This is a genomic window from Pseudomonas protegens CHA0, from assembly GCF_000397205.1.
Classification (GTDB): Bacteria; Pseudomonadota; Gammaproteobacteria; order Pseudomonadales; family Pseudomonadaceae; genus Aquipseudomonas; species Aquipseudomonas protegens.
In genome coordinates this window covers 2,991,719-3,107,061 of record NC_021237.1, presented here as the reverse complement: position 1 = coordinate 3,107,061, position 115,343 = coordinate 2,991,719, and the positions used below count along the sequence as shown (strand labels likewise).

Genomic DNA, 115,343 nt, shown 5'->3' with positions numbered 1-115,343 from the left:
CCGGGCCTGGTCGCTCAAGGGCCCGGCGCCCAGCACCTGCACCGGGCTGTCGGGGTTGTAGCCAGGGGCGCGGCTGGCGTCTTCACGGGGGCGTTGCACCGGTTCGCTACCAAAGCCCAGCACTTCCACGGTGACGATGGACGCCCGGCCCTGCTTGGCCGCCGCCTGCTGGTTGCGGGCCGCATCTTCCGCGGCCTGGGACGCGGCGGAGCCGGCGGCGCTGGCCGAGGTCATGGCGCCGGTGTTGACCGCCGCCGTGACCGGCACCCCGCTGGACTTGCCCTGGGTCTGGATGTTCGCCGCGTTGACCACCCGCAAAGCGGCGATGTTGACGTTGCCCGAGACCCGGATCCCCGCCTCGCCGGCATCGATGGTGCCCAGGGGCGCGATCAGGTCGATGTCGCCGGCCGCCACTTCGGGTATCGGGTTGAGAGTGGCGATCCCCGCCCCGGTGCTGGGCACCGACGGCGACAGGCTGACGTTGCCCCAGTTGTCGTAGACCCGCTTGGGCGGTGTATAGACCACGGTGGTCTTGGAACCGCGGCCGGCGTTGATGTCGCCCGCCGCCGACCAGCCCATGATCGAGCCGCCGAAGGTGGTCATGATCCGGCTCTGGCCCAGCAGGATGCTGCCCAGGGAGTACAGTTGGATGTCCCCCGCGCCCTGGGTGATGATCCCCGCCGAGGCCGGTGGCGCCGTGCCCTCGATGCCGAAGGTCTGGTTGCCGCCGGGGGTCAGCATCTGGATGTTGCCGCCAAAGTCGGTGTGCACCCCGGCACCGCCGAACAGGGTGATATCGCCCTGGTAGGTGATCGGGTTGCCCGCCACGTCGGTGCTCGGGAACAGCCCGGCAATCGCCGCACGGCCACGGGCATAACTGCCCTGGCGCATACCGCCTTCCTCGGTGTACTCGCGGCCGGCGGCCTTGAGCTCGGCAAAATACACATTCCGGGCAAACACCCGCTGTTGTTCCGCGGGCAGGGCCGCGTAATAGGCCCGGGCCTGGGCGCTGTCGCCGACAAAGCCGAAGCGCTCGGCCAGCCAGTCCAGCAGTTCGCCCTCGTAGGTCTTGGCCACCCTAGCGCCCGACAGGCTTTCGCCCGGCTGGGCGAGGTTGGCCGGGTCCAAGTAAGCCTCGACGAAGCGCCGGTAGTCCGGACCGTTGGGGCCGAACCCGGCCTGCATCACGATGCTCGCCCCAGGCCGGCGGTCCCCCGGCGCCACGGCACCGATGCTGGTGACGCTGACCTTGTCCTCCATGAGGATGTTGCGCCCCGCGGTCAGTTCCAGGGTGCCGGGGCCGGCGACGTTGAAGTTGCTGTAGAGGATGTCGCGCCCGGCGCTGACGACGGAGATGTCGCTGGGGTTGTTGTGCACGAACAGGTTGCCCTGGGAGGTCGAGCCATTGACCGGGTCCTCGACGCCGAAGGTCCGGCCACTGCTGACGATATCGCGCCCGGCCATCATCCACACCGGGCGGCTGCCCTCGTACCAGGTCTGCCCCGAGTGCAACTGGGAGGCCGCCTGGCCGAAGGTGATGATCCGGCCGCTGTTGACCCCCATCAGGTCGCCGTTCACCGCATAGAAACGCGCCGGATCGGCCGGGCCGGCAACCAGCCCGGAGACGCTGCCGGAACCGAAGGCGAACAACGGCAGGATCGAGCCGATGACCGGGTTGCCGTTGATCGACAGGTTGCTGGCCACCACTTCACCCTCGATGCTGCCGACAAATGCCGGACGCCAGGGCGTGGCCACCGAAGCGGCCGCGGCGCCCGACTGGCTGACGGTGAAACCGCCCGCGTAGATCGAGTCCTGGGCCAGGAACTGCAACTGCCCTGCGGCGCCCGGCGCCAGGAACAGCGGCACCCGGTAGTTGAGGTCGCCGACTTGCGCGCTGGCGGCCTTGCCATAGTAAAGGCTGCCGCTGGCTGCCACGGCCCTGAGGATCGACGGATAGACCACCGCCAGATCGGTGCTGCCAGGGCTGGTGAGCGGGGTCAGGTTGCCGCCCAGGGACATCAGGTCGATGGCGGTACGCTCGGTCCACAGGGTGAACCAGCTCCGGCCGCTGCCTTGCTGGCTGCCACGGCTGAAGAGCGCGGTGTTGAACTGGCGGACCCGGCCCGGGTCCTCGACGTTCTGCACCACCAGGTCGCCGCGGCTCTGCAGGTTGAAGGTGGCATCGCCGGGCACCAGGGTCAGGCCGCCCTGGGCCAGGCCACGGGTGGCGCGCAACGGGTCGAAGGCCCGGGCTTCGCTGGGGTTGTGGTCAACGGCGGTGCCGCCATAGTGCAGGTCGATGCTGCCCAGGGAGGCACTCTGCAAATGGCTGCTGCCACGCAGGTTGACCACGACCCCGTTGCGATGCTCGATGACCAGGTTGCTGGCCGGGTTCAAGGCGCCCGCAATGTTCACCCGCAGGTCGCCACCGCCGGTCAGTTGCAGGCTGCCATCGCTGGCGACCCGGCCGGTACTGCCCACGGCCAGCACCAGCCCCTGGCTGCGGGGCGCCACGGTGGAGGCGCCGGCGCTGTCCGTCAGGCGCTGGAGGATGCCCGCGTCACCGCCGACATTCAGCTCCAGGTTGCCGCCGCCCAGGGTGCCGAACCCGGTAAAGCCCAGCATCCGGTCGGCGCTGCCGTTGGCCGCATAGGTGCCGAAGTTGATCCACCAGGCGCCGGGTTGCGCCGAACCGCCGGTGGCGACATCGCCGCTGCCCTGGCGCCACAGCCAGTTGCCCACTTCGGCCGAGTCCTGGCCGTTGTCCTTGGGGTTGGGCCAGGCACGGCTGTCGTTGGCGGTACTGCTGATATTGCCGGTCAGGTCGCCACCGGCACTGACCCGCAGGTTGCCCCCCGCCTCCGGGTACCAGGCGCGGTACAGGCTGGTGCCGCTGCCATTGACGAACTGCTCGAAGTAACTGCCCGGGTCATTGAGCACCGTGGCTCCCGTTCCCAGGGCCCGTGGCTGGTTGTAGGGATCGCTGGCCGTCGTCGCCGTGGAGGAAGTACCGGCGGTGTAGACCCCGTACAGCGAGTCCATGCTCAGGTTGCCGGCGCTGAGCAGTTCAAGGTCGCCGGTGCCGGTGCGGATCACGCTGAAGCGGCTGCTGGACGGCGTTGCGCCATAGGTCTTGCTGTCCAGGGCCATGCAGAAGGCGGGCGACTCTTCACAGAAGGCCGCGACGGACGACTGCCCCAGGTCCAGCAGGAGTTGCTCATCGATCGGATCGCCGGCCTTGACCACCACCCCGGCGCCCGCCAGTTCGTCCACCGCCAGCTGGGTCCAGGCGTAGCTGGCCTTGATCGCGCAATAGGCCGGGCTGTCGGCACAGAACTGCTCGATCGAGGTCTGCCCCAGATCCACCAGCAGTTGTTCGTCGATCGGATCGCCGGCCTTGACCACTATCCCTACGCCGGCCAGGTCATCCACCGCCACCTGGGTCCAGGTCCGCACCACCTGGCTGGGCAGTTCCTTGGCGAACATCCCGTAATGGCTGTCCGCCAGATGCAAGTCACCGCTGCGTGGGTTGGCCTGCACGATGCGGCTGTCGGCTGCGCGGGTATCGGCCCCGGCCACCAGGCGCAGGGACCAGGATTGCGAGCCTTCGGCAAGCATCGGCGCAATGGCCCAGAGCTTGCCCTGGCGCCCGACGTCTTCGGGCCGCAACTGCACCGAGTCGACGCCGCTCGGCAGCTTGACGTTGGTGCCGGCCGGGATCAGCCCGCCCTTGGGCAGGGCCTTGCTGCCGTCGAGCATGACGATGTTGTTGTTCACATTGGCCAGGTGTACTTGCGGCAGCGGCACGCCCTTGGGCCAGGTCATGGACCGCAGCTGGGTGCCCTGGGTCAACAGCGTCCCGGCCTCCAGACGGGTGCCGGCGACCAGGGTCCGGGGCTCGCCGAGCAGGGTGCCGGCGGCGAACAGCAGGTTGCCCGAGGCATCGCGAATCGCCGCCGCCAGTACCGTACCCGCCGGCAGTACCAGGGTCTGGTCCAGGGTCGCCGTGACCGGCAGGCGCGTGCCCGCGGCCACGGTCAGCCCCTTGATCGGCAGGTCGTAGTTGAGGGTGCTGCCCGCCGGGAAGGCGGTGCCGTCGGCCAGGGTCACGCCGTTGCCCGGCACGATGATAGTGCCACCGGTGAAGTCCACGCCCGGCAGCAGCACCCAGCCCTTGTCGTCCACGGTGGCAGGCGGCGGCGCGAAGCCGTCGTTGATGCTGCCATAGACATTCAGGTCGCCCCCGGCGCGCAGCGTCAGGCTGCCGACCTCGCCGGAACCGTAGACCGAGGTCTTCTGGCTGTGGGGGTTGAGGCTGGCATAGCGATAGCCCGACAGGTCCAGGTCGCCCTGCACCACCAGGTCGCCGTCTGCGCTCTTGCTGACGATCTCGACCCCGGGCCGCAGATGGAAGGCGTCGGCATAGCCGGCGTTGTTCAGGCCGGCCAGCTTGTTCTGCAGCAGGTCGCTGTTTTGCAGGGCCGCGTTGATAAAGGCCGTGCTCTGGGCATGCTTGGCATCCAGGTAGGCCTGGGTGATTTCCTGGTAAGGGCGGCCGCTGGCGGTGGCGTCGGTTTTTTCCGGAGCATCGTCGTAGCGGAGCATGCCGTTGACCGCAATCGAGCGCGCGCCCTGGATATCCAGCGGGCCGCGGGCATCGATGTCGATGTCGTTGCTGCTCTGGTCCGCCTGGACGAGGCGCGGCGCGTTCAGCTCCAGGGTGCCGCGGCTGCGGCCGTCGTTCTGCCCCGCAGCGCTGCCCACTGCCACGTCGGTGCCGTGGCGCAGGTCGATACGCGCACTGTCGGCCAGGGTCAGGCGGCCCTGGCCCGAGCTGAGCACCACGCTGGCGCGGTTCGGTGAGTCGATGATCTTGCCGTAGCTGTCCACCCGCAGCTTGCTGCCGTGGGCATCGAGCACCGCGCTGCCGTCCAGGGTCAGGCCCTTGCCGGCCGCCAGGTTGATACTGCCGACCCGTTCGCCGCTGGCGTCCACTCGCCCGGTAACACGCAGGCTGCCGTTGTCCACCGAGACGTTGACGGTGCTGGCCCTGACCCCGTCGCCGATGGTCAGGTCGCCCTGCTTGAGCTGGAAGCTGCGTGCGCCAAAGACCTGGCCCTGGTTCAGGCGCTGGTTGAGGGCGGCGAACTGCTCGTCCAGGGTGCCGCTGCTGCCCAGGTGCTGGGCCTGGATTTCCACCGTGGCGCCGAGGAACGGCACCAGGGTGCCGCCGGCATCGTAGTAGCCGCTGCTGCCGCCAAGGACCTTGCCCGCCAGGTCTACCCGGCCGGCCGCACTGTCCAGCGCCACCGCCCGCAGCTTGCCGGCCTGGTTATGGGTGGCCGAAAGGTCGATGGTCGAGCCCGTGGCCTGCCGCACATTGCCGGTAGCACTCTGCAGCAGCACTTCGCCGCCGGCGCCGTATTTGCTCAGGTCATTGAAGGCGATGGTGCGGCCAGCCACATCGATCAGCGCCGCATCGGTCAGGCTGACATCACCCCGGGCCCCCAGGGTCACCTTGCCGCTGGGCAGCACCACGGCACTGGCCAGGCGGATGCTGTCGCCCTGCAGAGACAGTTCCGCGCCCTGGCCATTGGCCTGGCCACGAGGGCCGGCCGAGGCGCCGATATCCATGGCGCCGCCAGCGGTGATGCGGTTCACCGAGCCGGCCTCGCCGGTCATCAGTGGGGTGAGGATATTCAGGTTGCCGCCGCTGTAGGCAAACCCCTTGAGCGGATCGAAGGCGCCCTGGCTCTGGTAGACCGACAGGCTGCCCTTGTGGTTGGCGGTAATGCGCTGGCTGGCATTGAGGTCGACGTTGGCAAAACCCAGGGCCAGGCGGTCGAAACTCTTGGTGGTGCTGGGCTGGGCAAAGGCCCCGTAGCCGAACTCGATGCGTTCGGCATTGATTTGCAGGCGGCCGCTGCCGGTTCCGGCACCGCCGGCCACCACCGCGCCTGCCGGGGTCTCGGAACCCTGCCAGATCAGGTTGGCGGTGTGGATGCTGGCCACATCATTGGCGCCCCCGGCACCGTAGATCGCCGGGGTGGAGAGCATCAGGTTGCTCAGCAGCGACTTGCCGGTCGCCGGGTCGTAGGTGTCCAGGCTGGCGCTGCCGTAGAAGTTGAAGCCGTCCCGGGCCGAGAGCTGCAAGGTCTCCAGGGCCGGGGCGCCGAACTGGGTATCGCCGCGCAGCAGGCGGTCGAGCAGTTGCTGGGTCAGGGTCATGCCGCTGGGCAGGCGATTGCCCGCCGCCGCTGCCGCCAGCGCCTCCGGGCTGCCGACGTTGATGTTGTTCAGGCCCAGGTTCAGGTGGCGGGTGCCGTAGCGCACCTGGTCGCCCAGCTCGAAGGCGTTGTCGGTCAAGGCAACGAGGCTGCCATCGGAATACAGTGCGGTCTGCCCGCTGCACGGCGCGCTGGCGCACACCCCGAGCCGGATGCCGCCGCTGGTCTGTCCGCCGGCCTGGGCCTTGCTGATCACGTTGAGCAAGCCGTTGGACACCGCCAGCATATTGGCCACCTGGTAGGTGAAACCGTCACGGGCGTCATAGCTGGCCTTGCCTCGGCCCAGGGTATTGATCGACGCGCCCTGCTCCAGGACGATCTCGCCGGTGTTGCTCACCAGGAACACTTCCGGCGCGGCCAGGGTGGCGCCCTCGCGCAAGGTGATCGAGCCCTTGGGCGTGTTCACGCCTTCGGCCACGGTGATGTAGTTGCCGCCCTGGCCGTACTTGACCAGCGTCAGGCCGCCCAGCATCAGGCGCGCTGCGCCCATGGCGTTGAGGCTGTCGGCATCCAGGGTAACGCCGTTGAAACCCTGGGTGGCCGACTTGCCGGCCGCCACCACTTCGATGTTGCCACTGCCCATGTTCAACACCGCGACGGTGCCGCCATAGCCCCCCGCAGCGGCATCGAAACGGCCAATGCCCTTGAACGAGAAGGCATCCGCACCGGCCCCCGGCTCCAGGGCCAGCTTCAGGGTCTTGGCGTCCACCGGCAGCATCGGCCGTGGCACCCCGAGCTTGGCGGCATCGGCCAGGGCGAACTGGGCATAGCCGGTTTCGTTGTACTGGGAATAGCGGCGCAGGGTGTCGGCCGAGGTCAGGATCAACTGGCTGGCGACGCTGTTGCTGATCCCGGTATGGGCAATCGACAGGCGCCCGGCGGTGGACCAGGAGCCATTGCGCAACGGCTGGGTCGCGCCTTCGGTGCCGAGCCCGGCCAGGCCGTTGATCTCGACGCGAAAGGCCCCCGGCATCAGCGCATAGGTGGACGGCATCAGGGTGTAGGTACCCGCCGCCAGCCCCGGAACCCCGGCGCCAATGGTGATCTGCTGGCCGATCAGCGGGTCCACCGCGCCGCCCTCCGGTGCCACCGGCGCATAGCCCGGCTGCACCCCGGGCACTATGGCGTAGATCGGGTTGCTGCCCAGGCCCGGGAGGATGAAGCTGCCGTTGGCGCCGATCTGCACCAGCGGGCTGTAGCGCGCATCGGTGGAGCCGCCGCGCCCGGAAATGAACCCGGCGCCCAGCAGTTCGCCACCACCGGACAGGTCCACGGTGGCATCGGGCTGTACCTGCACCGACTTGCCGCCCAGGATCACCCCGACGCTCAGGTCGCTGTTCTCATTCACCAGGGCGCCCTGGCCGAGGAAGGTCACGGTCTTGCCGTTGTACTTGTAGACCTGGCCATCGACGGTGCCGCCGTAAGGCAGTACCAGGCCCTTGCCGCTGACCGAAGTCAGGCTGCCGGGCAGCAGCTCGACCTTGCTCGCGCCCAGGTTGCCGATCTCGATCAGCCCCAGGGGCGCACGGACTACCCCGCCCTGCTGGATGTTGGCCGCGCCCAGCTGCAAGCGGCCGAAGGCCGAGTACGGCACAGGCGCCTCGCCCTGGCCGGTGCGGCCGATGGTCAGGGTGCGCGTGGGGTCGAAGTTGATGCTGGTGCCGGAAATATCGTTGAGGTAGCCGGCAATCACCCGGGCCCCGACCTCGGTACCCGGGTACAACTGCGCGGCCCGCAGGGTCATGTCGCCCTGGGTCAGCAACTGGGTGCTGATGCCCTTGGCGATCACATCGGCCCCGGCCCCGGCGAGAAAGCGCAGGTCGCCCTGGCTGGTCAGTTGCACATGGTCGAACCCGCGGCGCTCGACGCTCAGCAGGCTGTTGTCGGCCTGGCGCAACGTGCCCTTGCTGCCGAACACCACGTTGCCACGCACATCGATCAGGTTGCCGCTGGCATTGAACTGCGCCTGGGTGGCCTGTTGCGACGGCGTGCCGGTGGAGACCGGACGCACGTACTGGTCCTTGGCTTCCAGCGGCGCGAGGATGCCCGCCAGCAGCAGGTAGGGTGCCGACAGGTCGACCCGGCTATTGGCCGCGGCGCTGTCGCTGAGGTTCAGGGCGCCGCTGTACAGGCGCAGGCTCTGGCCCATGTTCAGCGACACATCGCCATCGAAGCTCAACAGGCCGTTGCTCAGCAGTGCCAGGTTGTCGAAGCCGCCGGCGGTGACTTGATCCACCCCGAGGCGGCCGTGGCCATACTCCAGGCTGGCGGCTGCGGCGTCGGCGCTCGCGGGCAGCGCACTGCCCTGGTGGGTCTGGCTGAGCACCAGTTCCCGGGCCTTGAGCACCCGGTCACTGACCGCGTTCTTGATGTAGTACGGGCTTTCCAGGGCCAGCGACAAGGTGCCCCCTGCAGCGCCAGCGCCTCCGGCCCGGGCGACGAAGCTGCCGTCCAGGTACAGGCCGTTGTTGGACGCGAAGCTGATGCTGCCACCGTTGCTGGCCACCTGCACCCGGCCCTGGCCGGGAATGTCCAGGGCCGCCTGGGCGCCGGAAGCGTCGAGACGCGCCCCCTCGCGCACCACCACAAACAGGTCGCTGGCCTTGGCGATACCGGTGGCCAGGTCGATCTCGCCGCCGATGGCGATCTTGCCGCCATTGCGCACCTGGCCGTAACGGCGGCCACGGTTGTCCACGGCGCTCACCGCCCGCGCCGCCACATCAATCACCGCCTGCTCGCCGACCCAGATCGAGCGCCCGTGACCGGCGGCATTGGCGGCCTCGGAACTGGCCACCGTCAGGCCGCCCAGACTGACGCTGCCGCCCCAGGCATTGAGCGTGCCGTTCAGGGTCAACTGGCCGACGCTGCGCAGGTTGATGGCCTGCCCCGGGTCGACACTGATCACCGCGCCCTGCCCCACGCTCAGCGCCGTGGTGGCCAACTGGGCGGCCGTGGAGTACTGATTGCCGGCGCTCAGGGTCAGGCCGGCGCCACGGCGCTGGGTCAGCACGCCCCTGGTTGCATCCTGCTGGTACAGCTGCGGCAACCAGCGCTCCAGCACCGTGGCCGGGTCGCTGCCAGTGGCACTGCTGCTGGCCTGGGCCCCGAAGCGGTAGACCGGCATGTTGACCTCGACCTGCGCGCCCTCGGCCACGGTCAGCCCTTCGTTGCCGGTGATGTCGTAGGCGCCGAAGCCCTTGTTGAAGAAGTCCCCCGCCAATTGCAGGGTGCCGGCCTCGGGGGCCGGATCATGGGCGCCAATCAGCACCTTGTGCGCCTGCAGGGCCAGGGTGCCGCCACCGTTGACCCCATACCCGCGTAGCTCGCCATTGAGGTCGAGCTTGCCGTCGGCGGCCAGGGTCACGTCGCCGCCCTTGCCACCGCTGGTCTTGCCGTCATAGGCAATGCTGGCGCCGGAGCTGGCATCCACCAGGGTGCCGTTGGCCAGGTTGAGGTCGCCGCTGCTGCGCAGCGACACCTTGCCCCCGTTGATAAAGGCCAGGCCGCTGCTGTCCGAGGGGTCCAGGGCCAGGTTGTTCCAGCGCCCGCTGGCATCCAGCTTGACCCCGCTGGCTACATCGACCCGGGCCTGGGCGCCGCCGGTGGGCGCGAGGATCACATCGCCGACCACGAAGTTGCGGTTCACATCCACCTGGTTCAGCACGTTGCCGGCGTTGATGCTGCCACCGTGGGCGGTGAGGTTGGCGTTGATCTTGACCTCTGGCCCGAACAGGGTGATGTCGCCGCCATCGGCTACCTTCAGCGCGCCGTTGACCTGGACCTGCTGCCTGGCGCCGACCTTGATCGCCCCCAGCTGGAAGCCGTTGAGCTGGTCGCTGTCCAGCACCAGCTGGCCCTGGCGGTTGGCCGGCAGGGCTGTGGCGAGGTCCAGGCCGTCGGCGATCTTCTGCTGGTTGGTCTCGATCAGCACCTTGTCCACGCTGGGGCTCAGGGCGTAGCGCAGGGTGCCGCTGGTCTTGTTGTAGATCGGCGTGTAGTTGCCAATGATCAGTTGCGCGCGCTGGGCCGCGGCCTTGTGCGATTGCTGGTAGCCGTCGAGGTTGATGTTCGGCGCCTGGGTCTGGCGGTCGCCCTTGAACACTTCGCTCACCAGCTGGCCTTCGAGCACGGCGTTGCTGGTGCCGATTACCAGCTTGCCGGCGTCGCGGCCGACGCTGTAGCCGGCCTCGTAGCGGCGCTGCTGGGCGATCAGCGGGTTGTAGTAGTAATCGGTGCGGCCCCAGCGCGGGCTGCTGTCCACATAGCCCTTGTAGATGCCGGTGTAGAGCAGGTCCCCCGGCGCCCTGGAGAGCTCGTACAAGCGCCCGTCGGCGCCCTTGAGCCAGGTCTGCTGGATGTAGCCGCCCTGCACATCGACGGTGCCGCCGGAGAGGTTCAACTGGGCGCCGGACTGGGTCACCACGTCCTTGCCGGTGAAGGTCAGGGTACCGCCCTGGGCCATCCACTCGCCGATGTTGTGGCCCTGGGTGCCCAGGTAGCCGCCCACTTCCAGCAGGCCGCCGGCGGTGTACCAGCGATCGGTGGCGTAGCCGTTGGTGCCCGCCGGGACGAACACCAGCTCGCGCAGGTCGACCCAGACGTCGTTGTTGATCAACTGGCCGCTGTCGCGGTTGCCCGCCGAATCGCGCTGCTCGTTGCCCTGGACGTTGATCTTGATGGTGTTGGACTCCATCGCCACCTTGACCCCGACGGCGCCGGCCACATCGATCACCGTGCCATCGCGCACCAGGCTGCGCTGCCCGGCACTGACCGCCACCTGGCCACCGGTGGCCAGGGTGATGGAGCCGTCCTGGAAATCCACGGTGCCGCCGCTGACGATCTCCACCCGGGACTGGTCGCTGCGGTCGGCCACGCTGCTGAGGTTGTTGAACTGGCCGGTGATCAGGTTGGTCGGGGTGCCGTCGAGGTTGATCAGGCCGTTGTTGCGCTGGCTGTCCAGAGCGCTGCTGCCACTGCTGTCCAGAAGGATTGCGGTGGTGCTGCCCTGCCCCAGGGTCACGCTGCCGGTGCTGTCGCTGGCGGAGTTGAGCAAATGGATGGTGCCGCGGGTGTCCACCGAAGTGCTGGCCAGGGCCACGCCGTTCTGCGCTACCTGGTGCCCGGTGAGGGTGATGTCGCCCGTGGAGGCCATGATCAGGCCGCTGTTGCTGACCTTGCCGGCGCTGCTGCCGGCCTTCAGCGAAGTGGCAACTTCATTGCCCCGGGTGGTGGAGTGCTGGTTGCCGCTGGTGCCGACCCCGCGGCGGATGTAGAAGCTGTCGCCGGCCGCCAGGGTGGTCTGGCCCTTGGCAGTGACGATGGTGCCGGCGTTCTCCACTTCCGAGCCCAGCAGCAAGGCATAGCCGCCGGATTCGGTGGAGGTGGCCGCCGGGTGGGTCTGGATCAGCGCGCCGCGCTGCACCTGGACCTTGCCCAGGGCATCGCTGAAGGTCGGCTGGGTGCCGTTGGCGTCCACATAGAGCCCGCGCTGGGTGAACTGCTCGTCGCTGATGGTGGCCGCGGCCGCCACCAGGTTGCGCACATTGACCTGGCTGGTGCCGCTGAAGATCACCCCGTTGCGGTTCATGATCATCACCGTACCGGCGCCCTTGATCTGGCCCTGGATTTCGCTGGGCCGTCCATTGGGGTCGTTGACCTTGTTCAACAGCGCCCAGTTGGACTGCTGCTGGAAGTCGACGGTGGTGTTGCGCCCGACGTTGAAGGTCTCCCAGTTGAGAATGGCCTTGTCGGCGGTCTGCTCGATGGTCACCGTGGTCTTGCCGCCGGACTGGCTCTGCACCGGCCCTTTGGCATTGAGCCAGCCCTGGGTCAGGCTGTTGTCGACCTTCAGCCCGCCTTCGCCGAGGCCATCGGGAATGGTGCTCACCGTGCCGAACGCGGCCTGGCGTGCGGCAGCCTGGGCCGCTTGCTGGGCGGCAATGGCGGCAACGCTGGAATTGAGGTTGCTCAGGGAGCGCTGCAACTGCTGGTTGGCGCGGGTCTGCTGGGACAGCGGCGGGATCCCCGGAACCTGGCCGTTGGTGCGCGCGGCGGTGGCGGCCTGGGACGCGCCCTTGTCGGCGAACCAGCCGGAACTGAAGGCCGTGGCGCCATGGGCACTGCCCGCCACCATCAGCAGGGCGATGGCCTGGGCCAGGGGCTTGAGCCGCAGGATCGGCAGCTCGCCATCAGGGCGCAGCGCGGGGGATTTGACCGGTGGTTTGCAGCGAACCATTACTACTCATCCTTTGTTATGACGCCCACGGGAGCGCGACGCTTGTAGGGCCCAGGGCGCGCGTCACTGCTTTAGGGGATAGGCCGTTGGCGCGAGGCGCGACCGAACGGATGTCACGGAAAATTCATCTTTGGGGTGCAGGGTGTCGCCCCTGCCCCTGCGTGCCACGGCGGCAGGCAGGGGCAAGCGGCGCTGGCCGGCTAGAAAGGTCGGCCGATGGCGTTGCAGATATTGGGGTTGCCGATACTGCGCAGGCTGGCGGGCGTCACGAAGGCGTTCCGTATCGCGGCCTTCCAGATCGCCGGCAAGGGTTGCAGGTTGTTGTTGAGCAGTGCCGCATCGTTAGTGACCAGCGAACCGTACTGGCGGGCAAAGAACGCCCGCACCTGGGCGGTTTGCGCCGCATCGGCGTAACACTGGCTGAAAATCGCGGTGCTAAAGCCCAGGATCGGATAACCGACGCTGGGAAATGGCACCACCGAGGGGTCATTGCCATCGAACGAAGCGGCGAACACCGGTACCCACCTGATGGGGTCGCTGAACGGGCCGGTCGATAGGTTCGCCGTCGGCGGGCTGATCAGGCTGATGGCGTTGACGATGTTCGCCGGTGTCGGGGCTATCCCCCCTACCCGCGCTACCTTGCTGCCATCTTCCAGCCCGGCAAGGGTGCTGGATGCGTGGCTCGAACCGATGAAGGTCACACTCCCCGGGGTTGCATTGAGCACTTCCATGATCTGGGGGCTGCCCTGCGCGCTCTTGGCGGTCTGTGGCACCGAGGCTGGATAAGCGTTGGCGAAGAACCGGGTCACCGCGAAAGGCCCGGCCGGTTCAGAGCACTTGGCATTGAGAAAACGGGTAAACAGCTCGGTGGTGCCACTGGGCCCTTGCGGGTAGACCACCGTCAGTGGTCCGTAAGTGCCTGCACCGCTCGACAGGTACTCCCAACGGTCCAGCCGGCCCGAGAAGATCCCGCACACGTCATTGACGCTCAGGTCCAGGTTGCCAATGCCGGCCTTGTTGAAGCGGATCGCCACCGCCGTGGCGGCGACGGGCACCTGGATCAACGGCCCCCAGCTCGCGCCATGGGCCATGGAGTAGCCGTCGAGCTCGCTGCCTCTCAACTTCGACTCAGTGGCCACCCAGTGCACGTTCCGGGCAGGGGCGCCCGGAATCAGACGGTTGTAGTCGTTGTTCAGAAAGGCTTCCTTGTCCCCGAGATCAGAGCCGATGTAGGGCGCAAAACCCGCCGTCAGTACCCCGGGCGCCAGGTAGTACGACTGCGGCAGCGTCGACCCGCCACCGTTGATATCCGCCAGGGCCAACTGGGCACATAGGGCGCTGCCCACCAGTGACGTGGCTAACCAATGCATTTTGAACATGACATGACTCCTGTCGTATCAGGACGGGCGAGCACTCGTGCCGGACCGTTGTGCCGAGCATGAAAAAAATCAGCAACGGTCGAAACCGTTGCTGATCCGGGTGCTGCAGGTATCGGACGCGAAAGTTACAGCGGACGGCCGATGGCGTTGCAGACGCTGGCGTTACCGATGCTCAGGCCGCTGGAGGCAGTGACGAACGAGTCACGTACTGCGGTTTTCCAGGCAGCTGGCAGAGGCACGAAGCGGTTGTTGTTGATGGCGGTGTCGTTGTTCACCAGGGCACCGTAGTGACGGCTGAAGAAAGCCCGTACTTGCGAAGTCTGGTTAGCGTCGGCGTAGCACTGGCTGAAGATCAGGTTGGTGAAGCCCAGGATTGGGTAACCGCTGGTTGGGTACAGGCGCAGGCTCTTGTCGCTTGGGTTGGCGTCGATGTTGGCCTGGGAAGTGAAGACAGGAACCCACAGGTTCTGGTCGCCACGAACAGTGGTATCAGGCACGGCAACCGCGGCGATAGCCGAGGAAACGTTGGCAGGCGCCGGGGAAACGCCAGCCACCTTGGCCACCTTGGTAGCGTCGTCCAGGCCGGCCAGGGTCGGCGCGGCGTAGTCCGGGCTCATGTAGGTGATGCGACCGTCGCCAGCGTTCAGCGCGTCCATGACGCCTTGGCTGGTAACAGCGGCAACCGCACCGGCAGGCAGGCCGCCGGAGTAGCTGGAAGCGAAGTTGGTGGTCACGGCGAAGGTGCCGGTCTCGGCGCACTTGGCGTTCAGGAAGCGGGTGAACAGCTCGGTGGTGCCGCTGCTTTCATTGCGGTAAACCACGGTGATGGCGCCGGTACGGCCCGAACCTGCAATCTGGCTCCAGTCGGAAACACGGCCCGAGAACACGCCGCACAGGTCGTTGACGCTCAGGTTAACGGCAGCAGTGCCGGCCTTGTTGAATGGAACGGCAACCGAAGTGGCTACCGAAGGCACCTGGATCAGCTTGCCCCAGGCCGCTTGGTGATTGTCTTGATAACCTTTGAGCTCTGCTGCGCTGAGCTTGGAATCGCTACCGGCCCAGTGCACGTTCTTGCCAGTGGTGCCGGCCACGAACTTGGTGTAGTCGTTGTTCAGGAAGGCAGCCTTGCCGTTGCCGCTGCCTACGCCGATGTAGGGAGCGAAGCCGGCGGTCAGTACGCCAGCGGTCTGGTACAGCGGTTGTGGCAGGGTTGCGCCACCGCCGTTGATATCAGCCATTGCAGCCTGTGCCGAGCACAGGGCAGCCAGGGTCAGGGATGCCGCGAGAACGTTGCGCTTAAACATGAAGAATCTCCTTTCGTCGTGTTCGTACGTTGGGTGAATAGCTCTTGCATGACGCCATGGCACTCGGGCCAGAAGCCTTGATCCAGACGGCTTGATGGGTGAGGCCATGGGGAGAGAAGTTCGCAGTTTCCGGTGACAGATAAAGGAAAAAACCTCGGGAGAAAGCAGCTGTTTTTGCAAAAGATTCTCGGGTGTTTGCCGGAGGTTTTCGCGCCTTTCCCGGGAAAATGACCGCCAGGTTGCCGGGGCTGGAAGCGGCATTGCCCTGCAAGCGCCGAGGGGGCTGGCCACCGGGTCTGAACATGACAGAACGAGGAACCCGAGGTTGGCCCGTTGCCCGGTCGGGAGTGAGGCAGGCGGCGCGAAATTTTATGGCTGCCCTGCCCTGTGCTTCGGACCACCGCTTCGCTCTCGTAGGAGCCGGCTTGCCGGCGAAGAGGCCCGCCAGCCTTGCATCGCCGCTGCCGACGCCTTCGCTGGCAAGCCAGCGCCTACGGACCGGGCCAGACCGGGCCGGACCGGGTCAGGTCGGGTTGTGCGGTTCAGGTGACCAGTTGGTTGATCTCGATGATCGGCAGCAGTACCGCCATCACGATCACCAGCACCACACCGCCCATCACCACGATCATCAAGGGTTCGAGCAAGGCGGTCATGCCCATGGCCCGACGCTCGATATCCCGCGACAGGGTCTGCGCCGCCCGTTCCAGCATCGGCGGCAAGGCGCCGGTCTTCTCGCCGCTGGCGATCAGGTGGATCAGCACCGGCGGAAAGACTTTCTCCACCCGCAGCGCCGCCGCCAGGTTGGCGCCTTCGCGCACCTTGGCCGTGGCCTCGCTCACGCTCTGGCTCAGGCGGTCGTTGGACAGGGTCTGGCGCGCCGCTTCCAGGGCCCGCAACAAAGGCACCCCGGCGCTGCCGAGGATCGCCAGGGTCGAGGCAAAACGCGCGGTGTTCAGCCCCAGGACAAAGCGCCCGATCAGCGGCAGGCGCAGGATCCGGCTGTGCCAGTTCAAGCGCGCCCGGGGGTTGCGCAGGTACACCCGCCAGCCCCAGAACCCGGCGACCATGGCGGCAAAGCACAGGCCGCCCCAGGCACGGATGAAATCACTGGCATTGAGCATGGCCAGGGTCAGCCCCGGCAGGTCCTGGCGCGCCTGGGAGAAGGCACTGACCACCTGAGGCACCACATAGCTGAGCAGGAAGATCACGATGCCGATGGACACCAGCCCCACCACCCCCGGGTAGATAAAGGCGGTGAGGATCTTGCCCCGCAGGCCGTTGCGCTCTTCGATGTAGTCCGCCAGCCGCTCCATGACCTGGGCCAGGTCGCCGGACTCTTCGCCGGCGGCAATCAGCGCCCGGTAGATCTCCGGAAAATCCCTGGGCCGCGCCGCCAGGGCCTCGGCCAGGCGCATGCCGCTGCGCACATCCGCGCGCACCGCGCTCAGGGTCTGGGCGATGTGCTTGCGCTCGGCCTGCTCCACCGTGGCGCTCAGCGCGGCCTCCAGCGGCAGGCTGGCCCCCAGCAGGCTGGCCAGCTGGCGGGTGGCCCAGGCCAGGTCGTTGTCCGAGAGCCTGGGGCGCAGCAGCCCCCCTGCTCCGCCGTCGCCGCCGTTGCCATCGAGCTGTACCAGCAAGGCGGTCAGGCCGCGGCTGCGCAGGCTGGCGAAGGCCGCACCCTGGCTGTCGGCTTCCAGGTGCCCGGATTCGATCTTGCCGAGGGCGTCGGCGGCTTCATAGCGATAGCGATTCATCAGGCGTCCCGTGTCACACGCAGGATTTCTTCCGGCGCGGTGGCGCCGCTGCGCACCCAGCGTTCGCCGTCTTCGCGCATGCTGAACATCCCGGCCCGGCGCGCGGCGGCACGCAGGGCCTGCTCCTCGGCGCCCTGGTGGATCAGGCTGCGCACATCGTCATCGATGCAGAACAGCTCATGGATCCCGGTTCGCCCGCTGTAGCCGATGTGGTTGCAGGCCGGGCAGCCCACCGGGCGCCAGGTGCCGGGGTTGGCCGGGTCCTGCTCCTTGCACTGGCTGCACAGGCGCCGCACCAGGCGCTGGGCCAGCACCCCGAGCATCGACGAGGCCAGGAGAAACGGCTCCACCCCCATGTCGATCAGGCGGTTGACCGCCGATACCGCGTCGTTGGTGTGCAGGGTCGCCAGCACCAGGTGCCCGGTGAGCGAGGCCTGGACCGCGATCTGCGCGGTCTCCAGGTCGCGGATCTCGCCGATCATGATGATGTCCGGGTCCTGGCGCAGGATCGCCCGCAGGGCCAGGGCGAAGGTCATGTCGATCTTGGCGTTGACCTGGATCTGGCTGATGCCCGGCAGGTCGTATTCCACCGGGTCCTCGACGGTGAGGATATTGCTGGTGCTGGCATCCAGCCGGGCCAGGGCCGCGTAGAGGCTGGTGGTCTTGCCGCTGCCGGTGGGCCCGGTGACCAGGACGATGCCGTGGGGCTGGCGGATCAGGGTATCCAGGCGCGCCAGGAGGTCCGGGTCCATGCCCAGGGTCTCCAGTTGCAGGCGCCCGGCCTGCTTGTCCAGCAGGCGCATCACCACCCGCTCGCCATGCCCGGTGGGCACCGTGGACACACGGATATCGATGGGCCGCCCGGCCACCCGCAGGGCGATGCGCCCGTCCTGGGGCAGGCGTTTTTCGGCGATGTCCAGCTGGGCCATGATCTTGATCCGCGACACCAGCGCGCCGTGCAGCGCCTTGCGTGGCGACACCACGTCGCGCAGGGTGCCGTCGACCCGGTAGCGCACCACCGAATGGGTCTCGAAGGGTTCGATATGGATATCGCTGGCCTCGTCCCGCGCGGCCTGGGTGAGCAAGGCGTTGATCATGCGGATCACCGGGGCGCCGTCCTGGGTGTCCAGCAGGTCGGTGATTTCCGGCATGTCCTGCATCAGGCGGTCCAGGTCCACCTCGTTCTCCGCCGCCCCGACCACCGCTGCTGCGCTGCCGGTGTCGGCGTAGGCGGTGGCCAGCAGGCCGTCGAGTTCCTCGTCGCGAATCCGCTCCAGGCGCGCCGGGCCGAACTGGCGGCGGGCTTCGCTGATGGACCAGCCAGGCGTCGAGGGGCACACCAGCAGCACCGCGCCCTGCTCGGTGTGGCGCAGGAGGATGCGCTGGGACTTGGCCCAGGCGTAGGGCAACTGGGTGGTCATGGCTGTGGCTCCTTGTGGGGTGCGGCGCCATTGCGTGGGCTGCCACGGTGAAACCCGCGATGCCCGCCGGCCTGGAAATGAATGGGGGCATCCCCCATAAGGCGCCGGTTTGCCAGCGCAGGCGCCAGCAAGATCAGCGCCCGATCCACGGGCCGCTTCGCCGGCAAGCCGGTGCCTACGAAGGGCTTGGCAGCCCGGATTTGGGGCCCCTTTGCCCCGTTCATTGCACCGGCACCGCGCGAATCGGCGCCCGCGGCGTCTGCGGTACGCCCTGCAGGGACACCGGCACTGCCCCGGGGATCGCCTTGCTCGCCGCCGGCAGTTGCGGCGCCTGGATATCCGGCATCACCCAACTGCGCTCCGGCTGCAACTGGCCCTGTACCCGGCGCATGAAGTCATAGCGATTGAGGGTAATGCTGCGCCCCGCGCCACTGTCGCGAATGATATAGGGCCGCAGGAACACCATCAGGTTGGTCTTGGTCACGCTGCGCTTGTCGTTGCGAAACAGCACCCCGAGCCCGGGGATGTTCGACAGCCACGGCACTGCGTCGTTGCTCTGGCTGTAGCCGTCCTGCAGCAGGCCGCCGAGCACCATGATCTGCCCGTCATCCAGCAGGATGCTGGTGTCGATCGCCCGCTTGTTGGTCACGGTGCCGGCGTCCACCGAAGCCCGCTGGTCGACGCTGCTGACCTCCTGGTAGATATCCAGCTTCACCGTGCCGCCTTCGGAGATCTGCGGCCGCACATTGAGCTTCAGGCCCACCTCTTCACGCTGCACGGTCTGGAACGGGTTGTTGCTGGTGCCGCCACCGCCGGTCACATAGCTGCCGGTGACGAAGGGAATGGTCTGGCCGACGAAGATGCTCGCCGCCTCGTTGTCCAGGGTCAACAGGTTGGGCGTCGACAACACGTTGGTGCCGCCCTTGCTCTTCAGGGCCCGGGCCAGGACCTTGAGGTCCAGCACCTTGCCGATCCCCGGGATGTCCACCGTGCCGTTGACCACGCCGACGTTCAGGCCCTTGGGCAACACGTCGATGCTGGTCTTGCTCGCCGGCGTGCCCACCAGCCCGCTGCCGCCGAGGTTGACCCCGCCAAAGCCGCCGCGCCCGGCGAGATTGCCGGCCTGCCACTGCACGCCGAACTCGCTGGCATCGTCTTCGCTGACTTCGACGATCAGGCTCTCGATCACCACCTGGGCGCGACGCTGGTCGAGCTGGTCGATGACCTCCCGCAGGTTGCGGTACAGCGGGTCCGGCGCCGAGATCAGCAAGGTGTTGGTGGTGGCATCGGCCTGGATGGTCACGCCACCGGCACTGAAGGCGGTGTTCTGGTCATTCTGCTGGCCCGTGCCGCCCTGGCCGGCGCTGCTGCCCTGGCCGTAGGCACCACTGCCGCTGCTGCTGTTGTTGAGGTTGCCACTGGCGGTGGGCGTGCCGCTGCTGTTCTGGCTCGCTCCCTGGGCGCCCTGGCTGTTGCCGCCCATGCCGCTGAGCATGGCCCGGGCGCCGTCGCTGCCGGCGCTGTCGCTTTCCCCGGTGAGCAGCCCGCGCAGGGCCTGGGCCAGCTTGCCGGCCTGGGCGTTGCGCAGGTACACCACGTGCAGGTTGCTGGGGTTGCTCTGGGCGTTGTCCAGTTTGTAGATCAGGTTGCGCGCCAGTTCGGTGCGCTCCGGACTGCCGGCGCGGATGATGATGGAGTTGGAGCGCGGGTCGCCGATCACGCTGATCTTCTGGGTCTGGTCGGCGCCCTGGGTTTCCAGCAGTTCGGCGACCATGGTGGCGATGTCCACGGCGATGCCGTTCTGCACCGCCACCACATCGGTGTCGATGGCGCTCGGGGTGTCGATGCCGTTGATGATCTGCGCCACCCGCTGCAGGTTCTCCGCGTAGTCGGTGACCACGATGGTGTTGTTGCCCGGGTAGGCATTGATCGGGTTGTTCGGCGAGACGATGGGCCGCAGCACCGGAATCAGGTTCACCGCATTTTCATATTGCAGGCGGAAGGTGCGGGTCAGCATGCCGTTGCCCGCCGGCTTGTCGGCGCTGTAGATCGGCCCGCCCAGCAGCTTGGCGTCGGCTTCGGGCACCACCTGGGCCACCCCGCCCACGTCCACCACGGAGAAACCCTGCATGCGCAGGGCCGCCAGCAGCATGTCGTAGGCCTGGTGCGCCGGCACCTGGCCTTCGCTGACCAGGGTCAGGTTGCCCTTGACCCGTGGGTCCACCAGGAACTGCTGGCCGGTGGAACGGGACAGCGCGCGCACCACCGCCTGGATATCGGCGTCGACGAAGTTCAGTTGCACCGGCTGGTCCCCCAGAGGACTGCGCGGCACGCTGGTGCTGCGCGACGTGCCCTGGGCGCGGCTGCTGCTGGTCACCGGGTGCAGGACTTTCGGCCGTTGCGCCTGTTGCGCCTGCAAGCGCTCGCGGTCCGCCAGCAGATCGCCGCTGCGCCGGGTGTCGGCCAGGGGCTGGCCCAGCTCGCTGTCCACCAGCAAGGGCGGCGGCGTGGTGGAGGTGGTGTTGCTGCAAGCCCCCAGCGCCAGCAGCAGAAAAGGTGCGGCCTTGCGACACTGGCGCACGTAGTTGGAACCTGACCACTTCATGAAGCTTCCTTAGCGCCCTGCGCCTGATCCATGCGAACGGTCCCGGACAGTGTGCCTGCCGAGTCTTGGGCGGCGGCCGCGTCTGCGCGTTGCAGACGAGCCTCCACCACCTGCAGTGAAAACTGCCGGGGAGCCCCCAGCAGCCAGCCGACCACGGCATCCGCCGGGGCCTGCTCAAAGGTCAACCGCCAGCTCTCGGGGCCGGCTTGATCCGCGTGTTGCAACTGGTAGCGGCCCTGGAGCCCGGCCGCATCCAGGGCCTGGCGCAGGGCCTGTTCCAGGCTTTCGCCCGGGGCATTGCGAGGGCCTGCCGCGACCTCGTGCAGCAGCACTTCCAGGGCCTCGGCCTGGGAGCGCAGCTTGGGTGTCTCGGCTTGCCAGTAGTCGATCTTCTTCAGCGGCGGCTGGATCAGCAGCAACCACAGCAACAGCCCCAGCAACCCCAGGGCAGTGGCCCCCAGCAAGCGCTTTTCCCGCAGGGCCAGGCCGTTCCAGTGGCCCAGGGCCTGGGCCCGCAGGCGCGACCAGCGCGCCCGATACGGCGCCAGCATGGCCTTATTCATTGTCTTCTCCCGTTGCCTCGGCTGTGCTCTCTTCGGCTGGAGCCTGCCCCGGGGCCAGGCTCCAGCCATTGCCCTGGGCCTGGACGCTGTAGCCGGCCTGGATCAGGGCCCCCTGCCAGGCGCTGTCGGCGGTTTTCGGGGTGTCTGGCAACAATTGGAGCTGCAAGCGCTGCCCGGAAAACTCCAGGCTTTGCACGCTGCCCACCATGAACGGCATGGCCAGCCCCGCCTGGGCCAGCAGGTGGGCGAAGCCCTGGCTCGGGTCCACCGCAGCGCCGCTCTGGCGCGCCGCCAGTTGCTGGCGAGCCTGTTGCAGCGGGTTGAGCACCACCGGCAATTCGGGGAATACCTGCTTCACCCGCTGGCTCATCTGCGCCTTGAGCCGCTGCCCCTGCTCTGCCTCGCGGGCGGCGTACAGGTTCAGGCCCAGCACCCAGACCGCCACCGCCAGGGCACAGCAGCCCAGGGCCCGGCCCCAGCCCTGGGGGGCGCGGGTGCCGGCCAGCGCGCCGCTGTGCAGGCCCCAGGAAGGCGGCGTGCCGCTCCAGCGCAATTGCGCCGGCAGGGATTCTGGCGCTGGCAATGGTTGCCCCGGCAGCGCTGGCACTTCGCCGATCCAGCACAGCTCGCTGGCGCTGGCGCGCAACTGCTCCAGGGTCTCGGCCACCAGGGGCTGCACGCTGCCCTGGGTGGTGCTCTGGCGCACCAGCAACTGTTCGTCCAGCAGGCACAGGTTGACCTGCCCCGGGGGCGGCACCGGCAAGGCGTAGGGCGCCGGGTACAGGCCGGCGAGCTTCAACCCGGCCTGCTCCAGCAGCCGCCCCAGGGCCTGCAGGCGTTCCCGGGGCAGCCAGCTCAGCGCCACCTGGCCCTCTGCATCGCGGGGGCCGTGGGCCACATGCATCTGTTCACTGGGGCCGAGGATCAGCGCCTGGGCAGCGCAGGCCACCGCGGCCTTGATCCGCGCAGCGGGCAATTGCGGCAATGGGATCTGGGTCAGCAGGCTGTCCAGTGGGTGCAGGAAACACTCCACTGCGGGCGGCTTGTCACCCTTGCCCGGCAACCCCAGCTGGCCCAGGGCACAGCAACCGGTATCCGTGACCCGCCCGCCGCGATCGAGCCTTGCAAAATCCACTCGGCACTGCTGCGGCTGCTCGGTGCCGAGCAACAAATCCAGGGGCGGCAGGCCGATGCGCAGGCGGCTCATGCGCCCACCCGCGACCAGATCACCTGGGGCATGCGGTCCTCGGGACGGTGCAGCAGCGCTTGCAGGCTGACCCGGCGCCGATCACGGCGGGCCTGGCCCTGAAGCAGGAACCACTCGCTGGTGATGCCGACCTTGATCTGGTCCACCTGCAACTGCGGCAAGCGCAGGCGATTGACGAAATCGCCACGGTTGATGAACCAGTGCCCGGCGTCACGCTCGGCCACCAGGGCCCGGGCCCGGGACAGATCCAGGCCCGGCACCGCCGCCACCAGCACCTCGGCGCTGGCGGTGTTGCCGTTGATCCAGGTATTGCCCGGCAGGATGCTCACGTACGGCTCCAGGCGCGCCAGCAGTTCCGGGGTCACGCCCTCAAGGCCCAGCAAGTCGTCCAGGCTGCGCAGCATCGGCTGCCTGGGCGCCAGGGTCTGCGCCGCAGCGCCTGCCGAGGTCTGGCGACCGCTGTTGAAACTGCCATGGCTGCTGGTGGCGGCTGGCGCCTGCAGGCGCTGGGGGTAGGAAGCGATCACCCGCTGGCTGATACGCCGGCCCAGGGCGCCGTCGATGCCGATCAGTTGGCACAACTGCTGGAAGCTCTGCAGTTGCCCCGCATCCACCTGCTGGTTGAACACCAGGTTGCGCAGGTTGAACTTGCCCTGCAGGTCTTGCAGGTGGCCCTGGAACCCGGCGTTGAATCCACCCAGGGCCTGGTCGCCGATGGGCCGCGCCCAGGCCTGGTCGAGGCGTGTCAACACATCACGCTGGCGCGCGTCCCAGAGCAGTTGCCGGCTGTATTCCAGGCCGCCCTGAAGCACCCCGGCAGCGACGATCCGCGCCTGTTCGGCTTCCACCGCACGGGTGAAAGAGGTTTGCCGGGTAAGCATGCCCCCGGCGATCACCGCCACCACCGCGGCGATCAGCAAGGCGCTGATGATGGCCATGCCACGCTGCTTCGCCGCACTGGGCGAATGGGCTTTCACGACCGGCCCTATAGTTGCCAGGAGCCGATATCGGCATTCACGCCGTCGCCGTCGGGCTGGCCATCGGCGCCGAGGGAAAACACATCCACTTCGCCGTTGGCACCGGGGTTGAGGTAGTGATACGGGCGGCCCCAGGGGTCATTGGGCAGACGTTCCAGGTAGGAGCGCCAGTTGCTGTCCTTGGCATTGGCCGGGCGCTCCACCAGCACCTTCAGGCCCTGGTTCATGTTCGGGTAGCTGCCGTGGTCCAGGCGATAGAGCTTGAGGGCCTGCATGAGCCCGGCGATGTCCTGCCTGGCCGCCGTGGCCCGTGCCTGGTCCGGGCGATCCAGGACCTTGGGCACCACCATGGCTGCCAGGATCCCGAGGATCACCACCACGACCATGATCTCGATCAGGGTGAAGCCACGCTGGCCGCGCAGGCCTCGGGGCGGGGATGTTACAGGCGCGATATCCATCTCGACATTCCTTGGCGTAAGTTCGATTCGTCGCGCAGTGTTGCAAGAAGATATGTCAGTGGTATTGAAAAACCTCGGGAGTTTCGGTCGCCATTCGGTCAAGCCCGCAGGCTAGTCTGCGAGGCTGTTTCCCGGTCTCGAGCGGCCCATGCAAGCCCTGCGCAAACAAGCTGGTTTCACCCTGATCGAAGTGCTGGTGGCCCTGGCCATCATTGCCGTGGCGATGGCTGCGGCGGTGCGCGTGGCGGGCCTGATGACCCAGAGCAATGGCCTGCTGCGGGACAAATCCCTGGCCTTGCTGGCGGCCCAGAGCCGGGTCGCCGAAGTGCGCCTGGAAGGCCGCCTGAACAGCGGCGTGAAGAACCTCGACTGCGACCAGGGACGGCTCAAGCTGCGCTGCGAAACCCGCATCGCCCCGGGCAGTGCGCCGGGGCTGGTGCGGGTGCAGGTGCAAGTCAGCGACCGCAGCCGCGAGGCGCCGCCGCTTGCGCGCCTGGAAACCCTGGTCAGCCGGCCGCAGGTACAACGCCAGTGAGGCCTAGCGGGTCAACCGCGGCAGCTCCGGTGAGTCCGGCAGCTTGCTGACCTTGATCCGCGACTGCTCGGCGCCGCGCTCGATCAGCACGCCGTCGGCCTCGATCGCAGCCAGGCGCACACCCTGGGTCAGGGTTTCCCCGGCCAGGAAGCTGCGCGGCGGGCCATCGTTCAGATGCAGGATCGCCACCGCGCCACGTGCCCCGGCCATGACCCCGGACACCTTGATCTGCACCTGGGCCGGCTGGTTGGCAAACCACTGCAGGGCCGGGTTGTCGGAACGCGCGGCCAGCACCTGGGGCGCCACCGCCGGGGTCTGGGATTCGGCCGGGGTCAGCAGCAGCGACGACCAGGTGGCGACCCCACCCAGGGCCGCCAGCAAGGCCGCGTACTGCAGCAGTCGAGGGGCATCAAGGCGCGGGGCGAATGACATGGCACGTAGCATCGGGGGGACCTCCTGTTTGTCCGTGCCCCCAGCCTACCGCTCAATTCTCACGGTTTTATTTCACCGGACGATCATCTGCGTCTGGCAGGCTGGTCCGAGGGCCAAGGAGTGCAATCCGATGCAGGCAGGCAAGCAACAAGGCTTCACCCTGATCGAGCTGATGGTGGTGCTGGTGATCATCGGCATTGCCAGCGCGGCCGTGGGCCTGAGCATCAAGCCCGACCCGCTGCAACTGCTGCGCAAGGACGCCGAGCGCCTGGCGCAACTGCTGCAAGTGGCCCAGGCCGAAGCCCGCGCCGATGGTCGGCCGATCACCTGGCGAGCCACGGCCAAGGGCTTTGCCTTCAGCCGCCACAGCGAATCCGGAGGCGGCATCGATGACTTGCGTGGCGACCCCCAACTGCGCCCCCGGGCCTGGGAAACCCCGGCGCTGCAAGTGCGCATCGAACCCAGGCAGCGCCTGGTATTGAACGCCGAATGGATCAACCCGCCGCTGCGCCTGGTGTTGTCCGACGGCCAGCACAGCCTGAGCCTGGAACGCAGCGCCGCCGGCCAACTGCGGGTGGTGACCCAGCCATGAAGCGTCGGCAGCAGGGGTTCACCCTGATCGAAGTGATGGTGGCGATCATGCTGATGGCGGTGGTCAGCCTGATTGCCTGGCGCGGCCTGGACAGCGTCACCCGGGCCGACAGCCATCTCAAGGCCAGCACCGAACAGACCGAAGAACTGCTGCGCACCCTCAACCAGCTGGAACGTGACGTGGCCCTGCGTGCCGGCACCCAGCTGCGCGAGCCGGCCCTGGGCGACAGCGAAGAAGCCGAGCCCGACAGCCCGGCCCCGCTGAGCGTGCGCAGCTCCGACAGCAAGGGCTTTCGCCTGGAGGTGATACGCAGCGCCGCCACCCCGGGGGATGGCCTGCAACGGGTGCGCTGGTGGCTCAAGGGCGACACCCTGTACCGCGCCGTGGCCGAGCCCCGCGACCGCTACCCTTTGCCCGCGCCGCGCGACGGCGTGGCGGTGCTGAACCGGGTCAGCGACCTGCAAGTACGGGTCTGGGATGCCGACAAAGGCTGGCGCCAGCTCAGCGGCAACCGCCAGGACAGCCCCCTGGGCCTGGAGATCCGCCTGGTGCGCCAGACGCCCCAGGGCGAAGAGCGCTACCGGCAAGTGCTGGGGCCGTTGCAATAACCCTCTCCCGTAGGAGCCGGCTTGCCGGCGAACCGCGTAGCGGCCAGGCCCTGAGAATTCGGCAAATAGCGCCGGCCCCTTCGCTGGCAAGCCAGCTCCTAAAGGGGGCTGTTGGTGTTTCGCGGATCAGCTCAGGAGCACCACGCCGCCAGGCAGTTCGGTGCACTTGGCGCCGTAGGCGTCGCGGATCAGCAAGGCCACGCCAGCCAGCTGGTTGAGGTTGAAACGCGCCTGGACCTTGCGCTTGCCCAGTTCGGCATTGAGCAGCACCAGCATCCCCGGGCGGTAGCGGTTGATCTCGCTGATCACCGTGTTGAGGCTGGCGTTGTCGAACACCAGGACCTGTTCGCGCCAGGCGATCACGCTGTGGATGTCCACCACCTGGGGCTCGCCGATGCTGCGCGGGTCGTAGGTCAGCTGGCGGCCGCTGTCCAGGCCAATGCTGCGCCCGGCCACGTCCACTTGCAGGCTGCCTTCGATGCAGGTGACGCACACCTGGTGGTCGGTGTTGCGCAGGTTGAAGCGCGCCTGACGCGCGCTGAGCCAGCCCTCGCCGGCCTGGACCTTGAGCGGCTGCAGGCGCTGGCTGAAGACTTCCACTTCGCCTTCCAGCAGTTCGATGCCCTGCTCGCCCGCACCCAGGTCACGCCGGCTGATGCGGGTCTGGGTGTTGAGCTCCAGGCTCACGCCCTCGGCCAGATCCACCCGGCGCTGTTCGCCGACTTCGGTGGCAAAGTCGGCGGTCAATCCGGCAAAGCCGCCCGGCACCGTGAGCCGCACCATGAACAGCGCCGCCGAGGCCGCCAGGGCGCCGCCAAGAAAGGCCCGGCGGCCAAAGTGCCGCGGCCGCGCTTGCTGCTCCAGCAGCGCCGCTGCCGGTTGCAGGCAATGCCACAGGGCCTTGGTCTGCTCGAAGGCGGCCGCGTGCTGCGGGCTTTGCCCGCACCATTGGCGCAGCGCCCGGGCATCGGCGGCGGTGGCCCGCCCCGACGTCAGAAGGACCAGCCAGTCCCGGGCTTCGCTCAGCAACTGCTGGTCCGCCGAGGCCTGGGGTGTGGAGATGCTAAAAATGTTCAAGCGCGCAGGTACTCACGGATTGATCAGGGCTCTTTGTCTAGGACGGTTTTCCGGCCCCGGGACCGAACCGCTGAATGACTTTTCTTTCCAGGCGCAGGGCGCAATGGCCGAGGGCTGCCTTGAGTTCCTTCTCCACCATCCGTGTGGAAATGCCGAAGCGCTGGGAAATTTCCAGGTGCGGCGCCTCTTCCAGGCGCGCGGCAATGAAGATCTTGCGGCGCCGCGCCGGGAGTTCGTAGAGGGCCTTGAGCAGGGTCTGGATTTCCTTCTGGCCACCCACCACCCGCGAGGGGTCCTGGGCTTCGTCGGCGATCTGCAACAGCTCCTCGACCTCATCGCCGGTGAGCAGGCGGGCATCGGACTGGCGCCGGTCGGCGGCAATGTTCAGCGCCATGCGGTACAGGTAGGCATTGGGTTGCGCCAGGTTCGGCGGCTCTTCCATGCGGTCGACCCGCAGGTAGGTTTCGTGCAGGACGTCGTTGGCCAGGTCCTCGGACCCCAGGCGCCTGCGCAAGCGCACCCGAAAATCCTCGTAGGACGTCAGGAACAGCCTGACCATCGCACTGTGTCCGGTATTTTTCATACCCCGGAAGCTCCTTCCCATTCCTTGCAGTCCATGCGTTTCCCTGTCGTGTCCGGTATCAAGAGTAAGGTCAGCGGCTGGCGCAACGAGCTCGGTGCCTGGCGCTCGACCCGGGTCTGGGCCAGGCGCTGCACCAGCGCCTCATCCCGTTGCAGGTCGCCGGTGGAACTCACCAGGCGGCTGTGTTGCACCGCTCCGTCGCCGCCGATCCACAGTTGCAGCAGGGCGCGAAAGCTCCCCGGCCGAGTCAGCGCCGAGCCGCACAGGCTGCGTTCCACCGCCCGTTGCAGGGCGCTGGCGTAGCTGCTGTTGAGCCGCGCCGCACGACTGCCCGCCGCGCCAGGCTGCACGGCCGGCTGTGTGGCCTGCGGCACCTGCAGGGTGAAAGCATCGCTGCGGGCGTAGCGGGCCATCAGGCCACTGCCGGCCAACAACCGGCTCAGGCCTTCCCGGGCGCTGTAGTGACCGTTGATCCCCACCGAGCGCCGGCCCCGGGTCAGCTCCCGGTCCACCAGCACCGCCATCCCGGTGGCGCGGCTGAACAGCTCCAGGGCATCCGCCAGGTTCTGCGCCGGTATCTCCAGTGCCAGCAGGGCCTGTGAATCCACCCGCGGCGGCCCGCCGGGAGTGCCCTGGGCCCAGCCCGCCGGCATCCACAGCAGCAACCCGAGCGCCACCACACAGGTCGCCAAGCCCCCGTGCAATGAAGTCCATCGCCCGACCTGCGCTCTGCGTCGCTGCACTGCGGTCCAATCCCTGAAAAGCGTCATCCTGAGGCCAGTTTATGAATCTGGTGTTACGGCCACGGCAAAAAAACCATCACTTTTTCAGGCCGGGCTTTGCACTACACTCGGCCGGCATCGAAGCCCGATTCCCCGGGCCAGCCAGGAGGCCAGGATGAAACGATTAAGCCGATACAGCGCAGCCCTGTGGCTGCTCAGCGCCCTGCCCTGGACGCTGCATGCCGAAGAAGCCAGCGAGGGCTGTGTGGAAGTCAGCGTCGGCGGCTACAAGGCCCCCGACTACAACTGCCTGAGCAAACAGATGGGCAACAACCCGGACGCAGTGAAGGCGGCCCAGGCCAACCAGCAGGCCCTGGAGGACCCGGTGAACAAGCGCCCACCGAACCAGGTCGGGCTCTCAACGCCGGCGGCCACCGGCGTGCGCATGGGCAACACCTTCGGCACCTCGGTCAAGCCGCAACGGCCCTGAACGGCGCCGTGGGCGGCCGATTGCCGGGCCGCTACCCGCCACCGGGCCCGTCCCAGGGCCCGCCTGGACAGCGGCGAAGGCAGCGGGCGACGGTCGCCCCGTGGCCAATCGCGCACTGCGCCGCGCCCCCTTGATCAGCCCCTGCCCGTATACCGGGCGTTAACCCCGGGCGCGCTAGATTGCCGAGCCTTGAACCCCGGTGCCGGCAACGGCCCCGAACACGGCGCGTGGATGGCGTTCGCCTGCCGGCCACCCTATCATTGGTGTTTTTTTGCGTGTTGGACGCATGGAAGACTATAAAAAGCTGATCCTGCAGCGCCCCTGCCAAAGCATTTTCCTGATTGCCCTCGCGCTGTTCATGGCGCTGCAGTACAAACCGGCAGTCCTCAACTACACCACGCGCTTCGTCGACTTTGCCGACTACATGCTGCAGCACGGCATGACGCTGTTCCCCATTGCCGACGATCTGCAGCCCTACCCCGACTACACCATCGCCAACACGGTGCTGGTCTATCTGGCGTCGCTGCCCTTCGGCCAGCTGTCCGTACTGTCGATGGGCCTGCCCTTCTGCATCGCTGCGTCGCTGATGCTGGTGTTCATCTACAAGCTGGGGGCCCTGCATGAGCGCAAATGGGGCCTGTGCGGCGTGCTCTTTGCGCTGTTCACCTGGGCCTTCGTGGATAGCGTCAACTCCCTGGCCCTGGACATCTACCCCGCCCTGATCACCGCGGGCTGCTTCTACCTGGCCTACTCCGCCGACCTCAAGCAGCAGCGCGGACGCCTGGCGCTGGTGTTCCTCGGCCTGATCCTGGGCTTTGCCCTGCGCGGGCCGATCGGCATGATCGGCCCGGCACTGGTGGTCGGCAGCTATTACCTGCTGAGCCGGCAGTGGCGAACCCTGGTCGGGTTCTCGCTGGTGAGCGGCCTGCTGTTCGCCGCCGGGGTCGCACTACTGGCCTGGGCCGCCCACGTGCAGGGCGGCGATGCCTTCATGCAGCAAGTGCTGGAGATGCAGGGCCTGGGCCGGATCGCCAGCGATCACTCGCCGCGCTACTACTTCTACTTCAGCGCCGGGCTGATCACCTACAGCTTCACGGCGTTCTACGCCCTTTGCGTGATGGCCAGGAGCGGCCGCCAGTGGCTCGGCGCCCCGTCGCTGTCGGCGCCGCGCCTGCTGCTGCACCTGGGCGCCTGGTTCGTGGTGCTGATTGTGTTCTTCACCATCCCCAACTCGAAGAAGGCGCGTTACGTGCTGTCCATCACCCCGGCCATTTCCCTGCTGGCGGCCTATATCTTCATCGACCCCAACGGCCTGTTCAGCGCGACCCGCAGACGCCTGCTGCGCCTGTGCCTGAACCTGCCGGCCATCGGCGCGTTCCTGGCGCTGCTGGTGCTGGGCTACAACAGCTTTGCCGCCCGGCCCCTGCAGCCCGACTTCGCCGGGGTGTTTTCAAGCTTTGCCCTGCTCAGCGGCGTGCGCTACTGGATCGGCCGGCAGTACACCGGGCACCGGCATTACGAGGTCATCGTCCTGGCATTCGGCGTGGCGGCCTTTCTCTTGCTGGATGGGTTCTTCTTCAACGCCATCACCTATCATCTGGAACTGGCCAAAGAACCCACTCCCAAATTCCTGCCTTACTGGTTCTGGTAAGGCGGGCGTCCACACCTGGCCCGCAGCGCCCGGCCGGAAGCAGGCAACGGCGCTCACCGGCAGCGTGCAAGATTTGGTAACACTCCCGGGCACCCCCGACGATGAAACCGAACTGGCACAGTGCTGTCACATCGCAATCGGTAACGGCGGAGGTCGCCCTGCGGCGGCTTGCGGCCCACGCAGCACTGGCCCGACGACCTCACCGCCACAGGTTACCGGCCTGGGCCTGCCCCCCATGCGGCAGGCCATACTCCATCAAGGCTGAAAGAGCGAACCATGAAGCAAAACATCCTCCTCGTATCCGTCTGTGCCGCCCTGCTCCAGGCCTGCACCCCGGCTTCCACCACCCCTGAAGGATCTTCTTCCATGCCCGCCAGCACTGCCTCCGTCAGCGCCCAGCCTGCGCTGTCCGCCTACTACTGGCAGCTGGTTGCGGCCCGCGATGCGGCGGGCAAGCCCGTCGCCGCCCTGGACAAGGGCATCGAGCGCCAGCTGCGCCTGACCTTCGCCGGGCAGAACCTGAGCATCAGCGGCGGCTGCAACCGCCAGTTCGGCGGCTTCCAGCATGAAAATGGCGTGCTCAAGGTACAGCCACTGGCCGCCACCCTGATGGCCTGCGAGCCGAAACTGATGGCCCTGGACGCACAAATCGCCAACCTGCTCAAGGGCGACCTGCGCACCACCTTCGGCGGCGACCAGTCGACCCCGACCCTGCAACTGGCCACCCAGGACGGCACCCTGCTCACGTTCGAAGGCCAGCCCACCCCGGAAACCCGCTACGGCAGCCAGGGCCAGACCCGCTTCCTGGAAGTGGCGGCCAAGACCGTCAAGTGCAGCCACCCGCTGATCCCCGACTTCCAGTGCCTGCAAGTACGTGAGCGCCGCTACGACGACGCCGGCCTGCAACTGCCGACCCAGGACACCTGGCACCCGCTGTACCAGTCCATCGAGGGCTACGAGCACCAGGACGGCGTGCGCAATGTGCTGCGGGTCAAGCAGTACGAGTGGAAGAATGCACCCGCCGATGCCCCGTCCAGCGTCTATGTGCTGGACATGGTGGTCGAGCAGGACGCCTCGGCGGCCCACTGAGCCGAGCCACCCGCCAACCGGTACAAACCGGCAGGCAATAAAAAAGCCCCGTATCGCAAGATACGGGGCTTTTTTGGTTCCGGGCGGGGTCAGGCCGTTACAGCACCGACTGACCGCTCATGGCCAGGTCCAGCAACTCGCGGTTGGCCACCGCATACATGGCGTAGTCGGTGCCGCTGGCGGCACGGATTTCCACCATCATGGCGCGCCAGCGATCGGCCATGCTCGCGTTCTGCTCCAGCCACAGAGCCACACGGGCCTCCATGTCATCCGGCGCATCGGCCATCTGCAGGACCTTGATGGTGATCGCCCGCTGCTGCCAGTCCACGTCATCGCGGAAGGCTTCGCGCGCCGCCGCCTGCCAGTTGTTGGCCACCGGCAGATCGCTGATCTGCTGCAGGTACCACGGCAGGTCGAGGGCACTGCCGACGGCGAAGTAGGCCTTGGCCACTTCCGCCGCATCGTGTCCGGTCACATCAGCGGCCTCGATGATCGGCAGCAGGGTGTACAGGTGGGTAGTGCCTGCAACCATGCGCGCCAGCAACTCCGGCACACCGGCTTCGACATAGGCGGTGTAACGGGCTTGCCAGCCCTCGCGGGTCGGGCCTTCGAGCAGCTCGTCGAGCTTCAGGCCCAGCGCCGCCAGGTGCGGACCGAAGTGCGCAACGTCACGCGCCGCATCCTGCTCGTTGCGCCGGCTGCGCAGGAACCAGCGGGTGGCACGACGGCCCAGGCGCATCAGCTCGTCCATCAACGCCAGTTGCACTTCAGCCGAAACCTGGTGGTCCAGGGCTTCGATCTGACGGAACCAGTGCGGGAGGTGGAAGATGTCCCGCACGATCACATAGGCACCGGCGACGTTCGCCGGGCTCATGCCGGTGGACTCCTTCAGGCGCTGCACGAAGGTGATGCCCATGTGGTTGACCAGGTCGTTGGCGATCTGGGTGCTGACGATCTCGCGCTTGAGACGATGGCGACGCATGGCCTCGGAGAACTTGGCCACCAGGCTTGGCGGGAACGCGGTCTCCATGTCACGGGTCAGGTAGTCGTCATCCGGTACCAGGGACTTGAGCAGGGCTTCCTTGAGGTCGATCTTGCTGTAGGAAATCAGCACCGACAGTTCCGGACGGGTCAGGCCCTTGCCGGTGGCGGCGCGCTCGGTGAGCTGCTCCTCGGTCGGCAGGTACTCGATGGCGCGGTCCAGCTTGCCACGGCCTTCCAGGTCGCTCATCAGGCGCTTGTACTCGGCGGCACGCTCGTAGGCACGGCGCGCAGCCAGGGACAGGGCCTGGGTCTGCTTGTAGTTGTTGCCCAGCACCAGGCCGCCGACTTCGTCGGTCATGCTCGCCAGCAGCTGGTTGCGCTGCTTGTCGGTCATGTCACCGGCCTGCACCACTTCGTTGAGCAGGATCTTGATGTTCACTTCGTGGTCGGAGCAGTCCACGCCACCGGCGTTGTCGATGAAGTCGGTGTTGGAACCGCCGCCATTGAGGCCGAACTCCACACGACCCAGCTGGGTCATGCCCAGGTTGCCGCCCTCGCCCACCACCTTGCAGCGCAGCTCGTTACCGTTGACGCGCAGGGCGTCGTTGGCCTTGTCGCCGACATCGGCGTGGCTCTCGGTGCTGGCCTTGACGTAGGTGCCGATACCACCGTTCCACAGCAGGTCCACCGGCGCCTTGAGCAAGGCGTTGAGCAGCTCGGTCGGGGTCAGCTTGTCGGCCTGGATGTCGAAGCGCTCTTTCATCTGCGGCGAGATGGCGATGCTCTTGGCGCTACGCGAGAAGATACCGCCGCCTTCGGACATGATGCTGGTGTCGTAGTCGCTCCAGGCCGAACGCGGCAGCGCGAACATGCGCTGGCGCTCGACGAAGCTGGTGGCCGGATCCGGGTTCGGGTCGATGAAGATGTGCAGGTGGTTGAACGCCGCCACCAGTTGCAGCTTGTCGGACATCAGCAAGCCGTTGCCGAACACGTCGCCGGCCATGTCGCCGACGCCGACCACGGTGATGCTGTCTTCCTGGACATTGATGCCGCGCTCGCGGAAGTGGCGCTGCACGCCAACCCACGCGCCCTTGGCGGTGATGCCCATCTTCTTGTGGTCGTAACCGGCCGAACCACCGGAGGCGAAGGCGTCACCCAGCCAGAAGCCGTAGTCGATGGCAATGCCGTTGGCGATGTCGGAGAAGGTCGCAGTGCCCTTGTCCGCCGCGACCACCAGGTAGGGGTCATCGTCGTCATGGCGCACGACGTTGGCCGGCGGCACCAGGGCGCCGTCCTTCAGGTTGTCGGTGATGTCCAGCAGGCCGGAGATGAAGATGCGGTAGCAGGCGATGCCCTCGGCCGCGATCTCGTCCCGGCTGCCGCCCAGTGGCAGGCGACGGGGCAGGAAGCCGCCCTTGGCGCCCACCGGCACGATCACCGAGTTCTTCACTTGCTGAGCTTTGACCAGGCCCAGGACTTCGGTGCGGAAGTCTTCTTCACGGTCGGACCAGCGCAGGCCGCCACGGGCAACGTTGCCGAAGCGCAGGTGCACGCCTTCGACACGCGGCGAGTAGACGAAGATTTCGAACTTGGGCACCGGTTTCGGCAGCTCTGGGATCGCGTGCGGGTTGAACTTGAAGCTGAAGTACGACTTGTTCTGGCCGTTGGCGTCGGTCTGGTAGAAGTTGGTGCGCAGGGTGGCCTTGATCAGGTCCAGGTAGCGCCGCAGGATGCGGTCTTCGTTGAGCACCTGTACGTCGTCCAGGGCGGTGAGGATCGCCTGCTCCAGACGCTGCTGCTTGTCTTCCAGGTCGTCGCTGGTGAGCTTGCGCGCCAGGTAGAAGCGGGTCTTGAACAACCGGGTCAACTCGCGGGCGATGTCGGTGTGGTTGTTCAGGGTGCTGGCGATGTAGCCCAGGTCGAAGCCCAGGCGGATCTGCTTCAGGTAGCGGGCGTAGGCACGCAGCAGCGCCACGTCGCGCCATGGCAGGCCGGCGGTCAGCACCAGGCGGTTGAAGGCATCGTTCTCGGCATCGCCACGCACGATATGGACGAAGGCGTCCTGCAGCGTGTCGTTGAGCTGCTGGATATCCAGGTCCAGGCCTTCGGCGGCGGTGAAGGCGAAGTCGTGGATCCAGAACTCACGGCCATTGTTGTGACGCAGGCGGTACGGGAATTCGCCCAGCACGCGCAGGCCGAGGTTTTCCAGGATCGGCAGCACGTCGGACAGCGCCAGCGGGGTGTCGGCGTGGTACAGCTTGCAGTGCAGCTCGCGCTGGCCGGAGACCTGGCCCAGGGGCTGGTAGAAGCTCATCACCAGCGGGTTGGCTTCGGTGAGGCTCAGCAGGTGCTGCATGTCCACCACCGCCGAATGGGCAGCGAAGCGCTCGCGGTAGCCGGCCGGGAAGCCTTTGGGGAAGTCCGCCAGCACGTTGGTGCCGTGGGCTTCGCCGAAGCTTTCCACCACCAGGCTGGCGTAGTCGTCCTGCCAGCTGCGGCAGGCCTGCACCACTTCTTTTTCCAGCAGCAGCGGATCGATGTCGATGCGCTGCTTCGGGTCCACCCGCAGGATCAACTGCACGCGGGCCAGTACCGACTCGGAGAAGAAGGTCCAGAACTCGCAGTCGGTGGCTTGCAGGCGATCCATCAGCACTTGCTGGATCTTCTGCCGCACTTCGGTGGAATAGATGTCGCGCGGCACGTAGGCCAGGCAGTAGCAGAAGCGGCCGTACGGGTCTTTGCGCAGGAACACGCGGATCTTGTTGCGTTCCTGGATCTGCACGATGGACATCACGGTGCTGAACAGCTCGTCCACCGGGGTCTGGAACAGATCATCGCGAGGCAGTACCTCCAGCACCTGGGCCAGTTCCTTGCCCAGGTGCGCCTTGGCCTGGAAGCCCGAGCGCTGCTCGATGGCTTCGACCTTGCGGCGGATGTAAGGGATCACCCGCACGCTCTCGCCGTACACCGAAGAGGTGTACAGGCCCATGAAGCGGCATTCCTTGATGACCTTGCCGTCGGCATCGATCTGGCGGATCGAGACGAAATCCGGGTAGGCCGGACGGTGCACACGGCTCGGGTGCGCGGCCTTGGCGAAGGACAGCGGCGTCGGTTCGCGCAGGTAGTTGACGGCGTAGTCTTCGATGCGCAGGTCATCGCTGGTGAGGCCGGCGCGCAGCAGCTTGGCCAGACCGAGGAAGGAGCTCGGGTCATATTCGATATGCCCGCCGTCCTGGTCGGCGCCGACCACGAATTCTTCATAACCGAGGAAGGTGAAGTGGTTGCCCACCAGCCATTCGAGGAAGCTCTTGATCTCGGTCTTTTCTTCGGCGGCGATCGGGAACTGGCTGTTGTCGATGCTCTGGATCAGTTCCTGGACCTTGGCCTTCATCGGCTCGAAGTCGGCCACGGCGACCCGCACTTCGCCCAGTACCTGTTCCAACTCCTTGCCCAGCACGCTGAGTTCGGCGGCATTGGCGCAACGGTCGATCTCCAGGTACATCAGCGACTCTTGCTGGATGCCTTCGCCCTGGGTGCCCTTGGGCAGGATTTCCAGCAGCTCGCCCTTGCTGCCACGACGTACGCTGAGCACGGTGGTCTGCAGGGTGTGGATGCTGTAGCCGCGACGGTTGAGCTCGGTGCGTACCGAGTCCACCAAAAACGGCAGGTCGTGGTGCAGGACTTCCACAGCAGTGTGGGTCGACTGCCAGCCATGGCGTTCGTAATCGGGGTTGTAGACGCGGACCTGCGGTTGCCCGTGGTCGAAGCGCTCAAGCAGGCGCCAGGCAGAAAGGGTGCAGCCCGCCAGGTCGGACATGCGACGCTGGGTGAGTTCGTCCAGGGAAATGATGCCGAAGAATTGTTCAGCGAACAGCGCCACTTGTGGCAGTGCCTGTTCACTGATGTGCTGCGCCAGTGCCGCTTGCAGTTGGTGCTGGAAGTCGGCTTTGCTGGCTGCGGTGAAGAACGCCATCTGTGGTACTCCGCTTGGGCTTGTTATTGATGGAAGCGTCGCGTGCAAACCCCTCGCGGGGCGGTGCTGCATCCTGCTCCTGGTCTCGGGCAGAGGTAGCAGGATGACAGGTGGGTGAAGCTGGACGAGACGCACAGGTCACATTCACCTTCCGGGATGGGCATCTGCAAAAACGACTGACGCTTGCCGGGAAACCGAGCGCAATGCCTTTACAGGTGACCATCGCAAATCAGACGCAACCTATTGCACTAAGAACAAATTGTCCGCTGCGCAGCTTAACGAGTGCGATGTGACAGCTGCTTGCGATGCTGCGACATATTCGGTCAACGGCACGCAGCAGAACGCTCACGCTTTGAGCAACACTAGCAGCCGCGGTGGAAAAACCGGTTTTTTTCCCCGGATTCACGGTACTTGCGTACCAAAAGTGACTGCCGCAGCGATTGTGTTCACGACCTGTTCTCTGACAGACAAGCCAGCAGAAATTCCATCGGGCTGGCAGAATTGTTTCCTTTCTGCCCGCCCGGCCACTCTCTCAGGAATGCCCCCATGCACATGACCACCGCCCACCTGATCGCCAACCCCTGCGACGACGAAGAAGACAACATGGCCATGCTCTGCTGCCACAGCAGCCAGGGCGAGATGTTTCTGATGAGCCGCTACCCGGACGAAGACGAACTGGAGATCACCCTCGACGGCGAGCCCTCGACCCTCGATGGCGTCAAGGTGACCCTGAGCCCCACCACCCTGCTGATCGAAATCGCCGCGGCCGACGCCGACGCCCTGAACGGCGCCGACCACCTGGAGATCCGCCACAGCACCGCTGCCTCGGACCTGGCCGAAGTGGAGGAAACCCTGCAGAACATCCTCAAGGGCACCGGCACCTACATCAGCCAGTTGTCCTGACCCGCCGCCCTTCCCGGTAGGAGCTGGCTTGCCAGCGAAGGCGTCTTCGGCCCCGCCGCAAACCCTGCCGGCCTCTTCGCCGGCAAGCCGGCTCCTACCGGGGGCGCGCGTGGTGCTGAATAAAACACGGATTTTTTTTCGACTAATTCGCCAAATCAGGTTTTCCCCGTTAGTCGCCGACCCCCGCTATGGATTAAAGTATCGCCCCCAGCCCCGACGTTCCCTCAACGCCCGGGGCGCACCCTCTCCAGGAACAGTCACCGATGGAACATCGTGAAGCGCTTTTGGCGCTGCGAACCTTTCTTTCAACGCAGATTCTCGGCCAGGAAAAACTCATCGAGCGCTTGCTCATCGCCCTGCTCGCCGACGGCCACATGCTGGTCGAGGGCGCTCCGGGGCTGGCCAAGACCAAGGCCATCAAGGAGTTGGCCGAAGGCATTGAAGCGCAATTCCATCGGATCCAGTTCACCCCCGACCTGCTGCCCGCCGACATCACCGGCACCGAGATCTATCGCCCGGAAACCGGCAGCTTCGTGTTCCAGCAAGGCCCGATCTTCCACAACCTGGTGCTGGCGGACGAGATCAACCGCGCTCCGGCCAAGGTCCAGTCGGCCCTGCTCGAAGCCATGGCCGAGCGCCAGGTCAGCGTCGGACGCAGCACCTATGAACTGTCGCCGCTGTTCCTGGTGATGGCGACCCAGAACCCCATCGAGCAGGAAGGCACCTACCCGCTGCCCGAAGCCCAGCTCGACCGCTTCCTGATGCACGTCAAGATCGGCTTCCCGGACGCCGCCGTGGAGCGGCGGATCCTCCAGCAGGCCCGCGGCGAAGCCCTGAACGGCGAGACCAAGCCCGAGCGCCGGGTCAGCCAGCAGGCGATCTTTGCCGCACGCAAGGAAATCCTCGGCCTGTACATGGCCGATGCGGTGGAGGAATACCTGGTGCAACTGGTGATGGCCACCCGCACCCCGGCCAAGTTCGACCCGGAGATGGCCGAGTGGATCGCCTACGGCGCCAGCCCCCGCGGTTCCATCGCCCTGGACCGCTGCGCCCGGGCCCACGCCTGGCTCGCCGGCCGCGACTTCGTCAGCCCCGAAGACATCCAGGCGGTGCTGTTCGACGTACTGCGCCACCGCATCATCCTGTCCTTCGAGGCTGAAGCGGCCGGTATCGACCAGGACCGTGTGGTACAGCGCATCCTCGACGTCGTTGCCGTCGCCTGAAGCCCATGACCCAGCCCGTTGCCGAACCCGGCATTCGCATCACCCTCGGCGAGCTGATCGAGATGCGCCATCGCGTGCGCGAGGTGCAGCTGTTCTCCACCCCCAGCCAGCGCAGCCCGCTGATCGGCCTGCACCACTCCAAGCTGCGCGGGCGCGGCGTGGACTTCGACCAGGTGCGGGTCTACCAGGCCGGCGACGACGTGCGCACCATCGACTGGCGGGTTACCGCGCGCACCCAGGAACCGCACACCAAACTGTTCCACGAAGAGCGCGAGCGGCCGATCTTCATCATGGTGGAACAGAGCCGCCAGCTGTTCTTCGGCTCGGGGCTGATGTTCAAGTCGGTGCTCGCCGCCCAGGCCGCGAGCCTGATCGGCTGGGCCGCCCTGGGCCATAACGACCGGGTCGGCGGGCTGGTCTACGGCGACGACGAGCATTACGAGATCAAGCCGCGGCGCAGCAAGCAGAGCCTGTTGCAGTTGCTCAACCGCCTGGTGCGGGTCAACCAGTCGCTGCACAGCGAAGCCCGCCCCCAGCGCGACGCCCTGGGCACCGCGCTGCTGCGCGGGCGCGAAGTCCTGCGCCCCGGCAGCCTGGTGATCGTGATCTGCGACGAACGCGCCCTGAGCGACGCCGCCGAGCAGCAACTGAGCCTGCTGTCGCGCCATTGCGACCTGCTGTTGATGCCCCTTTCCGACCCTCTGGACCACGCCCTGCCCGCCGCCGGCCTGCTGCGCTTTGCCGAACGCGGCGCCCAGCTGGAGCTGGACACCCTGAACTACGACCTGCGCCAGGCCTACCGCGCCATGAGCGAAGCGCGTATCGCCCGCTGGGAACGCCTGGCGCAAAAGCTGCGGGTGCTGCTGATGCCCCTGAGCACCCAGAGCGAGATGGTCGAGCAGCTGCGCGAGTACCTCAACCCGCAGCGCCCCGGAGCCGGCCGATGAGCAGCCTGGAACAACTGCAACCGCTGCTGCCGCCGCCCGCGGTCAGCCTGTGGCCACCAGCCCCGGGCTGGTGGCTGCTGGCGATCCTGCTGCCGCTGCTGGGCCTGGCCCTCTGGCACTGGCGCCACCTGTGGCCGCGCAAGGCCGTGCGCGCCCGCAGCGAGCAGCCCCTGGACCCGGTGCGCCTGGCCGCCCTGGCAGAACTGGCGCTGCTGCCCAAGCCCTATGACGGTGCCCCCGCCGGCGCCTGGCTGCAGGCCTTGAATGCCCTGCTCAAGCGCCTGTGCCGCAACCATTACCCCTACAGCCAGAGCCACACCCTGAACGGGCGCAAATGGCTGGCGTTCCTCGACAACCGTTGCCCGGCCGCCGGCCTGACCCGCTGGATGGTGCTGGTGGAAGGCGCCTACAAGCCCGAGTGCAAGCTCGACGACAAAGCCATCGCCGGCCTGACCCAGGCGGTGGACACCTGGATTCGCAAGCATGTTTGAGTTCGCCTGGCCCTGGGTCTTCGTCCTGCTGCCGCTGCCCTGGCTGCTGCGCCTGGTGCTGCCGGTGGCCGACAGCGGCGAGCCGGCGCTGAAAGTGAGTTTTCTCAGTGACCTGGAAGGCCTGTCCAAGCGCCGGGCCCGCGCCCACCTGCCAGCCTGGCGCCAGCAGGTGCGTTTCATCCTGCTCTGGCTCCTGCTGCTGTTGGCCGCCGCGCGCCCGCAATGGCTGGGCGAACCCTTGCCGGTGGCCGCCAGCGGCCGCGACCTGCTGGTGGCGGTGGACGTTTCCGGTTCCATGGATTTCCCCGACATGCAATGGCAGGACGAGGACGTCAGCCGCCTGAACCTGGTCAAGCACCTGCTGGGGGACTTTCTCGAACACCGCGAAGGCGACCGGGTGGGCCTGATCCTGTTCGGCAGCAAGGCCTACCTGCAGGCGCCCCTGACCTTCGACCGGCACACGGTGCGGGTCTGGCTGGATGAAGCGAAGATCGGCATCGCCGGCAAGAACACCGCCATCGGCGATGCCATCGGCCTGGCCCTCAAGCGCCTGCGCCAGCGCCCGGCCCAGAGCCGGGTGCTGATCCTGGTCACCGACGGCGCCAACAACGGCGGCGAGATCGCCCCCATCACCGCCGCCCGGCTGGCCGCCGAGGAAGGAGTGAAGATCTACCCCATCGGCATCGGCGCCGACCCGGAACAGAGCGCCACCCTCGGCGTGCTGGGCATCAACCCGAGCCTGGACCTGGACGAACCGGCCCTCAAGGAGCTGGCGCAAGTCACGGGCGGGCGCTACTTCCGCGCCCGGGACGGCCAGGAGCTGCAAGCGATCAAGCAAACCCTCGATCAACTGGAACCGGTGGCCCAGCAACCGACCCAGGCACGCCCGGCCCAGGCCCTGTACCACTGGCCCCTGGCCACGGCGTTGCTGCTCAGCGTGCTGCTGGTGCTGCGCGAGCGCTGGCCGCAGAACCCGCTGCAACGCTTCTTCACCCAGTCGAACTTCCTGCTGCCTGCCCATGACTGGCGCCAGCGGCTCAAGCGCCTGCGCTTGCGGAGGCGTCGATGATCAGCCTCTGGCCCCATTGGTTCCGCCCCGGCTGGTTGCTGGTGCTGCCCCTGCTGGCGCTGCTGCTGTGGAAGCTCTGGCACCGGCAGAAACGCGCCGGGCGCTGGCAGATGATCCTGCCCCCGGCCTTTCACGCCGCCCTGCTCAGCGGCGGCAATGGCCGCGAAAGCAAGCTGCCCTGGGTGGCCTTGGGCCTGGCCTGGCTGCTGGCAGTGCTGGCCCTGCTGGGCCCCAGCTGGCAGCGGGTGGAACAGACCAGCCAGAAACCCGCCGACCCGCTGGTGGTGCTGCTGGAGCTGACCCCACAGATGCTCGCCAACGACGTGCCGCCCGATCGCCTGGAGCAGGCCCGGCACAAGCTGCTGGACCTGTTGCAACTGCGCAGCGACGCGCAGACCGCCATCGTGGTCTACGCCGGCAGCGCCCACACCCTGGTGCCGCTGTCCGATGACCTGGCCACCAGCCGCAACCTGCTGGACGCCCTCAAGCCGTCGATCATGCCCCAGGCCGGCCAGCGCGCCGACCTGGCCCTGCTCAAGGCCCTGAAGCTGCTGGACCAGGGGGCCCTGGGCCAGGGCCGGGTGCTGCTGATGGCCTCCTCCCTCAACGAAGAGGAACGCCAGGGCATCCGCCAGGCGCTCAAGGGCGACGCCCCGCAGTTGCTGATGCTCGGCTTCGGCAGCCGCGACGGCGCCCCGGTGGCCCAGGAAGACGGCAGCTACCTCAAGGACGACCAGGGCGCGATCCTGGTATCGCGCCTGGACAGCCCGGACCTCAAGCACTTCATCGGCGACGTGGGTGGGCGCTACCGCCAGGCGCGCCTGGACGACAGCGACCTGCGCGGCCTGGGCCTGCTGGGCGGCCCGCAAGGCCTGCGCAGCGACGGCCAGACCCTGCGCCTGGATACCTGGGCCGACCAGGGCTACTGGCTGCTGCTGCCGCTGTTGCTGCTGGCCGCCTGCGCCGGGCGCCGGGGCTGGCTGTTCTGCCTGCCCCTGCTGCTGTTCGCCGTGCCACAACCGAGCTACGCCTTCGACTTCAATGACCTGTGGCTGCGCCCCGACCAGCAGGGCCAGCGGCTTCTGCAACAGCAGCGCCCGGCGGAGGCCGCGCGGCATTTTCAGGACCCGCAATGGCAAGGCGTGGCCTTGTACGAAGCCGGCAACTACACTGCCGCCGCCGAGCGTTTCGCCGAGGGCAACGACGCCCTCGCCCACTACAATCGCGGTAACGCCCTGGCCCGCAGCGGCGAGCTGGAAGCCGCCATCGACGCCTACGAGCAGGCCCTGGAACGCCAGCCGGACCTGCAACCGGCGTTGCAGAACAAGGCCCTGGTGGAGAGCCTGCTGCAACAGCAACAGGCCCAGGCGCAAACACCGCCACCGGCGAAGAAGCCGGACACCCCCGAAGGCGACGACACCCGCCCGGGCCCCAGCGGCGCGGCCACCCAGCCACCACCGGGCAGCAATGGCCCGCAGGCCCCTGCACAGACGCCGGCCAACGAAGGTGACACGCCGCCGGATCCACAGGCCGCCGGCCACAGTGAAGTGCCCGGCAGCGAGCTGGACGACCAGCACACCACCACCCCGCTGCGCCCGGTGGAGGACAGCCTGGACGCTGAACACCAGCAGGCGCTGGAACAATGGCTGCGTAAGATCCCCGACGACCCGGGTGAATTGCTCAGGCGCAAATTCTGGTACGAACAGCAACAACATCAGGATCAGGGAAAAACTCGATGACCCGCTGCACCGCCCTACTGCTTGCCCTCGCGTTCTGCACTGGCCAGTCCCAGGCTGCCGGCCTGCTCGCCAGCCTGGACCGCAGCCAGGTCAATTCCGGGGAAACCGTCGAGCTGACCCTGGAGTCCACCGATGTCACCCAGTTCGGCAAGCCGGACCTGGCGCCCCTGGAGGCACAATTCGAGGTGCGTGGCACACGCCAGGTCAACCAGCTCAACGGCCTGGGGGACAACCACGCCAGTACCCGCTGGATCGTCACCCTGCTGCCGCGCCATACCGGCACCCTGGAAATCGCCCCGCTGCAACTGGGCAGCCTGCAGAGCCAGCCCCTGAGCCTGCAGGTCAACACCAGCCCGGCCCAGGACCAGAACGCCCGCCTGGAACCGGTGTTCATCGAAGCCGAGCTCGACCAGCCCAGCGTCTATGTCCAGGCCCAGGCCCTGCTGACCCTGCACATCTACCACTCGGTGCCGCTGTTCGACGACAGCAGCCTGAGCCCGCTGCTGCTGAGCGACACCCGGGTGGAACAGCTGGGCGAGCCGCGTACCTACGAAAAGCTCATCAATGGCGTGCGCCACGGGGTGATCGAGATGCGCTACGCGCTCTATCCCCAGCGCAGCGGGCCGTTGCAGATTCCGGCGCTGACCTTCAGCGCCACCCTGGCCAACCCGGACCCGGGCCAGGAAACCAGCTCGCAGACGCCCCGGGCCGGCAAGCTGATCCACGTCAGCTCCAGTGACATCAGCCTGCAGGTCAAGGCCAAGCCCGCCACCTACCCGGCCGACGCGCCCTGGCTGCCGGCCCGCAGCCTGAGCCTGAGCGAAAGCTGGAACCCGGAGCCCGAGCACCCTCAGGTCGGAGACTCCCTGACCCGCAGCCTGACCCTGCGCGCCGAAGGCCTGTCCAGCGCCCAGCTGCCGCCGCTGCCCCTGGCCGACGTCAATGGCCTGCGCAGCTACCCGGACCAGCCGCAGTTGAGCAACCAGCACGTTGAACAGGGCCTTCTGGGCATTCGCGAAGATCGCCAGGCGCTGGTGCCCACCCGCCCCGGCAACGTCGAACTGCCCGCCATTGAAGTGACCTGGTGGAACACTGTCGAAGACCGCCTGGAAAGCACCAGCCTGCCGGCGCGGGCCCTGCAGGTGGCGAACAACCCGAGCCTGGTGGTGGACACCCCGGCAGGCAACGCCCCGGCCGGGCCCGACAGCGGCAACCTGTGGCTGTGGCAACTGAGCACCCTGCTGCTGGCTTGCACCACCCTGCTGGGCTTCGGCCTGTGGTGGCGCGCCCGCTGGCAGCCGGCGGTGCTGCGCGCCACCCAGACCGGCCCCAGCCCGCGCTCGCTGCTGGACGACCTCAAGCGTGCCTGCCAGGCCAACGACCCCCAGGCCACCCGCCAGGCCCTGGACGCCTGGGCCCGACAGCAGCCCGAAACCCTGGCCGAAATGGCCGCGCGCTTCGTGCCGCTGTCCGACGCCCTGGACGGCCTCAACGGCGCGCTCTACAGCGAGACCGGCCAGTACTGGCAGGGCGAGGAACTGTGGCGAGCGATACGCGCCATCCCGATCGACGAACGGGTCCAGGACCCGGTGACGGACACCACCAGCCTGCCGCCGCTGTACCCCAAGTAACAGCAGCCGCGCAGCCCCCTGCCACGTAGGAGCTGGCTTGCCGGCGAAGAGGCCCGTAAGTCATGCAGCGCCCGGGCGGGCCCTTTCGCTGGCAAGCCAGCTCCTACAGCCACCTACCTGGAGCCAAGCCGTTGGGCCAATCTCGCCTGCATTTACCGCAGCGCCGGGCATGAACACGCATTTGCCAGTAAACTCTCTGCCCTTTCGCCGCGGTCACCCTTATGTGCGGCCAAGCCTTTTGCATGCGGAGCCTGCCTTGCGTCTGTTTCACACCTCCGACTGGCACCTGGGCCAGAACCTCCACGGCCAGGAACGCGACTTCGAACACGCCTGTTTCCTGGAGTGGCTGCTGCGCCAGCTCAAGCACGAACAGCCCGATGTGCTGCTGATCGCCGGCGATATCTTCGACACCGTCAACCCGCCGGTCAGCGCCCAGGAGCGGCTCTACGACTTCATCGTCAGCGCCCACGAGCAGCAGCCGGCCCTGACCGTCGTGATGATCGCCGGCAATCACGACTCCGGCTCGCGCATCGAGCTGCCGGCGCCCTTGATGCGCCGCCTGCGCACCCACGCCCTGGGCCGGGTGCTGTGGCTGGACGACGGCCAGTTGGACGCCGAGCGCCTGCTGCTACCGCTGCCCGACGCCGGCGGCCAGGTCGCCGCCTGGTGCCTGGCCCTGCCGTTCCTGCGGCCGGCGGAAGTCACCGGCCGCCAGCTGGGCGACGACTACCTCAAGGGCATTGCCCAGGTCCACGAATGGCTGATCGCCGCGGCCAACGCCAAGCGCCAGCCGGGCCAGGCCCTGGTCGCCGTCAGCCATGCGCACATGGCCGGCGGTTCGGTCTCGGAAGATTCCGAACGCAGCCTGATCATCGGCAACGCCGAGGCCCTGCCCGCCAGTCTGTTCGGCCCGGACATCAGCTACGTGGCCCTGGGCCACCTGCACAAGCCGCAGAAGGTCAACGGCGAGGAGCGCATCCGCTACAGCGGCTCGCCGATCCCGCTGTCGTTTTCCGAGATCGGCTATCAGCACCAGATCCTCGACGTGCGCCTGGACGGCGAGACCCTGGTCAGCGTCGAACCGCGGCTGATTCCCCGCGCGGTGAACCTGCAACGCCTGGGCCCGGCGCCCCTGGGGGAACTCCTGACCCAGCTCGGCGAGCTGCCGGACATCGACCTCTTGGCCGAAGAACAGCGCCAGCCCTGGCTGGAAGTGCGGGTGCGCCTGGACGAGCCCCAGCCGGACCTGCGCCAGCAAGTGGAAAGCGCCCTGCAAGGCAAGGCCGTGCGCCTGGTGCGGATCGCCGCCGAATACGCCGGCAAGGGCGCAGGTGACGGTGAAGAGGCCAGTGCCGAGCTGATCGAGCTGGACCAGCTGACCCCCGAAGAACTGTTCCGCCGCGCCTGGCGCGACGCTTACGCCAACGAGGTGGACGAAGCCACCCTCAAGGATTTCGCCCTGCTGTTGCAGGACGTCCAGCAAGAAGGTGAACAGCCATGAAGATCCTGGCCATCCGCCTGAAGAACCTGGCCTCCCTGGCCGGCCCCTTCGAGATCGACTTCACCGCCGAGCCCCTGGCCAGCGCCGGGCTGTTCGCCATTACCGGGCCCACCGGCGCCGGCAAGAGCACCCTGCTGGATGCCCTGTGCCTGGCGCTGTTCGGCGCGGTGCCGCGGCTGAACAACATCGGCCGCGAGACCAAGGTCCCCGAGGTCGACAGCGAGATCCTCACCAGCGACCCGCGCACCCTGCTGCGCCGCGGCACCGGCAGCGGCTATGCCGAGGTGGATTTTGTCGGCATCGACGGCCGTCGCTACCGCGCCCGCTGGGAAACCAACCGCGCCCGCGACAAAGCCACCGGCAAGCTGCAAGGCAGCCGGCAGAACCTCACCGACCTTGACAGCGAACAGCTGCTGAGCAACCAGAGCAAGAGCGAATACAAGCAACTGATCGAGGCCCGCCTGGGGCTCAACTTCGAACAGTTCACCCGGGCGGTGATGCTGGCCCAGAGCGAGTTCAGCGCCTTTCTCAAGGCCGACGACAAGGAACGCAGCGAGCTGCTGGAAAAGCTCACCAACACTGCGGTCTACAGCCAGTTGGGGCGCCGCGCCTACAGCAAGAGCAAGGAGGCCGAAGACGCCCACAAGGAGCTCAAGGCCCAGGCCAGCGGCATCAGCCCGCTGGAGCCCGAAGCCCGGGCCGAGCTTGAACAGCAGTTGAGCCAGGCCCAGCAACAGCTCAAGGAGCAACAGGCCCAGCTCAGGCAGTTGGAAGCCCAGCACGTCTGGCTCAAGGAACTACGCCAGTGGCAGGAAGCCCGGCAGAGCGCCGCCGAACAACTGCAAGCGGCCGAACAGGACGCCCAGGCCCTGGCCCCGGAGCGCCTGCGCCTGCAACGCCTGGAACAACTGGCGCCGCAGCGGCACCAGTTCCTGCGCCAGGCAGAGCTGGGCGCCAGCCTGCTGCCGTTGCGCCAGCAGATCCAGCAGCAGGTCGAACAGCAAGGCGCCCTGCAACAACAGCAGGAACGCCTGCAACAGCAACTGCAGGACGCCGGCACGGCCCTGTCCCAGGCCCAGGAACAGCACAGCACCAGCGCCCCGTTGCTGCGCGAAGCCTTTGCCGAACAGGCCAACCTGGAGCGACTGGGGCAGAGCCTGGCCCAGGCCGAGGCCCAACGCAGCCGCGCCGAGCAGGCCAGCACCGAGGGCCAGCAAGGCATCCAGCAACTGCTGGAAAAACAGCGCCTGGTGGGCGAACGCCTGGAGCGGATCGCCGGGCAACTGGCCCACAGCGTCGCCCTCGCCCCCTTGAGCGACGCCTGGAACGCCTACCGCGAACGCCTGCAACAGCTGATGCTGATCGGCAATCGCCTGCACCAGGGCCAGGCCGAACTGCCGGCCCTGGAACAGCGCGCCAGCAGCGCCGCCCAGCAACTGAGCGAGCAACGCACGCAGCTCGAACTGCTCTACAGCGAAGCCGGGGCCGAGCCCCAGGCGGTGGCCGAGCAGATCCAGTTGCTCGGCACCCTGCTCCAGGACAACCGCAAGCAGCAGCGCGCCGTCGAAGAGCTGGCCCGGCTCTGGGCCCAGCAACGCGAACTGGACCAGCGCGGCCAGGCCCTGCAGGACAGGCAGCAGGCGGTGGCCGCCCAGCGCGAGGAGCTGAACAAGGTCGGCCTGCAGGCCAAGGCCGAGCTGGTGGTGGCCGAGCAGACCCTGAGCGTCACCCAGGCCCTGCTGGAGCGCCAGCGGCTGGCCCGCAGCGCCAGCGTCGAGGAATTGCGCGGGCAATTGCAGAGCGACCAGCCGTGCCCGGTGTGCGGCAGCGTCGAGCACCCCTACCACCAGCCTGAAGCCTTGCTGCAGAGCCTCGGACGCCACGACGAGAACGAGGAAGCCAGCGCCCGCAAGACGGTGGACAGCCTCAAGGAACAGCTCAACGAACTGCGGGCCCAGGTCCAGGGGCTGATCGCCCAGCAGAAGGAATTCCTCCAGCAGCAGGAACAGCTGGCGAGCCAGCAGCAGGCCCTGGCCCCGAGCCTGCAAGCCCACCCCTTGAGCGCCAGCCTCCTGGATCAGGACCCGCCCAAGCGCGACGCCTGGCTGCAACAGCAACTCGACCAGCTGCAGCAGAGCATCACCCAGGACGAAAACCGCCAGGGCGCCCTGCTGACCCTGCAAAAAGATGCCGCGCGCCTGCAAAACCAGCTGCAGGCGGCAATCGACGCCAGCCAGCAGGCCGCCCAGCACCTGGACAAGCAACAGCAGCAACTGAACGCCGACCGCCAGCGCCTGGACGAGGAACTGGCCAGCTTCAGCCACTTGCTGCCGGCAGAGGTCCTCGACGGCCTGCGCCGCGACCCGGCCAGCACCTTCATGCAGCTCGACCAGCAGGTGCTGCAACGCATCGAGCAACTGCGCGAGCAGCAGGAAGAGGCCGAAGAACAGCAACAGCGCCAGCTGACCCTGGAAAAGGAACAGGACCGCCAGTTGACCCGCCAGCAGCAACTGGCCGAGGCCCAACAGCAGTTCGACACCCTGCACCAGCAGCAACAGGCCTGCCAGCACAGGCTCGCCGAACTGCTGGGCCAGCAACCCAGCGCCGAGCACTGGCAGCAGCACCTGGAGCAAGCCGTGGACCAGGCCCGCAGCGCCCAGGCCCTGGCCCAGCAACAGCAGCAGGCACTGCACCAGCAAGCGATCGAGTTGGGCGCCGAGCTCAAGGCCCGGGAAGAACGCCTGCAAGCCCTGGAAAGCGAACAACAGCAGCTGGCCGCCAGCATCGAGCAGTGGCGCGCCGGGCACCCGGAACTGGATGACGCCGGCCTGCAACAGTTGCTGGAGCTGGACGAAGAACAGGTGCAGCAACTGCGCCAGCGCCTGCAAGACAACGACAAGGCCATCGAGCAGGCCAAGGTCCTGCTGCAGGAACGCCAGCAGCGCCTGGAACAGCATCAGGCCCAGCACAACGGCAACCTGGAGACCGAGCAACTGGCCCAGGCCCTGGAACAGCTGCAGCAACAGGCCCAGGCCAGCGAACAACAGGTGGCGGACCTGCGTGCACGGCAAAGCGAGGACCAGCGCCGCCAGGCCGCCAACCAGGCCCTCAACCAACGCCTTGAACAGGCCTACGCCCAGTGGCAGCGCTGGGCCCGGCTCAGCGCCCTGATCGGCTCGGCCGAAGGCGACAAGTTCCGCAAGATCGCCCAGGCCTACAACCTCGACCTGCTGGTGCACCACGCCAATGCCCAACTGCGCCAACTGGTGCGCCGCTACCGCCTCAAGCGCGGTGGCAGCATGCTCGGCCTGCTGGTGCTGGACACCGAAATGGGCGACGAACTGCGCTCGGTGCACTCGCTGTCCGGCGGCGAAACCTTCCTGGTGTCCCTGGCCCTGGCCCTGGGGCTGGCCTCCATGGCTTCCAGCACCCTGAAGATCGAATCGCTGTTCATCGACGAAGGCTTCGGCAGCCTCGACCCCGAGTCCCTGCAACTGGCCATGGATGCCCTCGACGGCCTGCAGGCCCAGGGCCGCAAGGTGGCGGTGATCTCCCACGTACAGGAAATGCACGAACGGATTCCGGTACAGATCAAGGTCAGCCGCCAGGGCAATGGCCTGAGCACCCTGGAGGTGAAATGAGCACGCTGCAAACGCCGGGGGCGACCCTCTACTCCTTCCGCCGCTGCCCCTACGCCATGCGTGCGCGGCTGGCCCTGCGCTATGCCGGGGTGCCAATGCGGATTGTCGAAGTCAGCCTCAAGGCCAAGCCGGCCGAGATGCTCGCGCTGTCGGCCAAGGGTACGGTGCCGGTGCTGGCACTGGAGGATCGGGTGATCGATGAAAGCCTGGAGATCATGCACTGGGCCCTGGCCCAGCATGACCCCGAGGATTGGCGGCTCACGGCGGACCCGACGGCCCAGGCGCAGATGGCGGCGCTGATTGCCGAGAATGACCAGGTGTTCAAGGTGCACCTCAATCGCTACAAGTACGCCGAGCGCTACCCCGAGGCGCCCATGGAGCACTACCGGGCCCAGGGCGAGGCGTTTCTGGCGCGCCTCGATAGCCTGTTGCAGCAGCGCCGCTATCTGCTGGCGGCGCATCCGAGCCTGGCGGACATGGCGCTGCTGCCGTTTGTTCGCCAGTTTGCCCATGTGGACCGGGAGTGGTTTGCCCAGACGCCTTATCGCTCCTTGCAGGAGTGGTTGCAGGAGCAACTCGCATCAGAGTTGTTCCTGGCAGTCATGGCCAAACAATAACTTTCACAAGATGCGCGCATCGGCAGCCTCAAATAGATTGAGCTGCCGAAATAACCGGCTTTCAGAATTTTCCTAAAGACTTCATCCGCAACTAATAACTAAACTAATTCGACACACAAAGTTCATATCCAACACAGCAATTAGTTAAACACCCAGTTACTACCCGCATGTAAGCAAGACAACTTCGACTCACGCCATCGCGCCCCGCCCGGCCCCAAACCCCAAGCCATCCGGGCATCACGCCCTCATCACTGCGTAAACCAAGCCTTTACCTCGGCAGTAGCCTGCTCGCCCATAAAAAACTTCCATTACTCAGGCCGCTGTAATCATTTCCTTTATCGCCAGGTTCATTACATTGAAATCGCCTTTTGCAACAGCCGCATTAACACTGATCTATGGAATGATTTATTCAGCACAGTCTTGTGCCGACCTTACTATCGACCTGAGTTCTTTGGGCGCTGATGGTTCGGTAGCCTATGGCGTATCGGCTGACGGCCATTTCATCGTCGGCACTGCGTTCGCGAACGGCAATCAATATGCGTTCAAGTACAGCGATGCGACCGGCATGGTCAATCTGGGCACACTGGGTGGCGTTCAATCCTACGCCAAGGCCGCATCCGCTGATGGCAAGGTGGTCGTGGGGTTCGCCGGCGTCTCCAGTAACAACCCTCACGCCTTCAAGCACACCGACGCCACCGGCATGATCGACCTGGGCACCTTGGGAGGACTTACCTCACAGGCTACGGGCGTGTCCGCTGACGGCTCCGTTGTCGTAGGCGATTCGACTACCACCAATGGCGACTATCGTGCGTTCAAGCACACCGATGCGATGGGCATGATCGATCTGGGCACCCTGGATGCGGGCAACAGCGGCTACTCCTTTGCCACCGCCGTGTCCGCGGACGGCAGCATCGTCGTGGGATACGCTGATATCGATGCCAGCACAGACACGCAACACGCCTTCAAGCACACCGACGCGAACGGCATGATCGATCTGGGCACCCTGGGAGGGCAGACCTCACAGGCATTCGGCATCTCTGCTGACGGCCATGTTGTCGTGGGAATGGCCCAGACAGCTATAGGCGGCACTCAAGCGTTCAAGCACACTGACGCTGCCGGCATGGTCGGCCTGGACTCCTGGGGTGGCGATTCCTTCGCTTATGGCACTTCCTCCGACGGTAGCGTCATCGTAGGTGTAGCCGCGACGGCCACTGGCTATGTCCATGCATTCCGGCACACCGATGCCAGCGGCATGGTCGACCTGGGCACCCTGGGCGGTGAAACGTCAGCGGCGACCGGCGTCTCCGCTGACGGCAATGTTGTCGTGGGCCTCAGCCTTACGGGTGAAGGAGCCATGCACGCCGCGCTATGGAAAATCACCGAAACAGGCTCCCACCTTGTCGACCTGGACAACACCCGCACCGCCATGGCCAAGAACGCCGATCGGGCCTGGGGGATGCTCGATTTGCGCAGCGAACAGCTGGCTCGATTGATGAGCCAGGAATGCCAGATCGACAGTGGCTCGTTCTGTATCGGTGTGGGCCCAAGCTACAGCCGCAACAGCGTGGCCAGGCAGACCAGCATGAGCCTGACCCTGGGGGTTCGTCCCACCGAGCATCTGCGCCTTGGCGTCACCCTGGATCAGGACCTCGATCGGCAACTGCCGGACAACTACGCCAAGGCAGGGTCGGCAGCACCGGCGGTCGCCCTCTTCGCCGCCGTTGATGAAACAGGCCACGGGCTGGGTTGGCAGGGCCGTGTGGCCGCAGCCTATGTGTCTTCCAAGGTCGACATTACACGCGAACAACTGGCTTACACCGAGGCCGGCCAAGGACGTTCGAGCCTGCGCGGCAAGTCCTTGAGCATCGAAGGCGCCTACGGCGTGATGCTCAATGCAATGACCCTGACGCCGTATCTGGGCCTCAGCCAGACTCAGGTCAGCCGCCAGGGCTATCGTGAAAACAGCGGCGCGGTGTTTGCGGCCAGCTACGCGAAAATGGGCCGCACGACCACCAGCCTGAACCTCGGTGTACGGGGCGCCAAAAAGCTCACCCGGCAGCTGGAACTCAGTGCCAACCTGGAGCTGACCCAGGACCTGCGCAACAAGCGCGATGCCTTTCAAGCCCAAATGGAGTACCTGGGGCGCTACACCTACCAGGCCGGAAAACAGCACGACGCTCGCCTGGGGGCCGGCACGGGAGTGAGCTATGCCCTGAACGAACACAGCGCCGTGCATACGGGCGTGTTCTGGGCGCAGCAGCCAGGTGGCAGTGATGTGACCGGTATTCAGACAGCCTTCACTTACCAGTTCTGATAGCAGCCTGCCCCGCCGGCCTGAGTTCGAGGCCGGCCGGGGATGCGGGTGCACGTTCGCCATTGGGCGGCCCCGGGAGCCAGGCGCCATGCTAAGGTTTGGCCACTTCCACTCTCGCGAAAATGCCCATGTCCGTCGTCATCCGCACCCACCCCCGCTTGACCATCGGCGTCCTGATCGGCTGCGCCATTGGTCTGCTCGCTCCTGCCCAGACCCTGACCGGCAAGATCCTCATTGGCTGGAACGCCGCTGTCTGGAGCTACCTGGCACTGATGTTCTGGCTCACCGTTCGGGCTCGCGCCGATGAGGTCAGGCGTATCGCCGAAGCCGAGGATGAAAACGCCGGCCTGGTGCTGTTGATCGTCTGTGTGGCGGCCATTGCCAGCCTGGTGGCGATCACCCTGGAGCTGGTGGGCAGCAAGGACCTGGACAGCACCCAGCGCCTGGTCCACTACGGCTTCACCGGGCTGACGGTGATCGGCTCGTGGCTGCTGGTGGGGGTGATCTTCAGCCTGCACTACGCGCGCCTGTACTACACCTGGGACGGCAAGGAACCGGCGCTGCGCTTTGCCGAAGGCCCGACCAACCCGGACTACTGGGACTTCCTGTATTTCTCCTTCACCATCGGCGTGGCGGTGCAAACCTCGGACGTCGGCGTGGCCACCCGCGAGCTGCGCAAGATCGTCCTCGCCCAGTCGCTGATCGGTTTTCTGTTCAACACCGCAATCCTCGGTTTCTCGATCAATATCGCCGCCGGGCTGTTCAGTTGAGGCTGCACAAAACTTCTAGACCCCAGCCCTGGCACCGGCGTTAACTGCCAGGGTTGCCGCCACGCCCCACGGACCGCCCCATGACCACGCCCAACTGGATCGACCTGGCCCAGGATGCCGACACCGGCATTGAGACCCTGCGGGCCCACTTCACCGGCCACGCCTATGACCCGCACTGGCACGACAGCTACCTGGTGGGCGTCACCGAGCAAGGGGTGCAGCAGTTCAACTGCCGCCGGGCCCGGCACCAGAGCACACCGGGCAAGGTGTTCCTGCTGGAACCGGGGGAGATCCACGACGGCGAGGCCCCCACCGAGGGCGGCTTTACCTACCGCATGCTGTACCTCGACCCGCAGTGGCTGGAGCGCGAACTGGGGGCGCTGTTCGCCGAGGCGCCGGCCAATGCCCAACTGGCATTCGGCAGTACCCTGGCCAGCGATCCGCGCCTGGCCCGGGCCACCAGCGCGGCCTTTCACAGCCTGCACCATGGCGAGTTGCGCATCGTCCGCCAGAGCGCCCTGGACCAGTTGCTGGAACAACTGACCGGGCACTTGCACTGGCGCCGGCGCTACGCCCAGGACCCGCGCCTGCCGCTGGTGGCGCAACGGGCCCGGGACTACCTGCATGCGCACCTGGCCCAGGACCTGAGCCTGGAAGCCCTGAGCCAGGCCTGCGGGGTCGACCGCTTTCGCCTCAGCCGCGCCTTCAAGGCCGCCTTCGGCCTGCCACCCCATGCCTACCTGGTGCAACTGCGCCTGAGCCGGGCACGCCGCCTGCTGGCCGGAGGCGCAGCGCCGGCCGAGGTCGCCACGGCCCTGGGCTTTGCCGACCAGAGCCACCTGGGGCGCTGGTTCATGCGTGCCTACGGGCTGAGCCCGGCGTTGTATCGCAAGCGCTGCACAAAGCTTCCAGACGCCTGAAAGCAACTGGGCCAGGATCAACTGCCGATCACTTCCCAAAGTTGCCCGCCATGCCCCTGTCTCTCTCGACCCTGCTGCCCTTTGTGCTGTTTGCCTTTGTCGCCTCCATCACCCCGGGGCCGACCAATATCCTGGTGCTGAACAACAGCGCCCGCCATGGCCTGCGGGCGGCGCCGCCGATCATCCTCGGCGCAGCGCTGGCCGCGGCCGGGATCGTGCTGCTGGTGGGCGCCGGCCTGGGCGACTGGCTCGCCGGCAGGCCCAAGGTGCAGCAGGCCATGCAGTGGCTCGGGCTGCTGTGGCTCAGCTACCTGGCCTGGCAGATCTGGCAGGCCCCGGCCAGCGCCCTGGATGCCAGTGCCGGGCAGCCGCGCCGCCTGGGGTTGGCCGGCGCCGCCGCGTTGCAACTGGTGAACCCCAAGACCTGGATGATGGCCCTGGCGGTGGTCAGCGTGTTCGCCGGTACCGAGGCCGACCGACAGTGGCGGGCGCTGTGGCTGTCCCTGGTGTTTTTCCTCATCGCCCTGCCGTGCCTGGGCGCCTGGGCACTGCTGGGGGCCGGTTCGGCGCGCTGGCTACGCTCGCCCCAGGCGCTGAAGGCATTCAATCGGGGCATGGCCCTGCTGTTGCTGGCATCCACCTGGATGAGCCTGTGGGCCTGAGGTCGCCACAGTGCAACGGGCGGTCGCTCCAGTGCCTTTGGCTCGGCACCGGGGCGCTGTAGGGTGGCGCACACGGCGCAACAAGACGCCGCCCCGAACAAAAACCACTGCCCCACGAGAGCCTCCGATGAAAACACCGTTCAAGCGTTGTTTCCTGGCCTGTTGCGCCAGCGCCCTGCTGAGTGCCCCGACCTGGGCCGCCGAGCCCGCCGCCTGCAAGACCGTGCGCATGGGCGTGGTCAACTGGACCGACGTGATTGCCACCAGCGCCATGGCCGACGTGCTGCTCGGCGGCCTGGGCTACGACAGCAAGCAGACCAGCGCGGTGCAGCAGATCATCTTCGCCGGCATTCGCGACCGGCGCCTGGACATCTTCCTCGGCTACTGGAAACCGGCCATGGACCAGAACATCGCGCCCTTCCTGGCCGCCGGGCAGGTCAGGGTCATGGCCCAGCCCAGCCTGGCCGATGCCCAGGCGACCCTGGCAGTGCCGGACTACGTGGCGCAAGCGGGCCTGAAGACCTTCGCCGACATCGCCCGCTTCAAGGAGCAGCTGGGGGGCAAGATCTACGGCATCGAACCCGGCAGCGGCGCCAATACCACGATCAAGACCATGATCGACACCGACCATTTCGGCCTCAAGGGCTTCAAGCTGATCGAGTCCGGCGAGGCCGGGATGCTGGCGGCAGTGCAGCGGGCGATCAACCGCAAGGAGTTCGTGGTGTTCGTCGGCTGGACCCCGCACCCGATGAACATCAACCTTCCCATCACCTACCTCACCGGCAGCGAAGACGTGTACGGGCCCAACGAAGGCGCGGCCACGGTGTCCACGGTGACCGCCCCGGACTATGCCGAGCGCTGCCCCAACGTCGACCGGCTGCTGAAGAACCTGAGCTTCACCGCAGCCCAGGAAAGCCAGCTGATGGTGCCCATCATGCAGCGCCAATCGCCCCAGGAGGTGGCCCGGCAATGGTTGCGCGAGCATCCCGAGGACCTGCAGCGCTGGCTGGCGGGGGTGACCACCTTCGACGGCCGCGATGGCGTGGCAGCGGTCAAAGCGAGCCTGTAGCCACCCTCTGCAGGAACCGGCTTGCCGGCGTAGGCGGTCTCACGGGCCTCTTCGCCGGCAAGCCGGCTCCCACACTCCAGGACTGTCCATGAACCATTACCCGCTTTCTGCCGAGCTGACGGCCTTTGTCCAGCGAACCCTGAGCTACACCAGCGTCGACAGCAGCTTCCAGGGCCTGCGCGACAGCTACGAGCGCATGTGCCGGGCCTTCACCCCGCCTCGCCCGGCCGGGCTGGCGGTACAGGAGCTGCAACTTTCCGGGGTGCCACTGCGCCTGTATCACCCCGAGCGCCCCGCTGCGCCTTCGGGCTGGCCCTGGCTGTTGTACCTGCACGGCGGCGGCTGGGTGCTGGGGGGCCTGGACTCCCACGAGTTCATCACCGCCCGCTTGGCCAGCGAGCTGGGAATACTGGTGATCGCCGTGGACTACCGGCTGGCCCCGGAGCACCCGTTCCCCGCCGCCTTCGACGATTGCCTGGGGGTCTGGCGGGCCCTGGAACAAGGGCTGCTGCCCCTGCCACTGGACCCGCAGCGCCGGGTGCTGATGGGCGACAGCGCCGGCGGCAACCTGGCGGCGGCGCTGTGCCTGGCCCTGCGCGATGCCGGCGAACCCGGGCCGGCGGCCCAGGTGCTGCTCTACCCCGGCCTGGGTGGCGCCGCCAACCTGCCCTCGCGCAGCCAGTGCGCCGACGCGCCCTTGCTCAGCAGCAGCGACCTGGACTGTTTCCAGGCCCTGTACCTGCCCGGCCCGCAGCAGCGCTCGGCCTATGCCCGGCCGCTACTGGCGCAACAGTTCGCCGGCCTGCCCGCGGCCTTTATCGCCCTGGCACAGTTCGACCCGCTGCGCGATGACGGCGAGCGTTATCACCAGCACTTGCTCGCAGCCGGTGGGCAAAGCCAGCTGTACCCGGGCCTGGGGCTGGTGCACGGCTGCCTGCGTGCCAGGGGCCTGGCCCCTGAAGTGGATGCCCTGTACAGCGCCCTGCTGGCCTACCTGGAACAGCACCTGGGCCGCCCCTGAACGCGACCGTTGGTCAGCCACCGACCTGCGTGGATGCTATTTCCTGCCTCTGCACTATTGACGGCCGAAGCGCTTTTGCGGTTTCCTGAAACCGGTTTCAGCGCAACTGGAACCCATAATTCCAAAAACAAGGTCGTCGCCCGTGAATCAGTTTTCCGCCGCCCAGCGCAGCCGCGTCACCATGCTCGATGTCGCCCGCCGCGCCGGGGTCTCCAAGGCCAGCGTGTCGCGCTTTATCGGCGAGGACCGGGCCCTGCTCTCCGATGCCATTGCCCTGCGCATCGATCAGGCCATCAGCGAACTGGGCTACCGCCCGAACCAGATGGCCCGCGGCCTCAAGCGCGGGCGCACCCGCCTGATCGGCATGCTGGTGGCCGATATCCGCAACCCCTATTCGATTGCCGTGATGCATGGCGTGGAAACCGCCTGCCGCCAGCACGGCTATAGCCTGGTGGTGTGCAACACCGACCGCGACGACGAACAGGAAGCCCGGCACCTGGCCAACCTGCGGGCCTACAACATCGAAGGCCTGATCGTGAACACCCTGGGCCACCACCTGGAACAGTTGCAGCAATTGCAGGAAGAGATGCCCATGGTCCTGGTGGACCGCAAGCTCTCGCAGTTGCAGGCCGACCTGGTGGGCCTGGACAACCCGGCGGCGGTGCGCAGCGCCCTCGACCACCTGCAACAGCAGGGTTATCGCGACCTGCTGCTGGTCAGCGAACCCCATGACGGCACCAGCTCGCGGCTGGAGCGCAGCGCCAGTTTCCAGGCCGAGATCGAGCGCCGTCCGGCCTTGCGCGGCCAACTGCTGGAAACCGGCAGCCACCTGACCAGCCAGTTGCAAGCCTTTCTCTCCGCCCCCGGCCCCGGGCCCAAGGCGCTGTTCTGCGCCAACGGCGTGGCGACCCTGGCCGCCACCCGCGCCCTGCGTGAGCTGGAGTGCCCGCTGTTCGAAGGCGTGGGCCTGATCGCCCTCGACGACCTGGACTGGTACCCCCTGGTGGGCAATGGCATCACGGCCCTGGCCCAGCCCACCGAAGCCATAGGCACCAGTGCCTTCGAATGCCTGCTCAAGCGCCTGCGGGGCGGCGATGCCCCGGCGCGAGTGGTGGATTTTCCGGCGCAGTTGATCGTGCGCGGCTCCACCCGGTTGTAACAGTGGGGGCAAAGCCCACCACTTTTTTCTCGAACAAAAATGAAACCGGTTTCAGAGGTCAGGAACATGCAGCAATCCCCCGTCTCCATCAGTTTGTCCAGCTACGGCGCAGACCTTGTGCGCGCACAGGGTCAGGCGCATTTCATTCCCCTGGTGGCCGCCGCCGGCGCGTCCTGCATCGAATGGCGCGAAGAACTGCTGACCCATGAGCAGCCCGCCGAGCTGGCCCGCAGCGCTGCGGAGCACGGCCTGGAAAGCGTGTTTTCCTCGCCCCTGGAGTTGTGGCAGGCCGAGCGCAGCGAGCCCAACCCGGACCTGAGCGCCACCCTGCAACGGGCCCGGGAGTTCGGCGCCAAGCGGCTCAAGGTGTCCCTGGGGCACTTTCGCGAACACCACGACCTGCGCAGCCTGGCCAGCCTGCTGTTTCGCCAGCCCCTGGCCCTGCTGGTGGAGAACGACCAGACCGCCCACGGCGGGCGCATCGAGCCGTTCCAGCGCTTTTTCAGCGCGGTAGAGGCGCTGAACCTGCCGCTGCGCATGACCTTCGACATCGGCAACTGGCAATGGCAGGAGCAATCGGCGCTCAACGCCGCGCGCCTGCTGGGCCGGCACGTGGCCTACGTGCACTGCAAGGCGGTGCGCCTGCGGGTCGACGGCAAGCTGGTGGCCATACCGCCCGGCGCCCCGGAGCTGCATCAATGGGAACAACTGCTGCGGCACATGACTCAAGGTATTACCCGGGCCGTGGAATACCCCTTGCAAGGCACCGACCTGCTGCAAGTGACCACCGAGCAGGTCAGCCTGCTGGCCCACCTTGGCCAATCGCGCCTGGAGCATGCAGATGCCTGATATCGATATCCTCTCGTTCGGCGAAACCATGGCGATGTTCGTTGCCGAACACGGCGGCGACCTGGCCCAGGTCCAGCACTTCCACAAGCGCATCGCCGGGGCCGACAGCAACGTGGCCATCGGCCTGGCACGCCTGGGCTTCAAGGTGGCCTGGCTGAGCCGGGTAGGCAACGACTCCCTGGGGCGCTTCGTGCTCGACACCCTGCGTGCCGAAGGCCTGGACTGCCGTTTCGTGCGCTGCGACCCGATCCATCCCACCGGCTTTCAGCTCAAGTCCCGGGAAGACGGCGGCGACGACCCGCGGGTCGAGTATTTCCGCCGCGGTTCGGCGGCCAGCCACCTGGCCATCGGCGACGTCGACCCGGCCCTGCTGCGGGCCCGCCACTTGCACGCCACCGGCATTCCCCCGGCGCTCTCGGACTCGGCCCGAGAGCTGTCCGGCCACCTGATGCACACCCAGCGCAGCGCCGGGCACAGCGTGTCGTTCGACCCCAACCTGCGCCCCGCCCTGTGGCCCAGCGAAGCGCTGATGATCCGCGAGATCAACCGCCTGGCGGCGCTGGCCCATTGGGTACTGCCGGGGCTCGCCGAAGGCCGCCTGCTCACCGGCCGCGACGACCCGGCGGACATCGCCGCCTTCTACCTGGACCAGGGCGCCGAAGCCGTGGTGATCAAGCTCGGCGCCCACGGCGCCTACTACCGCACCCAGCTGGATGCCGGCTTCGTCGACGGCGTGCCGGTGGCCCAGGTGGTGGACACCGTAGGCGCCGGCGACGGCTTTGCCGTGGGCCTGATCAGCGCCCTGCTGGAAAGCCGCGGCATCCTCGAAGCGGTGCAGCGGGCCAACTGGATCGGCAGCCGCGCGGTGCAGAGCCGTGGCGACATGGAAGGCATGCCCTTGCGCCACGAACTACCGGAGCACACGCCCAGCCTGAAAACCGCCAGCGCCCTGTAGGCGCTGGCTTGCCAGCGAAGACGCCCGCCCGGCGACACCGCCTCAAGGGCCCCTTCGCCGGCCAGCCGGCTCCTGCAGTGACCGAACACCACGAACCACCTGCTGCGACAAAAACAACAAGCTCAGGAGAATTTTCATGGACACGCTCAAACTCGCCACCCGCCGCTGGTGGTACATCATGCCCATCGTCTTCATCACCTACAGCCTGGCCTACCTGGACCGCGCCAACTACGGTTTCGCCGCGGCCTCGGGCATGGCCGACGACCTGCAGATCACCCCCGGCCTGTCCTCGCTGCTGGGGGCGCTGTTCTTCCTCGGCTATTTCTTCTTCCAGGTGCCCGGGGCGATCTACGCGCAAAAGCGCAGCGTGAAGAAGCTGATCTTCGTCAGCCTGATCCTCTGGGGCGGCCTGGCCACCCTCACCGGGATAGTCGCCAACGCCTACATGCTGATCGGCATCCGCTTCCTGCTGGGGGTGGTAGAGGCCGCGGTGATGCCGGCGATGCTGGTGTACCTGTGCCACTGGTTCACCCGCGCCGAACGCTCCCGGGCCAACACCTTCCTGATCCTCGGCAACCCGGTGACCATGCTCTGGATGTCGGTGGTCTCCGGCTACCTGGTGCAGCACTTCAGCTGGCGCTGGATGTTCATCATCGAAGGCCTGCCGGCGGTGATCTGGGCCTTTATCTGGTGGCGCCTGGCCGATGACCGGCCCAGCCAGGCGCAGTGGCTGAGCCAGGACGAAAAACGCGACCTGGAAAGCGCCCTGGCCGCCGAACAGCAAGGGATCAAGGCGGTGAAGAACTACGCCGAGGCGTTCCGCTCGCCCAAGGTGATCATCCTCGCCCTGCAATTCTTCTGCTGGAGCATCGGGGTCTACGGCTTTGTCCTGTGGCTGCCGTCGATCCTCAAGCACGGCGCGCAGATGGACATGGTGGAAGCCGGCTGGCTCTCGGCGCTGCCTTACCTGGCGGCGGTGATCGCCATGCTGGCGGTGTCCTGGGGCTCGGACCGCACCCAGAAGCGCAAGCGCTTCGTCTGGCCGCCGCTGCTGGTGGCGGCCATCGCTTTCTACGGTTCCTACCTGCTGGGGGCCGAGCACTTCTGGTGGTCCTACAGCCTGCTGGTGATCGCCGGGGCCTGCATGTACGCGCCCTACGGGCCGTTCTTCGCCATCGTCCCGGAGATCCTTCCGGCCAACGTCGCCGGTGGCGCCATGGCCCTGATCAACAGCATGGGCGCCCTGGGCTCTTTCGGCGGTTCCTACCTGGTGGGCTACCTGAACAGCGCCACCGGCTCCCCCGGCGCCTCCTACCTGCTGATGAGCGGCGCGCTGCTGCTCTCGGTACTGCTGACCCTGTTGCTCAAACCCGGTGCCGACCAGCCGCAGGCCAAGGCCCTGCCCCTGCGCCGGCGCCTGGCCCACCCTTGAAACGGTCTAGAGAACCCCATGAAAAAACACCTGGTGCTGTACAAGAAACTCTCCCCAACGCTGATGGCCCGCCTGCAGGAGCAGGCGCAGGTGACCCTGATCGAAACCCTCGACGCGGCGGGGCTGAATGCCCTGCGCCAGGCGCTGCCGAGCGCCGACGGGCTGCTGGGCGCCAGCCTGCGCCTGGACGCCGAACTGCTGGACCTGGCGCCCCGGTTGCGGGCGGTGGCCAGCGTTTCGGTGGGGGTCGACAACTATGACATCGACTACCTGACCCAGCGCCGCATCCTGCTCAGCAACACCCCCGACGTGCTCACCGAGACCACCGCCGACACCGGCTTCGCGCTGATCCTGGCGACCGCCCGGCGGGTGGTGGAACTGGCCAACCTGGTGCGCGCCGGGCAATGGCAGCGCAACATCGGGCCGGCGCACTTTGGCACGGATGTCCACGGCAAGACCCTGGGCATCATCGGCATGGGGCGCATCGGCGAAGCCCTGGCCCAGCGCGGGCATTTCGGCTTCGGCATGCCGCTGATCTACCACAGCACCCGGCCCAAGCCCGCGGTGGAGCAACGCTTCAATGCCCAGTACCGGAGCCTGGAGCAACTGCTTGAGGAAGCCGACTTCATCTGCCTGACCCTGCCCCTGACCGAACGCACCCAGGGCCTGATCGGCGCCCGGGAGTTCGCCCTGATGCGCCCCGAAAGCATCTTCATCAATATTTCCCGGGGCAAGGTGGTGGATGAAGCGGCGCTGATAGAAGCCCTGCAACAACGGCGGATTCGCGGCGCCGGGCTGGACGTCTTCGAACGCGAGCCGCTGGACCACGACTCCCCGCTGCTGCAACTGCCCAACGTCGTGGCCACCCCGCACATCGGCTCGGCCACCCACGAAACCCGCGAAGCCATGGCCCGCTGCGCGGTGGACAACCTGCTGGCGGCGCTGGCCGGCCAGCGCCCACCGAACCTGGTCAACCCCGCGGCGTGGACCGGCCCGCGCCCCTAGCGGCCAGCCTGCGCAGCGCCCCCGAAGAACTCCCTATCGCCGGGAATGCTCATGTAGGAGCTGGCTTGCCAGCGAAGGCGGCCGCAAGAGCAGCACAAGGCTCAAGGGCCTGTTCGCCGGCAAGCCGGCTCCTACGGAGGAAGGCGTATCGGCGGTGGGGATTTCAGACCGGCAAGGGGTACAGGGCTTCGTCGAACTGGTCCAGGCGCGGGAAGACCAGGGGCTGGTCGTCCGCCAGGTGCTGCAGGCGCTGGCGGTAGCTGTGCAGGAAGGCTTCGCGAGCCTCCTGGCTGATGTAGGGCACGTGCCAGGCCACGAAGGGTTCCAGCACGTCATAGCCGACATAGGCCAAAGTGCCGCGCAGCAGCGGGCGCAGCATGTCCTGCAGCGGGCCGTGAATCGCGCCTTCGCCGAACATGTGCTCGCGCCCGCCCAGGGTCAGGGTCACCAGGGCTTTCTTGCCCGCCAGCCCGCCCTGGTCATAGAAACGCTTGCCGCCATAACACACACCCGACACCAGCACCCGGTCGATCCAGCCCTTGAGCATGGCCGGCACCGAGAACCAGAACACCGGGAAGTTGAGGATCAACAGGTCGGCCCACAGCAGCTTGTCCAGCTCGGCCTGGATATCCGCGGCAATGCTCTGGTTCTTCACCCCCAGGCGCTGTTCCAGGGCATACACCAGGTAATCCGGGTTGTCCCGGGAGGCAAAATCCGCGGCGCTGGCCACCGGGTTCCAGTTCATCGCGTACAGGTCGCTGACCTGTACCTGGTGCCCCTGGGCCTCCAGGGTGCTGCGGGCCTGGTCACGCAAGGCGGCGGTGAAGGACTGCGGTTCGGGGTGGGCGTGGACGATCAACACATTCATGAAGCTTCCTCAGACAGGTTGCACAGTAACAGGGGCATCGCGTTCGGCCAGGCACTGCCGGGCGCACAAGGCGATGCGCCGGCAGGCTTCGCGCAGGTCATCCGCTTGCAGCACCAGCCCCAGGCGGATATGCCCGGCGGCGCTGGGGCCGAAGGCTTCGCCGGCCAGCACCGAGACGCCCTGCTCATCCAGCAGGCGCTCGCTGAAGGCCTGGGCGCTGAGCCCGGTGGCGCGGATGTCGACCATGACGAACATGCCGCCGTCGGGCTTCAGCGGCCGGGCGCCGGGGCAATCGGCCAGGCAGTCGCACACCAGGTCCCGGCGCTGGCGATAGGCCTGGGCCATGTCCCGCAGCTGCGGCAAGGGCTGTTCCAGGGCCACCACGGCGGCGTCCTGGATGAATTCCGGCGAGCCGTAGAGCATGCACAGGGCGAGGTTTTCCAGGTGCGCGGCCAGGGCCGTCGGCGCCACTACCCAGCCCAGGCGCCAGCCGGTCATGGCATGGGACTTGGAGAGGCTATTGAGGGTTGCGGTGCGCTCGGCCATGCCCGGCAGGCTGGCCGGGCTGACATGCTCGCCCTCGTACAGCAGCTCGCTGTAGACCTCGTCGCAGATCAGCCACAGGTCATGTTCGATGCACAGCGCCGCCAGGGCTTCCCAGGTGGCTCGGGGAATGCTCGCGCCGGTGGGGTTGTGCGGGCTGTTGAGCACCAGGGCCCGGGTCTTGCCGGTGATGCGCGCGGCCACCGCCTCGGGCTGCACCCGAAAGCCGTCTTCGGCCCGCACCGGCAGCGGCACCACCCGGGCGTTGCAGGCACCGAACACTGCTTCATAGGTGACGTACATCGGCTCGGCCACTATCACTTCGTCCCCCGGGTCCAGCAGGCACTGGGCCACGCTGTACAGGGCGCACTGGGCACCGGCCAGCACCACCACCTGCTCGGCATCCACCACTTGCCCGCTGCGCTGCTGATGGCGGCGGGCGATGGCCTCGCGCAAGGCGCGCTTGCCGCGCACATCGGCGTAATGGGTGTGGCCGGCCTGCAGGCTGTCGATGGCCGCCTGGACGATGGGCTGGGGGGTGTCGAAATCCGGGTCGCCCACCGACAGCAACCAGACTTCCTCGCCACGTTCGCGCTTGGCCAGGGCCCGGTAATGAATGTCCCAGGCGGCGGCGCCGTCTCCGGCAATACGTTGGGTCAGTCGAGAAAAGCGCATGCACAAGCTCCAGGGAAAAGGGATGGTCAGCGCGCGCAGGCGTGCTTGAGTTCGATCAGGGTCACGCCGTTGCGGGCAAAGCCCTCGCGCAGTTCCTGTTGCAACTCATCGAGGCTGGCGGGCTGGCTGACGCTGCAACCAAAGGCCCGGGCCAGGGCGGCAAAATCCGGATTGCGCGGCAGCACGCCAATGGGCTCGATGTTCAGGTCCAGCATGTCATCGCGGATCTGCCCCAGGGCGTCGTTGTTCCACAGCAAGACCACCAGCGGGCCGTCCAGCTCCTCCACCGCCGTGGCCAGTTCCTGCACCGTGTAGAGAAAACCGCCGTCGCCCACCAGCACCAGCCCGGGACGTTCGGGGGCGCCGAGCTTGGCGCCGATGCCCGCCGGCAAGCCGTAGCCCAGGGTGCCGTAGCCGGTGGGATGCAGCCAGCTGCGGGTCGCCCGGGTCGGGTACAGGTAGTTGCCGCTGTAGGCCAGCTGGGTCATGTCGCTGGCGATAAAGCCGTGCTCCGGCAGCTCGGCGGCAATGCGTTGCAGGATCGAGCGGTGAATCTGCTGCAAGGGCCCCTGCCCGTTCTGCACCGCCTGGCGCAGATCGGCCACCGCATGAATCGCCGCCCCCGCTTCGGCCGGTGTAGGTGGCAAGGCCTGGAGCAAGGCGTCCAGGGTGGCGCGGGCATCGCCGTGCAAGGCCACCGAACACGGGTAGAAGTCATTGAACTTGCGCGGGTCGATATCCAGGCGCAGCAGCTCGCCGTTCAGCGGCAGGCGCTCGCGCCAATAGTCGGTGTCGGCCATCTCGGTGCCTACCGCCAGCACCACGTCGGCCTGACTGATCAACTGCCAGCCAGGCTCGACACACAAGGTCGCCCCGGCGTTCAGTGGCGCCTCCTCCGGCAGTAGGCCCTTGCCGGCAACGCTGCTGAAACACACCGCGCCCAACCGGGTGCTCAGGACCCGCAGTTGCTCGGCGGCGTGCAGCGCGCCGCCACCGGCAATGATCATCGGCCGCTTGGCCTTGCGCAGTTTGTCCGCCGCTTGCTGGATATCTGCCGCCGCAGCCGGGCCGCGAGCGGGGCGTCGCCGCACTTCACCGGTCCAGTCCCGGGCCACCTTGGCCGCCAGCACATCCAGGGGCACGCTGATGTGCACCGGGCGCGGGCGCTCGCTGTCGAACACGGCAAAGGCCCGGGCGATCAGTTCCGGCAGATCTTCCGGGCTCAGGGCCAGGGCCGAAAAGGCGGTGATAGGCGCAGTGATGGCGCGCTGGTCCTGGGTTTCGTGCAGCGAGCCGCAGCCCTTGCCCAGGCTGGCGCTGTGGTTGACGCTGGAAATCACCAGCAGCGGGATCGAGTCGGCATAAGCCTGGCCAATCGGCGTGGCGACGTTGGTCACCCCCGGGCCGCTGATGACGAAACACACCCCGGGCTTGCCACTGACCCGGGCGTAACCGTCGGCCATGAAGCCCGCGCCCTGCTCATGCCGGGTCAGCACATGGCGGATGCCGCTGCCGGGCAGCCCGCGATACAACTCCAGGGTGTGCACCCCGGGAATGCCGAACACCGTGTCGACGCCGTAGCCGGCCAGCAGGCGCACCAGGGCCTGGCCACCGGTCAAGGTCTGATCGTGCATGTCTCTCTCCTCAAGCCTGGCCAAGGCGAATCAACGCATCGACCGCGACGGTGCCCTGGGCACCGACCAACAATGGGTTCACATCCAGTTCCAGCAGTTGCCCGGCGTGTTCGCAAGCGTAGTCCGCCACCGCGCCAATGGCCGCCACCAGGGCTTCAAGATCAGCCGTCGGGCGCCCGCGAAAGCCTTGCAGCAAGGCGGCGCTGCGCAGGCTGAGCAGGGCCTGGCGGATCGCCCCTTCGGTGGTGGGCAGCAGCAGGCTGCGACTGTCCTTGAGCAGTTCCACCAGCACCCCGCCAGCACCGATCACCAAGGCCAGAGCGAAGTCGTTCTCACGCTTGATGCCGACAATCAGCTCCGCCAGGGGCGGCGCGGCCATGGGCTCCAGCAACACCCGCTCAAAAGCCACGCTGGGCGCATGCTCGGCGATCCGCGTGCGCATCAGGCGCAGGGCCGCGCTCAGGGCTTCAGGGTCCTTAAGATTCAGGGCCACCGCCCCGGCCTCGGTCTTGTGCGGCAACTGCGCGCTGACCGCCTTGAGCACCAGCGGATAACCGACAGCAGCCGCCGCGCTCAGGGCCTGCTCGGGGGTGCTCAGCACACCGTCCGGGATACTCAGGCCGAAGCCGCGCAAGGCCTGTTTGGACTGCCACTCGTCCAGCAGCACGCTGGCGCCGTGGAGGGCCTGCGGGCACAGCGGCACCAGGGCCGACTCCCCCAGGGCCAGCAGTGCCGGACGGCGCTGTTGATAGGCGACGATCCGGCCCCAGGCCGCCAGACCGTCCTCCACCCCTTGCAAGGCGGGAATGCCGTGGCCGTGCAAACGCTCGCGGGCGCTGGCCGGCAGCAGCTCGGGAAAGGCCGAGGTGACAAAACCGCGCTTGCCGTGGCGTTGCAGCGCCGCGCAGAACAGCTCCAGCAGCAGGTCGCACTCCTTGCGCTCGCCGGTGAACTCGGCCGGGTAATCCAGCACCAGCATGGCGCTGTCGGCCTCGGTACGCAGCGCCGTGTCGAGCATGGCTTGCAAGGCCGTGGCGTCGCCCCAGATCGCGGTGGTGAAATCCAGCGGGTTGACCAGATTGGCGTAGCCCGGCAGCACCTGGGCCAACTCGGCGCACTGCCCGGCATCCAGCTTGGGCAGTTGCAAGCCGTTGCGCTCGGCGTAGTCGGCGATCAGCCCGGCGTCCCCCCCGGAACAGGCCAGGGCCATCAGGTGCGGGCCGGCCGGCAACTGCCCGCAAGAGGCGGCCTTCAGGGTTTCGACAAAACTCACCGGGCCGCTGACCCGGATCACCCCCAGGCGCTGGAACAACGCGTCGTACAAGGCATCGGAACCCGACAGCGAACTGGTGTGACTCAAGGCCAGTTCGGCGCCGATCTGCGACACCCCGGTCTTCAGGGCAATGATCGGAATGCCCTTCTCCAGGGCTTTATGCGCCGCCCGGGCAAAACCCGGCACGTTCTTCAGGCCTTCCAGGTGCAGGCCGATGGCCGTGACCCGTGGTTCGTCCAGCAGCACGTCCATCAGTTCGGCAATGCCCAGCTGCGCCTGATTGCCCACCGACGCCATGTAGGCCACCGGCAGCGAGCGATCGCTCATGGACAGGTTGTAGGCAAAGTTGCCGCTCTGGGTCAGCACCGCCACACCGCGTTCCACGGGTTGACCGCCATGGGCCACCGGCCACAGCGCGGCGCTGTGCAGGTAGTCCAGCAGGCCGTAGCAGTTAGGGCCCAGCAGCGCCATGTCGCCTGCGGCCTGCAGTAATTGCTGTTGCAGGGCCTGGCCCTCGGCGCCGGTTTCGGCAAAGCCCGAGGCATAACAGATCGCCCCACCCGCGCCCTTGGCCGCCAGCGCCGCGACGCAGGTCAGGGTCAGCTCGCGGTTGGTGGCGACGAACACCGCATCCGGGCCGCAGGGCAGCTGTTCGATGCTGGCCACACAGGGCACGCCATCGAGCTCGGCATGCTGCGGGTTGACCAGCCACATGGGCCCGGTAAACCCGTCTTCGGCGCAGCGCTTGAGGGCCCGGGCCATGCTGCGCCCACCGACGAAGGCCAGGTGCCTTGGGGCCAGCAGGCGCTTGAGATTGTCACGTAGAGTCTGGGACATGACGGCAATTCTCCAGGGCGCTCAGCGCATCAGCGGCCGCAGCAGTTCACGGGAAATGATGTGGCGCTGGATCTCCGAAGTGCCTTCCCAGATGCGCTCGATCCGCGCATTGCGCCAGATGCGTTCCACCGGGCCTTCGTCCATCAGGCCCATGCCGCCGTAGATCTGCACCGCCTCGTCGGCCACCCGGCCCAGCACTTCACTGGCGAACAGCTTGGCCATGCCGGCCTCGCCGTCGGTCATGCTGCCCTGGTCCATCTTCCAGGCGGTGTGCAGGGTCAACAGCTCGGCGGCGCGGATCTGCGTGGCCATGTCCGCCAGCTTGAACGACACCCCCTGGTAACTGCCGATGGCCTGACCGAACTGCTTGCGATCCGCCGCCCATTGCAGGGAGGCATCCAGGGCGCGCTGGGCCTGCCCCACGCAGTTGGCCGCCACCATCACTCGCCCGGCGGTGAGCCAGGCGTTGGCCACTTCCCAACCCTTGCCCACCTCCCCCAGCACCTTGGAAGCCGGTACCCGGCAGTCGTCGAAGAACATCTCGAAGGTGTGGTAGCCACGGTTGCTCACGCACTTGGGGCCACGGCGGATGGTCAGGCCCGGGGTGTCGCGATCCACCAGGAACGAAGTCACCGCGTTGCGCTGACGGCCGTTGTGCTCATAGGTGCCGGTGACCGCAAAGACAATGGCGAAATCCGCATGCCCGGCGTGGCTGATGAAGTGCTTGCTGCCGTTAAGCACAAAGTCGCCGCCGTCGCGCACGGCGCGGGTCTTGATCGCATTGGCATCGGAACCGGCGCCGGGTTCGGTCAGGGCGAAGCAGTCGACCTTGCGCCCTTGCACACAGGGCAGCAGGTAGTCGCCGATCTGCGAGCCGGTACAGGCCATGAGGATTTTCGAAGGCCGGGCAACGAACACATGCAGGGCCCAGGAACACTTGGCCAGCTCACGCTCGATCAGCGCCTGGGACAGGTAGTCCAGGCCGCCGCCACCCACTTCTTCCGGCATGTTGAAGGCATAGAAGCCAGCGGCGATGGCCTTGCTGCGGATCTCCCCGGCGAGGTCGGCGCTGACCTCATCGGCGCGGTCCACCGCCTCTTCGTGGGGCAGCAACTCCTTGCTGACAAAACTGCGAACCGCGTCCACCAACATTTCTTGTTCTTGGCTGAGTTGGAAATTCATGGCGCTACCTGTGAGTGATTGACGGTGCAAAAAAAACGAGTGATCTGGCAGGACGATCTGGCGAAAAACACCGTCCCGTAGGAGCCAGCTTTCTGGCGAACGGGCCCTTGAATCAGGCGCTGTTCTTGCGGGCGCCTTCGCCGGCAAGCCGGCTCCTACAAAATGGGCACATGGCCCAGGGGCCCTTTCGCCGGCAAGCGGAACGCCGCCCGACCGCCCCTACAACCCTTGGAAACGTGGCGGGCGTTTTTCGCTGACGGCACGCAGGGCTTCGGCGCCGTCGGCGCTGCGCCCGCAGAGCAGGCCGGCGGCCAGTTCGGCGGCCAGTTGCTGCGCCAGGCTGCGATCGGCGCCCTGGCGGATCAGCTTCTTGGTCTGGGCAAAGGCGAAGGTCGGGCCCGTGGCCAGGCGCGCCGCCAGCTCGCTGACGCTGCCGATCAGTTGTTCGTCGGCGCACACCTCGCCGACCAAACCGGCGGCCAGGGCCCGTTCGGCGCTCCACAACTCATCGAGGAACAGCAGGCGCTTGGCCTGTTCGCTGCCGATCAAGCGCGGCAGGTGCCAGCTGGCCCCGGCGTCCGGCGAGTAGGCCATGCTGGTGTAGCCGGCCTTGAACCGCGCCGACTGCCCCGCCACCCGCAGGTCGCAGCACAGCGCCAGGTCCATGCCACCGCCCACCGCCGTGCCGTTGATGGCGGCGATGGTGGGTTTGTCCAGGCTGTGCAGGCAGGTCATCAAGGCGTGGGCGGTTTCGGTCCAGCCGTAGCTTTCCAGGGCGCCCCGGGCCTCGGCTTCGGCCCATTCCGCCAGATCGGCCCCGGCGCAGAAACTGCGGCCGCTGCCGGTCAGCACCAGCACCCGTACCGCCGGGTCGCTGTTGCAGTGCTCCAGCAAGGCATGCAGTTGCTTGAGGGTGGGGATGTCCAGAGCATTGCGTTGCTCCGGGCGATTGAGGGTGATCCAGGCTACGCCGGCTTCGACCCGGCTGAGCAGCGACGATGAAGGGGTCATGTGCGTCCTCGAATTATTGTGGTTGGCGTGAGGGAGGTGATGTGAGGGCCATACTAAACGAGTGTTCAACAAGGCAGCAATTGGTTGATCGAGGCCTGTCTCCATTCTGGAAAAAATACATAACTCGTTGTTTTAAATAGACATTAATCAGAATCAATCGTTGCTTCGGGCTCCTCTGTTACAACTTCGAACAACCGCCTACAACCTCCCGCGCGGGCTCTGTAGCCGCTGCCGAGCCTGCGAGGCTGCGCAAAGGACCGCAGGAAGTTGCGGTGGTTGGGCCCCCGTGGGCGCAGGCCCTGGCGATGCAAGGCTTGCGGGCCTCTTCGCCGGCAAGCCGGCTCCTACGGGGTGGGGCTGTGGGATGTGCCTGCTTAATGTAGGAGCTGGCTTGCCAGCGAAAGCGCAGGCCCAGGCGATGCAGGGCTCAAGGGCCTCTTCGCCGGCAAGCCGGCTCCTACGGGAGCCTGAGTGGTGTACCTGCCGGCTCCTACACGGCGGCTGCAGGTTGCAGTTGGCGTTTGCGCTGCATCAGGTAGTAGGCGCCGTAGCACAGGGCGATAAAGCCCGAGCCCCAGTACAGCGACGGACGCTGGGTTTCATCCAGGGCCAGGAACACGAACAGCGAACTGCACAGGACGATGCACAGCAGCGGCACCAGAGGGAACCAGGGCGCGCGGTACTTGAGCTGCTCCAGTTGCCCGCCTTCGCGCAGGAACTGGCGACGGAAGCGGTACTGGGCCAGGGCAATGACGATCCAGGTCACGGTGCCGGCCATGCCGCTCACCGCCATCAGCACCATGAACAGGGTGTCGGCAGCGATGAAGCTGGTCATCAACGAGATCAGGGCAAAGCACAGGGTGATGAACAGGGCGCGCAGGGGTACGCCTTGTTTGCTCAGGGGCGACAGGGCCTTGGGCGCCATGCCGGATTTGGACATGGCCCAGAGGATGCGCGTGGAGGCATACAAACCGGAGTTGCCCACCGAAAGAATCGCCGTGAGGATCACGAAGTTCATCAGGTCGGCGGCGTAGGGAATTCCCACCATGTCGAACACCTGGACGAAGGGGCTCTCCACCAGTCCGGCTTGCTGCCAGGGAATGATCGCCGCCAGCACCATCACCGCCAGGACATAGAAGATCAGTACCCGAAACACCACGTTGCGCACGGCACGCGGAATGCTTTTTTCCGGCTGGTCGGTTTCACCGGCGGCCACGCCCATGATCTCGCAGCCCTGGAAGGCGTAGACCACGGTCATCATCACCGCGAACACCGCCGGCAGGCCGTTGGGGAACAGGGAGTCGCCCTTGAGGTTGTCGAACATCGGCGCCGGGGCGCCGCTGGGCAGGTCGATGACGCCGAAGATCACCAGCGCGCCCACCACGATAAAGCTCAGGATCGCCAGCACCTTGACCCCGGCGAACCAGTATTCGGCCTCGCCAAAGGCCCTGGTGGCCAGGGCGTTGATGCCGAACAGCAAGGCCACGAACAGCGCCGACCAGTACCAGATCGGCACCCCGGGAAACCAGCGCTGCATCAGCATGCCGGCGGCGGTGAACTCCAGGCCCACGGTGGTGGCCCAGCTCATCCAGTAGACCCAGCCGATCATGAAGCCGGTGGCCGGGCCGATGTACTTGGTGGCGTGGGCCTGGAACGAGCCGGACACCGGCATCTGCACCGACAGCTCGCCCAGGCAGACCATTACCAGGTACATCAGGAAGCCGGCCACCAGGTAGGAGAGGATCGCCCCCCAGGGCCCGCCCTGGTTGATGGTGACCCCGGAGCCCATGAACAGCCCGGTGCCGATCACGCCGCCCAGGGACAGCATGAAAATGTGCCGGCTCTTCAGCGAGCGCGTCAGTTGGATGCCTTTGCGTTCAGTACTGGTCGTCATGGTGCACCTCAGCAGTCGGTGAGGCGCAGGGCGCGGGGCGATGGGACGGGGCGTGGGGTACAAGCAGCTTGCAGGCAGTTCATTATTATTATCTCCAATAAGCTTCGAAGGCCGCGGCGGGCGCGGCTCAAGCGATTATTGGAAAGCCATGTAAGTTCGGGTTGAAGCAAAAGATCGAAGATGTAAAAAGTCGTAAGGATTTTGTACGTCAGGCCGCCAGCAAGCGCTGCAGCAAGGCCCGAGACTCTTGCCAGGGCTGCTGCAGCCTCGCCGCCAGGGACGCCAGAGCCGGGCGATCCGCCTGCTGCGCCGCCTCCTCCAACTCCCGCAGCACCCGGGCCAACGCGCAAAACCCCAGGGAGTCGGCACTGCCCGCCAGCCGATGGGCCAGGTGCAGGACCTCGGTGCAGTCTTCGGCGGCCAGGGCGTCGGCCAACAGTGGTTGTTGCTGATCCAGGGCATCGGCCAGGATCCGGAGCAGGTCCTGCAACTTCTGCTCGCCCAACAGACTGCGATGAGTGTCCAGCAAGCCCTGGTCGAGCAAGCCCTCCTCAGTGTCGGCCTGCGGCATCTGCACCTGCCCGGCCAGCACCTGACGCAGGCTCTCCAGCTGCAACGGCTTGCCGAGAATGCCCTGCATCCCGGCCTGCAGATAACCACGCACCACGGACGGCTGGACGCTGGCGGTGAGAGCGACAATGCGCACCTGCCGGTTGGGCCCGGGACGCTGGCGGATTTCCCGGCACAGTTCGACCCCGCTGATGCCCGGCAAGTGCACATCCAGCAGCAACAGGTCGAAGGCTTGCTGCTGACACAAGGCCAGAGCCGACTCGCCGTCTTCAGCCAGCCACACTTGATGGCCGTCACGCTGCAGCAGGCCGCTGGCCACTTCGCGGTTCAGGGCCACGTCTTCGACCACCAGGATCTTCAAAGCCTGCGTCGGCAACTCAAGCGCGGGCACCGACAAGGGCTCCTGGCCGATGCCCAACGCCAGCTCGAACCAGAAACAACTGCCCTGCCCCAGCTCACTGTCGACGCCGATGCGTCCGTCCAGTTGCTGCAGCAGGTGCTTGCAGATGGCCAATCCCAGGCCAGTGCCGCCATAGCGGCGGCTGACTTCATCACTGGCCTGGACGAAACGCTCGAAGATCTTTTCGCGCATCGACGCGGCAATGCCGATGCCGTTGTCGCGCACGCAGCAGCGCAGGCGCTGGCCCTCGGCGGCGCTGTGCAGCACCTGCACCTCGACCCGCACCCAGCCGTCTTCGGTAAAACGAATGGCGTTGGCCAGCAGGTTGCTCAGCACCTGGCGCAGGTACTGCTCGGCGCCCTGCTGGCGCGGTGCCAGTTGTTCGTCGATGTGCAATTCCAGGCGGGTGCGGTTGGCCTCGGCCCGGGGCTGCAACAAGGTGGTGACTTCTTCCAGCAACTGACGCAGGGAGAAGTCCCGCACTTCCGGGCGGCTTTCGCCCTCCTCCAACCGGGCAAAGGACAGCACTTCGTTGAGGATGCTCAGTAGCCCCTCCCCGGCCTGGTGCAGGGCCTGCAAGCGCTGGCGATCCTGGCTGCCCAGGGGCGCCGAACGCAGCAGTTCGGCCATGCCGAGGATGCCATTCAAGGGGGTGCGCAGTTCATGGCTCATGGTCGCCAGAAAGCGCGACTTGGCGAGGTTCGCGGCTTCGGCCTCGTCCTTGGCGTGCATCAGGCTGGCGGTGCGGCGCTGGACCATTTTCTGCAATTCGTCGCGCTTGTCCTGCAAGGCCAATCGGTCGGCTTCGCGGCGCTGCACATCGTCGAGCACTGCCCGACGCATGTCGTCCAGGGCCCGGGCTACGGTGTCGATCTCATCGCCGCCGGGGCGCTGGCGCTTGTCCAGGTGCAGGGGCTCGTGCAGCTCGCCGGCCGCCACGCGCCGGGCGAAATCGGCCATCACTTGCAGGTGCCGGGTCACCAGGCGGTAGAACAGCCCGGACAAGGCCACCGCCAAGCCGCAGAGAAACACGCTCATCCACAACAGGCTGGCCAGCCCGGTGGCGTACAGGCGCCGATACACTGCCCCCAGATCAGTGCTGACCTGCAACTCGCCCAACTGGCGCAAGGGCCCGGACGGCGGCTGGTAGCTCAGGGGGAAACGCTCCACCCGCAGCGGCCCGATCAGCTCGGCACTGCCCTGCTGCAAGTCGAAGTCGTTGCTGATCAAGTGCACCCGGGCCACATCGGAAAAGTCCACCAGCCCCTGCAACTGCACGGTCAGCTGCTCCTGGTTGAGGTCCCACAGGTTGCGTTCCAGGCTGCCCAGGTAACCGGCGCGAATCAGCTCCATGCGGCTGTCGATGTCGCGCATTTCCCGGCGGTATTCGAAGTACAGCTGCACGCTGCTGGCGAGCACGGTGAAGCACAGGCTGAACAGCAGGATAAACAGCAGCAGGCGGCGCAACAGGCCGCTGGGCCGCAGCGCAATCATGGCCGGCCCTCCACCTGGGCCTTGAGCATGGCGCGGTAGCCGTCCTGGCTCTGCGCCAGCCAGCGCTGGATCGCCCCGCTGTCCACCTGGCGCTGCAACTGGGTGTCGATCTCGGCCATGCGCGGCGCCAGGGGCGAATGGCGCGACACCGCCAGGCGCAGGTAGTCGACGCTCACCGCCTGGGGCAAGGCGATGATGTCCTGGGCCCCCGGCAACTGCTCGATGAACAGCTGCCCGGTGCGGCGTTCATGGGGGATGAAATCGATGCGCTGGCGGATCAGCTTGCCGAAATTCTGCTGGCTGCTGGAGACCCATTCGATATTGCCGTGCTGCACCACTTCGCGGTCGAAATCCTGGCCGTAGCTCTCGCCGAACAGCAGGCCGCCGCGGTAGGCGGTCAGGTCCTGCAAGTGGGTAAAACTCGGCAGGTTGCGGCGGTTGACGAACAGCGCCACCTCCTCACGCAGCACCGGCACCCGGGAAAACAACAGGTCCTGCTGGCGCTGGCCGGTGCTGTAGGCCAGCACCACATCCACCCGGCCCGCGGCGGCGTCCAGCAGGCAGCGCTTCCAGTTGCCCAGCACCACCACCTGCACCTGATAGCCCAGGTCCCCCAGCACCTGGCGCACCACCGTCGGTGCCAGGCCGCGCACCTGGCTGCCGTCGCTCCAGGAAATCGGTGGGTACACCGGGTAGTCGCAATAACGCAGCACGGGCTGGGGCTGCGGCGCGGGCTCGGCCCAGGTCGCGCCGGCCAGCGGGATCAGGCACAGGCCCAGGCACAGCACCAGCGCGCGACGCAGCAATTCAGGCCGCCACGCTGGCGGTGAAAAGGTAACCGGCGCCGTGGATGGTGATGATCAGCTCCGGCTCGGCCGGGTCGTCGTGCAGCTTGCGCCGCAGGCGGCCCACCAGCACGTCGATGGAACGGTCGCTGGGCACCCATTCGCGGTTGCGGATCTGGTCCATCAACTGGTCGCGGCTCAGGGTATGGCCGCTGTTGCGCAGGAACACGCTGAGCAATTGGTATTCGCCGTGGGTCAGCAGGGTTTCAGCGCCCCGCGGGTCGATCAGCCGGCGGCGGTCGGTGTCCAGGGCCCAGTCGGCGAACTGCTTGACCGGGCTCGGGCTGTTGGCCGGGGCCTGGGGCGGGTTGGCCTGGCGCACCCGACGGATCAGGTTCTTGGCCCGGGACACCAGCTCGCGGGGGTTGAGGGGTTTGATCACGTAGTCGTCGGCGCCGCATTCCAGGCCGACGATGCGGTCGATGTCGTCGTTGCGCCCGGTGATCAGGATGATCCCCACCTCCGAACGCACCCGCAGCTCCCGGGTCAGGGTCAGGCCGTCCTTGCCCGGCAGGCGGATGTCCAGCATCAGCAGGTCCACCGTGTGCTGGCCGAGAAAGCTCTCCGCCTGCTCCGCGGTGGCGGCGCAATGCACGTCGTAGCCTTCCTGAGAGAGATAAGCCTGAAGCAGCTCGCGAATCAGCGGATCGTCATCGACGATCAATACCCGAGGAGTCATCGCCTGTGTTCCTGATTATTTTTATTAGAGAAACCACCTACAGCGCAGCAGCCTAGCCATTACTGAACAACCGATCAACAGCCCTATGTCGGCACAGCGAAACCGCGCCCGCCGCTGGCCAGCAGCCCCTCGACCCAGGCCTCGCAGATCTGCACGCCCTGCTGTGGGCTGAAGGTCCCCGGGTTGAGCCCGGACTCCAGCCACAGGCCGTCGAGCAAGGCGCTGAGGCTGATGGCCGCCAGATCGGCGTCGAAGCCTTTCCAGCCCTGAATGCCGGCCAACTGGCCCAGCAGGCCGGCCAGCTCGTTGCGGTATTCACCATAGGAATGTTCGTGGGCCAGGTTGATCGCCTCGGCGGTCTTCACCGCGCCCCAGAAGGCCAGCCAGGCATCCAGCAGCCGCGGGTCCAGCAGTTCGGCGCAGAACGAGGCGCGAAAGAACGCCGACAGCCGCTGCCGGGGATCGGGCTCGGCCTGCTCCATGGCCTCGCGCAGCAGGGTCATGACCCGCCCGGTGATCGCGCGATAGGCCTCGGCCACCAGCTCGTCCTTGCCGGAATAGTGATGGCTGATCAGCCCCACCGACACCCCAGCCTCGGCGGAGATCTTGCGGATCGACGCGCCCTGGAAACCGTGGAGCTTGAGGCAGGTCAGGGTCGCCTCGATCAGCTCGGCCTTGCGCAGGTCGGGTTCCAGGCGGGAAAAGCGCGCTTCCTGGCTCATGGGGCGGGTTCCTTGGGCGGTGGCGGGAAATTGAAACTGAACGACTGTACAACAGGCCTTCCGTGGCTATCCAGCGTTTGTGTGGCCGCCCAAGCCGCACCGCTTTCTGTAGACGCTGCCGCAGGCTGCGAACGGTCTGGGCGGCATTCCGTCGCAGGGACGCAACGATCTTCAAGGCGACACAGGTTCGGCTGCAGATCGCCAGGCAAGGCCCTGCGGGCCTTTTCGCAGCCTCGCCATGGCTCGGCAGCGGCTACAGGTAGATACAAACCCACGTGGGGTCAGGCGCGGTAGTCGGGGGCGATGCGCTCCAGCAGGCGCAACAACGCTGCCCAGGCCAGTTGCATGGCGTCCGGGTCGTTGAGTTCGCCTTCCTGCAGCGGCCGGCCCGGGTCGTTGAACTGGCGTTCGGTGTGGGCGCAGACCGCGTCCGGTGGTAGCACGATCTCCCCTGCTGCCTGGGCCGCCAGCTGGATCTCGCAGGCCTTCTCCAGGTAGTACATGCGCAAAAACGCCTGGCTCACGGTTTCGCCCACGGTGAGCAGGCCATGGTTGCGCAGCATCAGCACGCTCTTGTCGCCGAGGTCGGCCACCAGACGTTGCTGCTCGCTCAGGTCCAGGGCCACGCCTTCGTAGTCGTGGTAGGCCACGCGGCCATAGAACTCCATGGAAATCTGGTTCACCGGCAGCAAGCCGCATTTGAGCGCCGCCACCGCGCATCCGGCCTTGGTGTGGGTGTGCAGCACGCACTGGGCGTCTTCCCGGGCGCCGTGAATGGCGCTGTGGATCACAAAACCCGCCGGGTTCACCGGGTACGGCGACGGCTCCACGGCTTCGCCATTGAGGTCGATCTTCACCAGGTTGGAGGCGGTGATTTCATCGAACATCAAGCCGTAGGGGTTGATCAGGAAGTGATGCTCGGGCCCGGGCAAGCGCACCGAGATATGGGTGAAGATCAGGTCGGTCATGCGAAAGTGCGCGATCAGGCGGTAGCAGGCCGCCAACTCTTCGCGCAGGCGCTGCTCGGTGCTGCTGCGCTCGGTCAGGGCGTGGGGGCTGGGAGCGATATTGTTCATTGTTGGAGTCCTCCAGGCAGGTGGGCGGGCAAACGGGGCCGGTAAAAAGAGCCCGCAAACAATAGGACCGGACGCCCGCAGGCGTCCAGCCCGGTGCACTTACTTGCTGGCCCAGGCGTTGAAGCGCTCTTCCAGCTCTTCGCCATGGTCGACCCAGAACTCCACGTTCATCGCCAGGGCGTCCTTGAGGTTCTGTTCCGAGGTCGGCACCCACTGCGCCAGGGCCGGGTCGAGCTTGGCCGCGGCCAGGGTGTTGGTCGGGCCATAGGGGATCTGCTTGACGTAGTTGACCTGGGCTTCGGGAGAGTTGGCGAAGGCGATGAAGCGCTTGGCCTGATCCACGTGTTTCGAGCCCTTGATGATCGCCCAGTAGTCCATGCCGTACAGGCTGCCGGGCCAGACCACCGCCAGCGGCGCGCCGGCCTGGGCGGCCACGGCGATGCGGCCGCTGTAGGTCGAGGTCATCACCACATCACCGGCGGCCAGCCACTGCCCCGGCTGGGCGCCGGCTTCCCACCACTGGATGTTGGGCTTGAGTTCGGTCAGCTTGGCGAAGGCCCGCTCCACCCCTTGCGGCGTGGCCAGGACCTTGTACACGTCCTCGACCTTGACCCCGTCGGCCATCAGGGCGAATTCCAGGTTGTACACCGCGCGCTTGCGCAGGCCGCGCTTGCCGGGGAACTGCTTGACGTCCCAGAAATCCGCCCAGGACGCCGGCGCCTTGGCCAGCTTGTTGCGGTCGTAGGCGATGGCCACGCTCCACACCAGCACCGCCGAGCCGCAGGGCTGGGCGGCATCGGCAATCAGCTGCTCGGCACGGCCCAGGGCCTTCCAGTCCAGGGGTTCGTACATGCCTTCGTCGCAGCCGCGCATCAGGTCCGGGCCTTCGATCTGCACCAGGTCCCAGTCGACGTTGCCGGTGTCGACCATGACCTTGATGCGGGCCATTTCGCCGTTGTATTCGCTCTGGATCAGCTTGCTGCCATCGGCCTTGCTGAAGGGTTGGAACAACGCCACATCCTGGGCTTTTTGTCCGGCTCCGCCGTACGCCACGACCACCATGTCGGGGGCTGCCTGGGCCTTGTTCTGAATCAGCGGCTGGCCCAGGGTCAGACCCAAGGCCAGGCTCAGGGCCAGGAAAGAACAACCGTGCTTGCGGGTGAGCGCTTTCATTCTGTGAATCCTCGTCGCGGTGCCACACCGGCAGGCGCCGGCACAGCCCTTTTTTATTGTTGTGAGGTTGGCCGCGGGAGCGGGCGCAAATCGAAGCTACTGCAAGCCTTAGTAAAAAAACAAGTTGATTTTTTACTGTCGGTAAATTTTGATAGGCCAACAATAACAACGCCAAGGCCCCGCCCCCTGCCCTTGGCCCGCCTGGAGCCACCGCAATGACCAGCGCCTTCCCGCACCTGTTCGAACCCTTGCAGATCCGTGGCAAACGCCTGAAGAACCGCATCATGTCCAGCGGCCACGACACCTCGATGCCCACCGACAACCTGGTCAACGAACAGCTGATTGCCTACCACCGCGCCCGGGCCGAAGGCGGCGTCGGCCTGATCGTGCTGCAGGTGGCCGGGGTCCACGACAGTGCGCGCTACACCAGCCACGTGCTGATGGCCACCGACGACGCCTGCATCGACGGCTACCGGCGCCTGGCCGAAACCTGCCACGCCCACGGCACCGTGGTGCTGTCGCAGATCTTCCACCCGGGGCGGGAAATCATGGAGTCCGCCGACGGCCTGCTGGCCGTGGCCTACGCCCCTTCGGCGGTGCCCAACGAACGCTTCCGGGTCATGCCCCGGGCCCTGGACCAGGACATGATCGACGAGATCATCCAGGGCTACGCCGACGCCGCCCGGCGCCTGCATCAGGCCGGGCTGGACGGCGTGGAACTGGTGGCCAGCCACGGTTACCTGCCGGCGCAGTTCATCAACCCGCGGGTCAACCGCCGCAGCGATGGCTACAACGGCGAGCTGGAACAGCGCCTGCGCTTTATCCGGGAAATCCTCGACGCCATGCGCGCCAGCACCGATGCCGACTTCATCATCGGCCTGCGCATTTCCGCCGATGAACGCGACCCCGAAGGCCTCACCGAAGACGAATCCCTGGCCGCCGTGCAATTGCTGCAAGGGCAACTGGACTACGTGCACATCGTCGCCGGCACCTCCGCCTCCCTCGGCGGCGCGGTGCACATAGTCCCGCCCATGGCGGTGGAAGCGGCCTATCTGGCCCGGGAAGCCGGCACCTTCAAGGCCAGGCTGTCGATCCCGCTGTTCGTCACCGGGCGCATCAACCAGCCCCAGGAAGCCGAGGCGATCATCGCCAAAGGTCAGGCCGACGTGTGCGGCATGACTCGCGCGCTGATCTGCGACCCGCAAATGCCCAACAAGAGCGACAGCGGCCACGCCGAAGACGTGCGCGCCTGCATCGCCTGCAATCAGGCGTGCATCGGCCACTTCCACAAGGGCCTGCCGATCTCCTGCATCCAGCACCCGGAAACCGGCCGCGAACTGCTCTACGGCCAGCCCAAGCCCAGCGCCCGCGGCAAACGCATCCTGGTGGTGGGCGGCGGCCCGGCCGGGATGAAAGCCGCCGCCGTCGCCGCCCAACGCGGCCACCGCGTCACCCTCTACGAAGCCAGCGCGCAACTGGGCGGCCAGATCCAACTGGCGCAACTGCTGCCCCGGCGCAGCGAATTCGGCGGCGCCAGCACCAACCTGCAACGGGAAATGCAACTGGCCGGCGTGGAGGTGGTGCGCAACACCCGGGTCGACCGCGCCCTGATCGAGCGCGAAAAGCCCGACCACGTGATCATCGCCACCGGCGCCCAACCCTACTGGCCGAACTTCGAACGCGGCGGCGACCTGCAAGTGGTGGACACCTGGCAAGTACTGCGGGACGAAGTGCAACTGGGCCGCAGCGTGGTAGTGGCCGACTGGCGCTGCGACTGGATCGGCCCCGGCATCGCCGAGCGCCTGGTCCGCGCCGGGCACCAAGTGCAACTGGCGGTCAACGGCACCCACTGTGGCGAAAACCTGCCGCTGTACGTGCGCGACCAACTGGCCGGCGAACTGCACAAACTGGCGGTCCCGATCATCCCCTACGCCCGCCTCTACGGCTGCGACGACAGCACCGTCTACCTGCAACACACCGCCAGCGGCGAACCCATGCTCCTGGAAAACGTCGACAGCCTGGTCCTGTGCCAAGGCCACCAATCCGTGGACGACCTCGGCCAACAACTCAAGGGCCTGGTGCCCTTCCAACGCATCGGCGACTGCCTGGCACCGCGCACCGTCGAAGAAGCCATCCACGAAGGCTTGAAAGTCGCCTGGGCGCTTTGAGGCTGCTTTATACTCCAGGGCTTTTGCAGGACGGGCGCCCGGACGCGTCCGCCTTCCTGGCCTGGAGCCCGCCATGAACCCAAGCAGCAAGACGCCGCCCGCGAGCACCGCGCCCGAGCCCGGCAGCGACAACCAGGCCCCTGGCGGCCCGCAGTTCCTTGGCACCCGCATTCGCGGCCTGCGCAAACGCCGCGGCCTGACCCTGAGCGAACTGGCGCAACAGAGCGAACTCACCGCCGGCTACATCAGCCAACTGGAACGCAACCTCGCCTACCCCTCCATCCCCGCCCTGTTCAACATCGCCCGCAGCCTGGGCGTGACCATCCAATGGTTCTTCGCCAGCGAAACCCAGACCGCACCCGAAGACCAAGGCTATGTGGTACGCAAAAAACAGCGGCTGCAGGTGAATTATGAGAACGGGATTATCGATCAACTGCTGACCCCGCAGCCGACCCGGCAGTTGGAGTTTTTGCACTCACGGTTTCCGCCGGGGACCTACAGCAAGGAGAGTTACAGCCATGAGGGCGAGGAAGCCGGGTATGTGCTGTCGGGGAGCTTTGAGCTGTGGGTGGGCGAGCGGTATTTTCAGCTGAGTGAGGGGGATAGTTTTAGTTTCTCCAGCCAGGAACCGCATAAGTATGGGAATCCTGGGGAGGAGGATGCGGTGGTGTTGTGGGTGATAACGCCGCCGACGTTTTGAGCGAGCGACTGAGCGGAAGCGCAATGCACTGCTCTTTCGTTTACTGAAAACTGGCTGTCACGGACTGGGAAGTAGAACTGCTGCCGCAACCACTCGCTGAACTGGACCTCGGTCAGCGGAGCGTGGTGCTCGCCCATTTCATTCCAGGCGCGGTTAATCATGTGTTCCCAGTTTCGGGCGACTTCCATGAGTGGCGCTGATGCTCCCCAGAAGTGTCCGGCCTCCAATGTTGCCCTGACTCGACCGTTTAGTTCGGCGAGGGTGGCGGTGCCTTCCAGGTAACGCCGCCCGGCTTCTAGCAATTTTCTGAACTCGATGATTTCAACGTTCATGTCTGGTCCCTTAAACAGAGCGTTTGGATAAGCAGCCTTTAGATTGATATGGAGGATATCTGCTCTTCTGTTGTCACTTCACCCGGGGGTGGCATATTCGTATGCAATACCAACGTCTGCTTCCGGCCAAAAGCGGACGCTCAAAGGTGTCTCTAATTTAGGGGCAATTCGATATCTTGGCCGAAAAATCTGGCTCAAGCCACGCCGGGCCAGTCAGGATCTCGCGGGTTTCGTCTGTCGGAGCTGCTAGAACCAGGGTAATTGCATTGGTGTAACGTGCCTTGACTCCATCAATAGCCACTTTTCGAAGCCTTCCTTGCCGGCCAAAGCCTTAACGAGCCGTCATCGGAGCGCAGTCCTACTCGGATTGATTTGAGGTCGTTTGAAGGCTTGTAGTCGCGCGATGACTTGGATTTCCAAAGCCTTACGGTGAATACAAGTTGTCGATTGAGAGTGGGCAATGTCGTTGCAAGCCATGCGGGCGAAGCCCATAAGATCTCGCCGTCCTCATGATGGTGCGAACGGCCGTCATCGGGATCTGGTTTCCAACTGCCCCATACCTGGCTTCTCAAAGCCAATCGTCCAGTTCTCGTGCGCCACTCATTACTGTGTAACTGATTCACCAGCCCCAAGCTATTTGTGAGGTTGACGCCAAGCCGCGGTCTTCTCCCCGCCCCCTGAGCAGCGATTTCTTCTCCTACATCGATACCAAGACTGTGGATTTCAGGTGCCCACACAAATGGAGCGAAAGGGGTCTCCTGGCGAATCCGGCGGTCGTAATACCCTTCATCCCAGAACTCAGGTAGCCAAAGATCATGGCTAGGCTGTTTGGCTAATGCCATGCACCGACCTATCGCTCCTCGTCTTTCAGTCAGCGCCGAAGTAATGCTTACCGACACTCCATCAGGCGAGGACCAGCGGCCATATAGTGGGAAAAACGCGTCGCTATCATCGGTCACATAGCCTAATTTTCGCAGCAATATTCCCTGCTCCTGCAGCACCTCCTGCCGACCCACACTTTCACCTAACAGGTTTTCTTTCGCCTGCTGAGGTACAGAGTCCTTACGGTCTGACAGCCATATACCATCCTCGAATGTGACATCGTAACGATCACGCCATTTCTTCCACGGTGATTCACCATCAGCGTCATAGCTCCGAATAACTACTGGTAGAGCCTTTGATAGGCTTGTAGCGGCACTAAGCAATGCGTGCCTTTGAACATGCTCCCGATAAAGCTCATATCGACTCCCATGATCCCAATGGTGCCGCTCCCGGCCTGGGAAGTAATCCATCGAGTCAGCCTCCGGCCATCGGAGCGTAATCTCCGAAGCGAGAGCATCTTGAACTACTCCCTTTGACACATTAAAAAGTTGAGCAAGACCGCTGATCTCGTGCTTAGTAAATTCGTAGTCGAATTCAAATCCTGATGTAGGATTTACGGCAGCTGGGTAACCGTCACTAGTAAGAAAACCGAGGGGGGGATTGTCGATCTGCTCGCGCAACGCAGCTAAATCTGCGTCATCGGCATTGTCCCCATTGATATTCCGAAGACACCTGGCGACGTGAACCTTATGTATGACATGCAAGTCGTTTCGCTGAGCAAGAGCCACCAGCTTGGGCCTAAGTGGTTCGAGTATTTTTCCATGTCGTGCGGCAACCCGCGCAAGTCCCATAAGCAACCACTGCTGAGAGTTTTGAAAGGATAGCTTCAACTCTGCGGAGGCAAGGAATCCCACTTCTCTTTGATCAAAGCGATCGAGCAACAAACTGAGCTCATTGTTGAGCCCTAGTTCGATAAGTGTATTTAGCCCTCTCGCGGCGGCCCAGCGGACGTAAGCATCTTCGTTCCCAAGGCGATGCCAAATGAGGTCAGACACGAACTCTGCTTCGCTGCCACTGATTTCTTGCTCAGGCCGTAGCGGGCCCTCTCCTATCTCGTCAGCGATGCGGGCAGCCGGCCCGGACAACAGCAACTCAAGCGAATCGAGGCTAGCTTGACCTGATGCCACGTCACACAGCGCAGTCGATAGTTGAATCCATTCGTCACCACCGAGCTCCACCTCATCCGCAGCGACCTTGCGAAGAATGAGCCTCAATACAAACCGCTTGTCACCACAGAAGTCCGACAGCTGGCGAATGTCACGTGAGATTTTAGAGAACTGATCCTCGAACAGCTCGACACTCTTGCTCTCAAACAACCGCTCAACTAGCGCCGCCGTATTAGAAGTAAGATGGGCGGATGAGCCACTCCATGCCGTGAAACGCTCTGCGAGGATATCCAGCGACTGAGTAAAACCTAGCTCGGCCGCATCGCAAACTGCGAACAAAAAAGCCAAGCGCCTTGGGTATGGGCAGGCATCGCTCACTCTACTGATAAAACTTTGCCGATCCGAGTACGAAAGATTGTGGTCCTTCTTGATGATCTTCAATATTTTGTCGATCGAACTTGCCGAGGTTGGATCGCAAGCCGCTACCAGCGCTGCAATGAGATCATCAATCTCTGCCTCGCTTGGCTTCGGGGTTTGAACACCTCGGAAGGCTGGCGACGAGCTATTGCGACTGTTAAATTCATCCTGGCTGCGCTTAGACTCTACCCATAGCCGCTGGATATCCTCACGCTCTTCTGAAGTAATTACGTTCGGAAATTGATTGCCTGTTTCGAGGAAGCCTTCCCAAAGTGAGGGCCAACCACCGAAAGGGTATTCTGCCTTCAGTTTGGCGACGATAGCCTGATAAACCTTTCGTTGAGCCGAAGGGGCAGTTAGTTTCAGTAGATCAGCAACCCCATCTCCGGAACGCCAATCCCACCAACCATGATCCTCACAAAGCGTTAGGATGAGAGCCGCGCGACGTGGATCAAGACTCTTATTTTTAGCAAGAAAGCATGCAAGCTGTGGCATTCCATATGAAAGATCCGCCACATCCTGGTCGTGCCAACGCACGAGCTTTGCCATCGCCGGAAATCCTATGGATTGGGCTGCGGCACGCGCAAATGCTGTCCACCCGAACTTTCTAGGCTCGCTACTCGCGATAGTCTGACAGAGATTCATCAGTCGCTGAGCCAACACAGGCTTGAGAAAGCCGCCTTTCTGGGCACTTGCAAGCTCAAGAAGTGAGTAGATTAGTTCATAGCTCTCTCCGCCCAACTGATCCAACTGAGCAAGACCTTGCCGATAGTATTCTCGAGCCTCATCAATACTCATCGGCACAAGAGAAGCAGCAAGTGTTACGTAGGTATCCCCACGCTGTCCGATATTGTCATCTTGACGGATAACCTCTGCGACATGCTGTGCAAATTCACCTGCAAGAGCGTGGAGGTTAGATCGATGTGCGAGCTGGCCTAACAAGTCGATTTTTTGCTGGACAAAGAACCGCCCAGTGGAAACCAAGTCAATCATGGTCGCAGCCTGCTCGGAAGATATCGCAGGTGCTTGCTCTAGCAAGATATGCATGCAACCGAAACCGACTGAGCGAGCGAGCAAATCCACTGCGCTTTCAGCTCGCCAGTGAATATCATTCCGCAAGTGCTTGCGCCACGCCTGCAAAAACTCGCTGACACTGGTTTCCGTGAGAGACGTCCGAGAGAGAACGGCATCCTCAATTGGCCGAGTAAGCTCTCGCGCCAGCTCGACTCCTCTACTTATGTCCTCGCATTCTCGGTCGCTGAACCTCGCTCTCAGTTTGTTCTTATCGCCCTTCTCACGCGCGTGCTCTGGAATGGGCTCGCGAAGAGCTTTCAAGAACACCTGCAACTCTTTCTTGGTCGAGACAGCTTTCGCCTGCCTGTTGACCTTCACTTCCCTAGGAAGCAAATCATGATAGGCAACCCTTCTTCCAGCCGACCACGCACCAATACAGGCGCTAAGAATGGAGCCCCAAATACTCGAGTGTCCGAAACGCTCGTTGTATTCGAATGCTGCGGGACGAGTTACTGGTGTGTGGCGGATGATAGCCGCAGCAGCGGCTCGCGAACTGTGGAAGAGTGTCGTTAAAGCTGCATCCACAACGTAACTTCTGCTTCGCTCGAGCCCCGCTGGAAAGCGCTCGATCTCTTCGCTTATGGAAGAAGCGGAAGTGACAATCGCATTTGCGAGTAACTTCACCTGCTGTTTTCGAAGGTAACGGGGCTGCGATAATAGCTGCATCTTAAGCGCCTGCGACGTGCACTCGTTGCTTACGGCAAACGAGACAAAATCAGAAAGTATCGACGTGCCGCTTGCCTGATCGAGCAGCTCTAGCAGCTGGAAAAGCTCGTCGCTTGCCGACATTGAGAAGCGATCACTCCAGCTAGCAAGGTTGTGATCGGCCCTGCTGAACTCACCCTGAGCAACATGGTGAAAAAGCACCGCCAAGTAGTCACCAACTTCTGGGCCGGCCAAGTCTCGATGTGTTTCGTCACACAGCTGAGCGGAATGCCAATTAATCCACCGGATTGTGCTCTCACATTGGATTTGTGCCTCTTGCGAGTCCCCCGCAAAACGATGCGCAACCGTCAACCGAGCGCTTCGAGCACCACGCCATCCAGAGCGATCAGCAAAGAGGCGACGATAGGAGTCAGAGTCTCCTAGCACAATTGCCAGAGCTGGCGAACGACGAATGAACTCGTCGCCTCGCATGTTGGCCGTAGCAACCTGCCCTAACCTCATACTGAGGCCAAGCACTCGGTCAAAGTCATCTTCTGCCACAGCCAGTCTGAACGCCGCACGAAGCCTGGCGAGTGTAAGCCTGCGCCGGCCAAACTCCGACTGCACCGAACTCGGGAAGCTGACTGAGTCGGCGAGTGCGAAGGCTCGATCGCTATCTTTGATCACGACAAGAAAGTGCGGTAACGCTTCAGCGGCATAGGTTGAAATCGCTTGTGACGCTAGAAGGCGGTCTGCAATAGCTCTTTGTGCATCAGGCCGCTCAGAAAATGTCTCCCGAATATAAGACTCCGTGGGCTCGTCTCTGAAGATCGCACCGTGCGATGTGACCTCAAGCATTGGAGCCAAATCGGATGCGGCGGTGTTCACCTGGACCACTGGCCACCCCAGTGCGCGCGCCAGTTCCTCAAGTGGGATGGGCGGAGGTAGAAGTGACAGGGCGACGAAAAATTCAGTTATTTCTGAATCCGGCCATCCAGCAATATGCAGATCCGAGATGATCTTGCTGCAACGCTGAGCAATGATCTCTGGGACCGTGATATTGGCTATCGAAGCTTCACCCAGAACATTCGTGTCCCAGGTTTGAACGAGGTAATCAAGGACTCGTGCGTTCCGACCAGATCGAGCCAAGGCAGTGGCTATTGCCACCTCGGAAGCATCTGGCTTCCGGCTTTTCAAAAACTCACGGGCCTCTGGATCTGTAAATGGTCCTAGCTCGATCTCGCTAACCCTGGCGCAGTCAATGACCTTATCCTTACGGTAGGGGCGCGCCGTAAGAAGCAGCTTCACACCATCAATCGGTTCCTCGTGTAAAGCGGCGAGAAGACGCTTCGGAAACGACTCCTCATGGCGGTCATCCGCTTCGAGTTGAGCGTTATCTGCAGCATCAATGATGATAAGCAAACCCAGTTTGCTCGACTGAGTCCGAATCGCCGTCGCTGCCTGTGAAAGCCGTTTGCACGCCGCCTTGATGACTTTGCGACTGTCATCCCCTCCAGGCAGCATCGGATCACATAGGGTCCGCGAGACCAATTCGTTGACGATTTGCACCAGCCCGATCTTGGGGAGATGCCGGGCATGATTGTCCGAGCGATATGAACCACCACCGAAGCAATCAAAAACGACAACCTCGAATTCGCTCGCCATGATTGCTGCGAGACTTTGGACAAATACTGTTTTACCTACCCCTCCTTCCGCGTGAACAAAGACGGGTAGATCTGACTCCTTGACCAGATTGCTGGTGATCGAAAGTTCAACTCTCTCAACGACCTCACCCACGTCGATGAAGCGGGTCTCAGCCGGAAAGAGATCCTCCGGCTCGCAGTCGAGAGCGTCCAAGACATCTTCGCGATGAATCAGATTCTTACCCTGACCACTTGGGCCAGCTTTCTTTAGAACGAGCTCCTGGAGGCCGAGAATACGCCCCCTAGCCTCCAAGTCAGCACCTGCCGACCAGTCGGTAAGTGTGCGCTTGAGGGCGTTATCTTGAGCCGCAAGACTCTTTTCTCCAGCTCGAAAAACTATCCTCGTGAAGAGACGGCTTGCATCTGAAAGACCGCGCTTTGCGCACCACTTCTTAAGGTTTCGAAATTGAGTGGCTGCGTCGGAGGATGAAGGGTTCGTTCCCTCAATGAGGGACTTTATTGCTTCCCAGAGGCTGTCCTTAAACTCAGCGCTCGTGACGAAGATGAATGACGTCTTTTTGTCGACTTCGGCAGCTGAGAAATCCTTCTCATAGCCGAGTATCGTGTCGGAAAACTTCTCGATGGTCTTTTTGAGATACGACGCAGTGACAGCTTCTTCTCGAACCTTGTACTTGAATTGAACGGTCTCGAGTCGTTCACATGCCTGAAAATTGTCCCCACGACCATAATAGAGGACAAGGTCAGCAACCTCTTCGGCTTGGGCTCCAGGTCTTGCAGTCTCAGTTGATGAAATTCCTTCGACGGCGATCGCAAAAAGATCATCATTAGGAAAGACGAGTTGCAGCGCTCGTCTAGCAGCCCATCGCTCATGGAAGGTGTGGCCAGCACGAGATGCGCGTACGGTTTCGATGTCGTCATCAATATTCAGCATTGTTGTTATGTCCTTTGCCAACAGTGCTCATTCGGGATCTCGTCGATTGTATGTAAGCCGAGCGTGACTGTAACGCTAACACGCCACTCGCCCCCTAGACCGCTAGTGAATAACCCCGGTTTATGTAGACACCTGATGACCGCTATTGGCCTTCAGCAGTCGCGTGCCAATGTCCGCTTCTGGCCGAAAGGTGCCTCTCAAATCAGACAAGCGCCGCTTACCAACCAGCAATAAGCGGCGTCTCTATCTACTCCATATGATGTTGCCTTAACTCCGAATCCCTCCTGCCCCCAACCCCAGCCCCACATCATCAACCACCGCCTTCCCCATCTCCGCCAAAAAGTACGCAGCCCACGCATACCGCTCCCCCTGCTCTTCCATGGCCGCATCCAGCGCAAGTTTCTTGGCGTAGTACAACAGCGTCGAAGCCTGCTCCAACGCCTGCTGCAAAGGCACATCCGCATTGACGCGAAACAACGTTAGTTCAGGATCGGCACATTGGCCAAAGGTGACAAAGCCTTGGGTTTTGATCGAGTTTGAATGGCTCATCGTGCACCTCCCGCCAAGGTCTGGCAGCAGAGGCTTTTGAGCGGAGGAAGGCGAAAGGAACAGCAGCAAACTTCACACAGATTACCGGCAGACATGATTGAAGCTCCCTGATCAATAATGTGCCTGTATCTGATCGGGTTCTCAGGCCCGGTCGCTGATTTTGCAGCGACCGCAGCAGACTAGGCGGTCTGCTCACGCTGGGGCAACCGCTAAACCGTAGCCGGTTATGTCGCTTGGATTAGCGAGCCGTTATGCTTTCCCCCACCCCGGATAAGGACATCTGCCCCCTCATGATCGACCGCGAACAACTCCATCAAAACGGTTACCTGTTGCTGCGTCAGGCGGTGCCCGCCGGCTGGTTGGATGAGCTGCGGGCCGCTTTCGAGGCGGGGGTGATTGGGCCGGAGCAATGGCCGGTGCCTCGGGGGCCGGATTGGCGGCATGCGCTGGTGGATCTGGATGCACGGGTGCAGGCGGTGTGTCGCTTGCCGGCGGTGTTGGCGGTGGCCGGGGAGTTGATCGGGGAAGGCTTTTTTCTGGCTCAGGTGGAGGGCCGCGAGCCGTTGGCGGGGGGCGGTCATCAGGTATTGCACCGGGATCTGTCGGATCAGCGCCTCGGTGACCGGGTCACGGCGCTGGTCTATCTCGATGACTATGGGCCGGCCAATGGCGCGACGCGCATCGTGCCCGGCAGTCATCGCCCCGGGGAGCAGTTGGCGCCCTTCGATTTCAGTGATGAATCCCGAGCGTTGCAACTGGCGGGTAAGGCGGGGGACGTGCTGCTGTTCGATGCCGATCTGGTGCATGGGGCCAGTCTGAACCCCAGTGGTGCGCGCCGTCGCAGCTTGCTGGTCAGCTATTGCGCCCTGGGGCTGTATGAGTCCCATCTGCAGACGCTGGGCCTGCGTGCTATCCGCATGGACACCAGCGAGCGCTTCGAACCGGCGGATTTTGTCTGAGTGGGCTCGGGCGCCCGGGGTGCGTCAGCCGCAGCGTGGCGTTCATTCAGTCGGCCAGGCGGCCGGCCAAGCGTTGCAGTGCCTGGGCCAGTTCCAGGGCCTGTTCTGCCGTCAGTTCCACGGGGTCGTTGTGCGGGCTGATGGCCTTGAGATGAATGGCACTGCCCTGCTCTATCCATAGGCGCACGGCGCCCTCGCTGCTCTCGAAATAATCCGTTGTGCGGTCAATCGACATGCTCATTCACCTTGTACGTGGGCCGTGGCCAGTTCCAGCAGGCGGGTGAAGTGGGCGATGGTGAAATACAGGTCATCGCGGGTGTCGCCGTCCCAGTCTTCCACTGCTTCGCGGGCGGCCTTGAGTGAGGCGATGCGGGTTTTGATCTCGGCGATTTCCTCGGCGCCGCACTGGGTGGCGATGGCCTCCCAGCGTTCCTGGGGAATGTTTTGCTGGACCGAAAGCCCGGCTTGGGCTTGGGCGATCAGTGCAGTGAGTTGGCTCATGGGGTATTCGTCCTGAAAATGCAGCCTTTGAATCGGGGCGCGGTCGCGGGCTGATGCGCGGTTTTTGCGTTAGGCGCTTTGAGGCGGGTCACTTTATCGGGTTCAAGCCCAAACAACGACCTCAAGAGTGGAGCCAGCCCCATGTCCTCCACACCACTGGAGAACTCGTTGCCGGCGTCTCCCCCCAAGGTGCCGACAAGGTCACATGTCGCTAAGCGTCCTGTGAACGCAGCGTGCTGTTCTCAACGACAAGGGCAAGGATGTCCGAGCAACGACCATGACAATGCTTGGCGCTCATAGCCGGGCAGTGCTGAACGGCTATGGGCGGATAGAGAACCTCAACGGCTCGCTTTCAGCGTTTCAAGCATCGCCTCGGCGGCCAGGCTGTGGACTTTGCGGGTCGGGTGCCATTCATCCCAGTAGTAATGGCTATCCGGATCCGCACACACGGGTTTGACGTCCGGGTAGGTGGCTTGGCACGGGGTATCCAGATCCTTCAGGCCCGCCACCTCGGGTGCCGCGCGAAGCGTGTTGCTGAAGGCCAGGTGGTCGAAGTAGCCAATGCTCACGTGATGGGCGTTAGCCAGTGTTGTCAGCACGGCGGGCAGTTTTTGTTCGAGTATCTGCTGGTATTGCGTTGCGTTCTTGACTTGATTGCCCTGCACCACAGCCGGCACATGGCTCAAATCCGTGGTCCCCACCACCATCAGGTGCTTCGCCCCTGCGGCGATCAGCGTCTCGGTGCTCTTCTGTATGTTCGCCACGCTGTTCTGGCCAAGCACGTCGATCGTTTCTGGGTGCGCGAAGTCGGCCCATTCAAAAAAGTCGTTGGCTGAGATGAAAATGAAATACAGCGCATCCGGATCCGCCTTGTGTGTTTTAGCGGCTTTCAGGTGATCGGCGATTTGCCCGAAAACCCCGGTGTCGCGAGAGGGCTGCATCCAGGCGTAGTAGTTGCCGTTGCCGCTTTTGGCGCCGCCAATGGCGTAGTCGGTCAAGGGGATTTTCAAGGCCTGCGCCAAGTGCTCGACCGCGGTGGGGCCATTGCTCCAGCGTCCCTGCCAATACAACGAACCGGGCAGCTCCTGTGCATCTTTGACCTTCTGCGCGGCCATGGTTCGGGTGAAGGTTTCACCCGCGCCATTGTCAGAGTAGCTGTCACCGAACGCATAGAGATGATCGTAGCCAGGGCCGCCAAAGGCGGTTGCGGCAGTCATGGTCAATAGAGCGGCCAAGCAAGCGCGTCGAATCATTGAAAGTCTCCCGGGTGGTGCTCTTAGACTACCGGTGGCGACGTTTTGCCTCGCCACGCTTGCGACCTGTATTTAGCCGAGGGCGCAAAGAGTGTGCTGTTCGCGACAGGTCAGTGGCGGGTGAGTCCAGCGTGTGCGCCGCTTTTTTTATCCCGCCTGTTGCCTTGGGTGCTTGGCAGCGCCGCACGGGTCGGCTTCAATAACCGCCCCTTTTCATGTTCAGGAGCTAGAAGGATGCAGCTTTATTACCGTTGGGCGGCCGCGTGGGTCATGGCGTGGGTACTGGGAACCGGGCTGGCCCAGGCCGAGGAACGGCCACAGGTGGCGGACAAGATCCTGGCCTACACCGGGCCGCACGGGGTGAAGGTCTGGACCTTGCGCATTGGTGAGCGCAGCGCCAACCAGGCGTTGGTGCAGGTGGAAGACGCCGACCACGACTGGAACATGCGCATTCAGAAAATGAACGTGGAGCAAACCGATCGCGACACCCGTTACTTCACTCAGGTGGACGGGCAGAAGTTCGTGGTGCTGCTGCTTCAGGAAGGCTATGGCGAGCTGCATCTGCCGGGTGAGGCCAAGCCGCTGAAGGTGGGCTATGACAGCAACCTGTCCAGCTATGGCGATGCCCAGGCGTTTCTTAATGAGTACCTCAAGGCGAAGTAAGCGCTTGGCGGGCGCTATATGGCCCGCCTTGATTGCCGCCAGTCGTGCTCGAAACGCCTCGATCGCGCCGGCAAAAACGCCTCCCTAGGGAGGCGTTATCGTTTTACCCGGTCTGAAGTGGCCTTGAAGCAGATCAAGCGACTCGGGGCCATCACCTGCCGCTGCCTATCAGTCAGCGACCCTGCGCTGCATCAGGTGCGTTTGAAAAACAACATTGCGTCAACGAACCGCTGAGCCTTCTGCTGCGTGTCGACCTGCGAGCTGTTCAGCACGCCACCTGCCTGGTTCCTGGTCTGCACGACCCAACGACCACGCTTTGAGTAGAGCGTGACGCTACCAATCGAGTTGAAGTAGATACGGGTTTGCACCGCTTTGGAGGAAGTCTTGGAGCTGCCGGCTGCTATGGCTCCTACACCGATAGGCGTTGCACTTGCAAAGCCACTGGTAGCAGAAATAGTCCCACTTCCGTAGCCAATGTATTCATCCGTGAAGAACACTTGTTCGGGCCTGGTTTTCAGCGGTTGTTCCATCAGTACCTGTTCAATGATCGATTCCGCCTGACTCTGTGTGATAGGCAATGCCTTGTATTCAACAACCTTTGCTACGCAACCTGTAAGTAACAGTAGCGCTGCGATGACAATAGCTTTCATCCCTGACTCCCTGAATTGATGCAGGGCATTTTGCCATAGTGGACCCAGCACCGCGCGAGTTCGCAGAGCCTTTTGCCTGACACTGATTCTGCTGCTGGGGGGAACAAGAGGGGTCGAGGAATTCGCCAGCACTTGCCACAGACAGCCGTAGCCCTCGACCTGAATACTCAAGTCGAGGGCCACCAGTTGCTGGACGTTAATCCCTTGCCCTCAGTGCAAATCGAACCGGTCCAGGTTCATGACCTTGTCCCAGGCCGCAACAAAGTCCTTCACGAACTGCTCACCCGCATCCGCCGCTGCATACACCTCGGCCAGGGCCCGCAGTTGCGAGTTGGAGCCCAGCAGCAGGTCGACCCGAGTACCGCTCCATTTGTACTGGCCCGTGGCGCGGTCGCTGCCTTCGTACAGGTCGCGGGCCTCGGACTGGGGTTTCCATTGGGTGCCCATGTCCAGCAGGTTGACGAAGAAGTCGTTGCTCAGGGTCTGCGGTCTAGTGGTGAACACGCCGTGGGGCGATTGCCCGACGTTGGCCCCCAGCACTCGCAGGCCGCCCAGCAGCACGGTCAGTTGCGGGGCGGTGAGGGTCAGCAGTTGCGCTCTGTCCACCAGCAGGGCTTCGGCGGTGACGCCGCTGACCGGCTTGAGGTAGTTGCGAAAGCCATCGGCCACGGGTTCGAGCACGGCGAAGGATTCGACGTCGGTCTGTTCCTGGCTGGCGTCCATGCGCCCCGGGGCGAACGGTACGCTGATGCTGTAGCCGGCATTGTTTGCCGCCAACTCCACCGCCGCGCAGCCGCCGAGGACGATCAGGTCGGCCAGGGATACGCGCTTGCCTGTGCTTTGCGCGCTGTTGAAGGCGCTCTGGATGGCCTCCAGGCCTTGCAGCACCTGGGCCAGTTGCTGCGGCTGGTTGACCTCCCAGTCTTTTTGCGGGACCAGGCGAATCCGTGCGCCGTTGGCGCCGCCGCGCTTGTCCGAGCCGCGAAAGGTCGAGGCCGAGGCCCAGGCGGTGGACACCAGTTGCGCAACCGACAGGCCGGAATTGAGGATCTGGCCCTTGAGCTGCTGGATGTCCTGGGCGTCGATCAGCGGGTGATTCACGGCGGGAATCGGGTCTTGCCAGATCAGCTCTTCGGCCGGCACTTCCGGGCCCAGGTAGCGGGCGCGCGGACCCATGTCGCGGTGGGTGAGTTTGAACCAGGCCCGGGAGAAGGCGTCGGCCAGTTGCTCGGGGTGCTCACGGAAGCGCCGGGAAATCGCCTCGTAGGCCGGGTCGAAACGCAGCGACAGGTCGGTGGTGAGCATCGACGGCGTGCGGCGTTTATTCGGGTCGTGGGGGTCGGGCACGCTGTCGGCCCCGGCGCCGGCTTTGGGCCGCCATTGGTGGGCGCCGGCGGGGCTGGTGGTCAGCTCCCATTCGAAGCCGAACAGGTGGTCGAAGAAGTCGTTGCTCCAGCGGGTCGGGGTGGTGGTCCAGATCACTTCCAGGCCGCTGGTGATGGCGTCGCCACCGACGCCCGTGCCGAAGCTGCTTTTCCAGCCCAGGCCCTGCTCTTCCAGGCCGGCGGCTTCCGGTTCCGGGCCGACGTGGCTCGCCGGGCCGGCGCCGTGGGTCTTGCCGAAGGTGTGGCCGCCGGCGATCAGGGCCACGGTTTCTTCGTCGTCCATGGCCATGCGGGCGAAGGTTTCGCGGATGTCCCGGGCCGCCGCCAGCGGGTCGGGGTTGCCGTTGGGGCCTTCCGGGTTGACGTAAATCAGGCCCATTTGCACCGCCCCCAGGGGGTTCTCCAGCTCGCGGTCGCCGCTGTAGCGCTGGTCGTCGAGCCAGGTGGTTTCGCTGCCCCAGTAGACGTTGTCTTCCGGCTCCCAGACGTCCTGGCGGCCACCGGCAAAGCCGAAGGTTTTAAAACCCATGGATTCCAGGGCGACGTTGCCGGTGAGGATGATCAGGTCGGCCCAGGAGATCTTGCGCCCGTACTTCTGCTTGATCGGCCAGATCAGCCGCCGCGCCTTGTCCAGGCTGACGTTGTCCGGCCAGCTGTTGAGCGGGGCGAAGCGCTGCTGCCCGCCCCCGGCGCCGCCACGGCCATCGGCGATGCGGTAGGTGCCGGCGCTGTGCCAGGCCATGCGGATGAACAGCGGGCCGTAGTGGCCAAAATCCGCCGGCCACCAGGGTTGGGAATCGGTCATCAACGCCAGCAGGTCGCGCTTCACCGCGGCCAGGTCCAGGCTGTTGAATTCGGCGGCGTAGTCGAAGCCCTCGGCCATCGGGTCGGACAGGTGCGAGTGCTGGTGGAGGATCTTCAGGTTCAGTTGGCCGGGCCACCAGTCACGGTTGCTGGTGCCTTCGCCGGCGGTGTGTTTGAACGGACACTTGGATTCGTTGGACATGGGACTCTCCTTCGGTCATCCCTACCCGGCTGCTCGATATGGGCCCGAGGCTGGACGTGCGTATGAAAAGCGTAGTGAACGGCAAGCGAAGGTAAAAATAGACCCGCTTGATGACCCTGGCAGAAAAAAACCATGACGCCTGCAAGGTTTCTGCGCGGGACGCCCAGCCCCCTGGGAACCTGCCCTGGATGTGGCGAGCTGCGCCCGGGCTTGTTTAGCGCAGCCGATGCTGAACCGCGGCCTGAGCCTGGGCGTCCAGGCAACGCTGGGTGTCGATGTCGATCTGCTGGCGCAGGGCTTGGAACAGCGGGCTGGCGTCGGTGTAGCGGCGGCCGTAGCCGAGGTTGAAGCGGTAGTCGAAACCCGCCGGGTTCTGGCCCTGGGTGTGTTGCAGCAGGGTTTCCAGCTTGTCCAGGGCCTTGACCGCGCGCGCCTCGTTGCTGGCGGCGCCTTCGTATTCGTCCCACAGCTCCAGCAGGTGCTCGCGGGCCGGGGCGTCCAGGGCTCGGGCCAGCAGTTGCAGGTCGTCGCGCTCCTGCTGGCTCTTGTCCGGGTGGGCAGCCTGGGCCACCGCCGGGATGTCGCCGTGAATGGCCTCCCCCAGGTCGTGGACGATGCACAGTTTCAGCACCCGCAGCAGGTCCAGGTCCCCCAGTTGGTCTTCGAACAGCAGCGCCATCAGGCATAGGCGCCAGCTGTGCTCGGCCGTGCTTTCCTGGCGGCCGCTGGAGGTGTGGGCGCTGCGCAGCACGTCCTTGAGTTTTTCCGCTTCACGGAGAAAGTCGAGGCGGCCACTGAGAAGTTCACTGTTCATGGAAAGACCTGCGCGGGTGGGCAAAACACAGCCGGCACTGAAAGGCGGCGAGCGATGGCTAACCAGACTAGCCAAGGGGTGCTGCCGGGGCCACGGATAAAATATCCGGGGCCCCATTTCAGAGGGTTTCCACCAGCCGCACGGCGTTGCCGTCAGAGAGGTTGAGGCGGGTCCAGCGGCACTGGCTGGGGGCGATGGGCACGATGGCCGAATCGTTGTGGCCGCTGAAGAATTCCAGGGACGGCGGCTCCAGTACTTCGCGCCAGCCCAGGTCATCCAGGGCGGCTTCCTTGCGGGTGATTTCCTCGGTGCAAAAGCCCCACAGGGACTGGCCCAGCAGCTCACTCAAGGGCACGCCGAACTGCCCGGCGCGGGTGGCGGAACAGGCCAGCAGGCGGTGGGTCAGGTCGCACACCAGGTGCACGGCGCGCGGGCTGTCGTTCACCAGCCGCGCCAGGGCCTGGTCGGCGGCGGCGCTGAGGTTGGCCGCCAGCAGTTGTTCCAGGCGCGCACGCTCGGCCGGTTCCATGATCTGCCGGCCGTTTTCCCAACGGGAAATGCTCGACTGCGCCACGCCGAACAGTTCGGCGGCGTGCTGCTGCTTGACCCGGTGCAACAGGCGCCAGCGCCTGAGGGCCAGGCCCAGATGGGGGGAGGTGAACAGAGCTACGGACATGGCCTGGGCGATGCGAGTAAAGGGGCCGGCAGTTTCGCAGCCTCGGCGCTTGGCGGGCAACTTGCGCCGACCAATGCAATTGGTCCGGCCCGCCACAAGTTGCTGGACAGTGCAGTAAAAGCCCCGAAAAATCAGCGTCTTTGCCCTGCCCTCTACGGGCCGGGCGTCTGTGCCAAGGAGTTCGGCCCAATGCTCAATGTCCTGTTTGTCTGCAGCCAGAACAAGCTGCGCAGCCCCACCGCCGAGCAGCTGTTCGCCGACTGGCCGGGGATCGAAACCGCTTCGGCGGGCCTCAACCACGACGCCCAGGTGCCCCTGGGCCCGGAGCTGGTGCAATGGGCCGGGCTGATTGTGGTGATGGAAACCCGGCACCGGGAAAAACTGCGCAAGCGCTTCAAGGCGCAGTTGAACAACCAGCAGATTGTGTGCCTGAACATTCCCGATGATTACGAGTTCATGGACCCGGAACTGATCCAGTTGCTGCGGCAGAAGGTGCCGCAGTTTCTTCCCGATGGCGGCGAGGCTCGCTGATATGCCCCTGATATTCAGGGCCCCACCTGAGCTGCGGGTGGAGCTGGACATCCTTGGCTACCAGTTCCCTGGCAGCCACGATCACCTGGACGCCAACTGGCTGATGGTGCAGGGCCGCATCGAGCATCCCCAGGGCGACTGGCGTTTCAAGGATGCCTGCCTGAGGACTCACGAGCTCGATCAGTTGGCCCAGTGGCTACAGGCCCTGGATCAGCCCGAAGGCCCTCCCCGGCCTTGCTGGTTCACCGAGCCTTGCCTGGCGTTTCACTACCTGGGCGGCCCCGAGCCGCAGATCCAGATCCACTTTTGCCTTGAAGCCGCACCGCCCTGGCTGAACCCGGAGCAACGGCTGGACGGCTGCCAAGTGACGCTGCCCCTGGCCTGCAATTCCGTGTCTCGGTTGCTGGCAGGGGTGGATGCCCTGCGCCGGGATTTCCCCCAGCGCTGAACCACAGCCGCCCGTCTGTAGCCGCTGCCGCAGGCTGCGATAGGCACCGAAGGGGCCTAGGCGCCAGGGGGATCGCCAGCGAGCCTGCGGCTCGTGCGCAGCCTTCGGCAGCGGCTACAAGAAGCGGGGCACGCGCAGGGTTGGACTCTGTGTGGCCGCGAAGGAGCCTCGGTGGTGGTTAGACGGAGCCGAGGGCGGCGATCAACGCTGGGGAGGCGTTGTACAGCGGTGTACTGCCCTGCAGCAGGATCTGCGCGCTGCGCCGGTAGGCAGCGCCATCGATCAGCAGCTCCCCGCCGGCCAGCCGGGCATTGATCAGGGTCTCCAGCACCCCGGCGGGGTTTTCAATTGCCAGCGGGTACTCGCCCGGCTCCTCGCCTAGCACCGGCGCCCGCGCCAACAAGGCATGGGCCACGGTGCCTTCGGCCAGGCACGCCGCCGCCAGGCAGCAGCCACCGGACACCGCCAGGGACGGGTGGGCGTTCTGCGGGGTGAAGTAGCGGGTGGCGATATCCCCACCCTCTCGCGCTGGGCTGACGATGCAGATCTTCGGGATGGTTTCGCTGCGCCGCAGCTCGTCGGCGCTCATCAGGCTGCCGTCGCGCTTGCGCAAGCCCATGCGCAACCCGCCCAGCACCATCAGTTCCAGCAGGCGTGCCTTGAATTGCGGATCGGCGTCCAGCTGGGCCGGGGTTTCCTCGCCGTTCTTGCCCAGGTCCGCCGCGCGCAGGATGACCATGGGCACCGCCACGTCGATGCAGGTGGCGGCGATGCCGTCCAGCAGGTCCACCCGTTTGCCGGTGGGGAACAGCGCGCCGGTCTTGGCCCCCACCGGCTTGTCGAGAAACAGGTCGACCCCGGGAAACACCCCGTTGACCCCGGGAATCCGCGTGTCGCTCAGCAGCCGGCCATTGGCGAAGCCCAGGCGCGCATACATCGTGGTCTGGGTGTTGCTGTTGTAGATCTCGATCTGCCCACCGCCCTCCCCGGGCTCCAGCCAGCCGCGCTGCAGGGCATACAGCGGCAACGCCGCGGACATGTTGCCGCAGTTGACGCTCCAGTCGATGGCGCTCTTGCCCGCCGCCAGTTGCGCCAGGGTGCTGATCATCCGCGTCTCGCCGGGGCGGCGCTCGACGATGAACACCTTGTTGCTGGTGGGCCCGCCGCGCCCCAGGCCGGTGATCTGGCTGTTGCCCGGCCACTCGCCCTGCAGCGGCACGCCCATCAGGTGGCGCAGCAACTCTTCCACCAGCGCTTCGTCCCGGGGCAGCGCTTCGCGGGCCAGGATCAGCCCGGTGGAGGTGCCGCCACGGGCGTGGCACACGGGGAATTCAGGGATGGCAGCAGGCTTGGGCAGATCAGGCATGGCGGGCGCCTCCAGGGTGGGCGAATGGAACAGCCCCTTGTCGCACGGGCAACGGGCGGCAGCGCAGCATGATAAACCGTCGCGGCCGATCCCGGGGCCTGTCGCTTGGCGATCCGGGGTCGCCCGATTGCGCATCGTGCCCGGGGCCGATCAGCACCTGGGTCTTGGCACGGGTGCTACAGGCTTGTAGCCCGAAGCGGCCAGGACGCCCTCACGGCGCTTTTTTGACCGGCCCATTTGACTAACAGTCTTGAGCTTCTAGATTCCACTGGCGACCTCATGGAAGTGCATTTCGCCCGGTGCCCGACAGCTGTTGCGCCGCGCCCGGATGCTCGGTGGCCGCACGCTGCACAGCCGATGACACCCGGGCCTGGATCGCCAGGCCCATAGCGCGACAACAGGGAGCCGGACATGAACGAAAACATCGTGGATATCCTTGTCACCATTGACGTGGACACCATTCTGGAAAGCAACGGCAAGACCTTCGACGGCGGCAACACGCTGACCTTGAGCCAGCACAGCGCCACCCCCACCCAGCTCTACAACTACTACAGCAACGGCCAGCGCCTGTCCGACCAGGTGGTCTACATGGTGGCCCGCCGCGACAACACCGACGGGCCGGACGGCGGCTCCGAACTGGCGGTCAACCTGCGTCAGGGGGACATTGTCCGCTGGCGCGCCACCAGCCTGTCCAAGGGCATGTACAACGCGGTGCTGCTGTACCAGTACACCCAGACCAACCCGGTACCGAGTGCCGGCAATCCGCCCTATCTGACCGACGTCACACCAATCGTCCTGGACAGCACGCCGCTGCCCATCATCGACAAGGACAACCCGGCCGGGCAGCCCATCGCGCAAAGCGTGCAGAACTACTACTGGCAGGCCAACGCCACCCGGGTCGGCTCGCGCATTACCTACACCTGGGCCTTCATGATCCTGGACAGCAACAACAAGGTGATCGCCTACTGCTCCTGGGACCCGTACTTCTCCATCCACTGATGGCCATGGCCTCTCCCCGTTGCGGGGAGAGGCTTGCTCCAGGCTTCAGGCGCGCCGGGCCAGCAACAGCACTGAGGCCGCCGCCGACAGCAACGCCGCGCAGCAACGATTGAACAGGCGCTTGCCCGCAGGCTCGCTGAACCAGCGGCGCATGTGCAGGCCCATCAGCGCATAAGCGCTGATGGCGATCCACTCCAGCAGCAGGAACAACAGCCCCAGCACCAGGAACTGCGAACCCACTGGCGCCCCGGGCTCGACGAACTGCGGCAGAAACGCGGTGAAGATCAGGATCGCCTTGGGATTGCCGATGGCCACCAGAAATTCCTGCCGGCTGAGGGCCAGCAGCCCGGACACCCGGCTGCGCTCCGCACTCTGCACCTGGGGGTCCGCGGTCCACAGCTGATAGGCCAGGTACAGCAGGTAGCCCGCGCCGAGAATCTTGATCCCGTAGAACAACAGCTCCGAGGCTTGCAGCACCACCGCCAGGCCGGCGGCGGCCAGGGCGATCATCAGGGCGAACGCCGCCAGGCGGCCGATGCCCGCCAGGCACGAGGTGCGAAAACCGTAGGCGCTGGCATTGCGCACCGACAGCAGGTTGTTCGGCCCGGGGGCCATGTTCAGGGCGAAACAGGCCGGGAGAAATAGCGCCAGGGTGGCGAGGTTCATAGGCACTCCAGAATCGGCAAGGCGTCGTTGTTGACCGGCAGGGAACATAAAACGCCTGGGCCCCGGGACACAAGCCAGCCCCGGCGATTACGCCCCGGCCAGGCGCAAGGCATAGGCACGGATGTCCTGCGGCCAGTCCTCGATGCACTGCTGCAGGCGCGCCAGGTCCGCGGCGAACAGCGCCCGGGTGGCTTCTTCATAACCGGGAAGATCGCCGCCCATGGCCAGCATGAACTGGTAGGCCGCCTCTTGCGCGGCCCGCTGGCGCTGCGGTTCGGCGCCATGGCGCCGGGCTTCGTCCACCAGCCGGCGCAGCACCGCCGAGGCGCCACCGGGCTGCTCGGCCAGCCAGTCCCACTGGCGCGGCAACAGGGTCACTTCCCGGGCGATGACCCCCAGCTTGGGTCGCCCCCGCCCCCGGGGCGCAGCCTCTTCGCCCTCGACCGGCGCAGCAGCAGGCTGGTGCGGGCGATAGCGCCCGTTGCCCGGCGCCGGCGTGGCGGCCAGGCGCTGGCGCACTTCGTCCGGGGTGCCCCGCAGGTCGAGGTCGATGACCCGGCCGCTGGCATCGTCGAACACCAGCAACGGCTGCGGCGCCGCCTCTTCGCTGGCACGCTTGACCGCCAGCGCGACCTCCAGCAACGGGCCGGCCGCCAGCACCTGCTGGGCCTGAAACGCAGTGACGGGTTGGGCAAGTGAGTCGGACATGGTTATGGCCTCAAGGAAACGAGGCTGCATATTACCCGGGTATTAATAAGACAATCAATAATACCCGGGTAATATTTAAACAGCGGCCGGCCCTCGCGACTGCCGCTGTGGGGCCGGCTCGCTGTCGACGGGCATCTCGATGCCCCAGTCGCCGTCCAGGTACCAGTCCTCCCCGAGCATTTCCGCCGGGTGCATGGTGCGATCGGAACCATTGCCGCAGGCCAGGGCATTGGCCGCGCAGTAGCGGTCGCAGCCCCAGCAGATCCGCTCGGGGTGTTTGGGGCGCAGGGGAAAGGGCTTGGCCATGACGGCTCCCGGAACCTGGATGAAGGAGCCTGCACCTTAGAACCTGCGGGACCTTCGAGCCTTGATCCCGATCACAATGGCAGGGTGCGGTCCTGGATCACCTGCTTCATCACCAGGGTCGAGGTCAGGCGCTGGACGTTGGGCAAGGTCGACAGGCGTTCGTCATACAACCGCTGGAACGCCGGCAGGTCGCGGGTGATCACCTGCAGCAGGTAATCGGGTTCGCCAAACAGCCGCTGCGCCTCGACGATCTGGACAATGCCCTGCAAGGCAGTTTCGAAGGCCGCCACGGCCTGATGATCGCCCTCGCGCAGGGTGACGAACACCATGGCCGAGAAATTCAGCCCCAGGGCGCTGGGCGCCAGTTGTGCGCGATAGCCCAGGATCACCCCGGACTGCTCCAGCGCCCGTACCCGGCGATGGCAAGGGGACAGGCTAAGACCGACCCGCTCGGCCAGGTCGGTGACCGACAGGCGGCCGTCGGCTTGCAGCTCGGCAAGAATCTTCTGATCAATCCGATCCATTTGAATAATTCTCCCCATTCGAAGGTTTGCAGTTGGAATATTAGAGAAAAAATCCCCCTCGATCTTCACTATTCTTTCTTCACACCTTGAAGCCCCTGCTCACCGCAGCTGTGCGGCGGTCGAGCCCCTGATGCCCGTGAGAAAGCCCCATGCCCTACCCCCTTGCCAAGCCGCACCCTGCGCTGCCTAGCGCGACCGCCTGCCCCGCCCACGCTACCTGCAGCCAGCCGAGGTAAGCCAACATGGAACCGAGCATGTTGGCCGCGTTCTGGGCAGTGTCGCTGCTGTTCGTGATCACCCCCGGCGCCGACTGGGCCTATGCCATCTCTGCCGGGCTCAACGGCCGGGTGGTGATTCCCGCGGTATCCGGGCTGCTGAGCGGCCACCTGCTGGCGACCCTGGTGGTGGCCGCCGGGGTCGGCGGGCTGGTGGCGCGTTACCCCCTGGCCCTTGCGGGCCTGACCGTGGCCGGTGCCGGCTACCTGCTGTGGCTGGGCGTCGGCCTGCTGCGCCACCCGTCCACGCCACAGGCCGGCGCAGGCCAGGCCGATGCTTCCTGGGCACGCTGGTCGTTCAAGGGCCTGTGTGTCAGCGGCCTCAATCCCAAGGTCTTCCTGCTGTTCCTGGCCCTGCTGCCACAGTTCACCAGCCCCGCGGCCGCCTGGCCGGTGTCGCTGCAGATCCTCGCCCTGGGGCTGCTGCATGCCTTCAGTTGCGCGGTGATCTACCTGTTGGTGGGCTTCGGCTCGCGCACGGTTCTGCAGACGCGGCCGGTGGCGGCGCTGTGGGTCAGTCGCCTGTCGGGCGGGTTGATGGTCCTGATTGCGCTAGTGTTGCTGGCGGAACAACTCCTGGCTTGAGGAGTACCCATGCACAGCTTCAGACAACGAGCGGCTCGCGGGCTGCAAAGCGGTGACAGCTTCAGCCTGTCGCGATGCTTCACTCCCCAGGACATCCAGCGCTTTGCCGAGATTTCCCGGGACTACAACCCGGTGCACTTCCACCCGCCCTTCGCCGAGGCCCGAGGGTTTCGCGAACCGGTGGCCCATGGCCTGCTGACCGCCAGCCTGGTGACCGAGATCGGCGGGCAGATCGGCTGGCTGGCCTCGGCGATGCGCTTCCAGTTCCGCCGCCCGGTCTATGCGAGGGATACCGTGACCTGCCGCTGGCTGATCACCGAGGTGGATGCCCGGGGCCGGGCTACGGCGGTCATCACCCTGAGCAACGAAGATGGCGTGATCGTGCTCGAAGGCGAAACCCGCGGCGTGCTTCCCGGCGAACAGGAACGGCAGTTACTGAGCCAGATGCTCGCCGAAGGCGACCCGGGCAACCCCTTGGCTCGGTAGACCTCAAGCCCTGCGACGCACCCGAAGCCCCCTTCGCTGGCAAGCCAGCGCCTACACAAAGCCCCACCACCACGCCATCTCGTTGGGGCTGGCCGGGCACAGAATTTTCTCTGACAGCGGCTACGGGATCGCTATGATGGATCACCATGAACCCCAGCCCCGCGATCCGCCAACCCTGTCCGCCCGGCGCCTGCATTTGCGAGCGCGAGCAGTTGCTGGACACCCCCGGAGCCGACCTGCGCATCCTCAATCTGACGCGCCAGGAGGAAAAACGCCTGCTCGAACGCCTGGAAAACCTCAAGGACCTGGCGGACCTGGAACACATGCAGCGGCGGATGTACGAACAACTGGGCATCCGCGTCCAGATCAGCCCCAGTGACAACGTGGTCCGCAGCATGCGCGGCATCGCCATTTCCCTGGGCGAGTTGCCCGGCCTGTGCCGCAAGACCCGGCAATCGATCCCGGCCGCCATCCGCCGGGCCATGGAGCAGCGCCCGGAAATCGCCTACCGCCTGCTGGACTCCCAGGACCTGTTGCGCGGCACCTGAGGGCCGCGCACTCAAGCGCCGCCCATACCGTTCAAGGCTTGCAGCCCGGGGCCTGAACCCGGAAACTTGCCGCTGCTTTTTCCAGGACTTCTCTCATGCAAAACACCCCATTGAACGCCGCCGACTTCGAAACCCTCGAAGACACCCTGCTCAAGTACGGCGACGACCACTCGGTACTCAACCCCTGCGAGCTGGACGGTTATTTCACCGCGCTGGTGTCGGGCCCGACCCAGGTGGATATCGCCGAATGGTTCCCGGCGATCTGGGGCGGCGAGAACCCCAATTGGGAAACCCCGCAAGAGTGCCGGCAGTTCATCGACCTGTGCGTGCGCCACATCAACACCCTGGCCGAACAACTGGCCAGTGATGCCCAGGGTTTCCATGCACGTTTCGAAACCACCGAACACCAGGGCCAGGACCTGTTGCTGGCCGAAGAATGGTGCTTTGGCTACCTGCGTGGCGTGGCCGTGGGCAACTGGCCGCAGATGCCGACACTACAGACCGGCCTGTTGCAGACGATCATCGACTGTGCCGAACAGGACAACTTCGAACTGCCGGCCGACCTCGACCTGGACCAGCATCGCCAGCAAGTAGCGGCCATCGAACCGGCGGCGCGGGCGCTGCATGCCTACTGGGCGGCGCAGCGCTGAAGTAAACCGCATCCAAAAAAAACGCCGCGGGCTCCAATCAGGGCCCGCGGCGTTTTTGTCTGCGTCCTGCCAGCAGCGCGAGGCTTACAGCAGTTTGCGTTGCACCGCTTCATCCAGGGTGCTGCGGGCCAGTTGCTGGACCACGTCGCGGGTATCCGCCTGGAAAGGAATCGCCACGATCAGCAGCAGTTGCATCCAGGTACGCACCGACTCGCTCTTGCGAATCCGCCCCAGTTCCTTGCCGTCCTTGTCCTTGAACACCGTCTCCAGGGTGAAGGTGTTCTTCGCCGTGGACGGGATGATGAAGAAGGTGGCGCCGGTGATGATGGCCGAGGCCATGCTGAACTGCTCGTTGTTGTACAGGGTGGCTTCGGCGTACAGGTCCGACTCGACCTTGTCGGTGCTGACCCGGGCAAAGCGCCCGGACTGGCGGTAGGTATCGGCCACCGCCGCTTCCCAGGCGGCGGCCGAGGCGCCGGCGGCAGCATTGGCCGGGCCGCCATTGACCTGGTTCATCGCGGTGGTGCGCACGAAGGCCGTGGGTTTGTGTTGCTCCGCCTGGGCGGTGGGTGGCCAGGCCGTGACCGGTGCCAGTTCGTGTTGCGAATAGGACACGCAGCCGCTCAGCAGTACCGCAGCCAGCACCAGTAGGTGCTTGATGGAACCGAACATGTGACGCTCCTTGATCCTAGTGCGCCAACCGGGCGGTGGCGTTGTCGAGCAATTTGGCAACCAGCTCGTTGAGCTGCTTGGCGCCCTGGGTCGGGGCCCAGTATTCGCGCCCATAGAGACCGACATTGCGCTCGAACTTGAGCTGCTCCCTGGCGCTGGCCAGTTCCTTGCCGTCGCGATCGACGATCGACAGATCACCGGCCAGGTCGAAGCTGTCGACGTAGATCGGGCCATTGACCCAGATCCACAGCGTCAGGGTCAGCAGGGCCCCCGGCACATAGCCCGGGTGCGGCCCGCGATGGCCCTTGAGGGAGGTCATGTTGAACTTCAGCACCACGTCGTTTTCCCCCAGGCGGGTAGGAAATTCGCTGAGTTGCTGGAAGTAGCCGGCGCTCTTGACGTAGGGCGTCAGCTGGGCGGTCAGGGAGCGGCTGATGGCGGTGCGGGTGGCTTCGTCGATACCGGCGGCGGAAACCTGCACATCGGCGATCTGCGCGGTGCGCGGGCTGCTGGCAGGCGCGGGATGCAGCGGTGCGCCCAGGGGGCCGGTGACGTTGTAGGACACACAGCCGGTCAGCGCCAGGGTGGCGACAAGGGCGGTGGCCCTGAGGAGGGTTCTGAACACGAAATATCCTTATTGAGGGACGGACAGCACCAACGTCTCGACCCCGGCGCCCAGAACTTTAGGAAAACCTCGCATTCGGTTGGGCGCTACAGGCCCGCTCCCGGGCCTTATTGATAGTCCTCTTCATAGGCCTGGAGCAGATTGAACAAGTGCTCCTGGGGCATCGCGCAGTCCTCCAGCGCTTCGGGCGCAACCCCGTTCCATTGCTCATCGGGGTCGCTTTCGACAATCAGCAGCGGCACCTGGGCGTTGTTGCAGAAGGCGAGGATGTCGCGCAGTTCCTGCTCACGTTCCACATGGTCGTTGTGAAACAGCTTGGCGCTGTAGAAGAAACCCTCGGCGCCACGGCGCAGATAGCCCTGGGCAATACGCAGGGACAGGCCCAGGCGCTGATGGAGAAACTTGACCAGCGCCAGGTCAGTGCTGGGAGTCGCGGCGGCGATGCTTATTCTGGACATGGCAGGTTCCTTGATAAATCGGCGGGCAGCCCTCGCGCTGCTACTCGGGCCGCCACAGTTCGAGCCCCTGCACATGGCGCTCGATGTCGTCCATGTCGTCCTCCCCCAGGGTACGGTCGAAGGGTTCGCTGAGAATCCTGCGCACCTGGGCCAGGCGCTGGGTGACCTGCTGGTTATCGATGAAATCGGTGGTGGCGCGCTGGTAGTCGGCCACGGGTTTATCCATGTAGTAGGCGCCCATCTTGTGCAACGAGATCAAGACGAACTCCAGCTCCGCCAGGGCCTGCAGCGCCTGCTCGCCAGAGAGGGTGATGGTGCGGTTGCTTTCCAGCATCGAAACTTCCTTGGTGCTCAACAGTTGGACAGAACGCCGCCTGGGCGGCGTGCGGCGCGCGCTTCAATCAGGCGGGCCACCGCCCATGCTGATCATGGCCTGGCCGGACTGAACAACAGGCCCGGCTGACACCGCTCACCGACTCGGTGCCGGAGCCAGCTTGAGCCGGGTCGGATCGACCGCGCAGGCCATGTTGCGCAGCTCCCCGATCAACGATTGACGGGGAAAGGCGGCCCATTGCGCAAGATCTTCCTTGCGCATGACCTCCACGCCCTGGGCGAAGGGCTCGGAGAAGTACACCCGGCCGAACTGCGCCGACTCATCCTTCTCGCAGTTGATCACCCGGGTCGCGCGGGAGCTGTAGATCGGCGGCTTGCCACCGCCCAGCGCAGCAGGCTTGGCGTAGTTGTTGACCAGATAGAACTGCCGCAGGTTCGGATTGTTCTGGTAGAGGGCCAGCGAGTTGGCGGCAAAGTAGGTGGCCAGTTCCGGGCTTTCCAGCACCTTGAACATGCCGTCCGGACGCTGCGGCGCCGGGGCCTCCCCGGGGGTACCCGAATGCGCGCAACCGGCGAGCAAAAGCGCCGCGCTCAAGCTCGACAGCTTGTTCATCGGCCCGCTCCCTGGGCCAGGTCCGGCCGCTCCTGCTCCAGCAATGGCTGATCGACAGTGCCCTGCAGCGAGCAGAGCAAACGGGTCTTGCCGTCTTCCTGGCTGAGCATGAGGATCTTTTCCGCGGAGCCCGGCGCCGGGGCGATGCCCGAAGCGGCGGCCGGGTTGTCCTGCCAGGGGGTCGCGGCGTTGAGTTTGATCTGCGGCCGGGAGACGAAGTATTCGCCAGTCTCCTGCCAACCGGCCTGGGGCAGCGCGGCCATGACGGCCTCGCGGCTGGCATCGATTTCAAAGCCCCAGAAGTGAAAGGTGCCCTGCTCGCCCAGGTCGAACTGGCGGTCGTAGTAGGCGCTCAGGGGCAGGCCCTGATCCAGCAGCGGCCGGGAAAACGCCATCAGCGCGGTGGCGCTGTCGCGGCGCTCCGCCACCGGAATCCAGGCGATGCCCTGGCGCTGATTCTCCGCCAGTTTCACCACCTGCCCGAGCTCGGCGCGCTGCTGATACAGGGCCTTGAAAAAACTCGGCTGGCACTCCAGCAGGCTCTGGCTGAGGCTCGCTGCCTGGGCAGCGCCGGCACTCAAGCCCAGGAGCAAGGCCAACAGCGGTGAGGTGGAAAGGCGGGGCAAGGTGCGCGTCCGTTGCATGGTCTGGAGCATCCTGAGCAGGCGAAAAAAACGCGACTCTACTCCCGCCGGCACCGCCGAGACAAATCCGCCTGCAGGCACCAGGCCTGCATGGCAGAGCGGCGCCACAGCCGGTTCAGAGGAAAATACGGCCCTTGAGGTACAAGGCGCCGTAGCCGCTGATGATCACCCGCCCGTTGTCCAGCACCTGGCACTGCAACTGGCCCTTGCGCGCCCCGCCCTGTTGCGCCCGCAACTGGCGCTTGCCCAGGCGCGCGGCCCAGTAAGGCGCCAGGGAGGTATGGGCGGAACCGGTGACCGGGTCTTCATTGACCCCGACCCGCGGGCCGAACCAGCGCGAGACGAAATCGAATGCCCGGGACGGCGCCGTCACGGCGATGCCGCGCACATCGAAGGCGGCCAGTGCGGCGAAATCGGGCTTGAGCGCCTCCACCAGAGATTCGTCGTCCACCACCAGCAGGTAATCGTCGGTGCGGTACAGGGCCTCGGCCGCCGGCAACCCCAGGGCTTGCAGCAGGGCCGGAGCAATCGCCACGGCTTCGGGCTGCTTGGCGGGAAAGTCCATGGACAGCAGGCCGCCCTCGCGGCTCACCCGCAACTCGCCGCTGCGGGTGGCAAAGCGCAGCACGTCGCGGCGCTCGCCCAACTGCTCGAACAGCACCCAGGCCGCCGCCAGGGTGGCGTGCCCGCACAGGTCGACCTCCACCGTGGGGGTGAACCAGCGCAGTTCGAAGACTTCGCCCTGGGGCACGAAATAGGCGGTTTCCGACAGGTTGTTCTCCAGGGCGATGCGCTGCAGGACTTCGTCCGGCAACCAGGCATCCAGGGGGCACACCGCCGCCGGGTTGCCACCGAAGACGTGGGAGGTAAAGGCATCCACTTGAAAGATATCGAGCTGCATCGCGGTCATTCCTCGGCGCCTTGGGCGCGGATCTGTTCCAGGTAGTTGTAGATGGTGTAGCGGGTCACCCCCAGGGCCGCGGCGGCCTTTTCGATCCCGCCCTTGACGATGAACACCCCGCGCTCCTGCATCTGGCGCACGGCGTCGAGCTTGTGTGGCTTGCTCATGCGCGCCCCGCTTCCCGGGCAGGCACCCTGGATGATCTGGGCCAGCAACTGTTCCATGTCGGGGGCTTCGTCGCGGCGCGGCGCAGGCGCGCTGCCCAGGCCCAGCAACTGCCCGAGGCAGGCATGAGCGGCGGCGATACCGCTCAGGTCGCTGTTGCTGCACAGGCTGGCGAAGGGCTGCCCGCTGCTGTCGCGAAAGATCACCGTGGAACTGCGCAGCTCGCGGCCGTCGGGGGCCAGGGTCGGGTAGTTCTCCAGCACCAGCGGGGTCGCCGCGGAGCGGTCTTGCAGGGCACGTCGCACCGCGGCAAAACCCAGGTCCTGGCGCGGCCCGACCAGCACCGGGTCGCCTACCCGGCGCCCGGTGACATGACCATTGGCGATGGCGACGATCGAGCACTCGGGACGGTCAAGGTCATGCAGGACAATCTCCACGTGCCGGCCGACTACACTGCCCAGCATCTGCAAAGTGCTGTGCAGCACCTGCAGCACCAGCTGACGTTCGGCAAGCAGGGAAGCGCAAGATCGGTTCATGGGTGACTACCAAGGTGAACGGCCAGGAAAAATATCAACACTTTGTTGAATATTCAACTTCTTGTTCAGTTGATCCCGGTCATGCCCGCCCATCATGGCAATTGCATAGCCAAGGGCATTGCTGCAATATTCGCAAATGTAAAACGTTCTCATTAAATATTTCCATTCAAGTGCTCTGCCCCATGACCCCCAACCTGCTTCTCGTGGAAGACGACGCCCGACTGCGCGACGACCTGGACCTGCATTTCCGCCAGCGCGGCTTTACCGTCACCACCTGCACCGACGGCCGCCAGGGGCTGGCCGCGGTGCGCGCCGGCCACTTCGACCTGGTGCTGCTGGACATCATGCTGCCGGGCATGGACGGCCTGGCCCTGCTGGAAACCCTGCGCCAGGAACAGGGCACGCCGGTGATGCTGATGTCGGCCCTGGGCGCCGAGCAGGACCGCATCACCGGCTTTACCCGAGGCGCCGACGACTACCTGCCCAAGCCCTTCAGCCTGGCCGAACTGGACGCCCGCGCCGACGCCCTGCTGCGGCGCATGGCCCGGGTGCAACAGCTGCAGGCCACGCGCCAGGACCCGCACCTGAGCTTCGACGACCAGGCCCAGGACGTGCTGCACCAGGGCCGCGCAGCGGGCCTGACCGGCTCGGAATACCGGTTGCTGGTGACCCTGCGCGAGCACCCCGGGGAAACCCTGAGCAAGCCGTTTCTCTATCAGCACGTACTGCACCGCATCTACACGAGGCTCGATCGCGGCCTGGATGTGCACGTGTGCAACCTGCGGCGCAAACTCGCCGACCTTGGGGTGCAGCACCTGCAGATCCAGGCGGTGCGCGGCGCGGGCTACATCCTGGTGGAAGCGGAACGCCACTGATGCGCCGTCACCCCCTGCTGTGGAAACTGGCGCTGTTGCAGATCGGCTTCTGCCTGCTGCTGACCTGGATCATCTGGACCTGGGGCCTGTCGGCCGAGCGCAGCACCTATTTTCTCGACCCCGCCGACCGCCAGTACCTGGCCAGCTACGCCCAGCAGGCCGAGCACGCCTGGCGCCAGGGCGGGGTGGCCGCGGTCGATGAGTTCCAGCGACAACTGGCAACCCGGGAAGACACCTGGGTCGCGGTGATCGGCGATCGCCTGCAGAGCCTGGGCAGCACGCCGCTGACCGCCGAGGAAGCCAGCCACCTGACCTTCATGCGCAAGCTCGACTGGCCCATGAGCCGGCGCCTGCAGGACGAGTTGCCCTACGTCAGCATCGAATTCCCCGAGCACCCGGAGCAAGGCCGGCTGGTGCTGCAACTACCCGAGCGCCTGCTGCCCAGCGGCCTGACGCCCTGGACCCACCTGCTCAGCCATGGCGTGGTGCCGACCCTGCTGGCCGCCCTGCTCGGCCTGTTGCTCTACCGCCACCTGGTGCTGCCGTTGAACCGCCTGCGCGACCGCGCCGATGCCTTGCGCGCCGACGACCTGGAAAGCCAGGGCCTGGGCACGCCCCTGGTGAACCGCCACGACGAACTGGGGGAACTGGCCCTGGCCTTCGAGCACATGGCCGAGCGCCTGCGCCAGAGCCTGGCCCAGCAGCGCCTGTTGCTGCGCACGCTGTCCCATGAGCTGCGCACGCCCCTGGCGCGGTTGCGCATCGCCCATGACAGCCGGTTGCCGCCGGAGCAGTTGCGCCAGCGCCTGGACCGTGAGATCGCCGACATGCAGCGCCTGCTGGAAGACACCCTGGACCTGGCCTGGCTCGACACCGAGCGCCCGCAACTGCCTACCGAAGCGGTGCAGGTGCTGTCGATCTGGGAAGCCCTGCGCCAGGACGCCTGCTTCGAAAGCGCCTGGGACGCCGAGCGCCTGCCCTGCCTGCTGGACGCCGAGTGCCGGGTCCAGGTGCACCTGGACAGCATCGCCCAGGCCCTGGAGAACCTGCTGCGCAACGCGATCCGCTACTCCCCCGCCGGCGGCCGGGTGAGCCTGCGCGGCTGGCGCGAAGGCGCCTATTGGCACCTGTGCCTGGAAGACCAGGGACCAGGGGTCGCCGAACAGGACCTGCAACGCATCTTCCAGCCCTACCAGCGCCTGGACTCGGCCCAGGGCGACGGCTTCGGCCTGGGCCTGGCCATCGCCCGGCGCGCCGTGGAGCTGCACCAGGGGCGGATCTGGGCCAGCAACGGCCACCCCGGGCTGTGCATGCACCTGCTGCTGCCCGCCGCCTAGGCCCGGCACAAGCGCGCCCGGCTCCCTGACAGAACCTCGTACCGACCTGGAAGTGTTTAGAAAGTTAATGCGCTTTACTCGCAAATAGCAGTCATTATCATTCGTGATCTTCTGTTTCTGCCTCTGTCCCGGAGATCACCGATGTCCATGCGCTCGATGCGTCCTTTCGCCCCCTTCCTGCTGTCCGGCTGCTGCCTGCTCAGCCAGGCCGTGCAGGCCGCCAACGAAGGCTCGACCCAGCCGGTCCTGGAGCTGGAACCCCAGAGCGTCATCGCCACCGCCAAGGAAGAAACCAAGCAGGCACCGGGGGTCTCGGTGATCACCGCCGAGGACATCCAGAAGCGCCCGCCGGCCAACGACCTGTCGCAGATCATCCGCACCATGCCCGGGGTCAACCTCACCGGTAACTCCACCAGCGGCCAGCGCGGCAACAACCGGCAGATCGACATCCGCGGCATGGGCCCGGAAAACACCCTGATCCTGGTGGACGGCAAGCCGGTGGGCAGCCGCAACTCGGTGCGCTACGGCTGGCGCGGCGAGCGTGACAGCCGCGGCGACACCAACTGGGTACCGGCCGACCAGGTCGAACGCATCGAAGTGATCCGCGGCCCGGCGGCGGCCCGCTACGGCAACGGCGCCGCTGGCGGGGTGATCAACATCATCACCAAGCAGGCCGGCATCCAGACCCACGGCAATGCGACGATCTACAGCTCGTTCCCGACCCACAAGGACGAAGGGGCCACCCAACGCATGAGCTTCGGCCTCAACGGCCCGCTGACCGACAGCTTGAGCTACCGGGTCTACGGCAACGTGGCCAAGACCGATTCCGACGACGCCGACATCAACGCCGGCCATGAATCCCTGCGCACCGGCAACCAGGTCGGCACCCTGCCCGCTGGCCGCGAAGGGGTACGCAACAAGGACCTCAACGGCCTCTTGAGCTGGCACCTGACCCCGGACCAGAGCCTGGACTTCGAAGCCGGCTTCAGCCGCCAGGGCAACATCTACACCGGCGATACCCAGAACACCAACAGCAACAGCACGGTGAAAAACCTGCTGGGCCACGAGACCAACCGCAGCTACCGCGAGACCTATTCGGTGACCCATCGTGGCGAATGGGACTTCGGCAGTTCCATGGCCTACCTGCAATACGAAAAGACCCGCAACACGCGGATCAACGAAGGCCTGGCCGGCGGCACCGAAGGCATCTTCAGCAACAGCGAGTTCTACACCGCGGTGCTGCGCGACCTGACCGCCCATGGCGAGGTCAACCTGCCCCTGCGCGCCGGCTTCGAGCAGACCCTGACCCTGGGCAGCGAATGGTCCCAGCAAAAGCTCGACGACCCCAGCGCCAACACCCAGAGTACCAGCGAAGGCGGCGCCGTGGGCGGCCTGAGCTCGAGCAACCGCAGCACCCAGTCCAGCGCGCAGATCTTCTCGCTGTTCGCCGAAGACAACATCGAACTGCAGCCGGGCACCATGCTCACCCCGGGCCTGCGCCTGGACCACCACAGCATCGTCGGCGACAACTGGAGCCCGTCCCTCAACCTGTCCCACGCCCTGAGCGACACCCTGACCCTCAAGGCCGGCATCGCCCGGGCCTACAAAGCGCCGAACCTGTACCAGCTGAACTCCGACTACCTGCTCTACAGCCGCGGCCAGGGTTGCTACGGCCAGAGCACCAGCTGCTACTTGCAGGGCAACGACAAGCTCAAGGCGGAAACCAGCGTCAACAAGGAACTGGGCCTGGAATACAAGGCCGACGGCTGGGTGGCCGGCCTGACCTACTTCCGCAACGACTACAAGAACAAGGTGGAATCCGGCCTGGCCCCGGTGAGCCATGCCAGCGGCGGCAGCGGCGCTTACCGCAACTCGGCGATCTACCAGTGGGAAAACGTGCCCAAGGCCCTGGTGGAAGGCCTGGAAGGCACCCTGACCATTCCGTTGGCCAGCCAGCTGACCTGGAACAACAACTTCACCTACATGCTGCAATCGAA

Annotated in this window: 90 protein-coding genes and 1 pseudogene (2 of these 91 running past the window's edge); 41 read left to right on the top strand and 50 right to left on the bottom strand. The window is 65.6% G+C overall.

Annotation, left to right across the window (positions count from 1 at the left end; translation table 11 throughout):
- The 10 genes from PFLCHA0_RS14105 to gspG form a co-directional block, all read right to left on the bottom strand.
- A protein-coding gene (locus PFLCHA0_RS14105) for a filamentous haemagglutinin family protein (protein ID WP_015635439.1) crosses the window boundary here: on the bottom strand, positions 1-12,522 show its 5' portion. It extends 42 nt beyond the left edge of the window; only the first 12,522 of its 12,564 coding nucleotides appear in the window; it begins with the start codon at positions 12,520-12,522; the stop codon falls past the left edge of the window.
- Between the two features lie 200 nt (positions 12,523-12,722).
- A complete protein-coding gene (locus tag PFLCHA0_RS14100) occupies positions 12,723-13,901 on the bottom strand; it encodes a substrate-binding domain-containing protein (protein WP_015635438.1) in 1,179 nt (392 codons plus the stop codon).
- A 125-nt stretch (positions 13,902-14,026) separates the two neighbouring features.
- A complete protein-coding gene (locus PFLCHA0_RS14095; protein WP_015635437.1) occupies positions 14,027-15,205 on the bottom strand; it encodes a substrate-binding domain-containing protein in 1,179 nt (392 codons plus the stop codon).
- Between the two features lie 542 nt (positions 15,206-15,747).
- Complete coding sequence (gene gspF / locus PFLCHA0_RS14090; RefSeq protein ID WP_011061051.1) at positions 15,748-16,959, bottom strand: type II secretion system inner membrane protein GspF; 1,212 nt, start codon at positions 16,957-16,959, stop codon at positions 15,748-15,750.
- A complete protein-coding gene (gspE, locus tag PFLCHA0_RS14085) occupies positions 16,959-18,380 on the bottom strand; it encodes a type II secretion system ATPase GspE (RefSeq protein WP_015635436.1) in 1,422 nt (473 codons plus the stop codon). Before gspE ends, gspF begins: the two co-directional genes overlap by 1 nt.
- A gap of 220 nt (positions 18,381-18,600) precedes the next feature.
- Positions 18,601-20,985, bottom strand: coding sequence for a type II secretion system secretin GspD (gene gspD, locus PFLCHA0_RS14080; protein WP_015635435.1), 2,385 nt, complete (start codon positions 20,983-20,985; stop codon positions 18,601-18,603).
- A complete protein-coding gene (gspM, locus tag PFLCHA0_RS14075; RefSeq protein ID WP_015635434.1) occupies positions 20,982-21,548 on the bottom strand; it encodes a type II secretion system protein GspM in 567 nt (188 codons plus the stop codon). Before gspM ends, gspD begins: the two co-directional genes overlap by 4 nt.
- The gene (gene gspL / locus PFLCHA0_RS14070; RefSeq protein WP_015635433.1) at positions 21,541-22,755 is read right to left on the bottom strand and encodes a type II secretion system protein GspL; all 1,215 of its coding nucleotides are present in this window, start codon (positions 22,753-22,755) and stop codon (positions 21,541-21,543) included. Before gspL ends, gspM begins: the two co-directional genes overlap by 8 nt.
- Positions 22,752-23,732: a type II secretion system minor pseudopilin GspK gene (gene gspK / locus PFLCHA0_RS14065; RefSeq protein WP_015635432.1), complete on the bottom strand. Its 981-nt coding sequence runs from the start codon at positions 23,730-23,732 to the stop codon at positions 22,752-22,754. Before gspK ends, gspL begins: the two co-directional genes overlap by 4 nt.
- 8 nt (positions 23,733-23,740) lie before the next feature.
- Complete coding sequence (gspG, locus tag PFLCHA0_RS14060; protein WP_011061045.1) at positions 23,741-24,190, bottom strand: type II secretion system major pseudopilin GspG; 450 nt, start codon at positions 24,188-24,190, stop codon at positions 23,741-23,743.
- Between the two features lie 148 nt (positions 24,191-24,338).
- Here gspG and gspI point away from each other — a divergent pair, with 148 nt between their 5' ends.
- Positions 24,339-24,725 (top strand): type II secretion system minor pseudopilin GspI, encoded by a 387-nt coding sequence (gene gspI, locus PFLCHA0_RS14055; RefSeq protein WP_011061044.1) that lies wholly within the window; start codon positions 24,339-24,341, stop codon positions 24,723-24,725.
- 3 nt (positions 24,726-24,728) lie between these two features.
- On the opposite strand, the gene PFLCHA0_RS14050 is transcribed toward gspI, so the two are convergent.
- Complete coding sequence (locus PFLCHA0_RS14050; RefSeq protein ID WP_011061043.1) at positions 24,729-25,157, bottom strand: type II secretion system protein N; 429 nt, start codon at positions 25,155-25,157, stop codon at positions 24,729-24,731.
- 130 nt (positions 25,158-25,287) lie between these two features.
- Between PFLCHA0_RS14050 and PFLCHA0_RS14045 the strand changes: the two genes are divergently transcribed.
- The gene (locus tag PFLCHA0_RS14045; RefSeq protein WP_011061042.1) at positions 25,288-25,749 is read left to right on the top strand and encodes a GspH/FimT family pseudopilin; all 462 of its coding nucleotides are present in this window, start codon (positions 25,288-25,290) and stop codon (positions 25,747-25,749) included.
- Positions 25,746-26,357, top strand: coding sequence for a type II secretion system minor pseudopilin GspJ (gspJ, locus tag PFLCHA0_RS14040; RefSeq protein ID WP_015635429.1), 612 nt, complete (start codon positions 25,746-25,748; stop codon positions 26,355-26,357). The genes PFLCHA0_RS14045 and gspJ overlap by 4 nt, the downstream gene beginning before the upstream one ends.
- A 126-nt stretch (positions 26,358-26,483) precedes the next feature.
- On the opposite strand, the gene PFLCHA0_RS14035 is transcribed toward gspJ, so the two are convergent.
- From PFLCHA0_RS14035 to PFLCHA0_RS14025, 3 genes are read right to left on the bottom strand one after another with little or no spacing between them, the layout of a single operon-like run.
- On the bottom strand, positions 26,484-27,434 hold the full coding sequence (locus PFLCHA0_RS14035) for a FecR family protein (protein ID WP_015635428.1): 951 nt from the start codon (positions 27,432-27,434) through the stop codon (positions 26,484-26,486).
- 37 nt (positions 27,435-27,471) lie between these two features.
- Complete coding sequence (locus tag PFLCHA0_RS14030; protein WP_011061039.1) at positions 27,472-28,017, bottom strand: RNA polymerase sigma factor; 546 nt, start codon at positions 28,015-28,017, stop codon at positions 27,472-27,474.
- On the bottom strand, positions 28,014-28,670 hold the full coding sequence (locus PFLCHA0_RS14025; protein ID WP_051167123.1) for an STN domain-containing protein: 657 nt from the start codon (positions 28,668-28,670) through the stop codon (positions 28,014-28,016). The genes PFLCHA0_RS14030 and PFLCHA0_RS14025 overlap by 4 nt, the downstream gene beginning before the upstream one ends.
- A gap of 244 nt (positions 28,671-28,914) precedes the next feature.
- Between PFLCHA0_RS14025 and PFLCHA0_RS14020 the strand changes: the two genes are divergently transcribed.
- From PFLCHA0_RS14020 to PFLCHA0_RS14010, 3 genes are all read left to right on the top strand, one after another.
- Positions 28,915-29,229 carry a hypothetical protein gene (locus PFLCHA0_RS14020; RefSeq protein WP_011061037.1) on the top strand — a complete coding sequence of 105 codons (315 nt, stop codon included), beginning with the start codon at positions 28,915-28,917 and terminating at the stop codon, positions 29,227-29,229.
- 286 nt (positions 29,230-29,515) lie between these two features.
- Positions 29,516-30,880: an ArnT family glycosyltransferase gene (locus PFLCHA0_RS14015; RefSeq protein ID WP_015635426.1), complete on the top strand. Its 1,365-nt coding sequence runs from the start codon at positions 29,516-29,518 to the stop codon at positions 30,878-30,880.
- A gap of 366 nt (positions 30,881-31,246) precedes the next feature.
- Positions 31,247-31,969 carry an META and DUF4377 domain-containing protein gene (locus tag PFLCHA0_RS14010; protein ID WP_015635425.1) on the top strand — a complete coding sequence of 241 codons (723 nt, stop codon included), beginning with the start codon at positions 31,247-31,249 and terminating at the stop codon, positions 31,967-31,969.
- Between the two features lie 97 nt (positions 31,970-32,066).
- Here the strand turns inward: PFLCHA0_RS14010 and PFLCHA0_RS14005 are convergent, their stop codons facing one another.
- Positions 32,067-36,926 carry an NAD-glutamate dehydrogenase gene (locus tag PFLCHA0_RS14005; protein WP_041752212.1) on the bottom strand — a complete coding sequence of 1,620 codons (4,860 nt, stop codon included), beginning with the start codon at positions 36,924-36,926 and terminating at the stop codon, positions 32,067-32,069.
- 546 nt (positions 36,927-37,472) lie between these two features.
- On the opposite strand from PFLCHA0_RS14005, the gene PFLCHA0_RS14000 reads away from it, so the two are divergent.
- The 21 genes from PFLCHA0_RS14000 to PFLCHA0_RS13900 all read left to right on the top strand — a co-directional run bounded on the left by PFLCHA0_RS14000 (position 37,473) and on the right by PFLCHA0_RS13900 (position 62,844).
- Positions 37,473-37,829 carry a hypothetical protein gene (locus PFLCHA0_RS14000; RefSeq protein ID WP_015635423.1) on the top strand — a complete coding sequence of 119 codons (357 nt, stop codon included), beginning with the start codon at positions 37,473-37,475 and terminating at the stop codon, positions 37,827-37,829.
- 263 nt (positions 37,830-38,092) lie between these two features.
- Positions 38,093-39,052 (top strand): AAA family ATPase, encoded by a 960-nt coding sequence (locus PFLCHA0_RS13995; protein ID WP_003218556.1) that lies wholly within the window; start codon positions 38,093-38,095, stop codon positions 39,050-39,052.
- Positions 39,053-39,057: 5 nt separating this feature from the next.
- On the top strand, positions 39,058-39,999 hold the full coding sequence (locus PFLCHA0_RS13990; protein WP_011061032.1) for a DUF58 domain-containing protein: 942 nt from the start codon (positions 39,058-39,060) through the stop codon (positions 39,997-39,999).
- Entirely contained in the window at positions 39,996-40,490 is a 495-nt protein-coding gene (locus PFLCHA0_RS13985; RefSeq protein ID WP_011061031.1) for a DUF4381 domain-containing protein, read from the top strand. Before PFLCHA0_RS13990 ends, PFLCHA0_RS13985 begins: the two co-directional genes overlap by 4 nt.
- A complete protein-coding gene (locus PFLCHA0_RS13980) occupies positions 40,483-41,559 on the top strand; it encodes a vWA domain-containing protein (RefSeq protein ID WP_015635422.1) in 1,077 nt (358 codons plus the stop codon). Before PFLCHA0_RS13985 ends, PFLCHA0_RS13980 begins: the two co-directional genes overlap by 8 nt.
- Positions 41,556-43,298: a tetratricopeptide repeat protein gene (locus PFLCHA0_RS13975; RefSeq protein ID WP_015635421.1), complete on the top strand. Its 1,743-nt coding sequence runs from the start codon at positions 41,556-41,558 to the stop codon at positions 43,296-43,298. Before PFLCHA0_RS13980 ends, PFLCHA0_RS13975 begins: the two co-directional genes overlap by 4 nt.
- Positions 43,295-44,929: a BatD family protein gene (locus PFLCHA0_RS13970; protein WP_015635420.1), complete on the top strand. Its 1,635-nt coding sequence runs from the start codon at positions 43,295-43,297 to the stop codon at positions 44,927-44,929. The genes PFLCHA0_RS13975 and PFLCHA0_RS13970 overlap by 4 nt, the downstream gene beginning before the upstream one ends.
- A 256-nt stretch (positions 44,930-45,185) precedes the next feature.
- On the top strand, positions 45,186-46,430 hold the full coding sequence (locus PFLCHA0_RS13965) for an exonuclease SbcCD subunit D C-terminal domain-containing protein (protein WP_041752211.1): 1,245 nt from the start codon (positions 45,186-45,188) through the stop codon (positions 46,428-46,430).
- The gene (locus PFLCHA0_RS13960) at positions 46,427-50,071 is read left to right on the top strand and encodes an AAA family ATPase (protein ID WP_015635418.1); all 3,645 of its coding nucleotides are present in this window, start codon (positions 46,427-46,429) and stop codon (positions 50,069-50,071) included. The genes PFLCHA0_RS13965 and PFLCHA0_RS13960 overlap by 4 nt, the downstream gene beginning before the upstream one ends.
- The gene (locus PFLCHA0_RS13955; RefSeq protein ID WP_015635417.1) at positions 50,068-50,688 is read left to right on the top strand and encodes a glutathione S-transferase; all 621 of its coding nucleotides are present in this window, start codon (positions 50,068-50,070) and stop codon (positions 50,686-50,688) included. The genes PFLCHA0_RS13960 and PFLCHA0_RS13955 overlap by 4 nt, the downstream gene beginning before the upstream one ends.
- Before the next feature lie 355 nt (positions 50,689-51,043).
- Positions 51,044-53,002, top strand: a complete 1,959-nt coding sequence (locus PFLCHA0_RS13950; RefSeq protein ID WP_230493595.1) for an HAF repeat-containing protein — start codon at positions 51,044-51,046, stop codon at positions 53,000-53,002.
- 128 nt (positions 53,003-53,130) lie between these two features.
- On the top strand, positions 53,131-53,772 hold the full coding sequence (locus PFLCHA0_RS13945) for a DUF1345 domain-containing protein (RefSeq protein WP_041752210.1): 642 nt from the start codon (positions 53,131-53,133) through the stop codon (positions 53,770-53,772).
- A gap of 80 nt (positions 53,773-53,852) precedes the next feature.
- Positions 53,853-54,692 (top strand): AraC family transcriptional regulator, encoded by an 840-nt coding sequence (locus PFLCHA0_RS13940; protein WP_015635414.1) that lies wholly within the window; start codon positions 53,853-53,855, stop codon positions 54,690-54,692.
- A 50-nt stretch (positions 54,693-54,742) separates the two neighbouring features.
- Positions 54,743-55,354, top strand: coding sequence for a LysE family translocator (locus PFLCHA0_RS13935; RefSeq protein ID WP_015635413.1), 612 nt, complete (start codon positions 54,743-54,745; stop codon positions 55,352-55,354).
- 127 nt (positions 55,355-55,481) lie between these two features.
- A complete protein-coding gene (locus tag PFLCHA0_RS13930) occupies positions 55,482-56,423 on the top strand; it encodes a choline ABC transporter substrate-binding protein (protein ID WP_015635412.1) in 942 nt (313 codons plus the stop codon).
- Between the two features lie 88 nt (positions 56,424-56,511).
- On the top strand, positions 56,512-57,444 hold the full coding sequence (locus PFLCHA0_RS13925) for an alpha/beta hydrolase (RefSeq protein ID WP_015635411.1): 933 nt from the start codon (positions 56,512-56,514) through the stop codon (positions 57,442-57,444).
- Positions 57,445-57,586: 142 nt separating this feature from the next.
- The gene (locus tag PFLCHA0_RS13920; RefSeq protein ID WP_015635410.1) at positions 57,587-58,603 is read left to right on the top strand and encodes a LacI family DNA-binding transcriptional regulator; all 1,017 of its coding nucleotides are present in this window, start codon (positions 57,587-57,589) and stop codon (positions 58,601-58,603) included.
- A gap of 66 nt (positions 58,604-58,669) precedes the next feature.
- A complete protein-coding gene (locus PFLCHA0_RS13915; RefSeq protein ID WP_015635409.1) occupies positions 58,670-59,452 on the top strand; it encodes a sugar phosphate isomerase/epimerase family protein in 783 nt (260 codons plus the stop codon).
- Positions 59,445-60,407, top strand: coding sequence for a sugar kinase (locus PFLCHA0_RS13910; RefSeq protein WP_041752209.1), 963 nt, complete (start codon positions 59,445-59,447; stop codon positions 60,405-60,407). The genes PFLCHA0_RS13915 and PFLCHA0_RS13910 overlap by 8 nt, the downstream gene beginning before the upstream one ends.
- Before the next feature lie 136 nt (positions 60,408-60,543).
- On the top strand, positions 60,544-61,839 hold the full coding sequence (locus tag PFLCHA0_RS13905; protein WP_015635407.1) for an MFS transporter: 1,296 nt from the start codon (positions 60,544-60,546) through the stop codon (positions 61,837-61,839).
- Between the two features lie 18 nt (positions 61,840-61,857).
- Positions 61,858-62,844: a 2-hydroxyacid dehydrogenase gene (locus PFLCHA0_RS13900; RefSeq protein WP_015635406.1), complete on the top strand. Its 987-nt coding sequence runs from the start codon at positions 61,858-61,860 to the stop codon at positions 62,842-62,844.
- A gap of 163 nt (positions 62,845-63,007) precedes the next feature.
- Here PFLCHA0_RS13900 and PFLCHA0_RS13895 read toward each other — a convergent pair whose 3' ends face one another.
- From PFLCHA0_RS13895 to PFLCHA0_RS13835, 13 genes are all read right to left on the bottom strand, one after another.
- Complete coding sequence (locus tag PFLCHA0_RS13895; RefSeq protein WP_011061010.1) at positions 63,008-63,712, bottom strand: NAD(P)H-dependent oxidoreductase; 705 nt, start codon at positions 63,710-63,712, stop codon at positions 63,008-63,010.
- A 9-nt stretch (positions 63,713-63,721) separates the two neighbouring features.
- On the bottom strand, positions 63,722-64,930 hold the full coding sequence (locus PFLCHA0_RS13890; protein WP_015635405.1) for a pyridoxal phosphate-dependent aminotransferase: 1,209 nt from the start codon (positions 64,928-64,930) through the stop codon (positions 63,722-63,724).
- A gap of 26 nt (positions 64,931-64,956) precedes the next feature.
- A complete protein-coding gene (locus tag PFLCHA0_RS13885; RefSeq protein ID WP_015635404.1) occupies positions 64,957-66,564 on the bottom strand; it encodes a 5-guanidino-2-oxopentanoate decarboxylase in 1,608 nt (535 codons plus the stop codon).
- A 10-nt stretch (positions 66,565-66,574) separates the two neighbouring features.
- A complete protein-coding gene (locus PFLCHA0_RS13880) occupies positions 66,575-68,674 on the bottom strand; it encodes an acetate--CoA ligase family protein (protein ID WP_015635403.1) in 2,100 nt (699 codons plus the stop codon).
- A 21-nt stretch (positions 68,675-68,695) separates the two neighbouring features.
- A complete protein-coding gene (locus PFLCHA0_RS13875) occupies positions 68,696-69,856 on the bottom strand; it encodes an acyl-CoA dehydrogenase family protein (RefSeq protein WP_011061007.1) in 1,161 nt (386 codons plus the stop codon).
- 219 nt (positions 69,857-70,075) lie between these two features.
- On the bottom strand, positions 70,076-70,867 hold the full coding sequence (locus PFLCHA0_RS13870; protein ID WP_011061006.1) for an enoyl-CoA hydratase/isomerase family protein: 792 nt from the start codon (positions 70,865-70,867) through the stop codon (positions 70,076-70,078).
- Between the two features lie 490 nt (positions 70,868-71,357).
- Positions 71,358-72,761 carry an amino acid permease gene (locus PFLCHA0_RS13865; protein WP_015635402.1) on the bottom strand — a complete coding sequence of 468 codons (1,404 nt, stop codon included), beginning with the start codon at positions 72,759-72,761 and terminating at the stop codon, positions 71,358-71,360.
- Positions 72,762-72,969: 208 nt separating this feature from the next.
- Positions 72,970-75,225, bottom strand: a complete 2,256-nt coding sequence (locus PFLCHA0_RS13860; protein ID WP_015635401.1) for an ATP-binding protein — start codon at positions 75,223-75,225, stop codon at positions 72,970-72,972.
- Positions 75,222-76,031 carry a substrate-binding periplasmic protein gene (locus PFLCHA0_RS13855; protein WP_015635400.1) on the bottom strand — a complete coding sequence of 270 codons (810 nt, stop codon included), beginning with the start codon at positions 76,029-76,031 and terminating at the stop codon, positions 75,222-75,224. The genes PFLCHA0_RS13860 and PFLCHA0_RS13855 overlap by 4 nt, the downstream gene beginning before the upstream one ends.
- A 1-nt stretch (position 76,032) precedes the next feature.
- Positions 76,033-76,749, bottom strand: coding sequence for a response regulator (locus tag PFLCHA0_RS13850; RefSeq protein WP_015635399.1), 717 nt, complete (start codon positions 76,747-76,749; stop codon positions 76,033-76,035).
- Between the two features lie 83 nt (positions 76,750-76,832).
- Positions 76,833-77,471, bottom strand: a complete 639-nt coding sequence (locus PFLCHA0_RS13845) for a TetR family transcriptional regulator C-terminal domain-containing protein (protein ID WP_015635398.1) — start codon at positions 77,469-77,471, stop codon at positions 76,833-76,835.
- Between the two features lie 281 nt (positions 77,472-77,752).
- On the bottom strand, positions 77,753-78,547 hold the full coding sequence (locus tag PFLCHA0_RS13840) for a class II aldolase/adducin family protein (RefSeq protein WP_015635397.1): 795 nt from the start codon (positions 78,545-78,547) through the stop codon (positions 77,753-77,755).
- A gap of 99 nt (positions 78,548-78,646) precedes the next feature.
- The gene (locus PFLCHA0_RS13835; RefSeq protein ID WP_015635396.1) at positions 78,647-79,720 is read right to left on the bottom strand and encodes an ABC transporter substrate-binding protein; all 1,074 of its coding nucleotides are present in this window, start codon (positions 79,718-79,720) and stop codon (positions 78,647-78,649) included.
- A gap of 215 nt (positions 79,721-79,935) precedes the next feature.
- Between PFLCHA0_RS13835 and PFLCHA0_RS13830 the strand changes: the two genes are divergently transcribed.
- Both PFLCHA0_RS13830 and PFLCHA0_RS13825 read left to right on the top strand, forming a co-directional pair.
- The gene (locus PFLCHA0_RS13830) at positions 79,936-81,888 is read left to right on the top strand and encodes an oxidoreductase (protein WP_015635394.1); all 1,953 of its coding nucleotides are present in this window, start codon (positions 79,936-79,938) and stop codon (positions 81,886-81,888) included.
- 140 nt (positions 81,889-82,028) lie between these two features.
- Positions 82,029-82,588 (top strand): annotated as a pseudogene (locus PFLCHA0_RS13825) (cupin domain-containing protein).
- Positions 82,589-83,210: 622 nt separating this feature from the next.
- Here PFLCHA0_RS13825 and PFLCHA0_RS13820 read toward each other — a convergent pair.
- Positions 83,211-89,639, bottom strand: a complete 6,429-nt coding sequence (locus tag PFLCHA0_RS13820; protein ID WP_015635392.1) for an NACHT domain-containing protein — start codon at positions 89,637-89,639, stop codon at positions 83,211-83,213.
- Between the two features lie 267 nt (positions 89,640-89,906).
- Positions 89,907-90,188, bottom strand: a complete 282-nt coding sequence (locus PFLCHA0_RS13815; RefSeq protein ID WP_015635391.1) for a DUF3077 domain-containing protein — start codon at positions 90,186-90,188, stop codon at positions 89,907-89,909.
- A 290-nt stretch (positions 90,189-90,478) separates the two neighbouring features.
- Between PFLCHA0_RS13815 and PFLCHA0_RS13810 the strand changes: the two genes are divergently transcribed.
- Positions 90,479-91,147, top strand: a complete 669-nt coding sequence (locus PFLCHA0_RS13810) for a phytanoyl-CoA dioxygenase family protein (protein WP_041752206.1) — start codon at positions 90,479-90,481, stop codon at positions 91,145-91,147.
- A gap of 46 nt (positions 91,148-91,193) precedes the next feature.
- Here the strand turns inward: PFLCHA0_RS13810 and PFLCHA0_RS13805 are convergent, their stop codons facing one another.
- From PFLCHA0_RS13805 to PFLCHA0_RS13795, 3 genes are all read right to left on the bottom strand, one after another.
- Positions 91,194-91,382, bottom strand: coding sequence for a DUF6360 family protein (locus PFLCHA0_RS13805; RefSeq protein ID WP_015635389.1), 189 nt, complete (start codon positions 91,380-91,382; stop codon positions 91,194-91,196).
- A gap of 2 nt (positions 91,383-91,384) precedes the next feature.
- The gene (locus PFLCHA0_RS13800; protein ID WP_015635388.1) at positions 91,385-91,648 is read right to left on the bottom strand and encodes a hypothetical protein; all 264 of its coding nucleotides are present in this window, start codon (positions 91,646-91,648) and stop codon (positions 91,385-91,387) included.
- 338 nt (positions 91,649-91,986) lie between these two features.
- The gene (locus tag PFLCHA0_RS13795) at positions 91,987-92,901 is read right to left on the bottom strand and encodes an SGNH/GDSL hydrolase family protein (RefSeq protein ID WP_015635387.1); all 915 of its coding nucleotides are present in this window, start codon (positions 92,899-92,901) and stop codon (positions 91,987-91,989) included.
- Positions 92,902-93,135: 234 nt separating this feature from the next.
- Here PFLCHA0_RS13795 and PFLCHA0_RS13790 point away from each other — a divergent pair, with 234 nt between their 5' ends.
- A complete protein-coding gene (locus tag PFLCHA0_RS13790; RefSeq protein ID WP_011060992.1) occupies positions 93,136-93,564 on the top strand; it encodes a hypothetical protein in 429 nt (142 codons plus the stop codon).
- A gap of 191 nt (positions 93,565-93,755) precedes the next feature.
- On the opposite strand, the gene PFLCHA0_RS13785 is transcribed toward PFLCHA0_RS13790, so the two are convergent.
- From PFLCHA0_RS13785 to PFLCHA0_RS13770, 4 genes are all read right to left on the bottom strand, one after another.
- The gene (locus PFLCHA0_RS13785; RefSeq protein WP_015635386.1) at positions 93,756-94,214 is read right to left on the bottom strand and encodes a hypothetical protein; all 459 of its coding nucleotides are present in this window, start codon (positions 94,212-94,214) and stop codon (positions 93,756-93,758) included.
- A 210-nt stretch (positions 94,215-94,424) separates the two neighbouring features.
- Positions 94,425-96,605, bottom strand: coding sequence for a catalase/peroxidase HPI (gene katG, locus PFLCHA0_RS13780; protein WP_015635385.1), 2,181 nt, complete (start codon positions 96,603-96,605; stop codon positions 94,425-94,427).
- A 214-nt stretch (positions 96,606-96,819) separates the two neighbouring features.
- Positions 96,820-97,419, bottom strand: a complete 600-nt coding sequence (locus PFLCHA0_RS13775) for an HD domain-containing protein (protein ID WP_041752203.1) — start codon at positions 97,417-97,419, stop codon at positions 96,820-96,822.
- 118 nt (positions 97,420-97,537) lie between these two features.
- Complete coding sequence (locus tag PFLCHA0_RS13770; protein ID WP_041752748.1) at positions 97,538-98,095, bottom strand: helix-turn-helix domain-containing protein; 558 nt, start codon at positions 98,093-98,095, stop codon at positions 97,538-97,540.
- A 189-nt stretch (positions 98,096-98,284) separates the two neighbouring features.
- Between PFLCHA0_RS13770 and PFLCHA0_RS13765 the strand changes: the two genes are divergently transcribed.
- Complete coding sequence (locus tag PFLCHA0_RS13765; RefSeq protein WP_041752202.1) at positions 98,285-98,626, top strand: low molecular weight protein tyrosine phosphatase family protein; 342 nt, start codon at positions 98,285-98,287, stop codon at positions 98,624-98,626.
- Position 98,627: 1 nt separating this feature from the next.
- On the top strand, positions 98,628-99,074 hold the full coding sequence (locus tag PFLCHA0_RS13760; protein ID WP_230493594.1) for a WapI family immunity protein: 447 nt from the start codon (positions 98,628-98,630) through the stop codon (positions 99,072-99,074).
- A 178-nt stretch (positions 99,075-99,252) separates the two neighbouring features.
- Here the strand turns inward: PFLCHA0_RS13760 and PFLCHA0_RS13755 are convergent, their stop codons facing one another.
- On the bottom strand, positions 99,253-100,440 hold the full coding sequence (locus PFLCHA0_RS13755) for a PrpF domain-containing protein (RefSeq protein ID WP_041752200.1): 1,188 nt from the start codon (positions 100,438-100,440) through the stop codon (positions 99,253-99,255).
- 411 nt (positions 100,441-100,851) lie between these two features.
- Between PFLCHA0_RS13755 and PFLCHA0_RS13750 the strand changes: the two genes are divergently transcribed.
- Positions 100,852-101,439 carry an AidA/PixA family protein gene (locus PFLCHA0_RS13750; protein WP_011060980.1) on the top strand — a complete coding sequence of 196 codons (588 nt, stop codon included), beginning with the start codon at positions 100,852-100,854 and terminating at the stop codon, positions 101,437-101,439.
- A 45-nt stretch (positions 101,440-101,484) separates the two neighbouring features.
- Here the strand turns inward: PFLCHA0_RS13750 and PFLCHA0_RS13745 are convergent, their stop codons facing one another.
- The 4 genes from PFLCHA0_RS13745 to PFLCHA0_RS13730 form a co-directional block, all read right to left on the bottom strand.
- Positions 101,485-102,105 (bottom strand): LysE family translocator, encoded by a 621-nt coding sequence (locus PFLCHA0_RS13745; RefSeq protein ID WP_041752198.1) that lies wholly within the window; start codon positions 102,103-102,105, stop codon positions 101,485-101,487.
- Between the two features lie 87 nt (positions 102,106-102,192).
- A complete protein-coding gene (locus tag PFLCHA0_RS13740; RefSeq protein WP_041752197.1) occupies positions 102,193-102,843 on the bottom strand; it encodes a DUF2239 family protein in 651 nt (216 codons plus the stop codon).
- Between the two features lie 45 nt (positions 102,844-102,888).
- Positions 102,889-103,119 carry a DUF3079 domain-containing protein gene (locus PFLCHA0_RS13735; protein WP_015635378.1) on the bottom strand — a complete coding sequence of 77 codons (231 nt, stop codon included), beginning with the start codon at positions 103,117-103,119 and terminating at the stop codon, positions 102,889-102,891.
- Positions 103,120-103,190: 71 nt separating this feature from the next.
- Positions 103,191-103,643, bottom strand: a complete 453-nt coding sequence (locus PFLCHA0_RS13730; protein WP_011060976.1) for an Lrp/AsnC family transcriptional regulator — start codon at positions 103,641-103,643, stop codon at positions 103,191-103,193.
- Positions 103,644-103,885: 242 nt separating this feature from the next.
- Between PFLCHA0_RS13730 and PFLCHA0_RS13725 the strand changes: the two genes are divergently transcribed.
- The 4 genes from PFLCHA0_RS13725 to PFLCHA0_RS13710 all read left to right on the top strand — a co-directional run bounded on the left by PFLCHA0_RS13725 (position 103,886) and on the right by PFLCHA0_RS13710 (position 106,187).
- The gene (locus PFLCHA0_RS13725; protein ID WP_015635377.1) at positions 103,886-104,503 is read left to right on the top strand and encodes a LysE family translocator; all 618 of its coding nucleotides are present in this window, start codon (positions 103,886-103,888) and stop codon (positions 104,501-104,503) included.
- A 9-nt stretch (positions 104,504-104,512) separates the two neighbouring features.
- On the top strand, positions 104,513-104,989 hold the full coding sequence (locus PFLCHA0_RS13720; RefSeq protein WP_015635376.1) for a MaoC family dehydratase: 477 nt from the start codon (positions 104,513-104,515) through the stop codon (positions 104,987-104,989).
- Between the two features lie 146 nt (positions 104,990-105,135).
- Entirely contained in the window at positions 105,136-105,537 is a 402-nt protein-coding gene (locus PFLCHA0_RS13715; RefSeq protein ID WP_015635375.1) for a hypothetical protein, read from the top strand.
- 95 nt (positions 105,538-105,632) lie between these two features.
- The gene (locus PFLCHA0_RS13710) at positions 105,633-106,187 is read left to right on the top strand and encodes a UPF0149 family protein (protein WP_015635374.1); all 555 of its coding nucleotides are present in this window, start codon (positions 105,633-105,635) and stop codon (positions 106,185-106,187) included.
- Between the two features lie 84 nt (positions 106,188-106,271).
- Here PFLCHA0_RS13710 and PFLCHA0_RS13705 read toward each other — a convergent pair whose 3' ends face one another.
- From PFLCHA0_RS13705 to PFLCHA0_RS13670, 8 genes are all read right to left on the bottom strand, one after another.
- Positions 106,272-106,859: a hypothetical protein gene (locus PFLCHA0_RS13705; protein WP_015635373.1), complete on the bottom strand. Its 588-nt coding sequence runs from the start codon at positions 106,857-106,859 to the stop codon at positions 106,272-106,274.
- Positions 106,860-106,875: 16 nt separating this feature from the next.
- A complete protein-coding gene (locus PFLCHA0_RS13700; RefSeq protein WP_041752195.1) occupies positions 106,876-107,484 on the bottom strand; it encodes a hypothetical protein in 609 nt (202 codons plus the stop codon).
- A 107-nt stretch (positions 107,485-107,591) separates the two neighbouring features.
- A complete protein-coding gene (locus tag PFLCHA0_RS13695) occupies positions 107,592-107,942 on the bottom strand; it encodes a hypothetical protein (protein WP_015635372.1) in 351 nt (116 codons plus the stop codon).
- Between the two features lie 40 nt (positions 107,943-107,982).
- On the bottom strand, positions 107,983-108,276 hold the full coding sequence (locus PFLCHA0_RS13690; RefSeq protein WP_015635371.1) for a hypothetical protein: 294 nt from the start codon (positions 108,274-108,276) through the stop codon (positions 107,983-107,985).
- A 135-nt stretch (positions 108,277-108,411) separates the two neighbouring features.
- Positions 108,412-108,888 (bottom strand): surface-adhesin E family protein, encoded by a 477-nt coding sequence (locus PFLCHA0_RS13685; RefSeq protein ID WP_015635370.1) that lies wholly within the window; start codon positions 108,886-108,888, stop codon positions 108,412-108,414.
- A complete protein-coding gene (locus tag PFLCHA0_RS13680; protein WP_015635369.1) occupies positions 108,885-109,532 on the bottom strand; it encodes a hypothetical protein in 648 nt (215 codons plus the stop codon). Before PFLCHA0_RS13680 ends, PFLCHA0_RS13685 begins: the two co-directional genes overlap by 4 nt.
- Before the next feature lie 115 nt (positions 109,533-109,647).
- Positions 109,648-110,433, bottom strand: coding sequence for a PhzF family phenazine biosynthesis protein (locus PFLCHA0_RS13675; protein WP_015635368.1), 786 nt, complete (start codon positions 110,431-110,433; stop codon positions 109,648-109,650).
- A gap of 5 nt (positions 110,434-110,438) precedes the next feature.
- On the bottom strand, positions 110,439-111,134 hold the full coding sequence (locus PFLCHA0_RS13670) for a helix-turn-helix transcriptional regulator (protein WP_015635367.1): 696 nt from the start codon (positions 111,132-111,134) through the stop codon (positions 110,439-110,441).
- 182 nt (positions 111,135-111,316) lie between these two features.
- On the opposite strand from PFLCHA0_RS13670, the gene PFLCHA0_RS13665 reads away from it, so the two are divergent.
- From PFLCHA0_RS13665 to PFLCHA0_RS13655, 3 genes are all read left to right on the top strand, one after another.
- Positions 111,317-112,009 carry a response regulator transcription factor gene (locus PFLCHA0_RS13665; RefSeq protein ID WP_041752194.1) on the top strand — a complete coding sequence of 231 codons (693 nt, stop codon included), beginning with the start codon at positions 111,317-111,319 and terminating at the stop codon, positions 112,007-112,009.
- On the top strand, positions 112,009-113,346 hold the full coding sequence (locus PFLCHA0_RS13660) for a HAMP domain-containing sensor histidine kinase (RefSeq protein WP_015635365.1): 1,338 nt from the start codon (positions 112,009-112,011) through the stop codon (positions 113,344-113,346). Before PFLCHA0_RS13665 ends, PFLCHA0_RS13660 begins: the two co-directional genes overlap by 1 nt.
- A gap of 147 nt (positions 113,347-113,493) precedes the next feature.
- Positions 113,494-115,343: the 5' portion of a TonB-dependent siderophore receptor gene (locus PFLCHA0_RS13655; protein WP_373366089.1), read on the top strand. The gene runs 385 nt beyond the window's last position; 1,850 of the gene's 2,235 nt are visible here — the first part of the coding sequence; it begins with the start codon at positions 113,494-113,496; its stop codon lies beyond the right edge, outside the window.

Excerpts from the sequence above, each read along its gene's own strand:
- PFLCHA0_RS13910 (WP_041752209.1), top strand. The coding sequence starts at position 59,445 with ATGCCTGATATCGATATCCTCTCGTTCGGCGAAACCATGGCGATGTTC.
- PFLCHA0_RS13775 (WP_041752203.1), bottom strand. The coding sequence starts at position 97,419 with ATGAACAGTGAACTTCTCAGTGGCCGCCTCGACTTTCTCCGTGAAGCG.
- PFLCHA0_RS14010 (WP_015635425.1), top strand. The coding sequence starts at position 31,247 with ATGCCCGCCAGCACTGCCTCCGTCAGCGCCCAGCCTGCGCTGTCCGCC.
- PFLCHA0_RS13660 (WP_015635365.1), top strand. The coding sequence starts at position 112,009 with ATGCGCCGTCACCCCCTGCTGTGGAAACTGGCGCTGTTGCAGATCGGC.
- katG (WP_015635385.1), bottom strand. The coding sequence starts at position 96,605 with ATGTCCAACGAATCCAAGTGTCCGTTCAAACACACCGCCGGCGAAGGC.
- PFLCHA0_RS14095 (WP_015635437.1), bottom strand. The coding sequence starts at position 15,205 with ATGTTTAAGCGCAACGTTCTCGCGGCATCCCTGACCCTGGCTGCCCTG.
- PFLCHA0_RS13835 (WP_015635396.1), bottom strand. The coding sequence starts at position 79,720 with ATGAAAGCGCTCACCCGCAAGCACGGTTGTTCTTTCCTGGCCCTGAGC.
- PFLCHA0_RS13735 (WP_015635378.1), bottom strand. The coding sequence starts at position 103,119 with ATGGCCAAGCCCTTTCCCCTGCGCCCCAAACACCCCGAGCGGATCTGC.
- PFLCHA0_RS13840 (WP_015635397.1), bottom strand. The coding sequence starts at position 78,547 with ATGAACAATATCGCTCCCAGCCCCCACGCCCTGACCGAGCGCAGCAGC.
- PFLCHA0_RS13765 (WP_041752202.1), top strand. The coding sequence starts at position 98,285 with ATGCTCAATGTCCTGTTTGTCTGCAGCCAGAACAAGCTGCGCAGCCCC.
- PFLCHA0_RS13745 (WP_041752198.1), bottom strand. The coding sequence starts at position 102,105 with ATGAACCTCGCCACCCTGGCGCTATTTCTCCCGGCCTGTTTCGCCCTG.
- PFLCHA0_RS13720 (WP_015635376.1), top strand. The coding sequence starts at position 104,513 with ATGCACAGCTTCAGACAACGAGCGGCTCGCGGGCTGCAAAGCGGTGAC.
- PFLCHA0_RS13875 (WP_011061007.1), bottom strand. The coding sequence starts at position 69,856 with ATGAATTTCCAACTCAGCCAAGAACAAGAAATGTTGGTGGACGCGGTT.
- PFLCHA0_RS13820 (WP_015635392.1), bottom strand. The coding sequence starts at position 89,639 with ATGCTGAATATTGATGACGACATCGAAACCGTACGCGCATCTCGTGCT.
- PFLCHA0_RS13960 (WP_015635418.1), top strand. The coding sequence starts at position 46,427 with ATGAAGATCCTGGCCATCCGCCTGAAGAACCTGGCCTCCCTGGCCGGC.
- gspM (WP_015635434.1), bottom strand. The coding sequence starts at position 21,548 with ATGAATAAGGCCATGCTGGCGCCGTATCGGGCGCGCTGGTCGCGCCTG.
- PFLCHA0_RS14000 (WP_015635423.1), top strand. The coding sequence starts at position 37,473 with ATGCACATGACCACCGCCCACCTGATCGCCAACCCCTGCGACGACGAA.
- PFLCHA0_RS13760 (WP_230493594.1), top strand. The coding sequence starts at position 98,628 with ATGCCCCTGATATTCAGGGCCCCACCTGAGCTGCGGGTGGAGCTGGAC.
- PFLCHA0_RS13680 (WP_015635369.1), bottom strand. The coding sequence starts at position 109,532 with ATGCAACGGACGCGCACCTTGCCCCGCCTTTCCACCTCACCGCTGTTG.
- PFLCHA0_RS13710 (WP_015635374.1), top strand. The coding sequence starts at position 105,633 with ATGCAAAACACCCCATTGAACGCCGCCGACTTCGAAACCCTCGAAGAC.
- PFLCHA0_RS13810 (WP_041752206.1), top strand. The coding sequence starts at position 90,479 with ATGATCGACCGCGAACAACTCCATCAAAACGGTTACCTGTTGCTGCGT.
- PFLCHA0_RS13935 (WP_015635413.1), top strand. The coding sequence starts at position 54,743 with ATGCCCCTGTCTCTCTCGACCCTGCTGCCCTTTGTGCTGTTTGCCTTT.
- PFLCHA0_RS14050 (WP_011061043.1), bottom strand. The coding sequence starts at position 25,157 with ATGTCATTCGCCCCGCGCCTTGATGCCCCTCGACTGCTGCAGTACGCG.
- PFLCHA0_RS13850 (WP_015635399.1), bottom strand. The coding sequence starts at position 76,749 with ATGACTCCTCGGGTATTGATCGTCGATGACGATCCGCTGATTCGCGAG.
- PFLCHA0_RS13690 (WP_015635371.1), bottom strand. The coding sequence starts at position 108,276 with ATGCTGGAAAGCAACCGCACCATCACCCTCTCTGGCGAGCAGGCGCTG.
- PFLCHA0_RS13955 (WP_015635417.1), top strand. The coding sequence starts at position 50,068 with ATGAGCACGCTGCAAACGCCGGGGGCGACCCTCTACTCCTTCCGCCGC.
- PFLCHA0_RS13870 (WP_011061006.1), bottom strand. The coding sequence starts at position 70,867 with ATGACCCCTTCATCGTCGCTGCTCAGCCGGGTCGAAGCCGGCGTAGCC.
- PFLCHA0_RS13905 (WP_015635407.1), top strand. The coding sequence starts at position 60,544 with ATGGACACGCTCAAACTCGCCACCCGCCGCTGGTGGTACATCATGCCC.
- PFLCHA0_RS13885 (WP_015635404.1), bottom strand. The coding sequence starts at position 66,564 with ATGCACGATCAGACCTTGACCGGTGGCCAGGCCCTGGTGCGCCTGCTG.
- gspJ (WP_015635429.1), top strand. The coding sequence starts at position 25,746 with ATGAAGCGTCGGCAGCAGGGGTTCACCCTGATCGAAGTGATGGTGGCG.
- PFLCHA0_RS14015 (WP_015635426.1), top strand. The coding sequence starts at position 29,516 with ATGGAAGACTATAAAAAGCTGATCCTGCAGCGCCCCTGCCAAAGCATT.
- PFLCHA0_RS13945 (WP_041752210.1), top strand. The coding sequence starts at position 53,131 with ATGTCCGTCGTCATCCGCACCCACCCCCGCTTGACCATCGGCGTCCTG.
- PFLCHA0_RS13790 (WP_011060992.1), top strand. The coding sequence starts at position 93,136 with ATGCAGCTTTATTACCGTTGGGCGGCCGCGTGGGTCATGGCGTGGGTA.
- PFLCHA0_RS13895 (WP_011061010.1), bottom strand. The coding sequence starts at position 63,712 with ATGAATGTGTTGATCGTCCACGCCCACCCCGAACCGCAGTCCTTCACC.
- PFLCHA0_RS13675 (WP_015635368.1), bottom strand. The coding sequence starts at position 110,433 with ATGCAGCTCGATATCTTTCAAGTGGATGCCTTTACCTCCCACGTCTTC.
- PFLCHA0_RS13725 (WP_015635377.1), top strand. The coding sequence starts at position 103,886 with ATGGAACCGAGCATGTTGGCCGCGTTCTGGGCAGTGTCGCTGCTGTTC.
- PFLCHA0_RS13865 (WP_015635402.1), bottom strand. The coding sequence starts at position 72,761 with ATGACGACCAGTACTGAACGCAAAGGCATCCAACTGACGCGCTCGCTG.
- PFLCHA0_RS13755 (WP_041752200.1), bottom strand. The coding sequence starts at position 100,440 with ATGCCTGATCTGCCCAAGCCTGCTGCCATCCCTGAATTCCCCGTGTGC.
- PFLCHA0_RS13930 (WP_015635412.1), top strand. The coding sequence starts at position 55,482 with ATGAAAACACCGTTCAAGCGTTGTTTCCTGGCCTGTTGCGCCAGCGCC.
- gspE (WP_015635436.1), bottom strand. The coding sequence starts at position 18,380 with ATGACCACCCAGTTGCCCTACGCCTGGGCCAAGTCCCAGCGCATCCTC.
- PFLCHA0_RS13915 (WP_015635409.1), top strand. The coding sequence starts at position 58,670 with ATGCAGCAATCCCCCGTCTCCATCAGTTTGTCCAGCTACGGCGCAGAC.
- PFLCHA0_RS13785 (WP_015635386.1), bottom strand. The coding sequence starts at position 94,214 with ATGAAAGCTATTGTCATCGCAGCGCTACTGTTACTTACAGGTTGCGTA.
- PFLCHA0_RS13815 (WP_015635391.1), bottom strand. The coding sequence starts at position 90,188 with ATGAGCCATTCAAACTCGATCAAAACCCAAGGCTTTGTCACCTTTGGC.
- PFLCHA0_RS13860 (WP_015635401.1), bottom strand. The coding sequence starts at position 75,225 with ATGATTGCGCTGCGGCCCAGCGGCCTGTTGCGCCGCCTGCTGCTGTTT.
- gspL (WP_015635433.1), bottom strand. The coding sequence starts at position 22,755 with ATGAGCCGCCTGCGCATCGGCCTGCCGCCCCTGGATTTGTTGCTCGGC.
- PFLCHA0_RS13685 (WP_015635370.1), bottom strand. The coding sequence starts at position 108,888 with ATGAACAAGCTGTCGAGCTTGAGCGCGGCGCTTTTGCTCGCCGGTTGC.
- PFLCHA0_RS13715 (WP_015635375.1), top strand. The coding sequence starts at position 105,136 with ATGAACCCCAGCCCCGCGATCCGCCAACCCTGTCCGCCCGGCGCCTGC.
- PFLCHA0_RS13900 (WP_015635406.1), top strand. The coding sequence starts at position 61,858 with ATGAAAAAACACCTGGTGCTGTACAAGAAACTCTCCCCAACGCTGATG.
- PFLCHA0_RS13665 (WP_041752194.1), top strand. The coding sequence starts at position 111,317 with ATGACCCCCAACCTGCTTCTCGTGGAAGACGACGCCCGACTGCGCGAC.
- PFLCHA0_RS13970 (WP_015635420.1), top strand. The coding sequence starts at position 43,295 with ATGACCCGCTGCACCGCCCTACTGCTTGCCCTCGCGTTCTGCACTGGC.
- gspG (WP_011061045.1), bottom strand. The coding sequence starts at position 24,190 with ATGGATATCGCGCCTGTAACATCCCCGCCCCGAGGCCTGCGCGGCCAG.
- PFLCHA0_RS13830 (WP_015635394.1), top strand. The coding sequence starts at position 79,936 with ATGACCAGCGCCTTCCCGCACCTGTTCGAACCCTTGCAGATCCGTGGC.
- gspI (WP_011061044.1), top strand. The coding sequence starts at position 24,339 with ATGCAAGCCCTGCGCAAACAAGCTGGTTTCACCCTGATCGAAGTGCTG.
- PFLCHA0_RS13940 (WP_015635414.1), top strand. The coding sequence starts at position 53,853 with ATGACCACGCCCAACTGGATCGACCTGGCCCAGGATGCCGACACCGGC.
- PFLCHA0_RS13705 (WP_015635373.1), bottom strand. The coding sequence starts at position 106,859 with ATGTTCGGTTCCATCAAGCACCTACTGGTGCTGGCTGCGGTACTGCTG.
- PFLCHA0_RS13795 (WP_015635387.1), bottom strand. The coding sequence starts at position 92,901 with ATGATTCGACGCGCTTGCTTGGCCGCTCTATTGACCATGACTGCCGCA.
- PFLCHA0_RS13845 (WP_015635398.1), bottom strand. The coding sequence starts at position 77,471 with ATGAGCCAGGAAGCGCGCTTTTCCCGCCTGGAACCCGACCTGCGCAAG.
- PFLCHA0_RS13985 (WP_011061031.1), top strand. The coding sequence starts at position 39,996 with ATGAGCAGCCTGGAACAACTGCAACCGCTGCTGCCGCCGCCCGCGGTC.
- PFLCHA0_RS14005 (WP_041752212.1), bottom strand. The coding sequence starts at position 36,926 with ATGGCGTTCTTCACCGCAGCCAGCAAAGCCGACTTCCAGCACCAACTG.
- gspF (WP_011061051.1), bottom strand. The coding sequence starts at position 16,959 with ATGAATCGCTATCGCTATGAAGCCGCCGACGCCCTCGGCAAGATCGAA.
- PFLCHA0_RS13805 (WP_015635389.1), bottom strand. The coding sequence starts at position 91,382 with ATGTCGATTGACCGCACAACGGATTATTTCGAGAGCAGCGAGGGCGCC.
- PFLCHA0_RS13880 (WP_015635403.1), bottom strand. The coding sequence starts at position 68,674 with ATGTCCCAGACTCTACGTGACAATCTCAAGCGCCTGCTGGCCCCAAGG.
- PFLCHA0_RS13740 (WP_041752197.1), bottom strand. The coding sequence starts at position 102,843 with ATGCAGCCTCGTTTCCTTGAGGCCATAACCATGTCCGACTCACTTGCC.
- PFLCHA0_RS13695 (WP_015635372.1), bottom strand. The coding sequence starts at position 107,942 with ATGTCCAGAATAAGCATCGCCGCCGCGACTCCCAGCACTGACCTGGCG.
- PFLCHA0_RS13730 (WP_011060976.1), bottom strand. The coding sequence starts at position 103,643 with ATGGATCGGATTGATCAGAAGATTCTTGCCGAGCTGCAAGCCGACGGC.
- PFLCHA0_RS14020 (WP_011061037.1), top strand. The coding sequence starts at position 28,915 with ATGAAACGATTAAGCCGATACAGCGCAGCCCTGTGGCTGCTCAGCGCC.
- PFLCHA0_RS13770 (WP_041752748.1), bottom strand. The coding sequence starts at position 98,095 with ATGTCCGTAGCTCTGTTCACCTCCCCCCATCTGGGCCTGGCCCTCAGG.
- PFLCHA0_RS13890 (WP_015635405.1), bottom strand. The coding sequence starts at position 64,930 with ATGCGCTTTTCTCGACTGACCCAACGTATTGCCGGAGACGGCGCCGCC.
- PFLCHA0_RS14045 (WP_011061042.1), top strand. The coding sequence starts at position 25,288 with ATGCAGGCAGGCAAGCAACAAGGCTTCACCCTGATCGAGCTGATGGTG.
- PFLCHA0_RS13980 (WP_015635422.1), top strand. The coding sequence starts at position 40,483 with ATGTTTGAGTTCGCCTGGCCCTGGGTCTTCGTCCTGCTGCCGCTGCCC.
- PFLCHA0_RS14025 (WP_051167123.1), bottom strand. The coding sequence starts at position 28,670 with ATGCCGGCGGGCTGGGCCCAGGGCACTCCCGGCGGGCCGCCGCGGGTG.
- PFLCHA0_RS14100 (WP_015635438.1), bottom strand. The coding sequence starts at position 13,901 with ATGTTCAAAATGCATTGGTTAGCCACGTCACTGGTGGGCAGCGCCCTA.
- PFLCHA0_RS13750 (WP_011060980.1), top strand. The coding sequence starts at position 100,852 with ATGAACGAAAACATCGTGGATATCCTTGTCACCATTGACGTGGACACC.
- PFLCHA0_RS13975 (WP_015635421.1), top strand. The coding sequence starts at position 41,556 with ATGATCAGCCTCTGGCCCCATTGGTTCCGCCCCGGCTGGTTGCTGGTG.
- PFLCHA0_RS14030 (WP_011061039.1), bottom strand. The coding sequence starts at position 28,017 with ATGAAAAATACCGGACACAGTGCGATGGTCAGGCTGTTCCTGACGTCC.
- PFLCHA0_RS13670 (WP_015635367.1), bottom strand. The coding sequence starts at position 111,134 with ATGAACCGATCTTGCGCTTCCCTGCTTGCCGAACGTCAGCTGGTGCTG.
- gspD (WP_015635435.1), bottom strand. The coding sequence starts at position 20,985 with ATGAAGTGGTCAGGTTCCAACTACGTGCGCCAGTGTCGCAAGGCCGCA.
- PFLCHA0_RS13990 (WP_011061032.1), top strand. The coding sequence starts at position 39,058 with ATGACCCAGCCCGTTGCCGAACCCGGCATTCGCATCACCCTCGGCGAG.
- PFLCHA0_RS13800 (WP_015635388.1), bottom strand. The coding sequence starts at position 91,648 with ATGAGCCAACTCACTGCACTGATCGCCCAAGCCCAAGCCGGGCTTTCG.
- PFLCHA0_RS13995 (WP_003218556.1), top strand. The coding sequence starts at position 38,093 with ATGGAACATCGTGAAGCGCTTTTGGCGCTGCGAACCTTTCTTTCAACG.
- PFLCHA0_RS13925 (WP_015635411.1), top strand. The coding sequence starts at position 56,512 with ATGAACCATTACCCGCTTTCTGCCGAGCTGACGGCCTTTGTCCAGCGA.